Below are 112,899 nucleotides of genomic sequence, written 5' to 3'. Positions count from 1 at the left end.
CGAACGGGTTGCCGCGGCGCGGTGACGCTGCGGGCTGCGGCGCGGGGGCGCCGGGATGCTGCGGCGCGCCGGGATGCTGCGCGCCGGGGGCGCCGGGGGCGCCGGGGGCGCCGGGATGCTGCGCGCCGGGCGCGCCGGGGGCGCCGGGATAGGCGGAGGGGGGCCCGGCCGGGTACTGCGGCGTTGCGGTGGGGCGCGGGAGAGGTTGGGCGGGTTGCTGCGCCGGAGCGGCCGGGTGGCCCGCCGGGGGCGGAGGCGCGGCCGGCATCTGCTGATCCGAGCCGTAGGGCGGAAGGCCGGGCGGTCGAGAGGGCTGGGCGGGCGGCGAAGCGGGCGGAGTGGTCACGGATCCTCGATTCTGCGGGCCTCGAGTCTACGGAGGCCAGGACCCCACCCGATCAGGCCTGCGCTCGAGCGTGCACACCTCTCCTTGCGGGTCGCGGCGCGCGAGCCCGCCGCGCGACGTGGAGCCGCGGCTGGGGCAGAGGGGAATCGAGGGAGGGGATCGGAACCCGCGCGGCGTCGGTGGGGACCGCGCGGTATCCGTCATGGGAAAGGCCGGCGATCGTCGCAACGACCGCCGCCACGGCGAGAGCGGCAAAGGCGAGGAGGATGAGCATGGCAGAAACACTACGATTGCGTGAATGCTGCCACGAGTGGCAGCATGGCCATACCCCGCACGATCTGCCACATCGAGGAGAGCCATGAGAACCGTCGCCGTGATCGTTTCAGACGGGTTCGCGCCGTTCGAATTCGGCCTCGCCTGCGAAGCCTTCGGGCTCGATCGCACCGACGACGGGGTGCCCCGCTTCGACTTCCGTGTCGTCGCACCCGAGGCCGGTGTCGTGAGGTCCAAGCTCGGCTTCTCGCTGAACGTCGAGAACGACCTGTCGTTCGCCTATGAAGCCGACCTGGTCGTCGTCTCCCCGACTCCTCGCGAGTACTGGGCACACACCGACGATCGGGTGCTCGATGTGGTGCGGCACGCGGTCGACCGCGAGGCGTGGGTGCTGAGCGTCTGCAGCGGCTCCTTCATCCTCGCCGCCGCCGGAGTGCTGGATGGGCTGCGCGCGACCACGCACTGGATGTACGCACCCACGATGGCGGCGATGTACCCGCGGGTCGAGGTCGACCCGGATGTGCTGTACGTGCAGGAGGGCCGCATCATCACGAGCGCCGGCACCGCGGCGGGCCTCGACGCGTGCCTCCACCTCCTGCGTCAGGAGCTGGGCGCGGAACTGGCGAACAAGATCGCGCGGCGCATGGTGGTGCCGCCCCAGCGTGACGGCGGTCAGGCGCAGTTCATCGACCGACCGCTGCCGGCCGCGGCATCCCAGTCGCTGGCGCCGGTGACCGATTGGATGCTGCAGAACCTGCGGGCCGACCTCTCCGTCGAGCAGCTGGCTGCCCGGGCGCACATGTCGCCGCGCACCTTCGCGCGCCGGTTCAAGGCGGATTTCGGCGCGACGCCGGCGGCCTGGTTGACGCGCCAGCGGATCATCCATGCCCAGCGCCTGCTGGAGACGAGCGATCTCGGGCTCGACCGGGTCGCGTACGAGAGTGGATTCGGGTCGGCAGCCGTGCTGCGGCAGAACTTCTCCCGCACCCTGGGCCTCACACCCACCGCCTACCGCGCACGGTTCAGCTGCGTCCCGGAGGCGGAGGGCGCAGCATCCGCGGCCGTGGCTCGCGAGGCCGAAATGGCTCGCGAGGCCGAGGTTGCGCGCGACTCGGACCTCGTGCCGGTCGCCTGAGCGCTCCGGCGCGAGCCCGCCCCCGTCTCGATGGGCGGGCGGAGGCCAGGTGCGCCGGACTGGTGGATGGACTCCTCGACTGCTAAACTTGAGTCAAGAACGCTCAAGTTTTGAGCACCACAGGTTTCAGGAGACACATGAACGCCACACAACAGCCCGGACAGGAGGAGTCGCAAAGCCCCCTCGAGCAGTTCGGCATCAACCTCACCGACCGCGCCCGTCAGGGCAAGCTCGACCCCGTGATCGGACGCGACTCGGAGATTCGTCGGGTCAGCCAGGTGCTGACGCGCCGCACCAAGAACAACCCGGTCCTCATCGGTGAACCCGGCGTCGGCAAGACCGCCGTCGTCGAAGGTCTCGCCCAGCGCATCGTCGCCGGCGATGTCGCCGAGAGCCTCAAGGGGAAGGAGCTCGTCGCCCTCGACATCTCCGCCCTCGTGGCCGGAGCGATGTATCGCGGGCAGTTCGAGGAGCGCCTGAAGAGCGTGCTGAAGGAGATCACCGAATCCGACGGCCGCATCATCACGTTCATCGACGAGCTGCACGTCCTCATGGGCGCAGGGGGCGGCGAGGGTTCCGTCGCCGCCTCCAACATGCTCAAGCCGATGCTCGCCCGCGGCGAGCTCCGCATGATCGGTGCGACGACGCTCAACGAATACCGCGAGTTCATCGAGAAGGATGCCGCGTTGGAGCGCCGTTTCCAGCAGGTGTACGTCGGCGAGCCGAGCGTGGAAGACACCGTCGCCATTCTGCGCGGCCTGAAGGAGCGCTACGAGGCGCACCACAAGGTGGCGATCGCCGACGCTGCGCTGGTGGCGGCATCCTCACTGTCCAACCGGTACATCCCCTCGCGGCAACTGCCCGACAAGGCCATCGACCTCATCGACGAGGCGGCCTCGCGGCTGCGGATGGAGATCGACTCGGCACCGCTGGAGATCGACGAGCTGCGCCGGCACGTCGACCGGCTGAAGCTGGAAGAACTCGCCTTGAAGCGCGAGAAGGACGACGCGTCGAAGGAGCGCCTCGCGGCGCTGCGCGAAACCCTCGCGGGCGAGCAGGCGCGCCTGAATGAGCTGCAGGCTCGATGGGAGCACGAACGTGCGTCGCTGAACCGCGTCGGCGATCTCAAGACCCGCCTGGATGCTGCGCGCGTCGAGGCTGAGCGGGCCCAGCGCGAGGGCAACCTCGAGAAGGCGTCCCGCCTGCTGTATGCCGACATCCCCGCCCTCGAGCGCCAGCTGATGGCCGCCGAGCAGGAGGAGCCCGCGGGCGACCGCATGGTCAACGACCAGGTCACGGACGAAGACATCGCCGCCGTCATCGCCGCGTGGACGGGAATCCCGGTCGGCCGGTTGCTGCAGGGCGAGACCGAGAAGCTGCTGCACCTCGAGGCCGAACTGGGCAAGCGCATCATCGGACAGAAGGAAGCGGTCAAGGCCGTCTCCGACGCGATCCGGCGCTCGCGTGCCGGTATCAGCGACCCGGGGCGCCCGGTCGGCTCGTTCCTCTTCCTCGGCCCGACCGGGGTGGGAAAGACCGAGCTCGCCAAGGCGCTCGCGAACTTCCTCTTCGACGACGAGCACGCGATGGTCCGCATCGACATGTCGGAGTACGGAGAGAAGCACTCCGTCTCGCGGCTGGTCGGCGCCCCTCCGGGGTACATCGGCTACGAGCAGGGCGGACAACTCACCGAGGCCGTGCGCCGGCGTCCGTACAGCGTCGTGCTGCTGGACGAGGTCGAGAAGGCGCATCCAGAGGTCTTCGACATCCTGCTGCAGGTGATGGATGACGGCCGCCTCACCGACGGCCAGGGTCGCACGGTCGACTTCACGAACGTCATCCTGGTGCTCACCTCGAACCTGGGTTCGCCGATCCTCATCGACCCGACCCTGTCGATCGAGCAGAAGCGCGAGCAGGTGCAGGGGCTGGTGCGGCAGGCGTTCAAGCCGGAGTTCATCAACCGTCTCGACGACATCGTGATCTTCCAGGCCCTCACCGAGGACGACCTGGCGCAGATCGTCGAACTCGCCGTCGATGCGCTGCAGCGGCGCCTGCGCGAGCGCCGGCTCACCCTCGCGGTGACCCCGGACGCGCGTGCGTGGCTCGCCGAGCGCGGATACGACCCGATGTTCGGAGCGCGGCCGCTACGCCGCCTCATTCAGTCGGAGATCCAGGACCGCCTCGCCATGGCCATCCTCGCGGGGCGGGTGCGCGACGGCGACGTCGTGCGGGTCGATGTCGCCAGCGACGGTTCGTCGCTCGCACTCACCACCGACGGCCCCTCCGTGGTGCCCGATGTGTCCGACGACGACGAGGTGATCGAGGCCATCCTCGACGACTGACCCCTCCTGCTGTCGCGAGAAACGACATCCTGGGCGAGACAGGACGCGCTGCGTGCTTTCTCAACTCGGATGTCGTTTCTCGCGTGCAGGGTAGCGTCGGGGGATGCGGCGCATGCGGGTGATCCGGGCTCTGTGGGGCTCGACGCATCCGGGCCCCACCCTCGTCGTGACGGCGCTCTCGCTCGCGCTGGGCATCGCTGCGGGGTTGGAGCCGTGGCGGCTCGTGCTGCTGGTCGTGTCCGTTTTCAGCGGACAGGTCTCGATCGGGCTGTCGAACGACGCCATCGACGCGGGCCGCGATCAGGCCGTCGGCCGCACCGACAAGCCGGTCGCCGCGGGCGTCGTCTCCGCGGGCGGCGCGCTGGCGGCCGCTGTGGGCGCCGTCGTGGTGGCTCTCGCGCTGTCGGCACCGCTGGGCGCCGGGATGCTGGCCGCTCACGCCGTCGCGCTCGCGTCGGCGTGGGCGTACAACGCAGGGCTGAAGGCCACGCTGTTCTCGATCGTTCCGTTCCTTGTGACGTTCGGGCTCTTCCCGTCCCTGGCGACGCTGGCGCTGCCTTCGGCGGCCCTCGCGCCCGCCTGGGCCGGGGTGGCCGGAGCGGTCCTCGGAGCCGCGGTGCACCTGACGAACGTGCTGCCGGATCTCGAGGATGATCGCGCCACCGGCATCCGCGGCCTGCCGCACCGGCTCGGTGCGCGGTGGAGCGCCGTCCTCGCGGCGGCCGGGGTCGGAGGCGGTGCCGTGGCGGTCCTCATCGGATCATCCGGGGGAGAGTTGACCGCCGTGCCAGTGCTGGGTTGGGGGTTCTTCGCCGCTGCGGTGGGGGTCGCGGTGGCGACACTCGTGCGGGTGATCGTGCGACCGCCGGATCGGACCGTCTTCCGTCTCGTGATGCTCGCCGCGCTGCTCTTGGCCGCTCAGCTCGTCGCCACCGGCGCCGCCCTGACCGCATAGCGACGGCGGGCGGAGCGACGCTTCGTCTCGCTGCGCTCGCTCAGCGTCCGGGAAGGGAGCGCTGCGCTCGCTCAGCGTCCGGGTCGGGGAGTGTTCTCCGGTGTGGCCTGCGGACCCTGAGCGAGGGAGCGCAGCGACCGAGACGAAGGGTCGAGGGCGTGCGACGCTGACGCTTCGTCTCGCTGCGCTCGCTCAGCGTCCGGGGAGGGGGCGCTGCGCTCGCTCAGCGTCCGGGGAAGGGGGCGTGGCGCTTGCTCAGCGTCCGGGGAACGGGGCGCTGCGCCCGCAACACCGAGGAACGTCCGCGGCGGGGCGGGGTCAGGCGTCGCGGTCGAAGCCCATCGCGTAGGCGTGGGCGAGGAGCGTGCCCGCCGGGGTCGCCAGTGCGGCGCGCATCGCGGCTCGGCGCACGGCGTCGACCCCCGCCGAGGCGGGCCGCCCGAGGAACGTGTTCACGCTCGCGATGACGGCGGAGGTACGCGCCGACGCGCGCCGCCGCCGCTCCCATCGCCGCAGATCCGCCTCCGGCGCCTCGCCCGATCGCATCCACGCGGCCAGCAGCGGAGCCAGGGTCGCGGCATCCAGCAGCCCGAGGTTCATGCCCTGCCCGCCCATCGGGCTGACCTCGTGCGCGGCGTCGCCGATCGCGAACAGCGGTCCGCGTCTCATCCGTGGGGCGACCGCGTGGCGAATGGCGAACCCGTCGGCCGCGCTGATCGATTCCGCGGCGGCATGCTCGCCGCGCGCGTGCAGGGCCGCCCGGAGCACGACCGCACGAGCGGCAGGGTCCTCCGCTCCGTCGGGCGCCGGCGCCACGAACCGGCGCACGCCGCCGGGCAGTGGCAACGACTCGAGCACGCCTTCGCGATCGAGGTGCACGACGGCGTCCGCCGGGCCGTCGGCGATGATGTCGGCCATCACGTACCGGTCGGCGTAGGGCTGCACGCGCACCGCTCCGGTGCGGAAGAGCAGGTCCCGTGACCGTGGCCCTCCGGCCACGACGATGAGCCGGGCCGCCACCTCCACCTCGCCGGATCCCGTCCGGTATCTCACCCGGGGCCGGCCGCCATCGCGCACAGCGGTCACTTCGCCGACGACCGGGTCCGGAGCATCCACCGCCAGCGCACGGTGCGTCGCCGGCTGCGGCAAGGTCGCCACGAACGGGAAGCGCCGCGACAACCGGTCGAACCGCACCACCCCGAGCACGCGGCCGCCCGAGCGCGCCTCTCCGGCCGAGACCCGCCGTGCCGACGCGAGCAACCGCTCGGTGGCGCCGGATGCCTCGAGGGCGGCGAGAACGGGGGGATGGATGCCGATCGCGCGGGAGCCCGCGGATGCGTCGGCGCGACGCTCCACGACGGTGACATCGACGCCCCGCCGGGCGAGTTCTGCCGACAGCAGCGTACCGACGGGCCCCGCGCCGATCACGATCACCTCAGGCATCGCCGCGCGCCTCCGCGAGGAGCCGGAACGGCGCCCCTGGGGCGACCCTCCACCCCGGGCCGAGGGCCTGCGCGAGCTCGTGGCCACGGTAGCTGCGGCGGATGGAGCGCAGCCCGTCGGTGCGGAGGAACGTTCCCGGCGCGAGCGGGGTGATCCCGACGGCGTACAGGCCATACGCGACAGAGCTGCGGGCGATGTCGCTGTGCAGCACGACGCCGCGCGACAGGGCGCGCGAGTCGGCGGCGAAGGTGGCGAGGGATGCCGCGTCGAGGTGATGCAGCACGTGGTTGGACACCACGGCGTCGAACCGCTCGCCGGATGCCACGAGCTCGCGCGAAGCCGCACACACGAACCGCACGGCATCGCTCGCCCGCCCGGAGGCGGCGGTGTGGGCGCGGGGGTCGGGATCGGCGCCGGTGACGCTGAGGTCGACGCCATCCCGCCGCGCCAACGCGGCCAGCCGGACGGCGAGGTCGCCTCCCCCCGAACCGAGGTCGAGCACCCGGGCGGGACGACCCAGCGCCGACAGGTGCGGGCGCAGCCGGGTGCGCCACGTCGTCCCCCACCCCGCGATGAGGCGGTTCACGAGGCCGAATCGGCGATACGTCGCGGCGAGCAGGGCGGGGTCGCACGCCGGGTCGTCCATGAGCTCGGTCAGAATGACGTCGCGTTCCCGCAGGTTCATCGCTGCGCAAGCACCGGCTGCCGGTCGATTCGGGGATGCTGCGGCGCCGACGCATCCCGCACCACCAGACGCGCCGATTCCACGGTGAGCCCCGGGCCGAACGCGAGCGCACCGATGCGCTCGCCGTCGGGCCGGGATTCGTCTTCGAGCATCGCGCGCAGGATGAACAGCAGCGTCGTGCTCGACATGTTGCCGTAGTCGCGCAGCACCGCGCGCGAGGCGCTGAGCGCATCGGGGGCGAGCCCCAGCCCGCTCTCGACCCGATCCAGGATGCTCCGACCGCCCGGGTGCACCGCCCACGTGTCGACCGTGTCCGAGCCGCCGAACACGTCGTCGACGATCGCGCCGATCTCGCGGCCGATGATGCGTGGCACCTGCGCGGTGAGCGTCATCTCGAACCCGTTGTCACCCACGATCCAGGTCATGTCCTCCTCGCCCTCGCCGGTGAGGCGGGTGGCGAAACCGTGGAGGTCGAGCCGTCGCCCTCGTCCGCGCGACGGGTCGCCGGAGACCACGGCGGCCGCCGCGCCGTCGGCGAACAGCGATGCCGAGACGATCTGCTCGGGGTCGTTCGAACTGCGGATGTGGAGCGAGCACAGTTCGACCGCGGAGAGGAGGACGACAGCATCCGGGTCGGCGGCCACGATCCGCGAGGCCAGGCGCAACGCCGGGATCGCGGCGGCGCAGCCGATGAAGCCGAGATGGTCGCGCTCGACGGAGGGGCTGAGGCCGAGATCGTGCACCAGCAGGGCGTCCGGCCCGGGACTGAACAGGCCCGTGCACGACACCGTGATGACGTGGGTCACCTCCGAGGGGTCGGTGTCGGCGGCTTCCAGCGCGGCGCGGGCGGCTTGGGCGAACAGAGGAGGGGCCGCGCGGCGGAACTCGTCGTTGCGCTCCTTGGTCGAGGGGAAGAGGAGACGGCCCTCGTGCTGGATGTGCAGACCGGATGCGGTGCCGCCGAGTTCAGCGAGGACGGTATGGCGCGTCTGGATCGCCGATGCGGCGAAGGCCGCATCGATCCAGCGGCGCGTCCGTCGGTCGAGATCCGGCTGCGCGGCCATGATCGCGCGCACCTGATCCTGTTCGAGACGCGTCGGAGGCAGAGCAGTTCCGAGCCCGGAGATGCTGGCGGTCATGATTCACTCTAGGCATCTGCAGCCGACCCTGGGCCGGGGCTGGTGAGGAGAGGCCGCCCGTGCTACTTCCCGGCCCCGTCCGGCGCCGCCTGGGGAAGGTCGCGTATTCGCCAGAACGGTCCGACGACGACCGGCAGGGCGGAAAGCACGCTCCCGGCTGCCCCGATCCACATCGTCGGCACGACCCCGAGCGCCGAGCCCAACGCCCCGGCGGCCAGCGCGGCGATCGGCATGACGCCCCACACGCAGAAGCGGATCGACGCGTTCATCCGGCCGAGGAGACGGGCGGGTGTGATCCGCTGGCGGAAGGTCACCTGGGTGATGTTGTACAGGAGCAGCGTGAAACTGGAGACGAACCCCTGCGCGACGAGGAGCGGAAAGGCGATCGACGGCACGGAGGCGGCCAAGGGGAGGAGGAGGGCGACGACGCTGAAGCCGACCGAGCTGATCGGGATGGCGCGCCTTTCGCCCAGCCAGCGGACGATCCGGGGCGTCGCCACCGCTCCGGCCAGGCCCCCGATCGCACCGAGCGAGAAGATGACGCCCATCGCTGCGGGGGAGAGGCCCAGCTCGCGCAGCAGGAAGACGGGCAGCAACGTGAACGACAGCGTGCTGAAGAAGTTGGACAACCCGGTCGTTCCGACGATGCGGCGCAGCAGCGGGTTGCCGAAGACCCACCGCAGCCCTTCGCCGATCTCGCGTGCCAGCGGCGCCCGATCTTCGATCTGCCGTGGCTCTTCGAAGTCATGGGTGAACAGCAACGCCACGAACGAGGCGAGATACGTCCCCACGGTCGTGAGCATCGCCAGAGGAGCGCCGATGATCGCGATCAGTCCACCGCCGAGCGCCGGGCCGGCGAGCCCTGCCAGCTGCTGCGTCGATTCCAGCTTGCCGTTGGCCTCGGCGATCTGGCCGGGGCGCACCAGTGAGGGGATGAGGCTCTGGTAGGAGACGTCGAAGAACACCATGGCCACTCCCACGACCAGCGCGGCGAGGAAGAGGTGCCAGATCTGCAGCGTGCCGAGCATCCAGAGCAGGGGAACCATGCCGAGGGCGAGAGCACGCACGGCGTCGGCCCAGATCATGACGTGGCGCTTGCGCATCCGGTCGATCCAGGCGCCTGCGGGCAGCCCCACGACGAGAAAAGCCGCGACCTGCGCGGCGTTGAGGACGCCCACCTCCCACTCCGTCGCATCCAGGAGGAGCACGGCGAGCACGGGAATGGCCAGTCCGGCGATCTCCGCTCCGAACTGACTCAGCGCCTGACCCGTCCACAGCGTGAGGAAGTTGCCATCGCGCCACAGCGAACCGGCGGGGGCGGGCCGGGCCGAGGTCGCTTCATCCGGCGAGGTCGCTTCCGGCGGGAGCGATTGGGACATGCAAATCAGTATCGAAGACCGATTGAGACTTGTCAACCACTTCGCTATCGTGAGCAGATGCCCGATCGGGACGAAGAGCGCGAGGCCGAGGTCATCGCCCGCGCCCTCAGCTCACCGCTGAGGCTGCGTGTGCTGCGCCTCTGCGCGTTCGACGCCCGGACCAACAAGGAGCTGGCCGAGCTTCTGCAGGTGAACCCCGGCACCATGCTCCATCACGTCCGCACGCTGGTCCAGGCCGGGATGCTGGCGCCCCAGGCCGAGCGGATCGGCGCCCGCGGCGCGCGGGAGGTGCCGTATCTGGCGACCGGTCTGTCGTGGCAGACCCGCATTCCCGGTCAGTCGGTCGTGCTCATCGAGACGATGCGGCAGCAGTTGCAGGGCGTGGATCCGGAGCAGGTCCAGGTGATGTGGATGGGTCTGCGTCTCAACGCCGAGCATCGCGAGGAGCTGGACCGCCGCCTGTACGACCTCGTCTCGGAGTTCAAGGACCGCGGCCCCGATCCCGACGGCGAGGCGGCGTCGCTGGTCATCGTGACGCATCCCGACCTCAATCCGCCGCCCGGGGCGGTCACAACTCCGCAAGCTCCGTCGCCCCCGGCGGCGGCAGGGCCTCCGGGCGACGCTTTTGCTGAGTTATGACCGGCTTCGGCTCGGAGTTCAAGGACTGGGGCCCGACCGCGACGGGGAGGCGGCGTCGCTCGTTATCGTGACGCACCGACCCGTCCGCCGCCCGAGCCGGTCACAAATCCGCAAGATCCGTCGCCCCAAGGCCGCGGCAGGGCCCCCAGGTGAGGGTTTTTGCTGAGTTATGACCGACTTCGGCCCGGCATCCGGTCCGCGAGTGGCGGGCCACATGTCTGGACACGCGCCCCAGACTGGCGGACCATCGAGGAACGGCGGAGGGCGCCGTGAAGGAGGCAGCATGTTCGACCCGACCTCCGCGTACAGCGGATTCTCCGTGGATGACATCGACGAGGCGCGCACGTTCTACCGCGACACGCTCGGGCTCGAGGTCGTCGACAACGACATGGGGTTCCTGGAACTCCTCCTCGACTCCGGCGCGCACGTCCTCGTCTACGGCAAGCCGAATCACGAGCCGGCGAGCTTCACGATTCTGAACTTCCCCGTGGCCGAGATCGAGTCGGCCGTGGACGACCTGAACGCGCGTGGCGTGATCACGAAGATCTACGACGACCACGAGTTCCCCACCGACTCGAAGGGGATCCTCCGGGGAGAGGACGGGCCGGCGATCGCGTGGTTCCGCGACCCCGCCGGCAACGTGCTCTCGGTGCTGCAGGCCGACGAGAACTAGTCTCCGCAGCTCAGGCGTCGCCGAGGGCGCCGTCGGGATGCCGCGGCCAGGAGGCGGGCCGCTCGCTACCGGCGGGATAGTCGTCCAGCGGCACATCTCCCCGGCGCCACGCATCCAGAACCGGCTGCACGATCCGCCAGCACTGCTCGGCGGCATCCCCGCGGACGGCCAAGGTGGCGTCGCCGTCGAGGATCCCCGACAGCACTTCGGCGTAGGCCTTCAGCGCGCCGGCGCCGAGGTCGGCCTGGAGCGACGCGCGCGCGAGCTCGAACGGATCGTCGCCGCCGTTGAGGTTGAGTTCCAGCGCCACCCGGTCGGGGCCGAGCGAGAAGCGCAGCACCGAGGGCTCGATGCTTCCCGTCAGGCCGTCGGGGAGGTGGCGCACCGGGCGGAAACGGACGATCACCTCGCGATCCGCGTCATCCAGCGCCTTGCCCGAACGCAGCGTCATGGGCACTCCCCGCCAGCGTTCGGTGCGTACCTCGAAGACCACCTCGGCGAGGGTCTCGGTCTCGTTGGCGGCGTCCACACCGGGCTCGTCCACGTACGCGGGAAGCTCGCGCCCGTTCGCGGAACCGGCGGTGTACCGGGCACGCCGAGACGACGTCTTCGGGTCGTCGTTCCACACGTGCGTGGCGCGGAGCACCGCGGCGGTGGCATCCCGGAAGTCCATCTCGTTCAAGGTCGCCGGAGGCTCCATCGCGAGGATGGCGAGCACCTGCAGCAGGTGGCTCTGGATCATGTCGATGAGGGCGCCGGCGTGGTCGTAGTACCCGGCGCGGCCTTCGAGCCCGAGCGTCTCGTCGTAGCGGATGAGCACCGACTCGATGTGGTCGGCCGACCACACAGGCTGGATGAGGCGGTTCGCGACACGCACGCCGACGAGGTTCAGCGTCGTGGACCGACCGAGGAAGTGGTCGATGCGGAACACCTGCGACTCCGGGACGATCCGCCGGAGCGTGTCGTTCAGCCGGTGGGCGCTGGCCTCGTCGCTGCCGAACGGCTTCTCGAGGGCGAGGATCAGACCTTCGGGCACGTCGATCTCGGTCAGCGCCTCGCAGGCTTGTTCGGCGACCGCGGGGGGAACGGCGAAGTACAGCGCGATGCGTCCCTCGACGTCGGAGAGGAGCGCCCTCAGATCCTCGACGTTGGTGATGTCGGCGCAGGTGTACGTGGTGGATGCGACGGCGTCGAAGGCGTTCGACGAGTCGGTGGTCGCGAAGGAGGTGCGGACGATGTCGCGCCACGCTTCGTCGGAGATGTCCTCCATGCCTGCGCCGCGCAGGCTGATGGAGCGTTGTGGCTCGCGGGCGATGAGCTGCCCGAGCGCCGGGAGCAGCAGTCGTGAAGTGAGGTCGCCGGATGCTCCGAGGATGAGAAGGGTCGTCGTGTCCGCCGCCATGGGGCCACCCTAGCGACGCGGCGGGGAGGCGCTGGGACCCTTGCGCCTCCCCGCCGACGGCGTATCGTCAGCCGCGCAATGCTTCGGCGAGCTTCACCCGCGCGCCCATCCGCAGCAGCGAGTTCTCGTAGATGCGGGCGCCGACCCAGATCGCCGCCGCGCAGGTGGCGATGAGGATCACGAGCGACACGACGGGCTCCCACCACTCGGCGGTTCCGAGGTACAGCCGCAGCGGCATCCCCACCGGTGCCGAGAACGGCACGTACGACATGATGCCCAGCACCAGCGGGTTGTCGTTGAAGAAGATCACCAGGAAGTACGGCGCCATGATGAGCATGGTCAGCGGCGTGGTGGTTGCTCCGATGTCTTCCTGGCGCGACACCATGGCACCGGCGGCCGCGAACAGCGACGCCAGCAGCACGAAGCCGAAGAAGAAGAAGACGGCGAACCACAGCAGGGGTGCGCCCAGCCCCGCGAGCACCTCGGACTGACCGGTGACCGAGAGCCCGACCACGGCGATCGCCGCCAGAGCGATGATCTGCGCCATCGCGAGGATCGTGTTCCCCACGACCTTGCCCGCCAGGAGGGTGCGGACCGGGATCGCAGAGATGAGGATCTCGACGACGCGGGTCTGCTTCTCCTCGACGACGCTCTGCGCGATGGTGCCGCCGAAGATCGACGCGGCCATGAGGAACACGATGCCGAAGCCGAGGGCGACGAAGTACCGCAGGATCTCGTCGGCCGCCCCCTGGGGGTCGAGCAGTTCGACTGCCGGCGACTGGCTGAGCAGGGCCATCAGAGTGCTGGGCACACTGTCGTCGGCGACGATCTTGTAGTCGAACGTGCCGCCCGAGCTGTCGGGCACGAGGGCGGCGTCCACTGTGCCGTCCTTCACCAGTGCGGTCGCGGCATCCGCGTCGTCGGCGACCGTGACGTCGATCCCGTCGACGCCCGTGACGTCGGCTTCGGTCTGACTGGTCACGGCGACGGGGATGCCGTCGTCGCCGCTGCTGTTCGCGGCGAATCCGCCCCAGAGGACCGAGGCCAGCGCGACCAGCAGCAGGATCGCTGTCGAGATGACGAACGCCTTGCTGCGGAGCTTCGAGCCGATCTCTCTTTCGGCGACGAGCCACATGCTCTGCAGCTCGTTCGGTGAGGTGGGGGGCGTGCTCACTGGATGACCTCCTTGAAGATCTCGGCGAGCGATGGGCGTTGCGGCGCGAAGCTCACGACGTCGCCGCGCTCGACGGCTTGGCGCAGCACGTGCTGCGCAGTGATGGCATCCTCGGCTTCGAAGAGGGCGTACCCGCCGTCGAAGTCGAGGACGGAGATGCCCGGTCGCGTGCGCACCCAGCCGGCGTCGCCGCGGGAGACGAGCTCGAACCGGTTCGCGGAGTGCTCGGCGCGCAGCGAGTCCCGCGAGCCGGCCGCGCGGATCGTCCCGCCGGCGATGATGACGAGGTCGTCGCAGAGCCGCTCGACCACGTCGAGCTGGTGAGACGAGAACAGCACGGCGGCTCCGGCCGCGGCGCGCTCCTGGAGCACGCCCGCGACCACGTCCACCGCGAGCGGGTCCAGGCCCGAGAACGGTTCGTCGAGGATCAGCACCTCGGGTTCGTGCACGAGGGCTGCGGCGATCTGCGCGCGCTGCTGGTTCCCCAGAGACAGCGTCTCGACGAGGTCGCCGAGGCGCTCCGACAGCCCGAGACGGTCGAGGAGTGCCTCGGCGTTGGCCGTGGCATCCGCCTTGGAGTATCCGTGGAGGCGGGCCAGGTAGGCAATGTGCTCGCCGACCTTCATCTTCGGGTAGAGCCCGCGTTCTTCTGGCATGTACCCGAAACGCCGCCGGTCAGCGGTGGATGCGTCGCGGCCGTCCAGTACGACACGGCCGGCGTCCTTGGCCAAGACGCCGAGGGCGATGCGCATCGTCGTGGTCTTGCCGGCGCCGTTTCCGCCGACGAAACCCGTCAGACGCCCCGGGGTGATCGTGAAGCTCACGTCGTCGAGCACCCGGCGACCGCCGTAGCTCTTCGTGATGCCTTCGAGCTGCAGCACGTGTCCTCCTCCTTCGGCACCGGTGCGGAGCCGTTGGCATTCACGCTACGGAGGACGCGGGGACGGGGCATCCACCCCGGGGAGGGTCATCGTCCTCCCCCGTGCGGGGGAGGACGCTCAGGCGCGATGCCGGAGGTCGCCCCTTCTCACTCCCGCCAGGGCATGTTCAGATCATCCGGGTCGACATCCACGTCGCCGAAGTCGTCCGGCCCGCCGGTGCCGGGGACGGCTCGCACGTCGTCCGGGTCGATGTCGTCGTCGATCGTGTCGGGAAGCGGGTCCTCCTGCTTGTGCTGGGTGTCGGTGTCGCTCGCGGGGCTGTAGGACATGTCCTTGCGCACCGCATCGCTCTCGGAGAGCTCGGTATCCGTCGTGTACTCGTGTCGGTCGTCGGAGTTCATGACTGCGAGGTTATGTGCGCACTCGGACGTGTCTGGACCCTTGACATTCCGCCCGGCACTGCAGCACGGTCGGGAAGCGCGAGAGTCAGGCGATGCCGGAGCGGTGGGCCAGCACGACGGCCTGCACGCGGTCGCGCGCGCCGAGCTTCTGCAGCACGTTCGACACGTGCGTCTTCGCCGTCGCCTCGCCGATGAACAGGCGCCCGGCGATCTCGGCATTGCTCAGCGCATCCGCCATGAGACGGAGGACTTCGCTTTCGCGTTCGGTGAGCGGCTCGGCGAGACGAAGAGCGGGCCGGGGCGACTCCGGGGCGGCTGCGTCGGAGACGGCGAACCGTTCGATCACGCGCCGGGTCACCTCGGGGGCGAGCAGCGCATCCCCGGCCGCGACCACCCGCACCGCCGAGACGAGCTCCTCGGGACCGGCGTTCTTCAACAGGAATCCGCTGGCCCCCGCGCCGAGTGCCGTGAAGAGGTAGTCGTCGCGGTCGAAGGTCGTGACGATGAGGACCGCAGCGCCCACCTCCGGATCGGCGACGATCGCTCGCGTCGCCTCCAGTCCGTCCATGTCGGGCATCTGCACATCCATGCAGATGACATCGGGTGCGAGGGCGGATGCAGCCGCCACAGCCTCGGCGCCGGTGGAAGCCTCCCCGACCACGACGATGTCGTCTTCCAGCGACAGGATGGTGCGGAATCCTGCGCGCATCATGGCATGGTCATCGGCGAGGAGGACGCGGATCTCAGGCATCTGCGGCGACCCGTCCGGCCAGCGGTACCGTCGCGCGCACGAGATACCCGCCCCGTCCCCGTGGGCCCATCTCCACGGTGCCTCCCGACGCCGACGCGCGTTCTCGCATGCCGACCTGGCCGAGCCCCGGGCGGGAAAGTCCGACCCGGCCGGTGTTGGCGATCTCCAGCTCGACCGCGTCGGCGCCGTACCGGAGCCGCACGTCGGCCGTCGCATCCGGCCCGGCGTGCCGTCGGGCGTTGGTCAGCGCTTCCTGGGCGATCCGGTAGAGGTTCACCTGGACGACGTCGGGCACGTCGAGGGGCTCTCCGACCTCGGTGAACGCCGTGGGGAGCCCGGCCGATGTCGCCTCCTCGGCGAGCTGGGGGACGCCCGCCAGCCCCCGCGTGCTCGCGCTCGCATCCGGTCCCGGATCGGCGCCAGATGTCCGCAACGTCTCCAGCAGGTGCCGCAGTTCACCGAGGGACTCGCGCGCCGACGCCTCGACCCCCTCCAGGATGGTGCGCGCCTGCTCGGGGTCGCGCCCCATGATGGTGCGCGCCGCGCCGGCCTGCACGCCCATGAGCGAGACGTGGTGGGCGACGACGTCGTGTAGTTCGCGTGCGATCCGCACGCGGTCCAGCGCCACCGCCTGGGCGGCCGTCACCTCGCGTTCGAGCTCGAGTTCGCGCGTGCGCTCCTCCAGCGCCCGGCGTTCGCGCATCTGCGTGAAGGCGCGCTCGCCGAAGTAGTAGGCCCCACCGAAGTACAGCGCGTTGAGGAGCACGCTCAGAAGCGTGTAGGCGACGTACGGAGAGAACCCGCCGGCCCGAGACAGGCCTTCGTCGCTCGCCGGGGCCGTCGCATCCTGGAAGGTGACGACCGTCAGCCACAAGAACATGCCGACGATGATCGCCACCCGAACGATGGTCGCGCGACGTCGGTCGTCCGACCACGCGCCGACCGTGTACAACGCGATGAACATCGCGATGTTCCCGGCGTACAGTTCGGGGACGCGCAGGGTGACGGCGGCGAAATAGGCGATCGAGACGATGACGGCGACCGTCGCGGGCCACCGACGTCGCGCGGCCAGCGGTACGGCGAGGGCGAACGCGTACGCCACGGCCAGCGGCATCCCGGCGCTGTCCGACCCGTACAGTCCGGCGATCGATGACAGGACAGCGCTCAGGAGGGCGCCGACGAACACGACGGCCGCGAGGATCACGTCGTTGCGCTGCTGGGCGGGTGTCAGAGGCGGCATCCCTCCACGGTACGGGCGCGGCCAGCCGGGGACATCCGCCTGTGGGGGGAGCACCGGACGTGCGGGAATAGATCCGTGCACAAAGTACTTGCACGTGAATAGACCTGCGGGCCCCCCGCTCCATCTCGAAGGAAGGACACTCGTGACCGAGTACACCATCGGCTACATCGTCGGCAGCATCTCCAGCACGTCCATCAACCGCCGCCTGGCGAAGGCGCTGGTATCCGTCGCACCCGAAGGCGTCGATCTCGTCGAGATCCCGATCTCCGACCTGCCGTTCTACTCGACCGACCACGACACCGACTTCCCCCCGGTGGCACGTGAGTTCAAGCAGGCCATCGCCGACGTCGACGGCGTGATCATCGTGACCCCGGAGTACAGTCGCTCCATCCCCGGCGTGCTCAAGAACGCGCTGGACTGGGCGGCTCGCCCGTACGGCCAGGGGTCCTTGGATGGCAAGCCGACCGCCGTCATCGGCACCTCCGGCGGCCCCATCGCGACCGCCGCCGCACAGCAGCACCTCAAAGCGATCCTCAGTCACATGAACGCGCCGACCCTCGGCCAGCCGGAGGGCTACGTGCAGTCGGCCCCCGGCCTGTTCAGCGACAAGGGCGAGATCACGGATGAGACGACCGCCGCGTTCCTGCGGGCGTACCTGGACGCGTTCACCGCGCTCATCTCTCGTTACGCCGTCGCCGACGAGCGCGGCGAGGCCCGCGCGGCCTGACACCGCATCCCGGACCCGGAAACCCGGCGGAGCCGTCTCGGCCCGCCGGGTTTCTGCTTGTTATGGACAAGTAGCCTTGTTATTTGCAACCATGGCGTCAGCGCCGCCTCCGCGTGGCGCCCGACGAGCCGGAGGCTGCGATGACCAAAATTTTCGTCAACATCCCCACCAATGATCTTGACCGCGCGAAGGCGTTCTACACCTCGCTCGGTGCCGGGATCAATCCGCTCTTCACGGATGAGAACGCCGCGTGCATCGTGTGGGACGACAACATCTACTTCATGGCCGTGACGCGGGGGTTCTTCGCGACCTTCACCGACAAGCAGATCGCCGACACCACGACGACGGCGCAGGCCCTCATCGGCCTCAGCCGAGACTCGCGCGCCGGCGTCGATGAGGTGCTCGAGGCGGGCGTGGCCGCGGGCGGGGTCGAACCTCGGCCCGCGCAGGACTACGGCTTCATGTACAGCCGGAGCCTGGAAGACCCCGACGGCAACCTTCTCGATTTCTTCTACATGGACCCTGCCGCCGCTGAGAACGGCCCGGATGCGTACGTGACGGATCAGGCTCAGGCCTGACGCGTGACCGCGCGCAGTTACGGACAGTATTGCGGCGTCACGACGGCGGTTGAGCTCATCGGCGAGCGGTGGGCGATGCTCATCGTCCGCGACTTGCTCGTCGGGCCCCGTCGCTACACCGACCTCAAGCAGGGCCTGCCCAAGATCCCGACGAACATCCTCTCCGGTCGGCTGAAAGAGCTTCAGGAGGGCGGTGTCGTCCGCCGGGTCCCGTTGGCGAGCTGCGGCCTGGTGTACGAGCTCACGTCGTATGGCCGCCAGCTCGAACCCATCGTCCTCGCCCTCGGGCGCTGGGGATTCGCCCAGATGGGCGAGCCGGACCCCGGCGACGTGGTGACCGCCGACTCGCTCACGATGGCGCTGCGGACGGCCTTCCAGCCGGATGCGGCGGCCTTGCTGCCGACCGCCGACTACGAGCTGCGGGTGGGCGACGTTGCCCTGCGTGCCCGGGTGGACCGGGGCTCGCTGAGCGTGCAGCAGATCGCGCCGCCGGCGCCCCCCGTGGGGGGAGCCGCGCCGGGCGGCGTCCCCGACGTCGTGATCGCCGCGGGACCGGGCATCCGCCTTCTCATCTCGGGCGAGGTGACTCCCGCCGAAGCCCTCGAGCGTGACATCGTCACGGTCATCCGCGGCGACGCCACGCTCCTGGAGCGGTTCGCGGCAACATTCCACATCGCCGTCGCTGTCTCAGCGGCATAAGACCGAAGGAGAACGCCATGGCCGGCGTCATCCACATCGACCTGTTCACCACGCTCGACGGCGTCGCGCAGGCGCCCGGTGCCCCCGACGAGGATCCCGAAGGGGGGTTCGCCTACGGAGGCTGGCAGGCTCCGATCGAGGACGATGCCGTCGGAGAGCGGGTGATGCAGGGCATCCGGAGCATGGATGCGCTGCTCCTCGGGGCGAAGACCTACGACATCTTCGCGGCTTACTGGCCGGTCTACGGCGACGGCCCGGCCGCCGAGATCGCGCGGAGGTTCGACGCCCTGCCGAAGTACGTCGCGTCCCGCGGCAGGCCGGAGCTCGCGTGGGACGGATCGACGTTGCTCGACGGCGACACCGCGGCCGCCGTCGCCGGGCTGCGCGAGAAGCACTCCGAGATCCACGTGATCGGCAGCATCGACTTCGCCCGCACGCTCGTGCGCGAACGGCTGTTCGACGTGCTGAACCTGTGGGTGTATCCGGTCGTCCTGGGCGCGGGGAAGCGGCTGTTTCCCGCGGATGGCCCGGCCTTCGGCCTCACACTCCTCGAGCCGCCGGTCGCGGGGGAGCACGGCGCGCTCCTCCTGCGGTACGGCCCCGGGGGCTCCGTGACCACCGGCACGATGGAGAGCTGACATTCCATCGCATCCTGGGTTCACCGGACCCTGGGTTCACCGGACCCTGGATGCGCGCGTCGTCCGCCGCTAGGAAAGACGCATGGTCAACGACACGAGTGAGATCGACCGGCGCGCCGCACAGGATGTCGGCGCCCTGCAGCGCGAGTGGATTTTCGGATGGGACCGCGTGGAGGGCGAGCCCGCCCGGCGGTTCGAGGAGGTCTTCGGGCGGTACTACGACTTCGACGCGGACGTCCTCCTTTTCGACGACGCCGATCCCGAGCTTCGGACGCACCGGCGGGTGGCCGACTATGCCGACGCGTTCTGGCCGACCTTCTCGGCGTTGCGCTCTGCCCGGCACGCGATCGATGAAGAACCGGAGGTGCTCGTCGCCGGTGACCTCGCCGCAGCGCGCATGGTCTTCATCGCCGTGCTGGTCTCTCCCGAGGGTGCGGTGACCCGCGTGCGCTGCTACAACTCGCAGGTGTGGCGCCGGACGGACGCATCGGGGTGGCACATCGTGCGCGACCAGACGGCGATCTACCCGATCACCGAGGCGGAGGCCGACTCCTACTTCGGGTAGGCCTCAGGCATCGCCGATGCGCTGCAGCACCCGCTGGAGGATGGCGCGTTCGCCGGGATCGATGTTCTCCAGGAAGGCGCGCCGCACCTCGTCGGCGTGACCGCGGACCGCAGCGAGCATGGCGCGCCTGCCCTCCGGCGTGACGGTGATGCGGGTTCCGCGTCCGTCCTCGGCCGTCGGTGTTCGTTCGATGAGCCCGCGCCGCTGCATCCGGGTCACCAGGTGCGACACTCGGCTCTTCTCCCACCCCAGCTGGGCGGCGAGTTCGCCGATGCGCAGTGCCCGATCGGGCGAGTCCAGGATGGCGACGAGGGTGCCGTACTCGCCCTGCGCCAGGCCCGCTCCCTGCTGCAGTTGACGGTCGATCCGGAGGGTCAGGCGGGCGTTGGCCGCAAGGAAGGCGCGCCATAGCGCCCAATCGTCTTCCGTCAGGCCTGTCGCGTTCGCCACTCCACGATTGTAGGCCCGCGGCCTACCTAGGTGAAACTTCACCTACACTGGTTGAAGATGAAACTTCACCTATTTGGAAGGCTGGGAAATGACCCATCCGTTTGAGATCGGTGTCCTCACGTTCGGAGAGATCTCACCCGATCCCCGCACGGGAGTGACGCCGTCACCCCTCACCCGCATGCAGGAGGTGCTCGAGCAGGCCGAACTGGCCGATCAGGTCGGGCTCGATGTGTTCGGCGTGGGGGAGCACCACCGCTCCGACTTCGTGATCGCCTCGCCCCCCGTCGTGCTGGCCGCTGTCGCGCAGCGCACGAAGCGCATCCGCCTGACCAGCGGCGTCACCGTGCTCAGTTCGGAGGACCCCGTGCGGGTCTTCCAGAACTTCGCCACCGTCGACCTGCTGTCGGGCGGGCGCGCCGAGATCATCGCCGGGCGCGGCTCGTTCCTGGAGTCGTTCCCGCTGTTCGGCTACGACCTCGCCGACTACGCGGACCTCTTCCGCGAGAAACTCGACGCCCTCCTCGCCATCCGCGCCGGCAACCCCGCGTCCTGGCCGGGGAGCTTCCACACGCGCGACCTCCGCGGCATCGACATCGCTCCGCGTCCGGTCGGGGATCTGCCGATCTGGGTGGGTGTGGGCGGCACGGCCGCGTCCGCGGTGCGCGCCGGCCAGTTGGGGCTCCCGATGGCGCTCGGCCTCCTCCTCGGACCGCTCAACAGCCTGGCTCCGATGGCCGACATCTACCGGCGAGCGGCCGCCGATGCCGGTCACGACCCGGATTCGCTGCGCGTCGGCATCGGGGCGCACGGGTTCGTCGGGGCCACGAGCCAGAGCGCGCGCGACCTCATGTATCCCGCGTTCCGCGTCGGGATGATGGAGAACAACCATCAGCGCGGGGCCGGGTTCCCGCTTCCGCGCGCGGCATTCGACGCGCAGTCCACCGCCGCCGGTGGACTGCTGGTGGGAAGCGTGCAGGAGATCATCGACAAGCTCATGACCTACCGCGAGGTCTACGGCGCGAGCCGCGTGACCTTCCAGATCGGCTACGGCGGGCTCTCGCAGGCCGACCACCTGGCTGCCATCGAACGCATCGGTACCGAGGTCGCACCCGTCCTCCGCCGCGAGACCGGACGGGTCGACGCCTTCGGGAGGGTCGTATGAGCCTGGAGGTGGTTGTCGTCAACGGCAGTCCCCACGTGCCGTCCAAGACCATGGCGCTCGCCGACCTCATCACCGGAACCCTCGGTGAGCTCCTGCCCGTGTCCGTTCGCCGCGTGGATGTCTACCGGCTCGGGCCGGGGCTCACCGAGGCGACCGAACGGGGCGAGGTGAGCGCCGACGTCGAGGCGGAGCTTCGCGCCATCGAGGAGGCCGACGTCCTGGTCGTCGCGGTCCCGGTGTTCCGCGGCTCATACCCGGGCATGTTCAAGCACGTGTTCGACCTCGTCGACCAGTACGCGCTCGCGAATAAGCCGGTGATCCTGGCTGCCACGGGGGGATCCGAGCGGTTCGCGCTCGTGCTGGAGCACGAACTGCGCCCTCTCTTCGGGTTCTTCCAGGCGGCGGTCATGCCGGTCGGCTTCTACGTCAACGCCGGCGACATCGACGGGGGGACGGTGCTCAACGCCGAGGTGTACAGCCGCATCCAGGTGGGGCTGCAGGACGTGCTTCCCCAGCTCGAGCGCCTCGCCGGGGCCGACGCGTACGCGGCGTGAGGCGGATCAGCCGAAGATCATGGGCCGGTCGTCGTCGGCTTCGGGGCCGGTGAGATCGAGGTCGACGACCACCGGCACGTGATCGCTCGGCACCTGGCCCTTGCGCTCATTGCGGTGGATCTGGGCGCCGGTGACCGCGTCGGCGAAGGCGTGGGAGCCGAGGATGAAATCGATCCGCAGCCCTTCGTTGCGGGGAAAGCGCAGCTGCTTGTAGTCCCAGTAGGTGTAGCCGGTGGGGATGAGCGGCCGGACGACATCGGTGACGCCGGCTGCTTCCAGCGCCGCGAAGGCCTCGCGCTCGGGAGGTGAGATGTGGGTCGAGAAGCCCTGCACCATCTGGGGGACACCGTTGTCGGCGTCGGTGGGGGCGATATTGAAGTCGCCGGTCAGCGCGAACGCGAGATCGGGCGTCCGCGCGAGGGTGTCGGAGGTGTACTGCTGCAGCGCGCTGAGCCACTCCAGCTTGTAGTAGTAGTGCGGGTCGCCGAGGGAGCGGCCGTTGGGGACGTACAGGCTCCACACCTTCACCCCGCCGACAGTCGCGCCGATCGCGCGGGCCTCCTGCGGAGCATCCGGACCGTCGTGACCCTTCGCGAAGCCGGGCATGCCCGGGAACCCGATCTCGACGTCGGTGAGCGGCTCACGGCTGGCGATCGCGACGCCGTTCCACTGGTCGAGGCCGTGCGCGGCGACGTGGTACCCGGCCTCTTCGAACGCCTCAGTGGGGAACTGGTCGGTCTTGCACTTGATCTCCTGCATCGCCAACACGTCGATGTGCTCGCGCACCGCGAAGTCGAGGATGCGGGGGAGGCGAGCGCGGATCGAGTTGACGTTCCAGGTGGCCAGACGCATGAATCCCACCCTACGGGCGCCCGCCGACGCGCCGCTGCCGCATCCTGGCCTCCATGTCTCACTTCCTGCAAGGATCCGGGTCGATTCCTGCAGGAAGGGAGACATGGACCGCGGATGCTGAGACTTGGTGCGGATGCTGGGACATGGGCACGGCGCGCGACGGGCGCCTGCCGACGCCGCGGACAAGCCGGCGCGCGCCGCTCAATAGACTCGGGGCATGACGATCGCCTCCACGCCCGAGCTCGAAGCCGACCGCCAGAACCTCATCGACCTCATCACTGCGGAGGCGGTCTTCCACGGCGACTTCACCCTCTCCAGCGGCAAGAAGGCGACGTACTACGTCGACATGCGCAAGCTCACGCTCGACCACCGGGCGGCTCCCGCGATCGGGCGCATCATGCTCGATCTGATCGGCGACCTCGACGGCGTGGCCGCCGTGGGCGGCCTGACGCTGGGCGCCGACCCGATCGCGAACGCGGTCCTGCACGAGTCGGTACGCGCGGGCCGGCCGCTGGATGCGTTCGTCGTCCGCAAGGAGCCCAAGGACCACGGCCGCGGCCGCCAGATCGAGGGCGCGGATGTCGCGGGCAAGCGCGTCGTCGTCGTCGAAGACACGTCCACCACCGGGCAGTCGGCGCTGAAGGCCGTCGAGGCACTGCGCCGCGAAGGTGCCGAGGTGGTCGCCGTCGCGGTCATCGTCGACCGAAAGACCGGCGCTCAGGCCGCCGTCGAGGCGGAGGGGCTGCGGTGGCTCGCCGCGATCGACCTCGACGACCTGGGCCTCCAGCCGCAGTAGCCCCGCCAGCGCCGAATGCACGGCATCCTGTCCACTGCACGGCTTTCCAGCGCCGCAAGCCCGTGCACTCGACGAGAAGTCGTGCACTCGGGGGCGGGAGGGGGCGCGACGCGCGGCAGGTCAGTCGCGGTCGCGGCGGCGGGAGCGCACGAACTGCACGATGAACGCGACGAGCGTGCCCGAGAGGATCACGAGCCCGACGAGCAGCAGGAGCGTGCGGTCATCCATCAGGGTCGGCGTCCCTCGGCGGCATCGGCGACGAGCTTCGCGATCCGCGCGGCGCGTGTCTCGGGTCGACGGGCGGTGTCGACGTTGGTGATACCCATCTTGCGAACGGACGGAGGGAACGCGTCCCATGCCGCCCGCGCCGCCGGCAGCATGTCCAGCGCGGCGGCCAGGTCGTCGGGCTCGCGCAGCGCCTCGGCGTTGTCCAGCACGCTCCACGCGCCGTTCGCCTTCGCGACCTCGATGGCACGGATGCCGGCCTCGGCGAGCAGTGCGGCCGCTTCGAGCTGCGCCACCCGCGCCTTGTTGGTCGCCGCCCAGCCGCTCGTGGGGCGCCGCGGTGCGAACCAGAGGCCCCCGCGGTGCTCGTCGAAGGTGCGGACCGGTCCGTCGATCCAGCCGAAGCACAGCGCGTGGAGGATCGCGTCCTCGTAGCTGATCAGCGCGAGCTCGGAACCGGGCCGCGGGCGGACGAGCCACACGCCCGTGGAGGTGGCGTGGTTGTCGTCCAGCCACGCGCGCCAGGTGGAGGCATCCCGCGCCTCGACCCTCTCGCCGTCGTCGAGCACGCCCATCAGAGGCCTTGGGAGGGATCCGCGTCGGGAAGCTCCGATTCGACCGGCTCTGCCCGTACGAGGTCGGCGACGGAGTCGAGCACCTCGTCGGGCCGGAACGGGTACCGCCTGATCTCGGCCTCGTCGCTGATGCCGGTCATCACGAGCACCGTGTGCAGCCCCGCCTCGATACCGGCGACCACGTCGGTGTCCATGCGGTCGCCGATCATGCCGGTGTTCTCGGAGTGCGCGCCGATGCGGTTGAGCGCCGAGCGGAACATCATCGGGTTCGGCTTGCCGACGACGTACGGCTCCATGCCGGTGGCCTTCGTGATCAGCGCCGAGATCGCTCCGGTGGCCGGCACCACGCCCTCCACCGAGGGCCCCGTCGCATCCGGGTTCGTCGCGATGAAACGCGACCCCGCGCCGATGTATCGGATGGCCTTGGTGATGGCCTCGAACGAGTAGTTGCGGGTCTCCCCGACCACGACGTAATCCGGGGTCGACTCGGTCATGATGAACCCCGCCTCATGCAGGGCCGTGGTCAAGCCGGCTTCACCGACGACGAATGCGGTGCCATGGGGCATCTGGGAGGCGAGGAAATCGGCGGTCGCCAGCGCCGACGTCCAGATCGACTCCTCCGGGACGATGAGCCCGGATGCGCGCAGACGCGCGCTCAGGTCGCGGGGCGTGAAGATCGAGTTGTTCGTCAGAACCAGGAAAGGCGTGCCGTCGTCGCGCCACTGATCGAGCAGCTCCGCGGCTCCGGGGATCGGCGTGCTCTCGTGCACGAGCACGCCATCCATGTCGGTCAGCCAGCACTCGATATCGGCCCGCGTGCGCATGGCCCCACCCTATGCCCGACTCCGGACAGGCAGGATGCCGCCTCAGGACGAGAGCGTCCACTCGGAGATGTTCGTCTTGAACAACCCCCGCAGGGCGAAATCGTAGGTCTCGCCGATCTCGATGCCGTCGCCGAAGTCGGTGTAATAGTCGCCGCACGAGGTGACATAGAGCGTGATGTCGTTGCCGCGCCGGCCCTCCTCCTCGACGATGTCGGTCACGGTGCAGTCGGTGACGCCGGGGAGGGGGATGTAGGCCTGGGCGACGAAGAGGCCGAAGCCGCCCAGGACGATGACGGCGAGGACGATCGAGATGATCTGCGCCTTGCGCGACCGGGGTGCCGGAGCGGCGGAGGGAGTGCTCACCCTCCCTTTCTAACAGTCTTATGCCGTCATCGGCATGAGACGCGACGGCGCCCTCCCGCGAGCGGTAATCTCTGAGGATGACGCGCGCGGCGGAGCCTCCCCCAGGCCTGCCCGACCTCTCCGGACGCACCTACCTCGTCACCGGCGCCACGGCTGGTCTCGGGTTCTTCTCCGCCGATCGACTGGCTCGCGCGGGTGCGCACGTCATCGTCACCGGGCGCAATCCGAACAGACTCTCCGCGGCGAAGGCCGCGCTCGCCACCCGGGATCCGGACGCGTCGATCGAGACCCTTCTCCTGGATACGAGCAATCTCGGCTCCGTGCGTGCGGCCGCTGCGACGGCTCGCGCGCGGGGGCGTCTGGACGGCCTCCTTCTGAACGCGGGCGTGGTGCATCCGCCGCGCCGGCGGGAAACCGTCGACGGAAACGAACTCGTCTTCGCGACCAACGTGCTCGGGCACTTCGCGCTGGCCGGCGAACTGCTCACGTCGCTCGCGGCGGCCCAGGGGCGGATGGTGTGGGTCGGGAGCGTTTCCACGTCGCTGTGGCGGTACGACCCGGTGGACCCGCAGCTGGTCGAGGGGTACACGCCGTGGCGCGCGTACGTGCAGTCGAAGGTCGCCACCACCGCGGTGGGCCTGGAGGCGGACCGGCGACTGCGCGAAGCCGACGTGCCCGTCGCGAGCGTCGTCGCACACCCCGGGTATTCCATCGGTGGCCGCACGGCCGGGATCCGCGGCATCAACGAGCCCTCCCGCTTCAAGCGGTTCGTCGGCAACCTGCAGGCCCCCATTGCACAGTCCAAGGAGGATGGCGCCGCGTCGCTGGTGCACGCCCTGACCGCCCCGGAGGTGCACGGTGGCGAGCTCTGGGGTCCGCGCCTGGTCGTCCGCGGCATGCCCCATAAGGCGGTGGCGGCAGAACTCACCCGGAACCCCGAGGTCGTGGCGCGCCTGTGGCGCACGTGCGAGGAAGCGATGGGCGTCCGGTGGCCGTTCGAGAAGGCGTCGCGAGGCGCCGGGGTCAGGCGGACAACCAGACGGCCGATGCCGCGCCGTCCGGAAGCGTGACCGGCACACCATCCACTCGCGCGACCCCCGCGCGTCCCACCTCGACGGTGTGCCCGACGTCAACGCCGATTTCCACGAGAGCCCGCAGGAGGTGCGGGTCTCGGTCGCTCACCCGCAGCACGCGGCCCGTGTGGCCCGGCGCCGCGTCGGCGAGCAGGGTGAAGGGAGCGCGGTGCACGATGCCCTCAGCATCCGGGATCGCGTCGCCGTGCGGGTCGAACGTCGGTCGCCCCAGGCGTTCGTCGATCCCCTCGAGGAGGCGGTCGCTCAGCGCGTGCTCGAGCACCTCGGCCTCGTCGTGCACCTCGTCCCAGCCGTAGCCGAACTCCTGGACGAGCCACGTCTCGATGAGTCGATGCCGCCGCACGACGGCGGCCGCGCGGCGTTCGCCGGCCTGCGTGAGCGACACCGGACCGTACGGACGGTGGCTCACGAGTCCCTGCGCGGCGAGCTTCTGCACCATCTCGGTCACGCTCGAGGGGGCAAGTCCCAGAACGCTTGCCAGTTGCGACGGCGTGATGTGCTCGTCCTGCCACTCGGTGTGGTGGTAGATCGTCTTGAGGTAGTCGTCGACGGCGGGGGATGCCACGTCTTCAGGCTACCCACCCGTCCACTTGCCAGCATCTGCGACATCTGAGGCGAAAAGGCGACGGATGCTGGCGAGTCGACCCGCGGGATAGCGGGATAGCGTGAGGGTGTGGGAGAGGGAGAACGCGACGCGGGTCCGGGAACCGACGGCGAGACGGGGGAAGCAGTCCTTCCCCACGGCGTCGGGCCGTGGCCAGGCGGCCGCGACGCGTGGCCGACCGACGAGAGGTACGACCCCGACCTGCTGGCGGAAGGCGATCGCCGCAACGTCATCGACGCCTACCGCTACTGGCGGATGGAGGCGATCGTCGCCGACCTCGATGAGCGGCGGCACCCGTTCCATGTCGGGATCGAGAACTGGCAGCACGACCTCAACATCGGGTCGATCGTCCGCAGCGCCAACGCGTTCCTCGCCGCGGAGGTGCACATCATCGGCCGCCGCCGCTGGAACCGCCGCGGCGCGATGGTGACCGACCGCTACCAGCACGTGCGCCACCACGAGGATGTCGCGGCATTCAGGGCGTGGGCGGATGCGGCGGGGCTGCCCGTTCTCGCCGTCGACAACGTCGAGGGCGCCGTGCCCGTGGACCGCGCCGAGCTCCCGCGCGCGTGCGTCTTGCTGTTCGGCCAGGAGGGCCCGGGGCTGTCGCCCGAGGCGGTGGCCGCGGCATCCGGTGTCGTGGAGATCACCCAATACGGCTCGACCCGTTCGCTCAACGCATCGGCGGCCGCGGCCGTGGTGATGTACGAGTGGTGCCGAAGGTGGGCTTAGCTGCCCGGAATCAGGCCGGCGGGATCACCGGTCGCCCTCCGGGAAGGTGACGTGAACGAGGGGGCTGCGGCTCATCCACTGTGACAGTGGCGCGACCGGCTGGGGGAGTCCGGCGGGATTGCGGGGCTGGTTGAGGTCCTCGATGATCGAGGTGAACACCCGCCTGCGAGTCTCGTCGTCCAGCACTGGGGTACCGATGGCGTGGAGGTCCGCGCGAACGCCGTTCTTGACGTGGAAGGTGAACTCAGGGTTGGCGACGATGTTGGCGTACCAGTCGCGACGTGCGGGCGTGGTCGACAGGTAGATTTCGCCGTCGGCTCGGTAGAACCACACCTCGATTCGCCGTGCGCGTCCGGTTCTGGCACCGATCGTCGTGATGTCAATGGTCCGCTCGCGCGCGGAAGATGCCGGGGTGATCGCGATGGCCCGGCGTACTCTTTCGTCCATATTCCCCTCCTAGTAAGTAACAGGTTACATACAGACTACGCGGCGCGGCGGGCCGCTCGGTGCAGGTCGCTGCATCCCGTCACGAACACCTCCTTGACACTTAGTAAGTAAGTAATTACTGTGAAGGATAGGCAATCAACGAAGGGTGATCAAAGTGAAACGCTTTGAAGGGAAGACCGTATTCATCACCGGCGCCGCAGGCGGCATCGGCTCCTCGCACGCACACGCGTTCATCGAGGAAGGTGCCCGCGTGGTCGTGGCCGATCAGCGTCAGGACGAGGGGCGCGCACTCGCGACCGAACTCGGAGAGAACGCGCATTTCGTCGGCTTCGACGTGACCAGCGAGACGGAGTGGGCCGCTGCCGTGGAAGAGGCGGAGAAGCATTTCGGACCCATCTCGATTCTCATCAACAACGCCGGAGTCGTGTCGCTTCCGGCCTCCATCGAAGCCGGGCAGTTCGCAGATTTTCGACGCGTGATCGAGACCAACCTTTACGGCACCTGGTTGGGTATGCACACGGTGGCTCCGTCGCTGCGTCGCGCAGGCGGGGGTGTCATCGTGAACACCGCCTCGATCTCGGGGATGCAGGGTGATGCGATGTTCTCGCCGTACAACGCCAGCAAGTGGGCGGTGCGTGGGATCACCAAGACGGCCGCCATGGAACTCGCGCAGGACGGCATCCGTGTCAACGCCGTGAACCCGGGACCGATCAACACGCCGCTGATCACGGAGCCGATGGCGCCCGGGGTCCCGGCGGTCACGGCGAACTACTCGCCGCATGGTCTCGCGATCCCGCGTCTCGGGAAGCCGCGCGAAATCACCAACCTGGTGCTGTTCCTCGCCTCGGACGAGGCGTCCTTCATCACGGGCGCCGAATTCGTCGCGGACGGTGGGCTGCTGCTCGGCCCGGTACCCACCGCCTAATCGGAGTGCTGACGATGTTTATCGTGCATGGGTCATTCCGTATCCCACTCGATGCGCTCGAGGGGCTGCGTGCCACGTTGTCGCCGCTGCTGATCGCGACGCGGGCCGAGCCCGGATGCGTCTCGTACGACTGGGCCCAGAGCCTCGACGATCCCGAGCAGTTCTACTCCATCGAAGTGTGGCAGTCCCGCGAGGATCTGGAGGCGCACATGGCGTCCGATCACGCGCGCGAAGGCTTCGCTGACATGCCCTCGATTCTTATCGGGGAGCCGATCCTGGTCGGTTTCACCAGCGACGACCAGGTCAACCTGCTCAGCTGACCCGTACCGCGGATCGGTCGAGAGAGTGCCGACATGGTGCGACGTGACGTGGCCACGGGCGACATGGCTCGACGCGCTCCACTGAGGAGCGCGTTGAGCCATGGAGTCGATGGACTCTTATGGCGAAGGAGACAGTCCCTGATGCGGAGGAACTCCGATGAAGAATCTCATTCTGGAGATGCGCGTGATGAGTGACCCATACAGCGCCGACAGCGCTCGAAGCTTGAGGGAGGCTCCCTGATGGGACGGCTCGACGACAAAGTGGTCCTCATCAGCGGCGGAGCCCGCGGAATGGGCGCCTCTCATGCGACCGCACTTCTGGAAGAGGGTGCCCGCGTCGTGATCGCGGACGTCCTCGAGGACGAAGGCCGCGCTCTGAGTCAGAAGCTCGGGGACCGCGCGCTCTTCGTTCCGCTCGATGTCACCGTAGTCGCCCAATGGGAGGGGGCGGTTCGCGCGGCGGTCGAGCATTTTGGCGGCCTTGACGTGTTGGTCAACAATGCCGGCATCGTCCATTTCGCTCCCGTCGACGAACTCGACGTCGACTCGTGGCATCGGGTGATGTCGGTCAACCTCACCGGGACCTTCTACGGGATCCGCAGCGCCGTCAGCGCGCTGAAGCTGCGCGGCCAGGGATCGATCATCAATATCTCGTCCAGCGCCGGTCTGATGGGCTACGAATCACTGCCGGCCTACACCGCATCCAAGTTCGGAATCCGAGGCCTGACCAAGGCTGCGGCTCTCGATCTCGGCCGCTACGGCATCCGGGTCAACTCCGTCCACCCGGGAATGGTGAGGACGCCGATGCTCGGGGATATCGATCCATTGCAGAGTCACGTGGCGTTGCACCGAATCGGGCGTGCCAGTGAGATCTCCGATGTCGTCCTCTTTCTCGCAAGCGACGAATCGAGCTTCGCCACCGGCGCGGAGTTCGTCATTGACGGCGGTGAGACCGCCGGACTCGCGCACTTCGACGGCACCTGACGCCTCGCATGACGAATGCACGGGACCGCCGTCCTCGCATCACCGATCACCCTAGAACCGCACCCTGATAAGGCAAGGACGAAGCAGATGACAACTCGGATCGACATGTACTTCCGCTACCGCGTCACCGACGACGCGCGGTACGCGGACTACCTCGCGATCGTGCTCCCCCTCACCGAACGCGAGGAACCCTACGTACTCGAGTACGAGATGGCGCGCGGTGCCGACGGCATCGTGCTGCAGCACGAGCGCTACGAGAACGAGGACGCGATCGTCAAGCATCTCGAAGTGACCGCCGAAGGCCAGAAGGCGTGGGGAGAATCCACGGAGCTCCTCGACATCCGCTTCGTCGGCGAGCTCAGCGAGAAGTTTCGGACGGAGTACGACACGCCTCTCGCGACCTGGTGGACGCACTTCAGAGCCGTCGAGCGATAGCCAGGTCAAGACGCTTTCACGGTGACGCAAGAGATGGCATCGGCAAGAAATTAATGCCTCATGTGCCCGGCTCGACGTGCGGGCGGATCTCGTAGGCGTAGACGGCGTCGGCCGTCGCGTCGACGCGGATGCTCCCCTCCGCGTCGCCCTCGAAGAGGATCGAGGCAGTGGCCGGCTGGGGCTCCCCGGGTGTGGAGCATGCCAGCTCGGTCGCGGTCGCCTCGGGCGTGGCGACCGCGGATTCCAGCTGCAGAACGAGGGGCGAGCCGTCCTCGCTCTGGCACGTGATCACGATGTCCCAGAGACCGGCATCGGTGGGAAGGGCGATGGCCACCCCCTCGGGCCCGACCGCGCCCGCTGAGCGGCTGAGGAAGCCGCCACCGCCGGGGCGGTTCTCCGGAAGGGCGATCTGCGCCCACGCGGTCACGTCGGCGCCGGCGTGCGGCAGGGCGTCGGATGCTGCGGGACTCGACGCCGACAGCGAGGGCGTGGGTCGGGGTTCGTCGTTCGGTGACGGCGTGGCGTTCGGCCCGGCGGCACAGGCCGACAGCAGCGCCGCCGCCGGCAGGACGGCGACGATCGCCCGGGGGAGCCTCGTCATGCGCACACGGTAGGCCGCCACCCTGGGAACGCCGTGAAACCGCCGCGGGACATCCGCCCCTGGGCACGGAACGGCGGCTGGTCCAGGCTGGGCGGCATGAGCGCACTGCGGGCGGTGGGGCGGTACCCCGCGATCATCGTCACGCTCGTCGTCCTGGCTCTGGTGATCGTGCTCCACGCCACTGATGCGCAGCGCGCAGGACGCACGGCCGCGACGGTTTACGTCTCGCTGTTCATCGCCTGGACGATCCTCCGCATGGTCCGCGACGTGCTTCGCGGTCACGTCGGACTCGACATCCTCGCCGTCGTCGCGATGGTCGCCACTCTCGCCGTCGGGGAGTACGTCGCGTCGCTGATCATCGTTCTGATGCTCGCCGGTGGTGAAGCGCTGGAGGATTTCGCCGCCCGGAGGGCGAAACGCGATCTCACGGCGCTGCTGGACCGCTCGCCCCGCATCGCACACGTTTTCGAGCACCCGCACTCCTCGGATGCGGACGAGATCCAGGACGTGGCGGTCGAGGACGTGGTGCCGGGGACCCTGATCCTGGTGCGGCCGGGGGAGATCGTTCCGGTCGACGGTGTGCTGGAAAGCGACAGCGCCTCGTTCGACGAGAGTTCACTCACGGGCGAAAGCCTGCCGGTCACCCGCACCACGGGGGGAGAGGTTCTCTCCGGGGCGGTCAACGGCACCCGGGCGGTTCGCGTCCGAACGACCAGAAGAAGCGCCGACAGTCAGTACCAGCAGATCGTCGCTCTCGTGCGTGAGGCGCAGGCCTCGCGGGCGCCCGTGGTGCGTCTTGCCGATCGTTTCGCCGTGCCGTTCACGGCGGTGTCGCTCGCGTTGGCGGGCACGGCGTGGGGGCTGTCGGGAGACCCGGTCCGGTTTGCGGAGGTGCTGGTGCTCGCCACACCGTGCCCGCTGTTGATCGCCGCGCCGGTCGCGTTCCTGGGCGGGCTGTCCCGAGCCGCCAAAGCGGGTGTGATCATGAAGGGCGGTGCCGTCATCGAGCAGCTGGCGCACGTGCGCTCGGCCTGCTTCGACAAGACCGGCACTCTCACCCGAGGGCGCCCGGATCTCATCGACGTCCGGCCGTCCGTGGGCTTCGACGCCGAGGCGCTTCTGCGCTGGGCCGCCTCTGCGGAGCAGTACTCGTCCCATGTGCTGGCCGACGGCATCCGTCGGGCGGCGGTGGCCCGCGGACTGCAGCTGCGCCCCGCCGCCCGCGCGAGCGAGATCGCGACCAACGGCGTCACGGCCGTCATCGACGGGCGGTCCGTCGTCGTCGGGAAACCGGCGTACGTGGCCTCCGTCGCGCGCGGGGTGACGCGGGTGCCCCTGCGGGCCGGCGAGGCCGCAGCTTACGTCGCCGTGGACGGTGTGTACGCCGGCGCGCTCGTCCTGGCCGACGGCGCGCGGCCGGAGTCCGCCGCGGTGATCGCCTGGCTGCGGGCCCACGGCGTGGATCGTGTGGTGATGCTCACGGGTGACGCGCTGCCCACGGCCGAGGCCGTCGCGCGCGACGTGGGGATCGACGAGGTGCACGCCGAACTGCTGCCTCCGGAAAAGGTGCACTTGGCCGCACAACTGCGGCCCCGGCCCACCATGATGGTCGGCGACGGTGTCAATGACGCCCCCGTCCTTGCCGCGTCGGACGTCGGCGTGGCCATGGGTGCGAAGGGGGCGACAGCGGCGGGGGATGCTGCCGACGTCGTGATCACCGTCGATTCGCTCCGCGGGGTGGTCGATGCCGTCTCCATCGGGCGTCACACGCTGCGGGTGGCGCTCACCGCCATCTGGATGGGGATCGCGCTGAGCGTCGGGCTCATGGTGGTCGCCATGACCGGAGTCATCCCGGCGGTGGCCGGCGCGCTCGTGCAGGAGCTGGTCGATCTGACGACGATCCTCTACGCGCTCCGGGCGTTGCGCGGCGCGGAGGCCCCCCGCATCCCTGCGCCCGATCGTTCCGCGCTCCTGCCCGCGCTGCGCGACTGACGGCTGGGCTCGGGATGCGGCGGTGCCTCAGGTGCGGCGGTCATCCACGGCCGCCGCGTGTGAGCTTCACGCGCCCGCGGTCATCCATTTCCGCCCGCGCACGCGCCAGCCCAGGGTGGCCAGGCGCGCGAGCATGTACGCGCCGAAGAACGCCGCCGCGAGCCACGCGAGCCCGCTGGCCCCGGAGAGGCCGAGGGCGGCGACCGCGCCGAGGGCCGGGATGAACACGACGAGGTTCAGCACACCCGCGAGAGCGAGGTACCGGGCATCCCCGGCGCCGATGAGCACGCCGTCCAGGACGAAGACGATCGCCGAGACCGGTTGCGCGATCGCGAGGATGAGAAGGGCCGGCTGGACGAGCGCGGAAACCTCCGCGTCGCCGGTGAAGAAGAGGCCGATCGCGCCGGAGAGCGCGGCGATGAGCGCGCCCACGACGAAGCCGAACCACAGGCCCCATGCGGTCGTCCGCCGGAGCACCCGCTGCACCTCCGGTTCGTTCCCCGCGCCGAGTCCTTTGCCGACGAGAGCCTGCGCCGCGATGGCGAGGGCGTCGAGGGCGAACGCCGATGCGGTGAAGATCGTGAACACGACCTGCCATCCGGCGAGTTCGGTGACGCCCTGACCGGTCGCGACGGCGACGGTGGCCAGGAGCGCTGCCCGCAGGCTCACGGTGCGCAGGAACATCCACCCGCCCGAGCGCGCGGAGCCGCGCACGCCGTCCCGCTGCGGCCGGACGGACGCCGCGTGGGTGCGGGCGAGCCGGCCGATGACGGCCACATAGGCGGCGACCATCCCCCACTGCGCCACGACGGTTCCGACCGCCGATCCGGCGATGCCCCAGCCGAAGCCGTAGATGAACACGACGTTGAGCGCGGCGTTGGCCGCGAAGCCGGCGCCGGCGATCCACAGCGGTGTGACGGTGTCCTGCATCCCCCGCAGCAGGCCCGTCGCGGCGAAGACGATGAGCATGGCGGGGAGGCCCCACATGGAGATGCGCAGATACACCTCCGCGTGCGCGGTCACCTCGGAGCCGGCGCCGAACGCGCCGACCAGGAGCGGGGTGGTGAGCGACCCCGCCAGCGCGAGCAGCGCGCCGATGCCGAGAGCCAGCCACATCCCGTCGATGCCGACCGAGACCGCCCGGGTGGGATCGCCCGCGCCGAACCGGCGCGCGACGGCGGGGGTCGTGGAATAGGCGAGGAAGACCATGAGCCCGACGATCGTCTGGAGCACGGCTCCCGCGATCCCCAGTCCTGCCAGGGGGGCGACGCCCAGGTGACCCACGAGCGCGGAGTCGACCAGGAGGAACAGCGGCTCGGCCATGAGCGAGCCCAGGGCCGGTACGGCCAGGCGCAGGATGTCGCGGTTGAGCGAGGTTTCCCGGGCGGTCACCCGTCGAGCCTAGGGGTGTCCGCCGCATCCCCAGGAGCGATGCATATCCTTGAGGGATGACCGACACCCTCCGCTCCGGCCTCGCGCTCGAGGAGCTCAGTGACGAGATCCGGCCGCAGGACGACCTCTTCCGCCACGTCAACGGCCGCTGGCTCGAGCGGACCGAGATCCCCGAAGACAAGGCCCGCTGGGGGTCGTTCCACCTCATCGCCGAGCAGGCCGAGATGGACGTCCGGGCGATCATCGAGGAGTCGCAGGACGCCGACCCGGGGACCGAGACGCGCAAGATCGGTGACCTGTACACGAGCTTTCTGGACACCGCGCGCATCGAAGAGCTCGGTGCGGCCCCGCTGGCCGATCAGCTCGCCCGCGCGGACGCTGTAGACAGCATCCCGAGCCTTCTGCGCACGATCGGGGAGCTCGAACGGGACGGGGTCAGCGGGTTGATCAGCCTGTTCGTCGAGCCCGATCCGGGCAACCCCCAGCGCTACCTTCCGGTGCTGTATCAGGGCGGGATCTCGCTGCCGGACGAGAGCTACTACCGGCTGGAGAACTTCGAGGAGACCCGGTTGGCTTACCGCGGTCACATCGAGCGGATCCTGGGGCTCGCCGGGGTGGTGGATGCTTCGTCGGAGCTCAGCACAAGTGCTTCGTCGGCGGCTGACCGCATCTTCGCACTGGAGACCGAGCTGGCCGTCCACCACTGGAGCCGCGAAGACAGCCGCGACGCGGTGAAGACCTACAACCTGCGCTCGTGGGACGACACCGTCGCCCTGGCGGGGGTCGACCTCGGGCCGTGGCGCGAGGGCGTGGCCCCGGGCCATCCCGACGCTTTCGCCGAGGTCGTCATCTACCAGCCGAGCTTCCTCGAGGCGTTCGCCGTGCTGCTCACCGAGGAGCGACTCGAGGACTGGAAGGCCTGGCTGCGATTCAAGGTCGTGCACAGCGCCGCCGCGTTCCTGTCGGAGCCGTTCGTCGCCGAGAATTTCGCGTTCTACGGCACCCAGCTCACCGGCGTGCCCGTCAACCGCGAGCGCTGGAAGCGCGGTGTGAGCCTGGTCGAGGCGGCCCTCGGTGAGGCGGTGGGACGGGTCTACGTCGACCGCCACTTCCCGCCGTCGGCCAAGGTCGCGATGGACGAGCTCGTGGCGAACCTCGTCGAGGCGTACCGCGAGAGCATCTCCGAGCTGGAGTGGATGAGCCCGGAGACGCGCGAGCGGGCGCTGGCCAAGCTCGATGCGTTCACGCCGAAGATCGGTTACCCGGTGAAGTGGAAGGACTACTCCACGCTCGACATCGACGCGGAAGACCTCGTCGGCAACGTCCGCCGCTCTCACGTGTGGGACCACGACCGGCAGTTGGCCAAGGTCGGCCAGCCGATCGATCGCGACGAGTGGTACATGACCCCGCAGACGGTCAACGCGTACTACAACCCGCTCATGAACGAGATCGTCTTCCCGGCGGCCATCCTGCAGTACCCCTTCTTCGACGCCGACCGGGATGCAGCGGCCAACTACGGCGGCATCGGGGCGGTCATCGGGCACGAGATCGGTCACGGGTTCGATGATCAGGGGAGCCGGTTCGACGGCGACGGGTCACTCCGCGACTGGTGGACCGAGGCCGACCGTGCCGCGTTCGAGGAGCGAACCTCGGTTCTCATCGAGCAGTACAACGCCCTCGTGCCGCAGGGACTCCCGGACGAGAACACCGTCAACGGTGCGCTCACCATCGGGGAGAACATCGGCGACCTCGGGGGGCTGGGCATCGCGATCAAGGCCTACGAGCTGTCGCTCAACCCCGACCGGTCCCCGAGCGAGCGGAGCGAGACGAAGGGTCCCGTGATCGACGGGTTCACCGGCATCCAGCGCCTGCTGCTGAGCTGGGCGCAGATCTGGCAGCAGAAGGGACGGGATGCCGAGACCATCCGTCTGCTGACGATCGACCCGCACGCGCCGAACGAGTTCCGCTGCAACCAGATCGTGCGGAACATCGACGCGTTCTACGACGCGTTCGGTGTCACGTCCTCCGACGCCCTGTGGCTGGATCCCGGTTCCCGGGTGACGATCTGGTAGTCGCCGACCGGTCACCCGGACGTGCTCGACTGAGCGCCTGAACCGCCGAGGAGCATCGCCGTGGGCACCATCCCCGACTCCCCCCGTGACACCGCACCGCTGCGGGGCACGGGGCGGTCGGGAAGCCGCCGGCCGCCGCGACGGACCGCCACCGGTCGCCGCTCGTTCACCTCGACGTGGCGTTCGCTCGACGACCTCGCCGCCTCCGGGGCGCGGGTGGCGGTGCGGGTGGACGACCTCGACCGCGGAACGCAGGTGCTCGCGGGAGACGACAACGACACGCTCCCCGTCGCCGGGGTGGGCATCGTCCCCCTGCTGATCGAGGTGGCTGCCGCGTTCGAGGAGCGCCGGCTGAACCCGCTGGAGATCTTCGACCGCGCAGGCCTCGAACCGGTGGGCGTCTCAGGCGTGTGGCACCAGCTGAAGGCGCCGGCGCTCCCGCTCGTCGATCTGGCGGTGCTGGCGGCGTCGGCCGGCGACGCGCTCGCCGCCAACGCGCTCATCTCGCGGGTGGGGCTCCCCGCCGTGCGTGCCCGGATCGAGGCGCTGGGCCTCGAGCGGTCGGCGCTCCTGGACCGCTTCCGGGATCGTCGTGGCCCCGACGATGCGCCGCAGGTGGCGCTGGCGTCGGCGCGCGAGCTGTCGACGCTGTTTGCAGCGCTCGTGAACTCCCAGGCGGTGGATGCCCGCGTCAGCGCCCAGGTCGCGGAATGGCTGAGCCTGAACACCGACCTCAGCCTCGTGGCATCCGCCACCGGGCTCGACCCGTTCGCGCACGACAACGATGATCACGGCCTGCTGTTCGTGAACAAGACCGGACGAGCGAACGGGGTACGTGCGGAGGCCGGGGTGCTCGCCGGTCCGCGAGCGGGCGTGTCGTACGCGCTGATCGTCAACTTCGACGACCTCTCGATCGCACACCGCCTGCGCGCGCACGACGCGTTCCGCGTGCTCGGCCTCGAACTCATGGAGTACATCTTCTGACCCGCCGGCCCGTCGTCGCCCAGCCGATGCACGCCAGTGGAGCGGTCAGAACACGATCGTGTGGTTGCCGTTTCGGATGACGCGGTCCTGCGCATGCCACTGCACGGCGCGCGAGAGCACCTGACGCTCGACGTCGGCACCCCGGCGGACCAGCTCGGCCAGCGAATCTCCGTGCGTGACGCGCACGGTGTCCTGCTCGATGATCGGTCCCTCGTCGAGGTCGTCGGTGACGTAATGCGACGTCGCGCCGATGAGCTTCACGCCCCGCTCCTTGGCCTTCTTGTACGGCTCGGCGCCGATGAAGGCCGGGAGGAACGAGTGGTGGATGTTGATGACGGGCACGCCGAGCTGCTGCAGGAAGTCGGCCGAGAGGATCTGCATGTAGCGGGCGAGGACGACGAAGTCGACGTTGCCGACGAGCAGCTCGAGCATCTTCGCCTCGGAGGCGCTCTTGTCGGGACCAGGGGTCGAAGGCACGTGGAAGAACGGCACACCGAAGGAGCGGACATCCTCGGCCGACGTGGTGTGGTTCGACACCACCATCGGGACGGTGACGGGAAGATCGCCGCGACGGTGCCGCCACAGCAGGTCGAGGAGGCAATGGTCCTGCTTGGAGGCCAGGATCGCCATGCGCTTGGGCACGGACTGATCGGTGATCGACCACTCGAGGTCGAACGCGCCACCGAGCGTGCGATCGAGATCGGCTTCGATCGCCGGGATGGCCGCGGCGAGGTCGGGGCGGTGGAACACGACACGCTGGAAGTACGCGCCCCCGCGCGGGTCGTCGGAGTACTGGTCGAACGCGACGATGTTGCCGCCGTTGCGCGTGATCAGCGCGGAGACGGCGGCGATGATCCCCGGCTGGTCACGTCCGTGCACGATGAGGCAGGCGTGGTCGGGGTGCAGGTGAGGGCTGTGCGCGGCCATCCCCTCATTCTGCCGTGCCTCGGACGCCGTCCCCGACGTGCCCGCCGCCCGCCGGCGTACCTAACTCAGGACAAACAGCCCGAATCGCCGTCTGCGGCGTTCCGGGCGGCGATTCTTCCTGAGTTAGGCACGAGGACGGCGGCGCCCGCCGCCGTGGACGCGTCGCGCTCGCGGGACGCAGGCAGGTCCGGCGTCGCGGACGCCCCGCATCCCTGTGCCCGCCCCGCGCCGGCCGTGCGCCCGCGGGTTGCGCGCGGCCGGCGGACCTAACTCAGGCCAGACAGCCCGAATCGGCGTCTGCGGTGGCCCGGGCGGCGATTCAGCCTGAGTTAGGCCCGGGGGGAAGCCGGTGTCAGACCAGCGCGGCGGCGCGCCGGGCGCCTTCGCCGAGCGAGTCGAGCTTCGCCCACGCGATCTGCGGGTGCACGCGCCCGCCGAGGCCGCAGTCGGTCGCGGCGAGGACGCGCTCCGGGCCGACGATGCCGGCGAAGCGCGCGATGCGCTCGGCCACGAGGTCGGGGTGCTCGACGACGTTCGTCGCGTGGCCCACGACACCGGGCACGAGAACGAGGTCATCGGGGATGGCAGCATCCCGCCACACCGCCCACTCGTGCTCATGGCGCACGTTGGCCGCTTCGAACGAGATCTGGCCGACGTTCGCCTCGAGCACGACGGGAAGGATGTCGCGCAGCTCGATGTCCGTGGTGTGCGGTCCGTGCCAGGACCCCCAGCACAGGTGCAGGCGCACCCGGTCGCGCGGCAGTCCCTCGAGGGCGTGGTTGAGCGCCTCGATGCGCGTGCGGGTGAACGCCTGGTAGTCGGCGACCGAGGGTGCGGGGTTGATCTGGTCCCAGCTCTCCGCGAGCGAGGGATCGTCGAGCTGCAGGATGAGGCCGGCGTCGACGATCGCGCGGTACTCCTCGCGCAGCGCTTCCGCCCACGCCCACACGTGCTCCTCGTCGGTGGCGTAGTACTCGTTGCGCACGCGAGCGGCGCTGCCCGGCGCGATCGCCGTGAGGAATCCGGTCTGGCCTTCGCCGAGCGCGGCGGTCAGGTGACGGACGTCGGCGGCCACCGCATCCTGGCCCCGGTAGGTGATCGGGCCGGTCGTGCTCGGGAACGCCGTGGCGTTCTTGCCGGTGGGGATGCCGCTGTCGGGATCGGCGTACGCCTCGGCGAAGACGGCGCGGTCGCGCCGATCGAGGAAGGAGGTGAGGCGCACGTGGCCGGGCTCCGACCGCGCGGGCGGCTCGTTGAACGCGTTGACCTCGGTCAGCGAGAGGCCGTTGACGCGCTGGAACGAGTACGACCACCACGCTCCGTAGTCCACGGCGTTCGACATCGCCTTGCCGAACTCGCCGTCTCCGGGCTGGGTGATGCCGGCCTCGCGCTGGCGGCGCACGACGTCGGCCACGGCCTCTGCGGTGAGCGCGTCCACGGCCGGGTCGGGCTCGAAGGTGAACCCGTCGGCGGCGAAGCGCCGCGCCGCGTTGGCGGCGATCAGGGCCTCGGTGCGGGGGAGGCTGCCGGCGGTGGTCGTCTGAATCTCGGTCATGTGCGTGCTCTACTCCTGCGGTTCGGGATGCCAGGCCGAACCTATCGCCCCGCGCGCGGGGGCGCCGATTCGCATGACGCCGTGCGTCATATGGGCGCGAGATCCGCAGTCTCGCCTCCCCGCCGCCGTCGGGTCAGCGCACACCCTTCATCAGCGCCAGCACCGGCTTGACCGCCACCACCAGGGCGATGCCGAGGATGATCGCGATGATCCCGAGGATCGAGAAGTACGGGACCTCGTTGTTCGGGTCGTAGTACTTGGCGAGTTCTCCCGCCAGCGACGTACCCAGCGCCACGGACAGGAAGTACAAGGCGACCATCTGCGTCTGGAACCGCTCCGGCGCGAGCTTCGTCGAGGCCGACAGGCCCACCGGCGAGATGAACAACTCGGCGATCGTGAACACCAGCAGGATGGCCGTGACCCCGAGGAGCGGGGTGGAGTTGGGCGCGCCGTTGGCCCAGATGAGGAACATCAGGAACGCCAAGCCCATGATGATCGAGCCGAGGGAGAACTTCACCGGTGTCGACGGTTGCCGGCGGCCGAGCCGTGTCCAGACGGCGGCGAAGACGCCGGAGAGGATGATGACGAAGATCGGGTTGATGGAGTTCACCCACGACACCGGCATCTCCCATCCGAAGATGTTCCGGTTGAGCCGCTCGTCCGAGTAGATCGTCAGCACGGTGAACTGTTGCTGGTACAGCGACCAGAACCCGACGTTCACGATGAACAGCGGGATGAAGGCGAAGACACGCGAACGCTCTGTGGCGCTGATCGCCTTCGAGGTGAGGATCACCAGGAAGTACGCGATGGCCGCGACGAGGGTGACGCCGATGACGATCGGCGCGAGGTTGTCGGCGCGGATGACGCCGGTGAGCACGAGCAGCGCCAGCAGTACGACGCCCGCGACGGCGACGCCGATCACCAGCGCTCGTCGGTTGGCCGGCAGGGGATTGGGGACGGCGCGTGAGGATGCCGGCAGCTGCTTGCGTCCGAAGGAGTACTGCACAAGCCCGAGCGCCATCCCCACCGCCGCCGCGCCGAAGCCCCAGTGGAATCCCACCGTGGACTGCAGAGCGCCTGTGATCAGCGGACCGAAGAACGCCCCGAGGTTGATACCGAGGTAGAAGAGCGAGAACCCGGCGTCGCGGCGCGGGTCGGCTTCGGTGTAGAGCGTCCCGACGACGGACGTGGCGTTGGCTTTCAGGCCGCCCGAGCCGACGGCGACGAGCACCAGGCCGACCCCCAGGCCCCAGAACCCGGGGAGAAGCGCCAAAGCGATGTGGCCGCACATGATGACGATGGCGCTGAAGAAGAGCACGCGCTCCGACCCCAGCAGGCGGTCGGCGACCCACGCGCCCAGGATCGTGGAGAGGTAGACCGTGCCGCCGTAGGCGCCGACGATGCCGGTGGCCACCGCGCGGTCGATCCCCAAGCCACCCTCGGTGACCGTGAAGTACATGTAGATGAGCAGGATGCCCTGCATGCCGTAGAAGCTGAACCGCTCCCACATCTCCACGCCGAACACGTGCGCGAGCGCCCACGGCTGGCCGAAGAAGCGCGTGTCGCGGTCGCCGGGTTCACCGGCGGAGGGGGCGGATGCGGCGGACGGCGGTCCGGCGTCGGGGTGGGAGAAGTCCGACATGCGCCCAGGCTAGCCCTCGAGGTGCGCGCCCGGGAGCGGGGTACGCCGCGAGCTACGCTGGAGGCGCCGGCCGATCCGCGCCGTACCCGCACCCGTCGAACCCGGAATCGCCGTGACCACCGCCGTGCCCCTTCCCGCTCCCGGATGGCGGACGTGGCTCGTGTGGGGCGTGGGCGTGGGCGCCTACATGCTGTCGGTGACCAACCGCAGTTCGCTGGCGGCGGTGGGCGTGGATGCTGCGGTGCGATTCGATGCCGACGCATCCGCCCTGTCGATGTTCGCGGTGGTGCAGCTCGCCGTATACGGCGGCCTGCAGATTCCGGTGGGCCTGCTCCTCGACCGCTACGGTGCCCGTCCCATCGTCACGATCGGGATGATCCTGATGGCGGTGGGTCAGGGGGTCATGGCCCTTGCCTCCGATGTCGGGATCGGGCTGCTCGCCCGGGTGCTGATCGGGGCGGGGGATGCGGCGGTCTTCCCCAGCGTCCTCCGCGTGATCGCGCTGTGGTTTCCCGCGCAGCGTGCCCCGCTGCTGGTCCAGCTGACCTCGACGATCGGCCAGTTCGGGCAGATCCTGTCGGTCATCCCCCTCGCGCTGCTGCTGCACGCGACATCGTGGTCGATCGCGTTCGGAAGCCTGGCCGGGCTCGGCGCCCTGTTCGCGGTGCTGACCGTCGTCGTGATCCGCAGCCGTCCACCCGGTCGCACGGCGGATGTCGCGGTCGACACCGACACCGGGGCCATCCGTGTCGTGCGCTCCGCGGCCGACCTTCGGGAGGGGTTCCGCGACTCGTGGGCGCACCCCGCGACCCGGCTCGCGTTCTGGTCGCACTTCGCTACGCCGTTCGCGGGCACCGCCTTCGGGCTGCTGTGGGGGTTCCCGTTCCTCACCGCGGGCGAGGGGTTGTCCCCCGCGACGGCGTCGCTCGTCGTGACGTTCTTCATCGTGTCGCTGATCGCGCTCGGTCCGGTCATAGGGGCGTTGTCGGCGCGGCATCCCATGCGGCGCTCGCGGCTGCTGGTGCTGCCGGCGATCGGCTTCCAGGCGGCGGTGTGGCTCGCTGTCATCGCCTGGCCGGGGCCGGCGCCGCTGTGGCTGCTGCTTCTCCTGGCCTTCGCGCTCGGCACCGGCGGGCCGGCATCCATGATCGCGTTCGACCACGCCCGCGCGTACAACCCCAGTCATCGCCTCAGCACGGCCACCGGGATCGTGAACGGCGGCGGATTCTTCTCCGGGCTCCTCGCGATCTTGTTCATCGGCATCGCGATGGACGTGCAGGGCGCCGGCACTCCCGCGACGTACACGCTCGACGCGTTCCGTCTCGCGTTCCTCACGCAGGTGCCCCTGTGGCTGCTGGGGGCGACGATGATCGTCGTCGAGCGCAAGCGCACGCGGGTTCACCTCGGACTGGATTCACCCCGGAGGCCACGCGGCACCGGCGCCGGTGGCTGAGCTCGTCGGGGCGGGTCAGCGGCGGGGAAGCTCCGGCAGCGACGGGCGGCCCTGCCCCGCGCTCGGACGCGACGGGAGGAACAGGGCGAAGATGAGCGCCACCACCGCTGCCCCGATGCCCAGCGCGTAGGACGTCTGGAAGGCGGCCGCCGTGGGCACCTGCATCCCGTCGTGCGTCGTGGACAGTCCCGCCAGCACCGCACCGACCACGGCACCGGCCGTGCTCGTCCCCAGTGAGCGTGCCAGGGCGTTCAGACCGTTCGAGGCGCCGGTCTCATGGGCCGGGACCGAGCGCATGATGAGCATCGGCATGCTCGCGTAACCGAACCCGATCCCGAACCCGATGAGAACGTTCGCGACCACGAGGTGCCACACCTCGGTGTCCCAGATCAGGGAGAACCCGTAGGCGAGCACGAGCGAGACCGCGCCGGCGATCAGGAGCGCGCGCGGACCGACCACGCGGGCCAGGCGGCCGGAGATGGGCGAGAGCACCATCATGATGAGGCCGGACGGCATGATGACGAGGCTGGCCGCCAGCAGCGACAGTCCGAATCCGACACCGGTGGCCACCGGAAGCTCCAGAATCTGCGGATACGACACCTGCGAGCTGAACAGGGCGAAGCCCATCGCCACCGAGGCGAGGTTCGTCAGGAGCACGGGGCGGCGCGCGGCGACGCGCAGATCGAGGAGCGGCTCGGGGATGCGCAGCTCGAACCAGCCCCACGCCACCAGCACGAGCGCCCCGGCGATGAAGGACCCGAGGGTGAGCGGGGAGGTCCATCCCCACTCGTTCCCGCGCGAGATCGCCAGCAGGATGGAGATGAGTCCGATGGTGAGGCCGACCGCTCCCACCGCATCGAATCGCCCGGCGGTGCGCAGCACGCTGACCGGCACGATCCACAGGACGAGGGCGAAGACGGTGATGCCCAGGCCGGCGGAGATCCAGAAGAGCAGGTGCCAGTCGGCGCGTTCGGCGACCAGCGCGCTGATCGGCAGGCCGAGGGCGCCACCGACGCCGAGCGTGGCGCTGATGAGTGCGATCGCCGAGTCGATCCGGTCTTCGCGAAGCACGTCGCGCAGGATCGAGATTCCCAGGGGGACGACCCCGGTCACAGCCCCTTGGAACGCACGCCCCACGATGACGCCCACGATGTCGGTGGACAGCGCGGCGATGGCCGATCCGATGACCATCAGAGCCACGAGGACGAGCACGATGCGGCGCTTGCCGTACATGTCGCCGAGCCGCCCGGCGATCGGTGTCGTGACCGCGGCTGACAGGAGCGTGGCGGTGACCACCCACGCGGTGTCTTCGCGTGGGGCGTTCAGAAGCTCGGGCAGCTGGGCCTGGATCGGCACCACCAGGGTGAACATGAACGACGAGCTCAGGCCGGCGATCGCCAGGACCACGACGATGAGCGTCGGTGGCGGCATCCGGGTCAGGCGCCGTCTGCCCTCGTCCCGACTCACCGATTCAGGTTATCGGTGGTCCGGAAGTGGTCGGGTCGTGCGGGGCAGGTCGGTGCGAGACTGTGGGGGTGAGCGACGAGGCCTCCGGCATCGAGATCCGCGAACTGACCAGCGTCGAGCAGGTGCACGAAGGCGCGGCGGTCCTTGCGGCGGTGTGGCCCGGAGATCGGCAGGCGATGCCCGCCAACACCCTGCGCGCGCTCCAGTACTCGGGAAACTACGTGGTCGGGGTGTATTCCGGCGAGCGGATGGTCGGCGCATCCGCCGGGTGGTTCGGGGCGCCATCGGCGCGGACCCTGCACTCCCACATCACAGGCGTGCTGCCGGAGTATCAGGGACACGGTGTCGGACGGGCGCTCAAGGAGCATCAGCGGGAGTGGGCCTTCGCGCGCGGGGTCGGCCGCATCACGTGGACATTCGATCCGCTGATCGCGCGCAACGCGCACTTCAACCTGCGAGTGCTGGGTGCCCGGGTGACGGACTACCTCGTCGACCAGTACGGGCCGATGCCCGACGAGCTCAACCGTGGCGTCGCTTCGGACCGGCTGCTGGTCTCGTGGGCTCTGGCCGAGCCGCCGGTCGCCACTCCCGATCGCGGTGCGGTCGAGGCGGAGGTCAGGATCCCCCGTGATATCGAGGGGATGCGGCGCGAGACCCCCGCCGCCGCAGCAGCATGGCGCACCGTTGTGCGCGGCGCGCTGGTGCGGCACCTCAATGCGGGGCTGCGCATCGGGGGATTCGACGACGAACGCGGGTACCTCGTGGTCGCCGGCGACTAGCGCAGCTTGCGGATGAAGCGCTCCCCAGGGATGCTGGGAGAGCGCAGCCGCGGGTGGGACCGCTGCACAAGCGCGCACCTGGGGGGAAATTTCATGAATACAGCTCTGTCCGCATCAGCCGGATGCTCAGAACCGCTCACCGCGCCATCCGCATCCGGAGCCGGCAGGACGGTTCACACCCGTGGGTGATCGCGTCGGAATCGTCGGCGGTGGCATCGTCGGAGTGGCACTCGCGCGCGAGTTGAGCGCACGGGGCGATCAGGTCACGGTCCTGGAGAAGGAGAAGCGGCTCGCCCAGCACCAGACCGGGCGGAATTCCGGAGTCGTGCACGCGGGGCTGTATTACACGCCGGGATCGCTGAAGGCTCAGCTGTGCGCTGCCGGCCGCGTGTCCATCCGGGAATTCTGTGAGGACAAGGGGCTGCCGTACCGCGAAGTCGGCAAGCTCGTCGTCGCGGTGGACGACACCGAGCTGGCTGCCCTCGCAGAGATCGAGCGCCGATCGATCGCGAACGGCGTGCCCGATCTCGCCCGCATCGACGACGTGTCACGGATGCGCGACATCGAACCGCACGTCGCGGGGGTCGCGGCCGTGCACTCGCCGCACACCGCGATCGTCGACTACGCCGCCATCACCGAGGCGATGGCACAGGACGTGCGCGCGGCGGGTGGCACGATCCGCCTCGGGCACGAGGTCACCGGCATCCGCGCGGAAGGAGCCGCGGTCCGTGTTCTCACGGCGGTCTCCGAAGACGTGTTCGACCGCGTCATCGTGTGCGCGGGTCTCCAGTCCGACGTCGTCGCGCGCTTCGTCGGCGCCGACCCGGCGCCCAAGATCCTGCCCTTCCGGGGCGAATACTGGGAACTCGCCCCCGAGCGCACAGACCTCGTCCGGGGCATGATCTATCCCGTCCCGGACCCGCGATTCCCCTTCCTCGGCGTGCACTTCACGCGCGGGGTCTACGACAACGTCCACGTCGGCCCGAACGCCGTGCCCGCTCTGGCCCGCGAGGGGTACACGTGGCTCCAGATGTCGGCACGAGACACCTGGGAGTCGTTGAGGTGGCCCGGTGCGTGGCCGCTCGCCAAGCAGCACTGGCGGATGGGTGTGGACGAGATCAGCGGGTCGCTCCTCAAGCCGCTCTACTACCGCAAGGCTCGCCGGTTCGTTCCGGAGCTGCGGATGGCGGACCTCACACACAAGAGCGCGGCCGGCGTCCGCGCGCAGGCGTGGGGGAGCGGGGGCGAACTCCTGGACGACTTCAAGGTCGACCAGGTCGGGGCCGTGACGTTGCTGCGAAACGCGCCGTCACCCGCGGCCACGAGCTCCATCGCCATCGCCCGCTACGTGATCGCGAACCACCTCGCTCCCGTGACGTCGGCCTGACCGGCAGATCCTCCGCGGCATCCTCTCCGCGGCATCCGACGGCGTTGCCGCATCGGCGGGAATCCTGCGGGTGATGGCGGTCGCGGACGACGTGGCGAGACCGTGGACTTCGTATGCTGACGCCATGTCCGCACCCTCCGACCCGCCCGAACGCGCCCGCCCGGCCACCGAGCGGCGCATCGTTGACCTGAGCCACCGGATCCGCGCAGGGCTGATCACCTATCCAGGGCTTCCGGCACCCACCATCCAGCCCTACCTCACGCGCGCCGACTCTCGTGCCCGGTACGCGCCCGGCACCGAGTTCGCGATGGACGTGATCAGCTTCATCGGCAACACCGGCACCTACCTCGACTCGCCGTTCCATCGGTATGCGGAGGGGGCGGATCTGGCCGGACTCGATCTGGCGACGCTCGTGGGGCTACCCACCGAGGTGTTCCACCTCGAGGATGCGTGGGATGCCGAACATCGTGGCATCGGACCGGAACTCCTCGCCGGCCGCGACCTCCGGGGCGCCGCGGTGCTGCTGCACACCGGGTGGGACCGGTGGTTCGGCCGTGAGGAGTACGGCGTCGGGGCACCGTTCCTCACCGGCGAGGGCGCCGGGTACCTCGTCGACCAGGGGGTCGCTCTCGTGGGCATCGACTCGGTCAACATCGACGACACCGGGTCCGGCGGTGAGCGACCCGCCCACTCGGTGCTCCTCGCCGCGGGTGTGCACGTCGTAGAACACCTGACGCGATTGGGCGATCTCCCCGAACGGGGAGCGCGGTTCACCGCGGCGCCCCCCGCCGTCGAGGGCTTCGGGACGTTCCCCGTGCGCGCGTTCGCCGAGCTGTCGCGCTGACCCGGCCCCTTGCGGCCGACCGAGGACACTCGCGCGTGCCCAACGTGGAAGAAGTCCCCGGCGCGTGCCTAACTCAGGCCAAGCCCGCCCGGGCGGGGGAAGACACCGGTGTCGGGGCGGGTTCTTCCTGAGTTGGGCGCGCTGCACCGTGTTCGGCGGTGCGGTCGCGCGGCGGCGGGAATCCGGCTGCGGGATGTCGGCCGTGCGGGCGGACGCCGAGCTGGCGCGTTGGTTCGCCGCGTCGGAGGCCGCCCGGGCGTGCCTAACTCAGGCCAGGTCCGCCTGGGTGGGGGAAGACACCGGTGTCGGTGCCGGTTTTTGCGGAGTTGTGCGCGCTACTCGTGTTCGGCGGCGGGGTCGCCCTGGCCGGGGCCAGGACGCACGGCGGCATCGTCGCGGATGTCAACGCGCGTCACGCCCTCGCGGTGGGTGACGTCGATCCGCGGTGCGGCGTCGGCCTCGGTGGCATCGGGCGCCGTCGTCAGCTGATCGGTGCGCTTCTCGTCGTCGGTCTGGGGGTCGCTCATGGCATCTCCAAAGGGTCGGTTCGGGTTAGGCGGTGCGCCACTCGTCGCTGGTGAGGTGCGATCCGGCCTGGGGTCCCATCTGCAGCATCCCACCGTCCACGACCCAACTCGCACCCGTGACGTACGACGCGGCCGGGGAGGCGAGGAATGCGACGACCGCCGCGATCTCTTCCGGGCGTCCCGGCCGGCCGAGGGGGATGCCCGGGCGATGCGTCTTCTCGGCATCCTCGGCATCCATGTCGTTCAGCGGTGTGGCGATCTCGCCGGGGGCGACGGCGTTGACGGTGATGCCCTGCGCGCCGAGCTCCTGCGCCATGGTCTTCACGAGACCGCCGAGGCCGTGCTTGGCGGCGACGTACGCGGCGCTCCCCACGCGCGGCTGGTGCTCGTGCACGCTCGAGACCGCGATGATCCGTCCGCCCCGGTCGGCAGCTGCCATCCGGCGGGCAGCGGCCTGCATGCCCACGAAAGCGGCATCGAGATTGAGACCGACGTCCTGACGCCAGCCGGCAAGGTCGAGATCGAGCACGTGACCGCCGACGCCGCCGCCGGCGTTGTTGACGAACACGTCCACCCCGCCGAGCTCATCGGCGAGGGCGTCGAGGACGTGGCCGGCGGTTTCCAGGTCGGTCGCGTCGAACTGGGTCACGACCGCGCGGCCGCCGCGGGCGCGGACGGCCTCGGCGGTGCGCTGCGCCCCCTCCTCGTCGGAGTGCCACGTGATGCCCACGTCCATGCCCGCTTCGGCCAGCGCGACGGCGCACGCGGCGCCGATGCCGGAGTCGGAACCGGTGACGATCGCGTGCCGGGGGGAGAAGTCGTCGGTATGCATGGCTCGACGCTACGAGCATCCGGGCGCCGCGCAGACGCCCTTTACATCCGCTCACCGCGGCGTTAGCGTTCCCGGTTCGCACTAGCGTGGGGCCGTGATCCCCGCCGACTGGACCCCGCACCGCCGGCCGGACGACCGAGAACTCGTGGGATGGATCCGCCCCGCGGGGGGCGCGTGGGTCGCCGTGTCTCTCCTCGGACGCGACGTGAGCGAGGCGGTCGAGTGGCTCGACGCGGAGGCCGTGCTCGAGCAGACGGGCTTGGCGTGGATGGCGGGCATCTGGATGCTGGAGGGCGTGGCCGATCGACCGCTCCGGGTGAAGCTGGTCGAGGTCACACCTGAGCGCGTCGTCGTGCAGACCGACGACTTCGGGGCCATCGACGTTCCCGTGGAGCGTTTCGAACTGCCCTGGCCTCCGCCTCGAACGCTCCGACCGCGGGATGACGGAGACCGCGAGTAGCCTGACGCCATGCGCGCGAGGCGGCCTCCCACGGGGGTCGTCGTCGTGCTCGCCGCGATGGTGCTGGCCGGCTGCGCGGCCCCGGGGGATGCGGCATCCACGGCGCCTCCCGACGGAGTGAGCGTGAGCCTCGTGCAACTGCGGTCGGATGTCGCCGCGCGGCAGGCGCAGGTGCAGATCCGCAACGACGGCGATGCGGCTCTCGCGGTCGGGGCGGTGCAGGTGGCATCCCCTGGATTCGCCGGCACCGCCGAGCGCGTGGTGGACCGGGTGACGACCGTTCCGCCGGGCCGCGCTGTGGATGTGCGGGTGCAGCTCCCCGCCATGGACTGCACGACAGCGGATGCGGGTGCTCCGACGGTCACGGTGAAGCTCGAGATCGGCGGCGCCCTGCGCACCGTGGTCGCCGACATCCCCGACCCGCTCGCCTTCCTTCCCGGGTTGCACGCGCGCGAGTGCCTGGGCGCCGCGCTGGCCGCCGTCGCCACCGTCACGATCGAAGGCTTCACCCCGGCCCCGCCGGGCGGCACGGGAACGCTCACCCTGTCCATCGCGCCGACCGGGGGCGGTTCGGCCCGGCTGTCCGCGGTCGACTCGACGCCGCTGCTCATGTTCGCGGCCGACGCTCCCGCAACCCCGTACCCCCTCGACGTCGAGATCAGGCCGGATTCGCCGGCGACGACCCTCGACATCCCGCTCGTGCCCCAGCGCTGCGACCCGCACGTCGTGCAGGAGGACAAGCGCGGCACGATCTTCACGGTCGATGTCGCCGTCGACGGCGTGACCGGGGATGTCGATCTGCCCGCGCCGCCGCGCATGAAAGCGCGGATGCTGTCGTGGGTGGCCCAGTGGTGCGGGTTCGGCACGCCCGGATGACGCGGCGTGGACGCATCCGTACGCTGTCGCCATGGAACACGGCGACATCGCTCCGCTCGACCCGGCCGCCGCCGCGCGCGGGATCTCCCGGCTCGCGCAGTCGGACATCTACCGCGCAGGGATCAGCGGAACCCGGCCCCAGGTGCCGGTGGACGCGACGGCGCTGGAGGAAGCGGCGCGACGCCGGCTGAGCGCCGCGGCCTTCGCCTATCTCGCCGGGGGCGCGGGAGCGGAGCGCACCGTCGCGGCGAACCGCGCCGCGTTCGAGCGGTGGCAGGTGTGGCCGCGGCCCCTTCGCGATGTCGCCGAGCGCGATCTGTCGATCGAGCTGTTCGGCCGGCGACTGCCGACGCCGCTGCTTCTCGCGCCCCTCGGGGTGATGGAGATGGCACATCGCGACGCCGACCTCGCGGTGGCCCGCGCCGCGGCCGAGCTCGGCGTGCCGTACACGCTCAGCAACCAGGCATCCGTCGCGATGGAGGCGGTCGCGGCGGCAACGCCGGCAGCAGCGAGGCTGTTCCAGCTGTACTGGTCGTCGTCCGACGAGCTGAATGCGTCGCTGCTGCGCCGAGCCGAGGAGTCGGGATGCTCCGCGATCGTGGTGACGCTCGACACCCACCTCCTGGGATGGCGCACGCGCGACCTCGACCTCGCCTACTTGCCCTTCACGCGGGGACTCGGCATCGCGCAGTACACCTCGGATCCGGTGTTCCGGCGGATGGTCGCCGAGCGGGCTGGGAGGAGGGATGCCGACGGCGCCCCGGGCGTGCGGATCACCCCGAAGGCGATCGCCGCGGGGATCACGGTCGCCCGCAAAGGCTCGGCGCTGACCGGAGGCGGGGTCCGGGAGGGTCTGCGCTCCCCCCTGCCCCGCGCGGCCGTGGAGACGTTCCTCGACGTCTTCTCGACCCCGTCTCTCACCTGGGATGACCTCGCCCGGGCGCGCGAGTGGACCTCTCTGCCGATCGTGCTGAAGGGCATCGTCCATCCCGACGACGCCTCCCGCGCGATGGATGCCGGCGCAGACGGGGTGTGGGTGTCGAACCACGGCGGCCGGCAGATCGACCTGTCGGTGCCGACGCTGGACGCTCTTCCCGCCGTCGTCGACCGTGTCGGCGGGGCGGTTCCGGTGATCTTCGACTCGGGTGTGCGACAGGGTTCCGACGTCTTCGCCGCCCTCGCGCTCGGGGCGACGGCGGTCGCGGTGGGACGGCCTTACGCGTACGGGCTGGCGGTGGCGGGGCAGGCAGGCGTGCGGGAGGTGGTCCGAAACGTCCTCGCCGAGCTCGACATCACCCTGGGGCTCGCTGGTTTCACGACGGTCGCCCAGGTCGGCCCGGCTGCGCTGCGCGACGCGAGGGCGTGACCCGCGGCTTTCGGCGCGGCGGCCGCCGGCGGGCGTGAGCCAGGCCTTTTCCGCGCGGCTGCCGCCGACGGGCGTGAGCCGGGCCGCAGGCGCCGCTCGATAGAATCGAGGTACCGCGACTTTCCGCGGCATCCCACCCTCTTTGCGACCATTGGAGCCACCGTGGCCGAACAGTCCCGCCTTGACAAGGTCATCGCCCTCGCCCGCCACCGCGGGTTCGTCTTCCAGGCGGGCGAGATCTACGGCGGCTCTCGCTCGGCGTGGGACTACGGCCCCCTCGGCACCGAGCTGAAGGAGAACATCCGCCGCCAGTGGTGGCAGACGTTCGTCCGCGGCCGCGGGGACATGGTCGGCCTGGACTCGTCGATCATCCTCCCCAAGCGCGTGTGGGAGGCATCCGGTCACGTTGCGACGTTCACCGATCCGCTCGTGGAGTGTCTGCACTGCCACAAGCGCTTCCGCGCCGACACCCTGGTCGAGGACTTCGAGGCGCGCAAGGGCCGGCCGGCCGAGAACGGGCTCGCTGACATCCCGTGCCCCAACTGCGGCACGAAGGGCCAGTACACCGAGCCGAAGGCGTTCTCCGGTCTCGTGAAGACCTACCTCGGCGTCGTCGACGACGAGAGCGGCCTGTACTACCTGCGGCCCGAGACCGCGCAGGGCATCTTCGTGAACTTCAGCAACGTCCTCACGGCCTCGCGTCGCAAGCCGCCGTTCGGCGTCGGGCAGGTCGGCAAGGCGTTCCGCAACGAGATCACCCCCGGAAACTTCATCTTCCGCACGCGTGAGTTCGAGCAGATGGAGATCGAGTTCTTCACGCCGCCCGCAGAGGCGGACGAATGGTTCGACCACTGGGTCGAGGCGTGCTGGAACTGGTTCGTCGACCTCGGCGTCGACCCCGCGAACATGCGCCGCTACGACGTCCCCGTCGAGGACCGCGCGCACTACTCCGCCGGCACGATCGACGTCGAGTACCGCTTCGGATTCCCCGGCAAGGAGTGGGGCGAGCTCATGGGCATCGCCAACCGCACCGACTTCGACCTGAAGAACCACTCCGAGGCATCCGGTCAGAGCCTCACCTACTTCGACCAGGCCTCGGGCGAGAAGTACACGCCCTTCGTCATCGAACCCTCGTTCGGCTTGACGCGCGCGATGATGGCGTTCCTCGTGGACGCCTACGAAGAGGAAGAGGTGCCCAACGCCAAGGGGGGCACCGACAAGCGCACCGTGCTGCGCCTTGACCCGCGCCTGGCGCCGGTCAAGGTCGCCGTGCTGCCGCTCTCGCGCAACGAGAGGCTTTCGCCGCTGGCGCGCGAGGTCGCCGACGGCCTCCGCGGCCTGTGGAACGTCGACTTCGACGACGCCGGTGCGATCGGCCGTCGCTACCGCCGCCAGGACGAGATCGGCACGCCCTTCTGCGTGACCGTCGACTTCGATTCGCTCGACGACCGCGCCGTCACCGTCCGCGACCGCGACACGATGGCGCAGGAACGCGTGCCGCTGGAGAACCTGCACACGTACCTGGCCGAGCGCCTGCGCGGCGCCTGACCCGCCGCATCCCGCGCCCGGCGGCCGGCGCCCCGCCCCCGGGTCGGCGCCCCGCCCCCGGGTCAGCGGGCGGCGGTCAGCGGGTCGTCGCGCGGTAGGAGTCGCCGATGATCCCCGCCAAGACGTCGAGGTCGACGGTGGAGGCATCCCTCACGTAGAGGCACCCGATGCCGGTCGTGTGCGGGCCGAGGTGCTCGAGTTCAGCGGCGTGGGCATCGACGCCGTCGGCCAGATAGATCGTCGTGGCCGTCTTGCGCGGAGCGAAGCCGACCGCGGCGGTGTCACCCTCGCGGCCGCTGTCGTATTTGTAGTGGTGCGACCCGAATCCGATGATCGACCCCCACAGGGTGGGCTCCTCGCCGGTCACCCGAGCGAACACGTCCAAGAGAGTCTCCGCATCGCGCCGGCGCTTGGCCGGTTCTACTCGGTCGACCAGCGCCTGAACATCGGCAGGAACGTCCATGTCACTTCTCCTTCGCGGCGGCCTTCGTTGCCCGCTTGAACTCGCGCACCTTCATGAGCGACTCGGGGCTGGTGATGTCGGCGACGGAGCGGAAAGATCCGTCCTCGCCGTAGGGGGCGGATGCTTCGCGCCACCCCTCCCCGGTGAAGCCGCACTGCTTGCCGAGGAGTGCGAGGAAGATCTTCGCCTTCTGCTCGCCGAAGCCGGGCAGCGCCTTCAGGCGTTTCAGCACTTCCGGCCCGGTCGGGGTGCCCCGTGTCCACAGAGCGGCGGCATCGCCGCCCCACTCCTGCTCGATCGCCGCGCACAGTGCCTGGACACGAGCGGCCATCGAGCCGGGGTAGCGGTGCACGGCCGGCGGCGTCTTGAAAGCCTCCGCGAACGCCTCCGCGTCGTAGTGCGCGAGGGTCGCGGCATCCACCGAGCCGACGCGCTCCCGGATCTTGAGCGGGCCGGTGAACGCCGTCTCCATCGCGATCTGCTGATCCAGCAGCATCCCGATCAACAAAGCCAGGGGGTCGTCGCTGAGCAGCGCGTCGGCTGCGGGATCGTCGGTGATGCGCAACGTCATGCCGCCATCCTCCCACCCACCTCCCCGGGCGCCCACCCACCGATGCGGCTGCCGGGTCGAGGCGTCTCCGCGTCGGGCTGCGCGGCCCTTGCGCGCGACCTCGGGAGAGAGATCGCGACATAGGCTGGGCGGAATGGACCACCTCCTTGCTCTCCACCGCCTCCGCGATGCCGTCAACGCCCACGAGGCTGCGCGGATCGCGGCGAACTTCTCCGAGGACTACTCCGTCGAGGCTCCTAGGGATCCCCACCTCTCATTCACCGGTCGCGCACAGGTGGAACGGAACTGGCAGGCGATCCTCGGGAGACTCCCGGATCTGAAAGCCGATCTGCTCCGCTGGGCGGTGCAGGGTGACGAGGTGTGGTCGGAGTGGACGATGTCCGGCACGGCGAGCGACGGAGGGGCGGACACGCTGGCCGGCACGGTGATCTGGCGCACCGATGACGACGGTCTCGTGTCGTGGGCGCGGTTCTATCTCGGCCCCGTGGTCACCGCAGCGCCGAAGGCATCCGCGCTCGGGGCTGTTCCGTCAGCGCCGGGCGCGTGACCGCCGAGTCGACGGGGCTGGGCGACTCGCGGAGTCGACGGGACTGAGCGAACCGCGGAGTCGACAGGGCTTCGTGACTCGCGAATTCCCCGTGGTCTCCGCCCGGCCGACCTTGGGGGGCCGGCGGTCCTGCAGGGGTCAGGCGACGCCGGAGCCGGCGTCGGTGGCGCGCTCGTCCTCGTCCGCGACGTCGACGTCGATGTCGAAGAGGGTCGAGAGGGCGGCGAAGTACTCCTCGCCACGCCCGAGTTCCGCGAGCTCGTGCGCGCGGGCCGTGGGAGTGTGCAGCAGCACGCCGACGAGGTGGCGGAGCGCCTGCTCCGTGCGACCGTCCTCGTCACCGCGGGCCTTCGCGCGGGCGATCTCGGATTCGAGGGCGGCGAACGCATGGGCGCGCAGGGCCACCACACCGGGGGTGACGTTGCGGCGCTCGCCGAGGACGGCGAAGCGGCGGGCTGCGTCGCGGACGACTTCGCGCGCCGCATCCGTGGCCTGCAGCTCCTCCAGCGGCGCGTGCAGGCGGATCGTCTCGAGGTCGAGGAGATCGACACCCGCGACGGTTGCCACGTCCGGCTCGACGTTGCGGGGGAGGCCCAGGTCGATCACGAGACGCCGCTTTGCGGCGGGATACGGTTCCAGGGCGCCGGCGGCGAACGTCGCGGCGCTGAGAACGGTGTGCTCAGCGGTCGTGCACGTGATGATGAGGTCGGCCTGCGCGGCGACGGAGGGGAAGCGCTCGGCCGCGATGGCCTGCAGCCCGTGCTTGGTCGCGAACTTCGCGGCGCGGCCCGACGGGGAGTAGACCGAGATGTCTTCGGCGCCCTGGTCGCGCAACGCCGCCAGTGTGGCCGCGGCATACGACCCCGTGCCCACGAGCAGAACGCGCAGAGCGGACCAGTCGGCGATCCGGCTTCCGGCGAGCTCGAGGGCGAGGCGCACCAGCGAGCGACCGGCGCGCCCGAGCGCCGTGGCGTTCTTCACGCCGCGCTGAGCCTCCGACGCGCGCTGGAACAGCCGCTCCAGGTCGCCCGAGGTGGTGCCGAGGCGCCGGGACTCCTTGAGAGAGCGGCGCACCTGTCCGGCGATCTCACCCTCGCCGATGACGACGGACTCGAGACCGGATGCGACGGCGAACAGGTGCTCGGCCACGTCATCGCCGCCCAGCACCTCGTACGACCCGGTGAGTTCGCCCGCCGGCACACCGGTGGCCGCTTCGATCGCGGCGAGAGTGGCCTCGACGCCGAGGGCCGTGGATGCGGTGACGGGCTCGTCCAGGTCGACATACGCCTCGAAGCGGTTGCACGTCGCGACGACGACGGCACCCTGCACGAATTCGGAGTGCGCGGAGATGAGCGGTGCGATGGGGACCGAGGAGACGCTGAGGCGCTCGAGAAGCTCGAAGGGCGCGGTCTTATGACTCGCGGAGACGCACAGCAGCACGAGACAAGATTCTACCCGCGGGCGGCTGGGCGTTGGCGCTATGCCTCGACGACGAGCGATACCCCCGGCGCGGCTTCCTACACTGGTGACGTGCACTGGTCTTCCGCCGGCTCGTTGGAGCCCGTCCCCGCCCTGGATCGCCTCGCCTCGCTGCCGCCCACGGTCGCGGCGGCCCTCGTCGCCCTCGACCCCGATCTCGCGCCACTCGTCGGCGTCGCCGACATCGACCCGGACCTGGCCGATACGGCAGCGTTCGTCCAGCGGTACGGGTCACCGCTCGAGCAGAGCGCCAACTGCGTCATCGTGAAGGGCAAGCGCGGCAGCGACATCCGGTACGCCGCATGCCTCGTGCTCGCCACCACGCGCGCCGACGTCAACGGCACCGTGCGCCGGCGGCTGGATGTGCGCAGCGCCTCCTTCGCCCCGATGGCCGAAGCGGTCGAGCTGACCGGCATGGAGTACGGCGGCATCACACCACTGGGGCTTCCGTCGGACTGGCCGATCCTGGTGGATGCGGCCGTCGCCGCCGCCCCCGACGTCGTCGTGGGCGCCGGCATCCGCGGTGCCAAACTCTTCCTCCCCGGCTCCGTCCTCGCCGCGCTCCCGCATGCCGAGGTGATCGACGGGCTCGGGATGCCGCCGCGCGAGGCGTAGCGGCTCTGGCGACGCGGGCGTCGGGGAACCGATCGATCCGTCACATCAGTTCGCTGTCCCGGCGCCGTGAAGGAATCTCGATGAGCTCGGTGATGACGCCGAGGAGGTCCTCGGTATCGAAGTAGGCGTAACCGCCGTCGCCGTCACGCCCGGTCGCCCGTCCCGTCTGAATCGGTTCAAAGCCCTCGTCCTGCATCGCGGCGGTCGCTTCGGCGATCGAGTCGACATAGAACCCGAAGTGGTGCATACCGTAGCCATGGCGGGCGATCCACTCGGTGTAGATGTTCGGGCCGTCGATGCTCTCGACCAGCTCGATCTGCGGCCCTTGTTCCACGAAGGCCAGGCGCATCTTGTAGGAGCTCGGTTCGCCGCGGTAGGTGAGCCCCTCAAGGTTCTCCGGCCCGTAGGTGAAGATCGACCAGTCCTCTCTGCCGAGGAGGAGGCTGTACTGGGCCAGTGCCTCCTGCAGGTCGGGAACCAACAGGCCGATCTGAACGACCTTCAGTGAGTGAAGCGCCTTCGGAAGGACGAGTGCGGATAGATCTGTCATGCGATGTTCCTCTTCTCTTGTGCAGGGATGTGGTGTCCGTCCACGGATCAGGAGGGGTCGCGCTCGGCTTCCAGGAGTGCGGTGCGCGCCTCGCGGCGTCGTCGCTGCTCGGCGGGGTCCGGCACGGGTACCGCGGCGATGAGACGCTGCGTGTACGCCTCCTGCGGCGCTCGCAGGATCTGGCCCGTCGCGCCCGTCTCGACGATGGTGCCGTGACGCATCACCACGATCCGGTCGGCGAGGGTGTCGACGACGGCGAGGTCGTGGCTGATGAACAGACACGCGAAGCCCAGGTCGGCCTGGAGCCGCCGGAGCAGTTCGAGGACAGTCGCCTGCACCGAGACGTCGAGCGCCGACGTCGGCTCGTCGGCCACGAGCAGCTTCGGCTCGAGCGCGAGCGCCCGCGCGATGCCGATGCGCTGCTTCTGTCCGCCGGAGAGCTCGTGCGGGTAGCGGGAGCGGCACGATCTGGGCAGTTCGACGGCGTCCAGCAGCTGCTGCACGCGCTTGTCGAGCGCGGCCCCCTTGGCCGCTCCCGCCAGCAGAAGAGGCTCGCCGATCGACTGCCAGATCGGAAGACGGGGATTGAGCGACGACGACGGATCCTGGAAAACCATGCCGACGTCCTTGTGCACGGTGCGGAGGACCCGCCGGTCCGCCTGCGAGATGTCGGTGCCCACGACGGTCACCCGCCCCTCCGCGATCGGGACCAGTCCGATCGCCGCGCGACCGACGGTCGTCTTGCCGGAGCCGGACTCGCCGACGACCCCGGTGACCTCGCCGGGGTAGATCGCGAACGTCGCGTTGTCGACAGCGCGGAAGGCGGGCACAGGCCCGTGCTTGGGGTATTCGATCGAGACGTTCGTGAACTCGAGCACGGGGTCGCCGAGGCCCGCGCGACGCTCCACGTCCTGACGCGCCGCGACTTCGGCCAGTCGGATCGCCGACGTGTCTCCCGCGAGTGCGGCGGTCGTGTCGATCTCGTCCCCGCGGGTGTCGCCGATGCGGGGGACTGCCGCGAGCAGCTGCTTCGTGTAGGGATGCTGCGGCTGGGTGAAAACCTCTCCGACCCTGCCGCGCTCCACGATCTCGCCGTCGCGCATGACGACCATGTCGTCGGCGAGGTCGGCGACGACCCCCATGTCGTGGGTGATGAGCAGGATCGCGGAGTCCAGGCGGTGGCGCAGGTCGCGCATGAGGTCGAGGATCTCGGCCTGCACGGTGACGTCGAGCGCCGTCGTCGGCTCGTCGGCGATGAGCAGCCAGGGGTCGCACGAGATCGACTGGGCGATCATGGCGCGCTGGCGCTGGCCGCCGGAGAGCTGGTGGGGATACGAGTGGAACGCTTTGACCGGGTCGGGCAGCTCGACGAGATCGAGCAGCTCGAGTGTGCGTTTCTTCGCCTGACTCGGCGACACCCCGAAGTGGGTCCGCACCGTCTCGATGATTTGGAAGCCGACCGTGAGAACGGGATTGAGTGCCGTCATGGGCTCCTGGAAGATGACGGCGATCTCGCTCCCGCGCACACGCCGCAATTCGCTCGGGCGCAGCCCCAGGATTTCCCGTCCGGCCAACTTGACGCTGCCGCGAACGCGTGCGTTCTTCGGCAGGAGCCCCAGCATCGCCATCGAGCTCGCGCTCTTACCAGAGCCCGACTCGCCGACGATCGCGAGCGCCTTGCCGGCTTCTACCGTGTAGCGGAGCTTCTTGGCAGCGGGCACCCAGTAGTTGTCCACGGCGAAGTCCACGGACAGCCCGTCCACCTCGAGAAGCGGGCCTGTGACGCCGTGACGGTCGCGGAGCTGGTTCATCGGTCGTTCCTGACTTCCTGGCTTGACAGAATGATCAGATGGGCGAATCGGTCACGCTCCACTCGCGCTTCAATCGCACCCTGGCGGTCGTGGTCTGGGTGGTGTGCGGGCTCATTGCGGTGGGCGCCCTGCTGGGCGACGAGCGGCTCGTGCCGCTCTCCCCGGCCGCGGCGCTGCTGTCGCTGTTCGGATGGGCCGGGCTGTGGCGCCCAGGTGTACGGGTCGACGACGCGGGCGTCGTGATTCAGAACGTGACCCATCGCGTCACCATCCCGTGGACCGCGCTCATCCATGTCGACACGCGGTACGCCCTGACGCTGCATACGCCGTCCGGCAAGTTCGCCGCGTGGTCCGCGCCCGCACCGGGCCTCATCGGGTCGATGCGCGCCAGCCGCAATGCCACGAACCGCGAGACCCGCGCGGCCGACGCGTCGCTGCGCGCAGGCGACCTCCTCGGCACGGAGTCGGGCAGCCCCGCGACGGTCGTGCGCGAGCAGTGGCGCCGGCGCCTCGACAGCGGGCAGGTGCAGACCGGGATCGCCGACGACGTTCCCGTTCGCCGCCAGTGGGATACGCCGGTGCTCACGGGACTCGCCGCCTTGGCGGTGGCGAGCGTCGGGGCGCTCGCCGCAACCGGCTGACGGCTCGTCACGCGTCACGATTCGCGCCTCGCGTACGGGTGCGGCTCATCGCGGGACAGTCCCACGGCCGTCGTCGAACCGGTGTTCGTTGTGATCGGACCGACCGGGACGTCCGAGACCACGTCCTGGGTGCTGATGATCGCGGCATCCTTCGGCAGCTCTTTCACGCGACGGAAATTGATGCGCTTATGCCGGTGGTCGAACGCGTCGCGCAGGCCGTCGCCGACGAAGTTGACCAGGAGCGAAAGCAGCACGATGAAGAACGCCGGCCACCAGAACAGCCATGGTCGCGTCTGGAACGCCGACTCGTTGGCGCTGATGAGAAGACCGAGCGACACCTCGGGCGAGCGGACGCCGAAGCCGAGGAAAGACAGCGCCGTCTCGTAGAGGATTGCCACCGCGATGAGCAGCGTCGTGGAGACGATGATGACACCCGTCGTGTTCGGCAGGATGTGCGTGAAGATGATGCGGAGATCCGAAGCCCCGGCGAGGCGCGCCGCTTCGACGAACTCGCGTTCGCGCAGGCTCAGGAATTCGGCGCGCACGAGTCGCGCGATGCCCGGCCACGCGATGAACCCGAGGAAGATCGCGAGCGGCACGGGCCCGAGACCGCCGACCGCGGTGCCGACGACGGCGCCGATGACGAGCACCGGGATCACCATCACGATGTCGGTGAGGCGCATGAGCGCGGAGTCGACCCAGCCGCGATAGTAGCCCGCGATGGCGCCGACGATCACCCCGATGAACGCAGCCGTCAGCCCGATGATGAACATGACGTAGGACGAGTTGGCCGTGCCGCGCATCGTCATCGCGAAGTAGTCCTTGCCGACGGTGTTCTGCCCGAACGGGTGGTCGCCCAAGGAGAAGGGGAACAGTGTCAGGGTGGGCTTTCCGCCGTTCTGGATCGGATAAAGGCTCGTGTGATCCTGCTTCCACCAGCCCGCAATCCCGAAAGCGCCGCTCGCCGAGACAGCCAGCCCGATGACGAGCAGGAACAGGATCAGGCTCACGAGCGCGGGTTTGTGGGTGAGGAACCGGCGGAGGATGAGGCTGCCCTGACTCCGGCCCTTCTCCTCTTCGGTCAGGACGGTGGAACGTCCGGCGGGTGTGGTGCCCGCCGGCGTGGTTCCGGGATCGAGGGGAATTGTCATCACCTGGCCCTCACTCTCGGGTCGAGCGCCGAGTAACTGAGGTCGGCGAGGAAGTTGAACGTGATGGCGAAGATGGCCACGACGACGAAATACGCCATGACCGGGTTCGGGTCGCCCGCGTTCAGGCCTTGCGCGAACAGCGCTCCCATTCCCGAGAACGCGAAGATCCGCTCCGTGATGATGGCGCCTCCGATGAGGCCGCCGACGTCCGCCGCGACGATGGTCGTGATCGGGATGAGGGAGTTGCGGAAGGCATGGCGTCCGATCACCGTGCGCTCGGGGAGACCCTTCGCCCGCGCTGTCCGGATGTAGTCCTGGTTCAGCGTCTCGAGCATTCCGCCTCGTGCGTAGCGCGTGTATCCCGCGAAGGAGATGAGCATCAGGCTGATCATCGGCAGCAGGAGGTGCGTGAACGAGTCGATGCTCTGGATCCAGAAGTCGCCCTGCAGGTTCGGCGTCTGCGACCCGACGGTCGCGATGGGGCGTCCACGGACCCCGGGGTTGGTCATGTAGTCGTTCCATCGCTGCATGTACTGGTCGAGGATGATGACCCCCGTGCCGAGGAGGCCCGAGAACGCGCCGATGCGCATCGCCTGCCCCTTGTCGTACTCGCCGAGGATCCATCCCGCGAGGACGCCGACGCCGGTCGCGAGCACGAACAGCAGCGCAACGCCCCACGGTCCGAACCCCCTGAGCACAGGCTGCAGGACGAAGTACGCGGCGATGAGAACAAGGGTCACGGCACCGGCCGTGCGCCAGGCGAAGCGTGCATGGGGGCCCGCGATGATGAGCACCGCACCGGCGGCGAGGGCCGCGATGAACAGCGGTGCGAGAACGGGGCCCAGCGATGGGTCGAGGAACCACGCGGTTACCGACATGGCGTAGAGCATGATGGCGCTCGTGAGGACGGATGCGGCGAACACCGCGAGCCGCCGCAGGCGATGACCGCCGATGATCGCCTGCCAGAACAAGCCCGATACCAGCGACAGGCCGATGATCCATGTCCAGGAGAAGACGGGCGCTCGGAGCCAGTCGTTGAAGCCGAGGGCGACGAAGACTTTGAGCAAGACGCCCATGACGAACGACGGGAGCGAATAGAAGAAGAAGCTCGCGAACGTGAAGGTGTAGTCGACGGCGCTGTACTGGCGGAGAGCCGAAACGATGCCCACCAGGATGCCGAGCACGATGGCGAAGACCGTGGAGGCCGTCACCAGCTGGAGTGTCGATCCCACGGCTCGGCCCAGGAGGATCGTGACGGGCTGATTCTCAATCGTGACTCCGAGGTCACAGCCGCGGAACGGGACGACGCACTGAGCGGCGCCGATGAGCCAGTTGAACCAGCGGACTATGACGGGCTGGTCGAGGTCGAGCCAGTCGATGCGCTGCGCAATCAGCTGGTCGCGGTTGGGGCTGTTCGACGCGTAGAGGTCTGAGAGCGGGTCGCGTGCCCACGCCACCATGGCGTACATGACGAAGGAGGCGGCGACCAGGATCAGCACGGACACGCCGATGCGTCGCAGAACGTACGAGAGCAAGGAGGTGCGCCCCCTTCAGAGGGTCGAGCATGAGTTGACAGCCAGGGGCGACGGGCTCGTCGCCCCTGGCTCTGTTTCGGTCAGGAGCGGATCACTCCGAGACGGTCCACTCCCAGAAGTTCCACAGCGGGCCGGTCAGGTTTCCCATGAACGTCACGTCCTGGAGGCGATCGGTGTGGGCCGTGAGGCCGGGGACTTGGAAGAGCGGCAGACCGTAGGCGTCGGCGAACATCTCGGCGTCCGCCTCGATGTTGAGGTCATCGATGGCGTCGGCATCCAACGTCGTCGAGAGCTCGCGGGCGATCTCATCGACGCGGGCATTGGCGTACTTGTTGAAGTTCGACCCGCCGGATGAGGCGTAGAGCTGTGGGATTCGGGTGTTGCCGACGCCGGTGTCGAACCAGGCGAAGATGGCCGCGTCGTAGATATCGCTTCCTAGATGCGAACCCCAGTCCTCACGGCCGACGTCCTCGATGATGAATCCGGCTTGCGAAGCGGACGCCTGTATGGCCTCGAACGCCGCCACGCGGTTCGGGTTGTTGATGTTGTAGAGCAGGCGGATCGTCGGGGTCGCACCGGCGAGGAGCTTGGTGGCACCCTCGATGTCGACCTCCGAGTACGCGTCCGACCCGTTGCCCTCCACCGCAGCCGTGTACGACTCCTGCGCAGGGATGAAGAGCCGCGAGTTGAGGACTTCTGCGTCGGCCACGACGGGCTTGATGAGCGTGTCGACGATCTGCTGGCGCGGGATCGTCTTGAGGAAAGCCTCGCGCACGTTCGGATCCGCGAACGGACCCGCGAAGGTCAGGTCGAGGTGGTCGTACGTGAGCTGACTGCCTTCCAGCACCGTGATGTCCGAGATCGCATCGAGAGCTGCGAGCGTGTCGCCGCTGGCCTGCGGGACGATGAGGTCGACCTCGCCGTTGCGGAGCGCCGTGACCTGTGCATTCGGGTCACCGATGAAGCGGATGACCAGCGTGTCGAACTGCGGGGTGAGAGCACCCTTGTACTCGGGGTTGATCTTGAGCGTCATCGACCTCGTCGGCTCCCACGAGTCGATGACCCATGGCCCCCTCGACAGATACAACGACGGGTCACTCGGGAGCGAGGACATGTCGAAGCCTGTGTTCCAGAAGTCCGCTGCGGTCTTCAGCGTCTCATTCACCGGCGCCGGGTTCGCAGCATCACCGCGGGGCGACGTCAGGATGGTGTCGACGAGGCCGTCGAGCTCGACACCGGCCTTCTCTGCGACAACGTGCGCGGGCTGGCCGATCAGGCCGGCGAGGTTCCAGTCCACGAACGGGTTGTCGTACTCGAGAGTGAGCGAGAGTTTGTCGTCGCCGACCTCGGTGATCGTCGACTGGTTGAGGCCCTCGGTGCTGCCCGCGAACGTGAAGTACTGCGTGCCGCTGGTCACGGCGCCGTCGGCGCCGAAGGTCGCGTCGTCGAAGATGCCTGACGCAGCCGCCCAGCCGAGGACGAGGTCGTCGGTGGTGATGGGGGCGCCGTCCGACCAAGCCATACCGTCGTTGAGCGTGTACTTCACCTGGAGCGGGTCTTCGTTGACGATCTCCATCGAGCCGAAGGACTCGTTGGGGACGACCTCGTAGTCGTCACTGATGTAGTAGAAGCCAGGCCGGGTCAGGTAGGCGAGCTTGAGGTTGATCTCGCTGAGACCGGTCGCGCTCTCGGCGTTCGCGCTGAAGAACTCGTTGGTTTCTGCGATCACGACCTGGGCGCCGACGACCTCTTCGGGCGGCCCCACTTCGGGGGTCGTGGTGCAAGCCGCAAGAACGACGGCTGTTGCGCCGACACCCGCGATGACGGCAAGGGCGCGTATGCGCGATGTGCTGTGGGTCACTCTTTCCTCCTGTGCGCCTATGCAACGGGTCTGTCTTCGTCGACAGGGTGTGATCACCGTAGTGGCGCCCCTTCGGAAGTTCTATGTCGATGAGCGCCACACTCGGTCGCAGTATGTAGCCGGATGGGCTACCCCATCCCAAGATCGCTGAGGGCGGCGGGAATCACCCGCGACAGGTGGAGGCTGAGTGTGGGAGTGGCATGACGCCGCTTCGGCCCGAGCGTTGCACCTGTGTCGCATGTCATCGCCCCGCACTCGAACACCCGCGGCTCAACTGCCGCAGAATGTGTCTGTGACCGATAACGATGGGCCGCAGCAGGCGCTTGACGACATGCTCGCCGAGCAGGTGGCGCTCATGACTCTCTTGGCTGAGTCAGCCCCCGCTTCAGAGGTGTTCGCCGTGGCCGAATCCATCGCGAGACGGGCGCCCTCCGAGGCGGCGGGGGCAAGCCTCCGAGAGCAGACACTGCGCGTGAAAGATCTCCTTGATCGTCGGGCCCGTCGAGACCGCGACCTGTCCGCGCTGTTCGACACCGCGAAGGACCTGGCGTCGTTGAAGGACCTCACAGCGATTCTCACGTCGATTGCGGCCCGAGGCAGGGAATTGCTGGGCACCGATCTCGCCTACCTCAGCCTCATCGACGAGTCCGGCACAGAGACCAGTATTCGTGTCACGGACGGGACCGTGTCTCCCCTCCTGCAACACCTCCGACTGCCGATCGACGTCGGCGTTGGTGGCCCCGTTGCCCTCACCGGTATGTCCCATCAGAGTTCTGACTACCTGCGCGACGAACGCATCTCCCACAACGCCGACGTCGATGCTGCCGTGGCGGCTGAAGGAATCAAGGCCATTCTGGGCGTCCCGCTGAAGGTGTCGGGCAATCTGATCGGCATCCTGTTCGCGGCCGATCGATCGCGGCGCACCTTCGCGGCGGACGAGGTGGAGATGCTCTCCTCGCTGGGGACCCTCGCTGCGCTTGCCATCGAGAAGACACAGCTGCTCGACCAGTCTCGTGAGGCTCTCGCGGAGATCGAGAGCGCTCACGCGGCGACAGTTGAGCACCAGGCGGCGATTGATCGCGGAGCTGCTGCGCACGAGCTGTTCACGGCGATCATCTTCCGGGGCGGGGGTTTGGAAGAGTTGACCGCGGCCTTGCACGACGTGCTGGCCGTTCCGGCGGTGATCCTGGATGCCGACGGCGAGCTTCTCGCTTCGGTCGGGTTTCCCCGGGGCCCGGAGAGCCTCCCGAGAGTGCCTCCTCGCGATCCCGAAGCGGGGACTCCGCAGACCGATCGCGAGGGGGAGTGGCTCGTCATTCCCATCGATGCTGTTCATGATCGGCTGGGGGCCCTGGCATTGAGCCATCCGACACCGCTCTCGGACGTCAACGGTCGGATCGCCGCGCGAGCCGCGACGGTCGCAGCCCTCCTGCTGTTCTGGCGGCGATCCGTGGCCGAGACAAGTGATCGAGACCGCAGCGCCTTTCTGATCGAGGCCGTCTCCCGGCCGGCCGGAGTGAAGCCCGCGCACCTGCCGTCGGCGAGCTCCAGCCTGCCCGACGGCGCGGACTGGCATGTGTATGCGATTCGGAGCGAGGTCCCTGACCGCCGCGTGCTTTCTGTTCTCAGCCGGCGGCTCGGCTCGCAGCACGTGATGCACGTCCGATACGCCGACGAGTTGGTCGTAGCGTTCTGGTCGCCTGACCCGGTGTTGAGCGCTGCCGATCTGGCCCCGAGGCTGGCTGCAGAACTCGACGCCGATGTGACGATCGGCGAAGCGACGAGCACTGCGGGTCTGGTCGGCCTGCGCGACGCCTACGAAGAGGCGAGCATGTGTCTCAAGGTGTTGCACGCTCTCGGTCGTCAACGCACAGGCGCGGACCGCACTCGCCTCGGAGTGGCGGGCCTGCTGCTGTCGGATTCCAGAGACCTGAACTCGTTCGTGACCAATCAGCTCGGCCCCGTTCTCGAGTACGACCGGCGCCGTGGGACAGACCTGACCGCCACCCTCGACGCCTACTTCCGTACCAATCGGAGCGTGAACGAGACGGCGCAGGCACTCCACGTTCACCCGAACACGGTGACGCAACGGTTGGCGAGGATCGACCACCTGCTCGGCCCCAACTGGCGCGATGGCACTCCGTCACTGGACGTGCAACTGTCACTGGTGATCCACACCGTCATCCGCGACCTCGCGATGGGGTAGGTCACTCAGATACACATTCCCGCTGAGTATGGCGCTCGTCGACATAGCTTTCCCGCAGGGCCGCGGTTACGGTGATGACACTATGTCAGCGAGGACAGAACAGATCTGCATTGTCGGCGCCGGACTGATGGGGCAGGGCATCGCCCAATCGTTCGCCCTGGGCGGATGGTCGCCCGTGCTCGTCGACCGACTTCCTGAGCTCGCCGAGAAGGGGCTCAGCGAAGTCGAGAGAAGTCTGTCGGCTGCTGTCGGGGCCGACCGCTTGCCGGCGTCGCGTGCCGAGGACGCGTTGAGGCGCATCCGCATCGCGGACGACCTGGGCGAAGCATGCTCCACGGCAGACGTGATCTTCGAAGCCGTCCCGGAGACATTGCGCATCAAGCACACCGTATGGGCCGAGATCTCCGCCGCCACGAGCAACCACACGATGCTGGCCACCAACACGTCAGCGCTCGACATCGACGCGATCGCCGTGGCTGTCGGCACTCCCGGCCGGTTCCTCGGCATCCACTGGTACAACCCCGCTCAGCTGATACCGGGAGTGGAGATCGTCCCGGGCCAAGTCACTTCCCCCGAAACCGTCACTCGGGCGCTTGCGCTCATGACAGCCGTGGGCAAGAAGCCGTTCGTGGTGAAGAACAGCCCCGGTTTCGTGGGCAATCGCCTGCAGTTCGCGCTCATCGCCGAGGCCTTTCGGTGCCTCGAAGAGGGTCTCACGACTGCGGAGAGTATCGATGAGATCGCCCGATCAACCTTCGGCATCAGGCTGGGCGACTTCGGCCCGATACGTCTGGCCGACATGGGTGGTCTCGACACGTACGCGTCGATCCTCACCTACCTGACACAAACCCTCGGGGAACGCTTCGCCGTCCCCGCCCTGCTTCAAAACCTTGCCGATCGGGGAGACGTGGGCGTAAAGAGTGGTCAGGGCGTCTTCTCCTACGAGAACGGCGAAGGCGCGGCGCTCTCGTCCGCCCGTGACGCCGCGCTTGCCCGCCGCCTCGAGAGTGGCGCGAACCGCTCGGCATGATGACGAAACAGGAATTCAGTGTGACCACCATCCAGGACGTGGCCGATGCAGTCGTCGGCACCCGTACCGCTATCCGAAAGCGCTCAGCCATGACAGACACCATTCAGGGGACCCCGACCGTTCAGGGGACCGCGGACGCCCGCTTCGACAAGGTCCGCTCGCTGCTCGCGGAGAACATCGAATCCGGCGTAGAGGTCGGCGCGTCGATCGCCGTCGACCTTCACGGCGAGATGATCGCCGACCTGTGGGGCGGGTATGCGGACGCCGACCGCACCAAACCATGGACGGCCGACACGATCGTCAACATGTGGTCCAGCACCAAGACCGTGACGGCCCTCGCAGCGCTGATGCTCGTGGACCGCGGCGATCTCGACGTCTTCGAACCGGTCGCGACCTACTGGCCCGAGTTCGCCGCGAACGGCAAAGAAGCTGTCCAGGTGCGCCACATCATGTCGCACACGTCCGGCGTCTCCGGGTGGGACACTCCATTCTCGATCGAGGACATGTTCGACTGGGAGAAGTCCACCAGTCAGCTGGCAGCGCAGGCTCCGTGGTGGGAGCCGGGCACCGCCTCCGGCTACCACGCCTCGAACATGGGACATCTGATCGGCGAGGTGGTGCGACGCGTCAGCGGCAAGACGCTGAAGGAGTTCGTTCGCACGGAGATCTCCGAGCCGCTGGGAGCCGACTTCCAGATCGGAGCGCTGCCCCACGACGACCACCGCGTGGCGGAGATCATCCCGTTCAAGAACCGTGCCTTCGACCTCAGCCAGCTGCCACCGGGAAGCCCCATGGAGAAGACCTTCTTCGGCCCCAAGGGAGATCCCAACTCAGCCAACGCCCCGGAGTGGCGACGAGCCGACATGGGTGCGGTGAACGGTCACGGCAACGCCCGGTCGATGGCTCGAATCCTGTCCGCCATCTCGCTCGGGGGGACCGTCAACGGCGTCCGGCTCCTCAGCCCGGACACCATCGACCTGATCTTCCAGGAGCAGGCGAACGGGGTCGACCTGGTGCTCGGGGTTCCCCTGCGATGGGGGATCGGCTACGCCCTGCCGCAGCAGGAAACTGTGCCTGCGATCCCCGACGAGAAGATCTGCTTCTGGGGCGGCTGGGGCGGCTCCATGATCATCATGCACCCCGACCGTGGTCTCACGATCTCGTACATGATGAACAAGATGTCGGATGGCACCATCATCTCCTCCGACGTTGCGGACACCTACATCACGGCCATCTACGAAGCCCTTGCATGACGCGTACAACTCGGGTGGTGTCGAGGCGCCCATGACGGTACCTGACGGCGGTGGATCGATGCGCGCGGTCGTCGCGGTGCGTCCTGGCGGACCCGATGTGCTCGCCGTGGTGCATCGGCCCCGGCCCGTTCCTTCACACGGCGAGATCCTGGTGAGGGTCGAGGCCGCCGGCGTCAACCGCGCGGATATCGTGCAGCGGGCGGGCAATTACCCGCCCCCACCTGGTGGGTCCGACGTGCTCGGTCTCGAGTGCGCTGGAGAGATAGTGGAGCTCGGGGACGGTGTGCTCGACCGTCACGTCGGCGAGAAAGTGTGCGCCCTGCTCTCCGCCGGCGGATACGCCGAATTCGTGACCGTGCCGGCGGGGCAGGTCGCACCGATTCCCCCCGGCCTCACGATGGTCGAGGCCGCGTCGGTGATGGAGACGGCCGCGACCGTCTGGTCGAACGTGTTCTGGGTGGGTGGGCTCGGCCGCGGCGACACATTCTTGGTGCATGGGGGGTCGAGCGGAATCGGCACGATGGCGATCCAGCTCGCCGCCGCAGCGGGAGCGAGGGTCGTCACGACAGCCGGCTCGGACGAGAAACTCCAGATCTGCCGTGATCTCGGAGCCGACCTCGCACTCAACTACCGCACGGCCGATTTCGTGGCAGAGATGGTTTCTCGGGACATGAAGGCTGACGTGATCCTCGACATGGTGGGTGCGTCCTACCTGCGGCGAAACGTCGAGGTGCTCAACACGGACGGGAGGCTCGTTGTGATCGGCCTACAGGGTGGGGCGACCGGTGAACTGGATCTGGGGCAGCTGCTCGTACGACGCGGCTCGGTCACCGCTACGTCGCTACGGGCCCGGTCGCCACAGGAGAAGGCCATGATCGTCGGCAGAACCGTCGAGCACGTGTGGCCGCTGCTGGCCGACAAAGTGATCCGACCGGTCGTGCACCAGACGTTCGAGCTGGAAGACGTGGCCGAGGCGCACAAGGTCATGGAGCGATCCGACCACGTCGGCAAACTGGTGCTGACGCTGTGACGCCGCATCGAGCCGGCCGTCGCGGCTCTTCTCTGTCCCGAGTAGTCAGCACCCACCCGCACCGAGGAGCGAGATGATCGTCGATCAACGGACCTACACCACTCGACCGGGGCGCCTGCAGGACTTCGTCGACACGTTCGCGGCGCAGGGGCTGCCGTTGTACACGCGGTACTGCGGGACGCTGATCGGTTACTTCACGTCCGAGAGTGGCGCGCTCAATCAGGTGGTGCATCTCTGGGGGTATGCCGACGCCGCGGATCGCGACACCCGTCGCGCGGCTCTTGCGCGCGACCCGGGCTGGCAGGCCTATCTCGACGTGTCCCTGCCTCTGCTGGTCAGCCAGGAGAGCCGGCTTCTGAAGCCGACGGCCTTCTCCCCGAGCTTCACTCCGCCCGTCGGCTAGGTCGCCGGCTCATGGATCTCGGGCTGACAGGGAAGGTCGTCCTACTGACGGGAGCCGCCGGTGGGATCGGACGTCACACGGCGGTCCGGTTCGCGGAGGAGGGTGCCACGGTGGTGGCCGTCGATCGCGACGAGACGGTGCTGGAGCGGCTGGTGCCGGAGCTCCCCGGCACCGGGCACAGCCACATCGCCGCGACGCTGACGGGCCAGGCGACGGCGGATGCGGTCATCCAGCGGGTTCTGCGAGAGCACGGTCGCGTGGACGTGGTCGCACATCTGGCGGGGATGCTCGAGGCGATCCCGGTTCCCGAGGTGAGCGAGGAGCAGTGGGACCAGCACATGAACGTCAACGTCCGTGCCACCTTCTTCCTCACGCGGGCGGCCGCCGAGGCGATGAGGGCCCGAGGTATCCCAGGGCGCATCCTCATCATGTCCTCGGGGTCGTGGCTGTCTGGCGGAATGTCGACCCGACTGCCCTACGCGACATCCAAAGGCGCGGTGACCACGATGGCCCGGAGTCTCGCCAAGGAGTACGGGCCCGCGGGCATCTGTGTCAACTGCATCGCGCCGGGATTGATCGATACCGCGATGATGCGACAGGGGCTGTCGTCGCAGGAGCGGGCGGCCATGGAGGCCGCGACTCCGTTGCGCCGCTTCGGTCGCCCGGAAGAGATCGCGGATACGACCGTGTATCTGTGCTCCGACCGCGCCTCGTTCGTGTCGGGCGCGACCATCAACGTCTCGGGCGGGAACACGCTCTACTAGGGCGCCGGAAGGCCGCAGGCGCCCGGCGCCCAGCGGACGCGCGGATGCCGGGTGCGAGGATGGAGGACATGCCCGCCCCCGACGCACCCCTCCTCCGCGCCCTCCGTGGCGACCGCCCCGAACGTACCCCGGTGTGGTTCATGCGGCAGGCCGGGCGCTCGCTCCCGGAGTACCGCGAGCTGCGGGTGGGCACCCGGATGCTGGACGCCTGCCTGACGCCGGATCTCGCGGCCGAGATCACCCTGCAGCCGGTGCGCCGCCACGGCGTCGACGCGGGAATCTTCTTCAGCGACATCGTCATTCCGCTCCGCCTGGCAGGCATCGACGTGGAGATCGAGCCCGGACGGGGGCCGGTGTTCGCCGACCCGGTGCGCACCGCATCCGATGTCGCGCGCGTCACCGCGATCGACCCGTCCGCTGTCGCCGAGGCGGCAGAACCCGTGCGGGAGGCCGTGCGGATCGTAACCGCAGAGCTCGGCGACACCCCGCTCATCGGGTTCGCCGGCGCTCCCTTCACCCTCGCCGCCTACCTCGTGGAGGGCGGGCCATCCAAGGAGCACCTGCGCGCGCGGGCCATGATGCATGCCGACCCGGCTTCCTGGCACCGGCTGGCCGGGTGGCTGGCGGCAGTGTCGGCGGCCTTCCTACGGGCGCAGACGGATGCCGGAGCCGCCGCCGTGCAGCTGTTCGACTCGTGGGCCGGATCGCTGTCCACGGCCGATTACCGCTCCTACGCGGCGCCGCACTCCCGGGAAGCCCTCGAGGGACTCGACGTGCCCCGCATCCACTTCGGCATCGGAACCGGACCGTTCCTGGCCGACATGCGCCTGGGCGGCATCGCCGACGCCGTGGGTGTCGACTGGCGCCTGCCTTTGGATGAGGCGGCGGCCGTGCTCGGCGCGGAAACGACGGTGCAGGGCAACATCGACCCCGCGCTCCTGACCGCACCCGAGGAGGTGCTCCTCGCGCACGTGGACGACGTCCTCACCCGGGGCCGTGCCGCTCGCGCGCACATCCTCAACCTCGGCCACGGGGTCCCGCCCGACACCGACCCCGGTGTCCTCACCCGCATCGTGGCCGCAGCGCACGGGGAGTCGGCGTGAGCGGACTCGACCTCGACCGACTCGCTGCGCAGGCGAGCCAGGCGCACGTCGCCATCGTGGGTGGCGGTATCGCCGGTCTGGTCGCGGCGTGGGAGTTCGCGAAGGTGGGGGTGCGGGTCACCGTGCTGGAGCAGGACGACCGCCCCGGCGGCGTCGTGCGGTCGGCTGAGGTCGACGGACTCACCCTCGACGTCGGTGCGGAGAGCTACGCCACGCGCGGCGGCACGGTGCGCGCGCTGATCGACGAACTCGGACTCGGCGATGCCGTGACCGCCCCCAACCCCGGCGGCGCGTGGGTCGCCGGCCTTCCCGGTGGAGCGGCGGCCCCGCTGCCGCGGGGCGGCATCCTCGGCATCCCCGACAACCCGTGGGCGCCGGAGGTGCGCCGCATCATCGGGTGGGCCGGGTCGTGGCGCGCGTATCTCGACCGGCTGCGACCGCCGCTGACGATCGGGCATCGGCACAGCCTCGGCGAGCTCGTGCGCACCCGCATGGGATCCCGCGTGCTGGAGCGTCTGGTCGCACCGGTGACGGGCGGGGTGTATTCGGCCCGGCCCGATGACATCGACGTCGACCTGGCGGCTCCGGGATTGAACGCGGCGCTCACCCGTACCGGATCGCTCGGCGGCGCGGTCGCCGACCTCCGCGGGAGCCGCACCACGGCGCCGGGTGGTGCCGTGGAAGGGCTCGTCGGCGGGATGGCGACCCTTGTCGATGCGCTCGTGGCGCGCGTGCGCGACCTCGGCGGAGAGGTGCGCACCGGCGCACGGGTCGCGGCTGTGCAGCCGCGGGATGCTGGGTGGCGGGTGCTCCTGGAGAACCCGGACGACGACGCCGTCGAAGCGGACGCGGTGGTCGTCGCCGTCCCCGAGCGCGCCGCACGGGCGATGCTCGCGCCGGTCGTTCCCGCGCTGGATGCGGAGACCTCCCTCTCACCCGTCGTCGAAGTCGTCACCCTGGTCGTGGACAGCGCCGACCTGGATGCCGTCCCGCGTGGCTCGGGGGTGCTGACCGTGCCCGGTGCGCGCGCGGCCAAGGCGCTGACGCACTCCACGGCGAAGTGGAGCTGGGTGGCCGAGGCCGCCGGACCGGGCCGGCACGTCATCCGCGTGTCCTTCGGTGCGCAGGGGGAGGAGCCGGCCACCGCCGCCCTGGACGAGGATGCGGCGGCACAACTCGCGCTGGCCGAGGCGTCCGCGCTGCTCGGCGTTCGCCTGGCCCCCGCGGATCTGCGCGGTGCCCGTCGCGAGCGTTACCCGCAGGCGCAGCCGGCCGCCACGATCGGCCGCGCTGCGGCAACCTCCGCCGCGCGGGGGGCGATCTCCGCCGTCGGTGGGCTGGGAGCCGTGGGCGCGTGGCTCGCGGGCACCGGACTCGCGCAGGTCGTGCCCGACGCGCGCACCGAAGCCGACCGCATCCGCTCGGCGCTGCTGTGGGGGAGGTCTGCGCCGCCCGCGTGACCCTGCCCCGGTCGCCCGGCGATGTCAAGGGCGAATGCCGCGGGCGGCATACGGCGCTACTGTGGGATCCCACGTCACCTCCCATCATCAATCGTGAGGAGCGCCCCATGAAGGGCAAAGTAGGAATCGTCATCGGCCTCGCCGCCGGATACGTACTCGGCAGTCGCGCGGGCCGCGAACGCTACGAGCAGATCAAGGAACAGGCGGCAAACGTCTGGAACACCGACCCGGTGCAGAAGAAGGTCGACAAGGCCAAGGCCTTCGGGGCCTCTGCCGCGAAGGTGGTCCCGGGCGCGCTGTGGGACGGCGCGAAGCGCGTCACCAGCGCCGCGAGCGGCTCGGGCAGCGTCCAGGAGAAGGCCCAGCGCGCCGCCTCCACCGCGAAGTCTGCCGCGCGTGACGTTGCCGAGGCCGTCGAGGAGTCGATGGAGGAGGCCGAGAAGGCCGCCGCCGACGAGTCCACGGGCACCTCGGGCACCTCATCCACCGGGTCGCAGGGCGGCTCGAACGGCTCGCAGGGCGGCTCGAACGGCTCGCAGGGCGGCTCTAACGGCTCGCAGGGCGGCTCGAACGGCAACCAGAGCGCCTCCAGCACCGGGAGCTGACTGATATGACGACGCCTCGCGGGTTCCGCGATCGCGCCGACGAGAGCCTTTTCACTCTGCTCGGGGATGTCCCCGACCTGGTGCGCAATCTCGTCGTCGCCGAGATCAACGCCGCCAAGAAGTGGCTGGCCAAGACGGCGAAGGACGCTGGAATCGGCGCAGGCTGGTTCGTGGGCGCGCTGTTCGTCCTGTTCTGGTCGCTGCCGGTGTTCTTCGCGTTCGTGATCGCGGGGCTGTCGTCCTGGTGGCCCGTGTGGCTGTCGGCGCTCGTGGTCTTCGGCGTGATGCTGGTGATCGTGGCCATCCTCGCGATCCTCGGGATCATGCGCTTCCGCAAGCTGAGCTCGCGGGACAACCCCGGATCAGCGGTGGCTCAGGACATTCGGATCGTGAAGGAGGCTGGCGATGAGCGTTGATCGTCCGATCCCCGTCCCCCGCACGGGCGTGGCGCTGGGAATTTCCGACCCCGTGGAGAAGGCCCGCGCCGAACTGAAGGCGACGCTGGCCGCCATCGAGATCAAGGGGAACGTGCCGCGTCGCCTCGGGCACGGCGTGGATCGCGCCGTCGCCCGAGCGCGCGATTTCCGCCGCACCAATCCTGCCGGAGCCGCTGCGGCGGTCGTCGGGGTGGCCGCGACGGTCGGCGGCCTCGTCTGGCTGGCCGTCCGGGCCTACACGCGCTGAGCGCGTTTGGCCGCGCGCGGCCTGCGGGGGAGACTGGGGGTATGTCCGAGGAGTCCCCTGCATCCGTCTTCACGCTCTGGGCCGTTCTCCGGCGCGACCCCGAGAATCCGGTGTCCGAGCCCGACGCCACCGAGCTGGCCGACATCGTCACGCTGATCGAGGACGGCGGTGTCAGCATCCGCGGTTTCTACGACGTCAGCGGACTGCGCGCCGACGCCGACCTGATGATCTGGATGCACGGGCCGGATGCCGAAGCCCTGCAGCGCGACCTGCGCCGTCTTCGCCGTACCGAACTGCTCCGTCCGCTCCTGCCGGTGTGGAACGCGATGGGCGTGCACCGCGACGCCGAGTTCAACCGCGCCCACGTGCCGGGGTTCCTCCGCGGGATCCCCGCGAAGCAGTGGCTGACCGTCTACCCGTTCGTCCGCAGCTACGAGTGGTATCTCCTCCCCGATGAGGAGCGCCGCGCGATGCTCGCCGACCACGGGCGCAAGGGTGCGGCCTTCACCGGCGTGACCGCCAACACCGTGGCTTCCTTCGCCCTCGGCGACTACGAGTGGCTCCTTCCCATGGAGGCCGATGTGCTCACCGACCTCGTCGACATGATGCGGGAGCTGCGCTACACCGAGGCTCGCCGGCACGTGCGCGAGGAGGTGCCGTTCTTCACGGGACGCCTCATCGGGCCGGAGGACGTGCCCGAGGTCCTGCAGTGAGCTGGCGATGAGCCTCCGGATCGGCACCCGCCGGAGCGCGCTCGCTCTCGCCCAGTCGCAGCAGGTTGCCGACGCGCTGGCGGCCGCATCCGGGCAACAGGTCGAACTCGTCCCCATCGTCAGTGAAGGCGACGTGTCGCGCGCCTCGCTCTCGGAAATCGGCGGGCGCGGCGTGTTCGCCACGAACCTCCGGGAGGCACTTCTCGCCGGGCGGTGCGATCTGCTGGTGCACTCGCTGAAAGATCTGCCCACCACCCAGCCCGAGGAGTTCGTCCTCGCCGCCACCCCGGCCCGCGAAGACGCTCGCGACGTCGTCATCACCCGCGACGGGACGCCGCTGGCGGACTTCGTGGCCGGCACCGTCGTGGGCACGGGATCCCCGCGCCGCGTCGCTCAGGTTCGGCGTCGCAATCCCCGTGTCCGCGTGCAGGATCTGCGCGGCAACGTGGACTCGCGCCTGGGCCGCGTGCGCGACGGAGAGCTGGATGCGGTCATCCTCGCCGCCGCCGGACTCTCGCGACTCGGCGGCGACCTCGGCGGATTGCACGCCGAGTCGCTCGGCCTCGCCGACTGGCCGACAGCCCCGGGCCAGGGCGCCCTCGCGGTCGAGACCCGCGCCGACGCGGACGCCGAACTGCTCTCCGCGCTGGCCACCCTCGATCACCTCGACACCCGGATCGCCGTGACGGCGGAGCGCACCGTGCTCTCCGGATTGGACGCGGGATGCTCCGCTCCCGTCGGGACGCACGCGGAAGTGCGGGACGGCGATCTGCGGGTCCGCGCGATCGTTTATGCGCTGGACGGCGCTCATCGGATCGGTCTTGACCGCACCGTCCGGATGCAGCCCCTTCCCGCGGCCGACCCGGGGTATGGTGGGAAGTCAGGCAGCGGCGATGGTGCGATTGCTGCCGACGGCGCGGACCCGATCGCGCGAGCAGCGCGCACCGGGTACGACATTGCACGTCGGCTGCTCGAACGCGGGGCGGCCGACCTGGTACCACGAGAGTCGACCCCATGAACCACAGCTCCCGGCATACGCCGACATCCGAGAAGCCCCTCGCGGGCTGGCGGGTGCTGGTGCCGCGTGGCGGGCCGTGGGGTGACGGCGTCGCCGCCACCCTGCGTCAGCAGGGGGCCGTGCCGGTGATCGCACCGCTCATCAACTTCGCCCCGACGAACGATCAAGCCTCGCTCGAGCAGGCGCTGGCCGAGCTCGCTGCCGGGGCGTTCGACTGGCTCACCGTGACCAGCGCAACGACGGTGGACGTGTTGTATGCGTACCGCGCGCTCATCCCCGGCAACACCAAGATCGCTGCGGTGGGCGAGACCACGTCCGCCGCGCTCCAGGCCGTCGGATATCGCGTCGACCTCGTCCCCGAGCGCGACAACTCCGCTGCGGGACTGGCGGAGGAGATGATCGCACGGGAGAGCGAGCCGCGTGACGTGCTCACGCTCCGGAGTGAGATCGCGAAGCCCGTGCTGACCCGCCTCCTCGCCGAAGCCGGTCACCGGGTGCGCAGTGTCGTGGCGTACCGGACGGTGGGCGTGCCCGTCACCGAGCGGATCGCGCAGGACGTCGCGTCCGGCAGGATCAATGCGATCCTCGTGACGAGCGGATCCGTCGCCGAGCAGGTGCACGAGCAATTCACTGAGATTCCGGAGACGACCGTCATCGCCGCGATCGGCCCGCGCACCGCGAAGGACGCACGTCGCTCCGGACTGAGCGTCGATGTCATCGCCGACCAGCAGACCGTGGATGCCCTGATCGACGCGGTCTCCCGCTTCTCCCTCCCGCACGCCGCGGACGAACTGCAGCCGTGAGCTTTCCCTCGCATCGGCCGCGCCGCCTCCGCCAGACCCCCGCCGTTCGGCGGCTGGTCCGCGAGACGCATCTCGTTCCGTCGCAGCTGGTCCTGCCCCTGTTCGTCCGCGAGGGGATCGCGGAACCCGCGCCGATCTCGTCGATGCCCGGCGTACATCAGCACACGCTCGACTCACTTCGCGCGGCGGCCGTGGATGCGGCTGAGGCCGGCGTCGGCGGAGTCATGCTGTTCGGCGTGCCGGCGGTGCGCGACGCCGTCGGATCCGGAGCCGACGACCCCCGCGGCATCCTCAACGTCGCGACCGAGGCGATCGTGGCGGAGGTGGGCGACGCGCTCGTGGTGCAGACCGACCTGTGCCTGGACGAATTCACCGACCACGGGCATTGCGGCGTCCTCGACGGCCGCGGAGGCGTCGACAACGACGCGACGCTGGAGCGGTACGCCGCCATGGGTCTCGCGCAGGCCCGTGCCGGCTCGGTGATGCTCGGGCTCTCCGGCATGATGGACGGCCAGGTGGCGTACGTGCGCGCGGCACTGGATGCCGAGGGGTACACCGACACGCTGCTGCTGGCGTACTCGGCGAAGTACGCGGGAGCGTTCTACGGACCCTTCCGTGAGGCCGTCGACTCGCAGCTCACCGGCGACCGCCGCACGTACCAGCTCGACCCCGGCAACGGCCGCGAAGGTGTGCGCGAGGCGCTGATCGATGTCGACGAGGGCGCCGACGTCGTGATGGTGAAGCCGGCCCTGCCGTACCTCGACGTGCTCGCCGAGGTACGCGGCGCCGTGGACGTGCCCGTGTGGGCGTACCAGGTCTCGGGCGAGTACGCCATGGTCGAAGCCGCCGCCGCCAACGGCTGGATCGACCGCCGTGGTGCGATCTCGGAGAGCCTCCTGGCGATCCGCCGCGCCGGTGCCGACGCCATCCTGACGTACTGGGCAGCCGAGGCCGCCCGCTGGCTCCGCGCCGACCTGTGAACGTCGGAGGATCGCGCCGTCGTCGGACGATTTCCCTCGCATCCTCCGACCTTCGCGACATTCTCCGACGTGGCTGGAAGGAAAACCGCACATGACCGACCGCAACGACGACTGGTTCGAGAGGGCACGGGCTGTCATCCCGGGCGGGGTCAACTCGCCCGTGCGGGCGTACGGATCCGTGGGCGGTACGCCCCGGTTCCTCGCCTCGGCCTCCGGCGCCACGGTGACGGATGAGGCGGGTCGCACCTACGTCGACCTCGTCGCCTCGTGGGGGCCCGCGCTTCTCGGGCACGCCCATCCCGAGGTGGTCGCGGCGGTCCAGGATGCGGCATCCCGCGGCCTGTCGTTCGGGGCACCCACCGCGGCGGAGGTGGAGCTCGCCGACCTCATCGTCTCCCGTGTCACCGCGGCGCCGGTCGCTGATCCAGGGAGCGGAGCGACCGAGACGCGGCACCCGGTCGAGAAGGTGCGTCTGGTCTCCACGGGCACCGAGGCGACGATGACCGCGATCCGCCTCGCCCGCGGTGTCACCGGCCGCGACCTCCTCGTGAAGTTCGCCGGCCATTACCACGGGCACTCCGACGGGCTCCTGGCCGCCGCCGGCTCCGGTGTCGCCACCCTCGCCCTGCCGGGGTCGGCGGGCGTCCCCGCTCCCATCGCGGCGCAGACCCTCGTGCTGCCCTACAACGACCTCGACGCCGTGCGGGAGGCCTTCGCCGCGCACGGCGACCGGATCGCAGCGATCATCGTGGAGGCCTCATCCGCGAACATGGGGGTCGTCCCGCCGCTCCCCGGATACAACCCCGCGCTGGCCGACATCGCCCACGCGCACGGGGCGCTCCTGATCCTCGATGAGGTGCTCACGGGCTTCCGCGTGCATCCCGCCGGTTTCTGGGGACTGCAGGCCGCCGCCGGAGAGCACTACACGCCCGACCTGTTCACCTTCGGCAAGGTCGTCGGTGGCGGGATGCCGTTGGCGGCGCTCGGCGGACGCGCCGACGTGATGGATGCCCTCGCCCCCACCGGACCGGTGTACCAGGCCGGCACCTTGTCGGGGAATCCGCTCTCGGTCGCCGCCGGGCTCGCCACGCTGCGGCTCGCGACCCCCGAGGTGTACGCGCGGGTGGATGCCGCGGCATCCACGATCGCCGACGCCCTCTCGGCCGCGCTCGCCGCCGAAGGCGTGATCCACGCCGTGCCGCGTGCCGGGTCGCTGTTCGGGGTGGCGTTCCTCCCCGACGTGCCGCGCGATTACGCCACGGCCCTCACCCAGGACGCGTGGCGCTACCCGCCGTTCTTCCACGCGATGCTCGACGCGGGCGTCTCCCTGCCGCCGAGCGTCTACGAGGCGTGGTTCCTCACCGCCGCGCACGATGACGACGCTGTGGCGCGCGTGGTCGAGGCCCTTCCCGCCGCGGCGCGGGCGGCCGCATCCGCCCCTCGGCCGGCGATGTCCGCGTGATCGACGCCGGGGCGCCCGCGGCAACACCGGCGGGCGGTGCCGCGTGAGCGGACCGCGCGTGGTCGTGCTGGCCGGCGGGGTCGGCGGGGCGAAATTCACGCTCGGGGTTCGGGCCGCTCTGGCCCGGCGCGGGGCCCCCGAGGCCACGGTCGTGGTCAACACCGGCGATGACCTGTGGCTCTCGGGCGTGCGGCTGCAGCCCGACATCGACTCGATCACGTACGCGCTGGCCGGCGTGAACGACACCTCTCGCGGCTGGGGCCGGGCCGGCGACACCGAGCGGGTCAACGAGGAGCTCTCCGCGTGGGGCGCGGGCTGGCCGTGGTTCACGCTCGGCGACCTCGACCTGGGGACGCACCTCGCCCGCACCGGATGGCTCCGCGAGGGCCTCACGCCCACCCAGGTGCTGGCCCGGATGGCGCAGCGCTGGGATCTCGGAGCGCGTCTCCTGCCGATGACGGACGACGAAGTCGACACGATCGTCACCGTGCGCGACGACGACGGCGCCGCCGAGCGGGCTCTGCACTTCCAGGAGTGGTGGACGCGCCACCGCGCGGCGCTCACCCCCGTACGCTTCGACAACCCGGGTATCGCGGCGGCGACGCCCGCCCCGGGTGTCGTCGAGGCCATCGCGGCTGCGGACGTGGTGCTGATCGCTCCGTCGAACCCGGTCGTGTCGATCGGACCCATCCTGGCTGTGCCGGGCATCCGCGAGGCGCTGGCGGGGGCATCCGCCGTCGTGGGCGTTTCTCCGATCATCGGCGGACGGGTGGTGCGGGGCATGGCGGACGTGTGCCTCACCGCGATCGGAGTGGAAACCTCCGCCGCTGCCGTCGCCGCCCACTACGGCGCGCGCTCGGCCGGCGGGGTGCTCGACGCGTGGCTCATCGCGGACGAGGATGCCTCCGCCTCGCCTGCGGTGGAGGCATCCGGCATCCGCTGCATCGTCGCGCCGCTGTGGATGACCGACGTCTCGGCGTCATCCGCGATCGCTGACGCGGCCCTCGCCGCCGCATCCTGACCCGACCGCGCCCCGCCCCACCCCGCCGCGCTGCACGCGAGTGCACGACATCGTGCCGACCGCACGGCCTGTGCGCGGAGGAACGTCATACATTCGACACGAGGTCGTGCGCTCGCGCGAACGGGAAGGGCGGAGGCGGGTCAGCGGGCGTAGGCGGCGCCGAGGAGGGCGGATGTCCGCGGGCCGAGGCCGAGGCCCGCGGCCTCGGAGAGCTGCGCCGGCGTGTCGACGTCGCGCCGCAGCGACGAGTCCTCCGGCAGATCGATCACGGTGCAGCCGAGGAGCCGGTGCCGCTCGGCCGACCCTTCGCCGAACGCGGATGTCCACACGGCGCCGGCTCGCGCGGTGACGAGTGTGGACCCGGTGCCTTCCGCGTCGGGAACCAGCCCCCGCTCGAGTGATGCGGCCGCCTCGAGGGCGGCATCCAGATCGGCAGGCCGCAATGCAGGCAGATCGCCCAGCAGGGCGGCGCGCGGCACCCCGGTGCCCGCCGCCTGCGCACCGAGGGCCACGGCGGCGTCCAGCCCCGCGGCATCCCCGTCGCGCACCACCTCGACCGCACGCCACCGTGCGGCCGAGGCCGAGACCTCGGGATCGTCGGTGACCACGAGGATGCGCGCGACCTGCGTCGCCTCGGCCACGGCGGCGATCGTGTCCAGGGCGATGGCGCGGGCCAGGGCCATCCGGTCGCCGCCGGCATCGGCGAGGCGCGACTTGCCGGTATCGGCCGCCTTGACCGGGACGATCACGGTCCACCCGTCCGTCCGCTGCCCGTACTCAGGCTCGTTCGTGTCGCCAACCGGTTCCACGGGTCGTTTCGGGGTCATTCGGTACGTCCATCCTGAGTTCGGCGCGGGAGTCGGCTGCGGGGGCCGGAGTGCGGGGTGCGGGTGCGGGAAAGCGGGCTGCGGGGCGGGGTGTGCGGGGTGCGGGTGCGGGAAAGCGGGCTGCGGGGCGGGGTGTGCGGGGTGCGGGTGCGGGAAAGCGGGTGCGGGGTGCGCGAGGTCCGGGCGTGCGGGCGGCCGGGGAGCGGGTCAGGCGAAGCGTGCGCGGAGGCGGGGGAGGATCTCCGCGCCGTACATGCGTAAGAATTCGCGCTGATCCGCGCCCGGATCGTGGAACACGAGATGGCGGAAGCCGAGTTCAACGTATCGCGCGATCTTCTCCACGTGCTCTTCGGGGTCTGTCGACACGATGAACCGGGATGCGGCGCGCTCGATCGGCAGCTCCTTGGCCAGGCGCTGCATCTCGATGGGATCGTGCACGCCCATCTTCTCCTCGGCCGAGAGGGCCAGGGGCGCCCAGAACCGGGTCTTCTCCAGCGCGATGTCCGCGTCGGGGTGGTACGAAACCTTGACCTCGATCATCGTGTCGATCGCGTCCTCGGGGCGACCGGCCTTCTGCAGCCCGTCCTTCAGCGCGGGCAGCAGCGTGTCGGTGTACAGCTCGGGCGCCTTGCCGCTGGTCGTGATGTAGCCGTCGGCGACGCGGCCGGCGAGGCGCGTGGCGGCCGGCCCGGACGCGCCGATGTAGATCGGCACCTTCTGGTCGGCGGGCGGGCGATCGTAGACCGTGGCGTCCTTGACCGAGTAGTACGTGCCGTCGAAGGTGACCCGCTCACCGTCCCAGAGCTTCTCGATGAGCGTGATCGCTTCCTTGAGCCTCTGGAACCGCTCGGGCGGATCGGGCCACTCCAGCCCCAGGGTCACTTCGTTCAGTGCTTCGCCCGTGCCCACGCCGAGGATGACGCGGCCGGGGTACATCACCCCGAGGGTCGCGAACGCCTGCGCGATCACGCCCGGGTGGTAACGGAAGGTCGGCGTCAGCACCGACGTCCCCATGATGATCCGCGACGTGCGCTGTCCGAGCGCACCCATCCACGGCAGTGCCGCCGGGGCGTGACCGCCGTCGTGCATCCAGGGCTGGAAGTGGTCGGAGAGGAAAACGGAGTCGAACCCCATCTCCTCGGCCAGGACGGCGAAATCGAGCAGCTCGGTCGGACCGAACTGTTCGCTCGAGGCCTTGTACCCGAACCTCAGCGGAACGCTCATGTGTCTCCCCTTGCTGCCCCGCGGATGGAGGCGTGATCGGTTTCGAACTCGGATCCGTCGGCGCCCGCCAGGCGCTCGCGGAACGCCTGCACCGTGCCCGGCCAGAGCAGGGTGAGCCGCCCCGACCGTGCGTCGACGTACCAGTTGCGGCATCCGCCGGTCATCCACGGCGTAGATGCGGCGGCGGCGACGATCTCGGAGGTGTAGGCCGCTTCCGCCTCCGGCCGCACGCGCAGCACGCTGTCCGGCCGGCGGTCGCGAAGCGCGAGGGCGCGGACGACGTACGCGGCCTGCTCTTCGATCATGAGCACCGAGGAGTTGTGTCCGAGGCTGGCGTTGGGTCCGTTCAGCACGAACATGTTGGGAAATCCCGACACGGCGGTCGACCCGAACGACGTCATCCCGGCGGCCCAGTGTTCGGCAAGCGTCGTGGCACCGTCGCCCCGAACGACGTCGGCGTACGGCTGCTGTGACGCCGCGAACCCCGTCGCGAGCACGATCACGTCGGCCGTGAACCGCCCGTCCGCGGCGGAGACGAGGGTTGAGCCTGCCACTTCGGCGAGGGCGGAGGGCTCGAGGGTGACGGCGTCGGATGCGACGGCGGGGTAGAACTCATCGGAGAGGAGCACTCGCTTACAGCCGAAGTCGTAGTCGGGGGTCAGCGCGGCCCGGAGCGCGGGGTCGGCGATCTGCGCCGCGAGGTGTGCAAGCGCGACGTCGCGGGCCTCGGCCGCGGCCGAAGCATCCCCCGAGCGGGACGCGAAGCGTGCCTCCCCGTCCGCGTACAGCTCGGCGCGCAGGCGCGCGAGCTCGCCGGGGTGCTCGGCGAAGCGGCGCTGCTCGTCGGGGGTGTACGCCGACGCGCCCCGCGGCACGATCCACGCGGGAGTGCGCTGGAAGAGGGTGACGTGGGCGGCGAGGCGCGCAAGCTCGGGCACCATCTGCACGGCGCTGGCGCCGGTGCCCACCACTGCGACGCGCGCGCCGGCGAGGGGTGTCTCGTGGTCCCAGCGGGCGGAATGGAAGATCGGCCCGGGGAAGGTTTCCAGGCCGGGGATGGCGGGAACCTCGGGCTCGGTCAGGCGCCCGCACGCCAGGACGAGGGCGTCGGCGACGACGGGCTCGGCACCGGTGTCGATCCGCCACACGGAGGAATCGGCATCCCACTCCGCGCCGAGCATCGGGGTGCGCAGGCGAAGGCGATCGCCGAGGTCTTCCGCGTCCGCGACATCCGCGAGGTACCGGTGGATCTCGGGGCCGGGGGCGAAGCTGGCCGACCACCGCGGATTCGGATGCGCGGCGAACCCGTACAGGTGGGACGGAACGTCGCAGGCGACACCCGGGTAGGTGTTATCGCGCCACGTGCCGCCGACGGATGCTCCGCGTTCGAGGACGACGAAGTCCTCCCGGCCGGCTCGGCGAAGCGCCATCGCCATGCCGATTCCGGCGAAGCCCGCGCCGATGATCGCGACCTGCGTGCGGGTCACCGGGGGGCCGCCGTCGATCGGTACGCGGGGACGTGCCCCGGGGACGCGCCTGGTGCCTGTTCCTGAGCCGTTCCGTGCGCCTGCGCGGCGTCCGGACCGTGCGCCTGATGGGGCGTCCGATAGTCGGTCGTGCGCTGGCGGAACGGGCGGAACAGGCGTGCGGCGATTCGCTCCGCGTCGGCGAGGGGGAGCTCGAGGCCCTGCTCGATGCCGGTGTCCGGCAGCACGCGGCCGTCGAGGAGCGTCCCGCCGAGGTCGTCGCCCCCCGCGCCCAGGAGCGTCGCGGCAGCCTCGCGACCCACGCGAGTCCACGCGATCTGGATGTGCGGGATGCTGCCGGAGAGCATCAGCCGCGACACGGCGACCATGGCCCGGTGTTCGTCCAGGGGCGCCCGGCCCGGGACGAGGGGGGTGCCGTGCCCGGGGAGCGGGATCGGGACGAACTCGGTGAAGCCGCCCCCGCCCGCTGAGTGTGCGCTCCCGCCCGCCGAGTGTGCGCTCCCGGCCGCTGAGCTTGACGAAGCGTCCTGGATGCGGCGCAGCGCCCGCAGATGCGCGATGCGCTCGCCCGCGGTCTCGACGTGCCCGTAGAAGAGCACCGACGTGGAGGAGAACCCGGCGCGGTGCGCCGCGGTGATCCCCTCGACCCAGCGGTCGATGTCCAGATCTCCGGGCGCCACGAGTGCGCGGACGCGTTCGCTCAGGATCTTCACGCCCGTGCCCGGAACCGTGTCGACACCGGCGTCGCGGAGCGCGGCTAGCGCGCCATCGAGGCCGAGGCCCGAGCGGTCCGCAAGGTCCCACACATCCTGCGGTCGATAGGCGTGCAGGTGCAGCCCGGGCGCAGCGGCTTTCGCGGCGCGCACCATGTCGAGGTACGCGGCCGGATCCTCGGTGTCGGGAAGCCGGCCCTGGATGCAGAGCTCTGTAGCGCCGAGGTCCGCGGCATCCGCGGCGATGGCCGCGACATCGGCGAGGCCGAACGTGCCCGCCGCCGTGCGGCCGGCCGCAAGGAATCCGGCGGACGTGAGGTTGCGGTTGACCACGAGGCTGACGGTCTCGCCGACGGTGTACCGGCGTACGTCGTCGGCGGTCGCGGCGAGGATGTCGAGGTCGGCGCCGGTGGCGGTGAGCAGTGTCTCCCACTCCGCGTCATCGAGGGTGAGGGGGTCGCTCGCGGCCCGCTCGGCGAGCGCGGTCACGGTGCTCGAGCGCGCCGAACTCAGGAGATCCGGAGCATCCGGGGTCGTGGCGGCCCGTCGGCTCGGCGCGTCTCCGGAATGACGGACACGGGGAAGCGCGGCCGGCTGTACATCGGCCGCCAGCCCGTCGGGCTCGGCCAGCGCCGCGACGGCGTCGTGGAGCCCAGGGTCGATCCATCCCACGGCATCGCGGACGAACTCGGGATGCGCCGTGAGCCTCTCGCGCAGGACGAACCCCGCATCGGCCGTGAAGCGGGCGAGGTCGTCGAGGTGCGGCCAGGGCCGCTCGGGGTTGACGTGGTCGGCCGTCAGCGGCGACACCCCGCCCCAGTCGTCGATGCCGGCGCGCATCAGCAGCGCGAACTCCGTGGGGTCGGAGAGGTTTGGCGGCACCTGGATGCGCATGCCGGGTCCGAAGACGAGTCGTGCGGTGGCGACGGCGGCGACGTACTCGAGCAGGTCGGCATCGGGCGCCCCCTGCATCGCGGTGTGCGGCTTCGCGCGGAAGTTCTGCACGATGATCTCCTGCACGTGCCCGTACCGCTCGTGCAGGTCGCGCATCGCGAGGAGCGACTCGGCGCGGTCGCGCAGCGTCTCGCCGATGCCGACGAGGATGCCGGTGGTGAAGGGGATGCGCTGGCGCCCGGCGTCCTCGATCACCGCGAGCCGCAGTGCCGGGTCCTTGTCCGGGGAACCGAAATGTACCTGGCCGGGCACGCGGAACAGCCGCTCGGACGTGGTCTCCAGCATCATGCCCATCGAGGGGGCCGTGGGGCGGAGCATCCCGAGCTCGTCGTGCGACATGACGCCGGGGTTCAGATGCGCGAGCATCCCCGTCTCGGCGGTGATGAGCCGCGCGATCGCGCCGACATAGTCGAGGGTCGACGCGTAACCGTGCTCGTCGAGCCACGCCTGCGCCTCCGGCCAGCGATCCTCCGGCCGGTCGCCGAGCGTGAGCAGGGCCTCCTTGCAGCCGAGAGCCTGCCCCTGGCGCACCACGGCGAGCACCTGCTCGGGCGACATGTACGCCGGCTTGCGCTTCTTGAACAGCTGACCGGGGGTGTCGACGAAGACGCAGTAGTGGCACCGGTCGCGGCAGAGCGTCGTCAGGGGCACGAACACTTTGCGGGAGTAGGTGATCACGCGGGGCCGCCCGGCCGCGGCGAGGCCGACGTCGCGCATGGCGCCCGCGGCGTGCAGGAGGGCGTCGAGATCGTCGCCGTTCGCGGTCAGGAGCACGGAAGCGTCGTCGGCGTCCAGGGCGTGACCCGCCGCCGATCGCGCGAGCACGTCGCGAACATCCCGAACCGGCGAATACTGCGGTCTCGCCTGGGGCACCGCGCTGCCGGTGGTCATGGTTTCAGGCTATCCCGCTGGGGGAGGGGGCGGCTCCGCTGCGGCGGCGTCGACTCAGGCAGGAAAGTGCGAGGTCCCGGGGGCGGGGAGGGGCGGATCGTTGCCGACCTGTGAGCATCCGCGCGTGTGGCGGTCGGGGCGCGCTGGCAGACTAGACGCATGGTGACCCTGCTGCTCGACTCGTCGCAGCTGGAGGTCGTGCTCTCGACCGTCGAAAGGGCGGTGTCCTTCCGCCACCGCAAGGTCGTTGTGCCTCGCGAGCAGATCGTCCGGGCGCAGTTGACGGATGACGCGTGGACGTGGCTGCGCGGCGTGCCGAGCCCCGGGACCTATCTGCCCGGAGCGCTCGCCATGGGCACGTGGAAGTCGGCGTCCGGCGCCGACTTCGCGGTCATCCGCCGTCGCCGGCCGAGCGTCGTGATCGACCTCCACGAGCACGAGGAGTTCGAGCGGCTCGTGCTCACGACCCGTCACGGGGTGGCGCTCGTACAGGCGCTGCGGCTCAAGGATGTCGCCGACGAGCCGGAGGACGTCGCCATCCTCGCCGCCCCCACCCCGGCGAAGGCCGGAAAGGCGCGGCCGAAGCGTCCGGTCGTCGTACCCGGCGTCAGTTGACGTCGCGCCGCCAGCTCGTGAACTGTCCGACGACGAGGAACACGAGCGCGTAGGCGAGCAGCACGAGGCCGCCGGCCCACCAGGGGATCGGGTCGCTGGTCGTGGGCATGCTGATCGAGAAGGCGCTCGCCCCCACCAGCGCGTCGCTGGCGGCGCCCGGGAGCACCCGCACGACCGGCTCGAGGGCGTCGACGAAGCCGCCCGCGAGCCGCGCGATCGGTTCGATGAACTGCGTGAAAGCGAGCACGACGACGATCGCGACCACCTGGTTGCGCACGACTGACCCCACCCCGATACCGACGAGTGTCCACAGCACGAAGGCGAGCACCATCCGCCCTGCGAGCGCCCAGGTGTCCGACGAGCCGAGGCCGGTTTCCAGGCCCGATGCGCTGAGGACGATCGCGCCCGGCACGACCGTCGCGATCAGGCCCAGGACGCCGAAGAGCACACCCATCACCACGCCGATGACGACTTTCCCGGCCAGCGCGACGCCGCGGCGGGGGGTGGCCAGGAAGGTGGGGGTGAGGGTCTTGTGGCGGAACTCCGTCGTCACCATGAGCGTTCCGACGAGGAGCGGGAAGACGTAGCCGAACGACGTGGCGATGCTGTAGATCACGGGTGGCAGCATGTCGGCCGGCACCTGCGGGCCCTCGGCGGCGCCGCCGAGGGCGCCCGTCGCGAGCGAGGCGAGGAGGAAGCCGAAGCCGGCCGCGGTGAGTCCGATGTAGAGCACCATGACGAGCCCGAGGATCCACCAGATGGCGGTGGTGAACTGCTTCGTGAGCTCGGAACGGCTCGCGGAGATGAGGCTCATCGCTGGTCCCCCTCCTCGGTGTGCGGGGCGTTCACGGGATCGGGGCTGTTCGCCTCTCGCGGGACGATGTCGATCACGCCGGTGGAGGCGACAGCGAAGGAGGCGGTGACCAGGGGCGGCTCGTGACGCGCCCGGCCCGGCTCGACCTCTGGTGACGCCCCGTCCGGGGTGTCGGGGGTGTCCGTGGCGTCCGGGTTGTCCGGTGCATCCGGATCAGGAGATGCGGCGAGATCAGGCCGATTTTCGGCGGTGTGTCCTGTGTCCGCGACATCTCCTGATGCGGCGTCGCCGGTGGGGGTGGATGCGGCGGGGAAGGGGGCGGGAGTGGCCGCGGCGGGGGCGATCCCGGTGGGGTCGTCGTCCGGTGCATCCGGATCAGGAGATGCGGCGAGATCAGGCCGATCTTCGGCGATGTGTCCTGTGTCCGCGACATCTCCTGATGCGGCGACGGCCGCGGGGGTGGATGCGGCGGGGCCGGTGGGTGTGGATGTGGCGTCGGACACGACGGCGGCGGGGGTGGATGCGGCGTCGGACGGGACGGCGGCGGGCAGGACGGAGCCGGGGTCGCCTCCGGCGCTGGGGTCGCCACCGGCGCTGGGGTGGATGCGGGCGCCGCTGACGAGCTCGAGGAAGACGTCCTCGAGCGTCGCACCACGGCGCTGCAGGCCGGAGAGGGGGATCCCGGCGGCGGCGGCCAGAGCCCCGACTTCCGCGGGCTCCGCCGTCCGCACGGTCAGTCCGTTTCGCAGCACCTCGAACGAGTGGCCGGCCGCCGTCAGCGCCGCCTCCAGCGCGTCGCGGTCGGGCGCGTCGACGACCGTCGCGTGGTCGGACGCGTCGGCGAGGTCTTCGATGCCGCCCTGGAAGACGAGCCTTCCCTGCGTGATGATCAGCAGCGAATCGACCGTCTGCTGCACTTCGGCGAGCAGGTGCGACGAGAAGAGCACGGTGCGCCCCTCGGCCGCGAGGCTGCGCAGCAGCCCCCGCATCCACCGGATGCCCTCGGGGTCGAGGCCGTTCGACGGTTCATCGAGCACCAGCACGCCGGGGTCGCCGAGCAGCGCGTAGGCGAGGCCGAGTCGCTGGCGCATGCCGAGCGAGAATCCGCCGACCTTGCGGCCCGCCGCATCCGCCAGCCCGACGATGCCCAGCACCTCGTCGACGCGCGCACGGGGGATGCCGGCAGCCTGTGCGTAGACGGTGAGATGGTTCGCGGCGGTGCGGCCCGGGTGGAAGCTCGACGATTCCAGCACCGCGCCCACCGACTGCAGGGGCCGGCGGAGCTGTGCATAGGGGACCCTGCCGATCGTCGCCGAGCCTTCGGTGGCGCGGACGAGACCCAACAGGATGCTCAGGGTCGTGGTCTTGCCGGCGCCGTTCGGACCGAGAAACCCGGTCACCTGGCCGGGCTCGACCCGCGTGGTCAGATCCGAAACGGCGGTGACGGAGCCGAAGCGTTTGGTGACGCCGGAGAATTCCAGCACCTGTCCTTCGGGCATGCCGAACCTCTCGTCGTTGTGCGATTGCCCCTATCTTCCCGGATTCCCCGGGATTGCGCGGGACTTCGCCCGGCTCGGGTGCGGCGGCCGGTAACGTGGCGGCGTGGTGAACACGATGGACGCGGAGGATGCTGACGTCCTCGTGCGCGTCGCGGGGAGCCTCGGACGGCTCACGCTCAACCGGCCGAAGACGCTCAACGCACTCAGTCACAGCATGATCCAGCACCTCGCTGCAGCCCTCACCGGATGGCAGTCCAGCGCGGCCGTCGACGTGGTGCTGCTGGACGGCGCGGGCGACCGCGGCTTCTGCGCGGGCGGCGACGTCCGTCAGCTGTACCAGCAGATCGTCGGGGGCCGCATCGAAGACACGGCGCATTTCTTCCGCGACGAGTACCGGCTGAACGCCGCGATCGCATCGTCGCCGGTGCCGGTCGTGGCGCTGGCCGACGGCATCACCATGGGCGGCGGGATCGGACTCGCCGGACACGCCGCCATCCGCGTCGTCACCGAACGCTCGCGCCTGGCGATGCCCGAGACGCGGATCGGATTCACCCCGGACGTGGGCGGGTCGTGGTTGCTGGCCCACGCGCCGGGCCGGCTGGGCGAATACCTCGCGCTCACGGGGGCGGCGATGGATGCATCGGACGCCATCTATGCCGGTTTCGCCGACCATCTCGTGCCGACGGCCCGGATCGAAGCGCTCCGCGACGCACTGGCCACGCGCGCGCATCCGACCGGACCGGCGGAACTCGTGCTCCTCCTCGACGACACGCCGGCGCCCTCAGCGCTGGCTGCGGCACGGTCGTGGATCGATGAGGCGTTCGCCGGAGAAACGGTGGCCGAGATCGTCGACCGTCTGCGGACGCGGCCCGAACCCGAGGCATCCGAAGCCGCCGACATCCTCACGGCACTGTCGCCGGTGTCGCTCGCCGTGACGCTGGAAGCGGTGCGCCGGGCGCGGGCGCTGCCCGACCTGAAATCGGCCCTCGCGCAGGAGTACGGGCTGGTGATGTGGTTCGTCACGTCACAGCCCGACCTCGTCGAGGGGATCCGCGCGCAGCTGATCGACAAAGACCGCTCTCCCCGCTGGCAGCCGGATGCTCCGGAGCAGCTGATCGCCGACGCCTTCGCCTATACGCCCGCGCTTTCCCTCTGGGACGCGTGACGTGTCGGCGCAGGCGGAGCGAGACCGCCACGCCTCGCGCGTGACGTCCGCCGGGCGAGGCATGGCACCCTGAGGGAGTGATCACCGACGAAGCGCTGGCCTTCCTCAGCGAGTACCACCTGGCTACGCTCTCCACCCTGGGCCGCGACGGACGCATCCACTCCGTCCCGGTGGGCATCACCTATGAGGACGGCTCCGTGCGGGTGATCGGCAGTCGCGGCTCGCAGAAGTTCCTCAACGTCCAGCGGACCGGACGCGCGAGCGTGAACACCGTGGATGGCCGTCGGTGGATCAGCTTCGAGGGACCTGCTCGCATCGATGAGAGCCCGGATGCGGTGGCCCACGCCGTCGCGCTGTACGCACGGCGCTACCGGCAGCCCTCGCCCAACCCGGAGCGCGTGGTGCTGGAGATCACGGTGGAACGCGTGCTGGGTTCGCCGCAGTTCCGGGCCTGAGCGGAACCGGCGCCGTCGACAGCCCGCGTCCAGTCTGCGGCGGTTAGCCTGATGGATGCTGCGCTGCACAGCGCGCGGGGGAGGATTCGTGTTCGACAGCCCGGTGTCGGCGTCTGCCTACGAGGTGCTCGGTGTGGAGCCGGCCGCCGATGACGAGACGCTTCGTCGTGCGTACCGCCTGCGCCTGCGCCAGAGCCACCCCGACGCCGGCGGCGACGCGGCCGTGTTCATCCAGGTGCAGCGGGCGTGGGAGCTGATCGGAACCCCCGCAGCGCGGGCGGCCTACGATCGCGGCCGGGGCTCCGCGAGCCCGGAGTGGGCAGGTCCCGCCTCGGCGTCGGCACCCCGCCCCGACACCCGGCCGCGCGCCCGCACCTACGGTCAGCCGGGCGGATGGCGCCGAGAGCGTTACCTCACGCTCATCCGCGAGTGGGTGGGTCGCGGCGTCGAGATCCCCGATCCGTACGAACCGTCGCTGGTGCGCTCGGCACCGCACGACCTGCGCCGCCTCCTCGCCGACGCCCTCGCCGAGGAGGCCACCGCCCGCATCGTCGCCGACCTCGGGATGGGGTACACCGTGTGGCACGATGTCGCCGCATCCCGCGAGGGGAATCCCGACGAGAAGATCGACCACGTCGTGCTCGGACCCAGCGGACTGTACGCCGTGCTCTCGGAAGACTTCGGCGGGCCCGTCGGCTTCCGCCGGGGAGAGATCGTGGGGCCGAACGTCGTCGGGTCTCCCGTGTCGCAGCTCGTCGGCGGACTGCGCCTGATCGGGCGCGCGGCGGGTGTGCGCTTCAGTGGCGCGATCGTGGTCCTCCCCGACGGCGACACGCTCGATGCGATCACTCAGCTCGGGAAGGTGCGCGGCACACCCGTGGCGGTGGCATCCCGCAGCGCCCTGTCGACGCTGCTGCGGCAGGGCGTCGCGGGCGCCCGGGAGATCGGCGGGACCGAGCTTTTCGATATCCGCAGCCGCCTGCAGCAGCGCGTCGCCCACGTCTGACGCGACGTCGGCTTCAGTCGTTGAGCCCCAGCAGGTCGAGCGGGTGGGTGAGGCGCCACCACGTGCTCGGGGCCTCGACGTCGTCGGCCAGCTCCAGGTCGACGCTCGTGCTGTCCACCGGCCCCGACACCGCGAGCGTGCCGACGACGTCGCCGTCCGCCGCCGAGTCTCCGAGCGCGAAATCGGAGGCGGCGCTCGCCGCGGCGCCGTTCCACAGCACGACCGTGGCGTCTTCGGCGGTGACGACGTCGACTCTCTCCCCCCACCGCGTCACGACGTGCCCCGCGAGCGTCCCCTCCGTCACCGACGGCCGCAGCTGCAGCTCTGACTCCGCCTGCGCGTACAGGGCCCGGGTGGCCTCGTCGCGCCGGGCGGAATCGGGCTGTCCGAGGACGGCGGCGTAGAGCCGCACCGTGGTGTCGCCGAGGGGGACATCCTTCGCGGTCAGGAGGTTGTAGCGGTCGAGGGTGCCGGTCTTGATCCCGGCCATTCCGGTATCCGTCAACAGCGGATTGGAGTTGCGCACCGTTCCCGCACCGGGAATCTCGGTCGACTCCTTGCGGACGATCTCGGAGATGACCGGATTCGCCATCGCGCGGGAGGCCAGGGTGAGCAGCGCGTCGGGCGTGGCGGAGTTGCCCGGGCTGATGCCGGACGGGTCGACGATCGTGATGCCGTCGATGCCCTGGGCGGCCAGCCACGCGCTTGCGGCGGCGGCGTACACCTCGTCGGAGGGCCACAGGTCGTCGGCGAGCCGGTCGGCGTAGTTGTTGGCCGATCCGATCAGCATCCCCTCGAGCAGCTGGTACTCGGTCAGGACCCCGCCCACGGGCACGTCCAGGGAAGATTCGCCGTTGGCCCGGTACTGCCAGTACCGCGTGCGGTCGGCGGCGGCGAAGCGATACTCCGGGCCGCTCTCGCCCACGGCCAGCGGCAGGCGGTCCAGGACGAGCAGCGCCGTGACGACCTTCGTGATGCTCGCAATGGAGGACGCGTCGCCGGTGGAGGCGAGTGCCCCCGGGATGCCGGCCACCGAGATGGCGGCACTTCCCTCCGCGGGCCAGGCCGGTGCGGCCGGCGGCGCGGCGATGGTCTGCACCGCCACCGATTCGATGCGAGGCGCCACGGCATGCAGCGGCCACAGCAGCGTGATCGCGGCGTAGGCGGCGGCGACCAGGAGGAGCACACCCCCCGGTGCCAGGACTCCCGTGCGCCACGGCGAGCGTCGCCGGGCGCCGCGGAGGAGGTCGGGCGCCGAAGCGGGCGCGGTCGCAGACGCGGCGTCGGTCGTCGACACCGGTATGGTGACCCGGGTTTCATCCACCCACGCCAGGGCAACCGGTCCGGAAGGTCTGGCGGCGACCGGCGGGTCGGCAGGTTCCTGCATCACCAGGGTGCCGGGGCTCTCTGCGCCGCCCGATGAGGCGTCTTCCTCCGCGGCGGGGCCCTCCGTGCGCAGAGCCCGCCGGGTGGGCGGAGGCGCTTCGGCAGTCACCCGCCTAACGTACCGTTCGGCGCCGGTATACTCAGGCGCGACAAACCACGGGAGTCCGGTGAGCCGGGCTGAGAGGAAGCGATCCACGCTTCGACCGTCGAACCTGATCTGGGTCATGCCAGCGCAGGGAGGAGCGAAATGAACATTTCCACGTCCACATCCGCCCGCACCGGGACCGGAACCCGCCGCTTCCGGTGGCGGGTCGTCGACATCGTCGTCGCCAGCGTCATCGGCGTCGCAGCGGGCGTCATCTTCTGGTTGTGGGGTCAAGCCTGGCCCGCTCTGGACACACTTCTGGCGTTCACGCCAGGCATGTCGGGGCTTCTCGCCGGTGGATGGCTGTTCGCCGGCGTGCTCGGCGGCCTCATCATCCGCAAGCCCGGCGCCGCGTTGTACGCCGAGGTGGTCGCGGCCGTCGTGTCGATGGCGATCGGCACGCAGTGGGGTTTCACGACGCTCATCTGGGGCGTGGTGCAGGGCCTCGGAGCCGAGCTCGGGTTCGCGCTGTTCGCCTACGCCAACTGGCGCCTGGGCGCGGCGCTGGTCTCGGGTGCCCTCGCCGGGCTCGCCGTCGGGCTGCTGGACACGTCCTTCTCCTCCGTGGCGGCCCTGGCGTTCGAGGCCCGCGTCGTCTACTTCGTCGCGGCGGTCGCCTCCGGGCTCCTGCTGGCCGGCCTCGTCTCGTGGGTGCTCGCCCGGGCGCTCGCGGCGACGGGTGCGCTCGACCGTTTCGCGGCCGGCCGGGAGCACCGCATCCGCGAGGCGGACTCCGCCGAACCCGCGTGAACGTCGCTCCGGCCGGCGTCCGCGCCCGCGGGTGGGGGTGGCGTCACGCCGGGCGGCGGCGCTGGGCGGTCTCCGGTCTCGACCTCGACGTGCAGCCGGGGGAGCGGGTGCTGCTGCTCGGTGCCAGCGGATCGGGCAAGAGCACGCTCCTCCGCGCGCTCGCCGGGGTGGTGGGCGACGCCGAGGACGGCGAGAGCGCGGGCTCGCTGACCATCGACGGCGTGCCCGCCGGCGACGCCCGCGGTCGTGCGGGGCTCGTGCTGCAAGACCCCGACGCACAGGTCATCCTCGCCCGGGTCGGGGATGACGTGGCGTTCGCGTGCGAGAACCTCGGGGTGCCGCGCGAGGAGATCTGGCGACGGGTGGATGCTGCGCTCGAGGCCGTAGGGCTTCCGGTGCCGCGCGACCATCCGACCGCACAGCTGTCGGGCGGGCAGAAGCAGCGTCTCGCACTGGCGGGTCTCCTCGCCATGCGCCCCGGGCTGCTGCTCCTGGACGAACCCACCGCGAACATCGACCCGCAGGGCGCGGTCGAGGTGCGCGACGCGGTCGTGGCCGCTGCGGCAGCAACCGGCGCGACCCTGGTGGTCGTGGAGCATCGCGTGTCGCTGTGGGCGGACGCCGTCGACCGTGTCGTCGTGCTCGGGGACGGTGGGGTGCGCGCCGACGGTTCTCCGGATGCCGTCTTCCGCGGCCACGCGGCTGCTCTGACCGCGGCCGGGGTGTGGGTTCCCGGTGTGGCGCCCGGCATCGAGCGCACCGTCCGCGCCGCGTCGGCGCCTCTTCTGCTCGGTGCCGCAGACCTGGCAGTGGGGCGCCGGCGGTTCGGTGCGCGCGAGGCGGCGGTGGCCGCATCCGGGATCTCGACCCAGCTGCGTGGGGGCCGCGCCCTCGCCCTGACGGGTCCGAATGGTGCCGGTAAGTCGACGCTCGCCCTGACCTTGGCCGGCCTCCTGCGCCCCGCCGGCGGAGAGCTCGCGGCAACACCCGAGCTGGCCGGCCGGCTCGGGCCTGCTCCGACGGGATGGCGCGCCCGCGACTTGCTCACTCGCATCGGGATGGTGTTCCAAGAGCCCGAGCATCAGCTCCTCACCACACGGGTGCGCGACGAGCTCGCCGTCGGGCCGCGCGCGCTTCACCGCGATCCCGCCGACATCGCGCCGCTCGTGGACGACCTGCTCGAAAAGCTCCGGTTGACCCGGCTCGCCGACGTCAACCCGTTCACGCTGTCGGGCGGGGAGAAGCGGCGGCTGACCGTCGCGGCAGCGATCGCGACGGCCCCGCGGGTGCTCGTGCTCGACGAGCCGACCTTCGGTCAGGATGCGGTGACCTGGCGCGAGATCGCGTCGCTCATCGACGCTCTGCGTGCCGGCGGCACCGCCGTGGCGTTCGTCACCCATGATCGTGCACTGGTGGACGCGCTCGCCGACGACGAACTCGTGATGGGGGCGGCGTGAGTCTGATCTCGCTCGGTCCGCGCGACGGGTTGCTGGCGCGGATGAACCCGGTCGCCAAGCTCGCGGCGACGCTCGTCCTCACCGGGGCGCTGCTCGCGTCGATCGACCCGGTGTCGGCCGGGGTCACCCTGGGGGCGACACTCCTTCTCCTTCCGCTGACCCGCATCCGTGTCCGCGACCTGTGGCTCCGGGTGTGGCCGATCGTCGTCGGGGCGGTGATCGCGGCCTCCGCGACGGTGCTCTACGGGCGGCCTTCCGGCGCCGTCTACGTCGAGTGGGGGGTGCTGCGCGTGACCGACGGATCGATCGCGCTGGCCCTCGCCATCTTCCTCCGGGTGCTGGCCATCGCGGTGCCGAGCGTCGTGCTGTTCGCGACGACCGATCCCACCGACCTCGCGGACGGGCTCGCGCAGAATCTCCGCCTGCCCGCGCGCTTCGTGCTGGGGGCGCTCGCCGGTCTGCGCCTCGTCGGGCTCCTCCTGGAGGACTGGCGTGAGCTGTCGCTCGCCCGCCGTGCGCGCGGCGTCGCCGACACCGGACGGATCCGGAGGCTGCTCGGCCAGATGTTCGCGCTCCTCGTCCTCGCGATCCGGCGCGGTTCCAAGCTCGCCACGGCTATGGAGGCTCGCGGGTTCGGCGCCCCGGGAAAGCGGACGTGGGCGCGTCCGTCGCGCTTCCGGGGCCGGGACGCGGGGCTTGTGCTGGTGGCCGCGGTCATCGCCGCAGCATCCGTCGTCGTGTCGGTGATGGTGGGCGCGTGGCGCCCGATCTTCGGTCTCTGACTCCGGCGGTCAGGTCGCGTTCCACAGGTCGCGGTAGAACGCCATCCGAACCGGATCGTCCGCGATGCCGTAGGCCTCCACCAGGGCGTCCTGCCATCCGGGGCCGTAATTCCACTCGGTGCTCATGGCGGCGACGGCGATGTCGGCCCAGCGGTCGGCGACACCGAGGGCACCGAGGTCCACGTGCGCCACCCATTGGCCGTTCTCGCCGAGGAGCGTGTTGGGGGCGCACGCGTCGCCGTGGCAGACCACGAGCCGGTCGATCGGAGGCGTGTCGCGCAGGGCCGACGGCAGGTGGATGCCCCGCTCTTCGGCGTTCGCCACACGTGCCGGGATGCTCCAGTCGAAGGGGCACTCATCGACCGGCAGGGCCCCGTGCAGGGCGCGCAGGCCTTTCCCGATGGCCCGGACGGCCGTGGCGGGGTCGGGAAGCCAGCGGGGTGAGACGGCGCTGTCGCCGTCGATCCCGACGGTGACGAGCCACTCGGACGTCTCGTCCGCCCCGGCCGTGAGCACCGACGGCACCGGCGTGTACGGCGCCGCCCATCGAATGCGCTCCGCCTCCGCCGCCATCGACGTCTCGGCGTTACGCGGACCGTACTTGATGTATCGGATGCCGTCGCGTCCGCTCGCGCGGAAGGTCACGCCGCCGAGCTCGTTCTCCCACACGGGTTCGAGGGAGGCGCCGCCCGCGAGCTCGCGCACGCGAGCGGGGGCGGGAACGGCAGGCGGGATGAAGGACTGCTGCGACGTGGCCGGTGCGCTCTCGCTCATGGCCCCATCATCCGCTCCCGTCCGCTTCCGGCGCTGCGCGGCGCCCAGATCAGGAGATGTGGCGCAGACAGGACGTTTGCGGGCCAATTGGCCTGTGTCGGTCAGATCTCCTGATTCGGATGCTGCGGCGTCATCCGCTTCCGCCGGCTTCGGGCTGCGCCCGGTGCCCGAATCAGGAGATGTGGCGCAGACAGGACGCGTGCGGGCCAATCGGCCTGTGTTGGTCAGATCTCCTGATTCGGATGTGTCGGCGTCACCCGCTTCCGCCGGCTTCGGGCTGCGCCCGGCGCCCGCTTCCGCCGGCTTCGGGCTGCGCCCGGCGCCCGCTTCCGGCGATTGCCCGGTGCCCGAATCAGGAGATGCGGCGCAGACAGGACGTTTGCGGGCGGATCGGCCTGTGTCGGTCAGATCTCCTGATTCGGATGCTGCGGCGTCGGCGTCGGCGTGGACGTCCACGTCGACGTCGAGGTCGAGGTCGAGGTCGACGTCCGCGTCGAGGTCGAGGTCGAGGTCGAGGTCAGAGCGTGCGCTCGAAGCAGAGCGACTCCGGCATCGTCGCCACGTACGGCTCGTAGACGGGAATGGGCGTGAAGCCGGCTCCGGCGTACAGTGCGATCGATTCGGGCTGCGGTGCCCCGGTCTGCAGGATCACGCGCCGCGCGCCCCCGGCGCGGGCCCGCTCCACCACGGCCGCCGTGAGGGCCTGGCCCACCCCGCGTCGGCGCGCGGCTGCGGGCACGATGAGGCGCTTCAGCTCCCACTCCTGGCCGAGGCGACGCAGGAGCACATGACCGAGCGGCGTGCCCGACTCGTCGACCGCGAGGAAGGTCGTGACGACGTCTTCGGGGTGGACGCGGAGGGCCGCGTTGCGCGCTGCCGAGAGTTCGGGCGGTTCGCCGGTCACGACGTGGGCATAGCGGGTGCTCAGTTCCTCGTCGAGGAGGTCACGCAGGGTCACCGCCCGCGGATCGTCGACGCCGACCTCTTCGATGCGTACCGTCACCTTCCCATCCTGCCTCCGGCCGGGCAAGGTGGGGGAACACGGGGCGGAGCGGGGTGCGAACCTGAGTGCCGGTTAGGCTGGAACCCGGTCCCGGTTTCGACGACGAACGGAGAGCGGATGGACATCGCAGGCGCGACTGCCTTGGTCACCGGTGGTGCGAGCGGCCTGGGTCGGGCGACCGCACGTCGGCTCGCCGCATCCGGGGCCACCGTCACCATCGTCGACCTGCCCTCTTCGCCGGGCGAAGAAGCCGCGGCGGAGATCGACGGCCGGTTCGTGGCGGCGGATGTCACCGACCCCGAGCAGATCGCTGCCGCCGTGGCGGTCGCCGCCGAGGCCGGTCCGCTGCGGGTGGTGGTCAACTGCGCCGGCATCGCGCCGCCCGGAAAGGTCCTCGACCGCGAGGGCCTCCCCACTCCGCTCGACGCGTTCGAGCGGATCGTGCGGGTGAACCTCGTCGGCACCTACAACGTGATCGCCCAGGCATCAGCGGTCATGGCCCGCACCGAGCCGGAAACGGAAAGCGGCGACCGCGGAGTCATCGTCAACACCGCGAGCGTTGCCGCCTTCGACGGTCAGATCGGACAGCCGGCGTATTCGGCGAGCAAGGGCGGGGTCCACGCGATGACGCTGCCGATCGCCCGCGAGCTCGCCCGCCACGCGATCCGCGTCGTGACGATCGCGCCCGGGATCATGGAGACGCCGATGCTCCGGGGCCTGCCGCAGGCCGCGCAGGATTCACTGGGGCAGCAGGTGCCCTACCCCTCGCGCCTGGGCGTCGCCGACGAGTACGCCCGCCTCGTGATGGCGATCGTGGACAACGGCTATCTCAACGGTGAGACGATCCGCCTCGACGGTGCGATCCGGATGGCCCCGAAATGACCGCGCCTCGCGAGGCCGAAAGAGGAGGACGAGCGTGAGCGACAGCATCCTGGTGACCGTCGAGGGCAACCTCGCGCGGGTGACCCTCAACCGGCCGGCGTCGCTGAACGCCATGGACTTCGAGATGGCTGAACGGTGGCGCGATGCGGCCCGCACGGCGACGGCTCCCGGCATCGGCGCCGTGATCCTGGATGCGGCGGGGCCGGCCTTCTGCGCCGGCGGCGACGTCGTGGCCATGGCCACGTCGGGTGCGTCCGGCGCGGATCTCACGGCGACCGCGCACATCATCCACGAGGGCATCCGCACGTTCGCGGAAGCCCCGGTCCCCGTGGTCGCGGCTGTCCAGGGGGCGGTGGCCGGAGGTGGCCTCGGGCTCATGCTCGCCGCGGACTACGTGGTCGCCTCGGACGCGGCTCGGTTCGTCAGCAAGTACGCCAACATTGGCCTCACCCCCGATCTCGGGGTGACGACGCTTCTGCCGGCGGCGATCGGGCAGCGCCGCGCGCTGCAGTTGCTGCTCCAGGACCGCTCGCTGTCCGCCTCCGAAGCCCTCGAGTGGGGGCTCGTCGCCGAGGTCGTGCCGGCCGAGGGCGTGGCCGCCCGCACGGAAGAGGTGGCGCGCTTCTGGCTCGCCGGCGCTACGGCGGCCTTCGGCCAGGCGGCGCGGCTCGTGCGCACAGGTGCCGAGCGCACCTTCGCCGAGAATCTCGACGACGAGGCGCGCACGATCGGTGCCGCCTTCGACACGGCCGACGCGAAGGCTCGCGTGGGCGCCTTCGCCGCCGCATCCGCCAAGAAACGCACATGATGTCCCGCACACGCAGGTTTTGTGCGCTGGAAACCTGCACGAGTGAGACATCACGGGGAAAGGGAACGTCATGACCGAGAACACCCTCGCCGGGAAGACCATCCTGATGTCGGGCGGCAGCCGCGGGATCGGCCTCGCGATCGCGCTGCGGGCGGCGCGGGATGGGGCGAACGTCGCGATCCTCGCGAAGACCGACACCCCGCATCCACGCCTGGAGGGCACCGTCCACACCGCGGCCGCCGCGATCCGCGAGGCGGGCGGCAAGGCTCTGCCGATCGTAGGCGACGTGCGCAACGAAGACGACATCACCGAGGCGGTGCTCACCACCCAGGGCGAGTTCGGCGGCATCGACATCGTCGTGAACAACGCCAGCGTCATCGACCTGTCGGGCTCGCTCGACCTCTCGACGAAGAAGTACGACCTCATGCAGGACGTCAATGTGCGGGGCACGTTCCTGCTCTCGCGCGCGGCGATCCCGATTCTGAAGGACGCCGAGAATCCGCACATCCTGACGCTGTCGCCGCCCTTGAACGTCACGCCGAGGTGGCTGGGAGCGCATCCGGGGTACAGCCTGGCGAAGTTCGGGATGACCATGGTCACCCTCGGCCTGGGGGAGGAGTTCGCCGGCGCCGGCATCGCCGCCAACACCCTGTGGCCGCGCACGACCATCGCGACCGCCGCGGTGCAGAACATCCTCGGCGGCGACCGGATCATGGCCGCGAGCCGCACACCCGAGATCTATGCGGATGCCGCGTACGAGGTGCTCACGACGCCTGCAGGGGAGCGGACCGGGCAGACGCTGATCGTCGAGGACGTGCTCGCCGAGGCCGGCGTCACCGACTTCTCCCGGTACGCCGCGGTGCCCGGGACCCCCGACGCGGCGTTGTTCCCGGACATCTTCCTCGACTGAGGCCCGCGCGCCGCCCATCCGCCCGGCCGGCCGCGGGGAGGGGTGACGGGCGCGTGAGGGCGGCGTACCGTGGCGCGCATGACGGTGCGGTCACTGTTCCCCATCCTGCGCACACCCGACCTGCCGCGGTTGCAGGACTTCTACGAGCGGGCGTTCGGGGCGGTCGAGCGCTACCGGTTCGAGGACGTGTACGTGGCTCTGGACATCGGCCCCGGGGCGATCGGCATCGGCCTCGAGCCCGATGTCGCAGCATCCGGCCGCGTGGCCATCTGGCTCTACGTCGACGATGTCGACGATGCCTACCGTGCGGTGCTGGACGCCGGTGGTCGGTCGGAGGAGCCGCCCGACGACATGCCATGGGGTGAGCGTGTCGCGCAGGTGCGCGACCCTGACGGCAACCCCCTCTACCTCGGCGCTCCCGTGCCCGCCTGACCCCGGGGACCGCGAGACTGCACGCTGCCCACGAGCGAGCGGCTTTCCGCCGCGGTCTCGTGGGCACGGTGCAGTCTCGCGGGCTCCCGCCCGCTCCCGCTCCCGCGCGGGCCCCACCCCCGTCCGCGCGGGCTCGAGGCGACCAGGTCCTGTGCAGGCGAGCCCCGGTACCCTGAATCCATGACCGATCAGCCCCCCGTGCGCACCACCAAGCCCCGTCAGGTGCGCCCCGCGGCGCCGCAGGTGCGGCCCCGAACAGAGGGCTGGTCGCAGAAGAAGGATGACGCGGGCCGGCCGCTGCTGCAGTTCGCCAGTCCGAAGCGCGGTAAGCCGCCCGTCCACCTGGCCGACCTCACCGCCGCCGAGCGGGTCGCCAAGGTGACGGAGCTGGGACTCCCCGGCTTCCGTGCGAAGCAGCTCGAGAAGCACTACTTCACGCACTACACGTCCGACCCGGCGGACATGACCGATCTCCCGGCCGCCGGTCGCGACGAACTCGTCGCGGGGATGCTGCCACCCCTGCTCACCGAGGTGCGGCGACTGGAGACCGACAAGGGCGACACGATCAAATTCCTGTGGAAGCTGCATGACGGCGCGCTGGTGGAGTCGGTGCTGATGCGCTACCCCGGCCGCATCACCCTGTGCGTATCGAGCCAGGCGGGATGCGGCATGAACTGCCCGTTCTGCGCGACCGGGCAGGCCGGCCTCACCCGGAACATGTCGGCGGCCGAGATCATCGAGCAGATCGTCCGTGCCAACCGGCTCATCGCCGACGGCGGACTGGGCGGCAAGACCCTCCGCGGATCCGACGGGCCGGGTCAGTCGCCCGAGCGGGTCTCGAACATCGTGTTCATGGGGATGGGTGAACCCCTCGCGAACTACGCCCGCGTCATGCAGGCCGTGCGGGTCATGGTCGACAAGGAGCACGGCCTGGGCATGAGTGCCCGGGGAATCACCGTGTCCACCGTCGGCCTCGTGCCCGCCATCACGAAGCTGGCGAACGAGAACATCCCCGTCACCTTCGCGCTGTCCCTCCACGCGCCCGACGATCACCTCCGTGACGAGCTGATCCCGGTCAACTCGCGGTGGAAGGTGGATGAGGCGCTCGACGCCGCGCGCGATTACTTCGAGAAGACCGGGCGGCGCGTCTCGATCGAGTACGCGCTCATCAAGGACATGAACGACCACGCGTGGCGCGCCGACCTTCTGGCCGACAAGCTCAACGCGCGTGGCCGGGGGTGGGTGCACGTCAACCCGATCCCGCTCAATCCGACGCCCGGCTCGATCTGGACCGCATCCGAGGTGCCGGTGCAGAACGAGTTCGTCCGTCGACTGAACGCCGCCGGCATCCCCACCACTCTGCGTGACACCCGCGGCAAGGAGATCGACGGCGCGTGCGGCCAACTGGTCGCCACCGCCGAGGACGAGGTCGCCGCCGCGGCCGCACCCGCGGTCTGAGCTCGTACGAGCCGTCGACCCGCGGCGGCGACTCATACTGGGAAGCGTGACAGAGGACGTCGTTCGCGTGCGCGGCCTGCGCAAGGTCTATCGCGGCGGGTTCGAGGCGCTCCGCGGTGTGGATCTGGACATCCAGCGCGGGGAGTGCTTCGCGCTCCTCGGCCCCAACGGTGCCGGCAAGAGCACGCTCATCGAGATCCTCGAGGGCTACCGCGACCGGACATCGGGTGAGGTGTCCGTCCTGGGCGTCGACCCGCACCGAGGCGGCCTGCCGTGGAAGGCGCGCCTCGGCATCGTGCTGCAGAACACCGGCGAAGCCCCGTCCGCCACCGTGCGCGAGATGCTGGCGCACTTCGCCGGCTTCTACCCACGTCCGCGCGACGTCGACGAGGTGATCGCCGCGGTCGGCCTCACCGGCAAGGCCCGCGTGAGCGTGCGCAAGCTCTCCGGCGGGCAACGCCGGCGCGTGGACGTCGCCCTCGGCATCATCGGCCGCCCGGAACTGCTCTTCCTCGACGAACCCACGACGGGCTTCGATCCTGAGGTGCGCCGTCAATTCTGGAGTCTCATCCGGGGGCTCCAGCAGGACGGTACGACCATCTTGCTGACGACCCACTACCTGGATGAGGCGGCCGAGCTCTCCGAGCGGGCGGCGATCCTCGTCGACGGTCGGGTCGCCTCGGTCGGGCCGATCGACCGGCTCGGGGGCGCCGAGGCGCGCGTTCCCATCGTGCGCTGGACGGATGATGACGGAACGCACGAGGAGCGCACCGTCCACCCGGGCGCGCGGGTGGCGGAGATCATGGCCGCCGGCGGGGAGCCCGCGCGGCTCGAAGTGGTGCGCCCCCGATTGGAGGACATCTACCTGTCCTTCCTCGGCGGGGACGCGGCGGTGGAGAGGTCCGCCGAGGTGGGAGCATGAGCGAGAGCACTGTGCCGTCCCAGACCCCGGCGACGTCGGCGGTCTTCGGCGTCGCCCGGACCCTGCGGCTCGGCGCATCGCGGATCCGGTACGAGGTCCGCGCGTACTTCCGACAGGGTGACACGCTCTTCTTCACGTTCCTGTTCCCCGTCGTGATGCTGCTCATCTTCTCGGTCGCCTTCACGTCCCAGACGTTCGGGCCGCCCGGGGAAGAGGTGTCGTCGGCGGAGTTCTACCTGCCTGGTCTGCTCGCGGCCGGTCTCCTGCTGTCCGGGCTGCAGAACATGTCCATCGACATCGCCATGGAGCGCGGCGACGGCACGCTCAAACGACTGGGCGGGACCCCCTTGAGCCCCGTGTCGTATTTCATCGGCAAGCTCGGGCAGGTGCTGATCACGGGGCTCCTGCAGTCCGCCCTCCTCATCGCTGTCGCGGCCGTCGGCTTCGGGGTCGCCCTTCCCACCGACGCGGAACGTTGGCTCACCTTCACCTGGGTCTTCCTCCTCGGGGTGACGACCTGCGCCATCCTCGGCATCGGGCTGGCCGCCCTGCCCCGTACCGGGCGCAGCGCCACGGCCGTCGTCATCCCGATCGTCCTGATCCTGCAGTTCATCTCCGGGGTGTACATCTCCTTCTCGGCCCTCCCCGAGTGGCTGCAGAACTTCGCGAGCGTGTTCCCGCTGAAGTGGCTCGCCCAGGGGATGCGGTCGGTGTTCCTCCCGGAAGCGTTCGCCGCGGCGGAGCCGTCCGGATCGTGGGAGCATCCGCTCACGCTCCTGGTGTGCCTCCTGTGGCTCGTGGGCGGCCTGATCCTGGTGCGGTTGACCTTCCGCTGGATCCGCAAGGACTCCTGACGTCCTCCTCCGCACCGTTCCCCGGTGCGGATGTCGCACGTCCGTGGCAGGCTGTGCTGGTCACCCTCGGCGCTCCGCATCGCGCCCCCGCCGCCTCCCGGGAGAAACGTGCTGGCCAGGCTCCTCATTCGCTATCTCAAGCCGTACCGCTGGCTTCTCGCCGGCGTGCTGGTCTTCCAGTTCGTCTCGGCGCTGGGCTCGCTGTACCTGCCCAGCCTCAACGCCGACATCATCGACGAGGGCGTCTCCCGCGGCGACACCGACTTCATCTGGCGCACGGGCACGTTCATGCTCGCCGTGTCGCTCGGCCAGATCATCGCGTCCATCATCGCGACGTACTTCGCTGCGCGCGCGGCGATGCGCCTGGGTCGCGACCTGCGTGACGACATCTTCGATCGCGTCTCCTCCTTCTCCGAGCGCGAGGTCACCGGCTTCGGCGCAGGATCGCTGATCACCCGCAACACCAACGACGTCCAGCAGGTGCAGATGCTCGCGATGATGGCCGCGACGTTCCTGGTGACGGCGCCGCTGCTCGCGATCGGCGGCATCGTGCTCGCCCTCTCCCAGAGCGTCAGGCTTTCGTGGATCATCGCGGTCGCGGTGCCGGTGCTTCTCCTGGTGGCCGTGCTCGTCATCAGCCGCATGGTCCCGTTGTTCCGCAGCTTCCAGACGAAGTTGGACGCGGTCAACCGGATCATGCGGGAGCAGCTCACGGGCATCCGGGTGATCCGCGCGTTCGTGCGCGAACCGATCGAAGAGGCACGTTTCCGCGACGCCAACACGGAGATCATGGTCGTCGGCCGCAAGGTCGGATCGCTGTTCGTCGTGCTGTTCCCCGCGGTGATGCTCATCCTCAACCTCACCGTCGTCGGCGTGATCTGGTTCGGCGGTATGCAGGTCGACAGCGGCGACGTGCAGATCGGCACGCTGTTCGCGTTCATGCAGTACGTGATGATCATCCTCGGCGGCGTCATGATGGCCACCTTCATGACGATGATGATTCCCCGCGCCGCGGTGTCGGCGGAGCGCATCAGCGAGGTGCTCGAGACCTCGGCAGCGCTGGAACGATCCGCCGACGCGGTGCGCGTCTTCCCCTCCCCGGGAAGGGTGGAGTTCCGCGAGGCGGCGTTCGTCTATCCCGGCGCGGAAGCCCCGATCCTCTCCGACATCTCCTTCTCGGCCGAACCCGGTGAGACCGTCGCGATCGTCGGCTCCACCGGCGCCGGCAAGACCACGCTCGTCTCCCTGATCCCACGCCTCTTCGACGTCACCGCCGGGGCGGTCCGGGTCGGCGGTGTGGATGTGCGGGAGGCGGACCTCGAGGCGCTGTGGAGCACGATCGGCCTCGTGCCGCAGCGGCCGTTCCTGTTCACGGGGACCGTCGCCAGCAACCTCCGTTTCGGTCGCGAGGAGGCGACCGATGCCGAGCTGTGGCACGCGCTCGAGATCGCGCAGGGCAGCGACTTCGTCGCCCAGATGGAAGGCGGTCTGGATGCACGGATCGCGCAGGGCGGCACGAATGTGTCGGGTGGCCAGCGCCAGCGGATCGCCATCGCCCGCGCGATCGTCCATCGCCCCCAGGTGCTGGTGTTCGATGACTCCTTCTCGGCCCTCGACCTGTCCACCGACGCCCGCCTGCGGCAGGCGCTGTGGCGTGAACTTCCCGAGGTCACCAAGATCGTCGTCGCCCAGCGCGTGTCGACGATCACCGACGCCGACCGCATCGTCGTGCTCGATGACGGCGGGATGGTGGGGCTCGGAACACACGAGGAGCTCCTGGAGACGAACCAGACCTATCGCGAGATCGTCGAATCGCAGCTCGGTGCGGAGGTGACCCGATGAGCCGCGAGAAAGAGCTCACCGACGAGGAGAAGCTCGAACTGGAGCTGGCCGAGCAGGCTCGCATCGGTGCCGATGACTGGAGCGGAGCGGTGGCGCCGGGAAAGCCCGCGCAGTTCGGTCCGTCGTTCCGGCGCCTGATCGGACTGCTGCGCCCCAACGCCGTCGCCTTCGTGTTCGTGTCGCTGATGGGCGCGATCGGCGTCCTGCTGGCCGTGCTCGCACCCAAGGTCCTCGGCGAGGCGACGAACATCCTCTTCGAAGGCGTCGTGTCGCAGATGGCCCCGGCCGGAGCGACGAAGCAGCAGGTGATCGACGGGCTCGTCGCATCCGGCGAGCAGGATCTGGCGAACATCGTGTCGGCGTTCCAGAACTTCCAGCCCGGCGTCGGGGTGGACTTCACCCGCCTGGGCCAGGTGCTCGCCGGCGTCATGGCCCTCTACATCGCCGCCTCCGTGCTGTCGTGGTTGCAGGGCTATGTCATCAACGTGATCATGGTGCGCACGATGTGGCGCCTCCGCGAGCGGGTCGAGGAGAAGATCAACGCCCTTCCGCTCAGCTACTTCGACCGCGTCCAGCGCGGTGAGCTGATCTCGCGGGTGACCAACGACATCGACAACATCACGCAGATGATGCAGCAGTCGCTGTCGCAGGCGCTCACCAGCATCCTCACCATCCTCGGGGTGCTGATCATGATGCTGTCCATCTCCTGGCAGCTGACGCTCGTGGTGCTGGTGAGCTTCCCGCTCATGGCGGTGCTCTTCGGCGTCATCGGCCCGCGCTCGCAGAAGGCCTTCGGGATCCAGTGGCGCAAGGTCGGGCGCCTCAACGCGCGCGTGGAGGAGTCGTTCTCCGGTCACGCGCTGGTGAAGGTCTTCGGGCGGGAGCAGAGTTCCCGCGAGGCGTTCCGCGAGGAGAACGAGGAGCTCTACCAGGCCGCGTTCAAGGCGCAGTTCCTCTCGAACATCATGATGCCGGCGATGATGTTCATCGGGAACCTCACCTACGTGGGCATCGCCGTGTTCGGTGCGCTGATGGTCGCCGCCGGTCAGCTGCGCCTCGGCGACGTGCAGGCCTTCATCCAGTACTCGCAGCAGTTCACGCAGCCGTTGTCGGAGCTCGGGGGCATGGCCGCGGTCGTCCAGTCCGGAACCGCCTCGGCCGAGCGGGTCTTCCAGCTCCTCGACGAAACCGAGCAGGAGCCCGACGCCGAGGATGCGCCGGCGCCGGTGGAGGGGGACGGAACGATCGAGTTCGACTCGGTGTCGTTCTCCTACTCGCCCGAGCGACCGCTCATCACCGACCTGTCCTTCCGCGTCGAACCCGGGCAGACCGTCGCGATCGTCGGGCCGACAGGCGCCGGCAAGACGACGCTGGTGAACCTCATCATGCGGTTCTACGAGCTCGACGGCGGCCGGATCCTCCTCAACGGGCAGAGCATCGCGGAGCTCACCCGCCACGACATCCGCGCCAAGACCGGGATGGTGCTGCAAGACCCGTGGCTGTTCGCCGGGACCATCCGCGAGAACATCCGCTACGGTCGCGCCGACGCGACGGATGACGAGATCCTCATCGCCGCCCGTGCGACCTACGTCGACCGCTTCGTGCACTCCCTTCCCGACGGGTACGACACGCTTCTGGACGAGGATGCCTCGAACATCTCGGCCGGGGAGAAGCAGCTCATCACGATCGCGCGGGCGTTCGTTGCGCAGCCGAGCGTGCTGATCCTGGACGAGGCGACGAGCTCCGTCGACACGCGGACCGAACTTCTGCTGCAGAGCGCGATGGCCGCACTACGGGAGGGACGCACGTCGTTCGTCATCGCCCACCGTCTCTCGACCATCCGGGATGCCGATCTCATCCTCGTCATGGAGAACGGTGCGATCGTCGAGCAGGGAACGCACGAGCATCTGATCGCCGCCCGCGGTGCGTACTACCGGCTCTACAACGCCCAGTTCCAGCAGGCCGCATCCGACCCGGACGACGAGCTCGCGGCGGCGAGCGGCGCGGTTCCGGCAGCCGAGGACGCCGCCATCGGGTGACCCCGCCGTCGTGGCGCGGTGACCCCGCCGCCGTCCGGCCGCGGGCAATCGTCCCGGACGCGGGCGATCGCGGCCGGAAAGCCCGCGTCTCGCCCGAAAGCCTTCGTCCCACCCGCGCAGCGTCCCCCCGCGCAACCCCGCATCGCGGACGGGGCACGGCGGCTAGCGTGGAGGAATGGTGAACTATCGATACCTCGGCAACAGCGGCCTCAAGATCTCGGAGATCACGTACGGCAACTGGGTGACGCACGCCTCCCAGGTCGAGGATGACGCCGCAGTCAAGACGGTGCACGCGGCCCTGGATGCCGGGATCACGACGTTCGACACCGCGGATACGTACGCGAACACGGCCGCGGAGGTCATCCTCGGCAAGGCGCTGGAGGGTCAGCGCCGAGAGTCGCTGGAGATCTTCACGAAGGTCTACTTCCCGACCGGACCCAAGGGCCCGAACGACACCGGCCTCAGCCGGAAGCACATCTTCGAGTCGATTCACGGGTCGCTGAAGCGGCTCGGCACGGACTACGTCGATCTGTATCAGGCGCACCGTTTCGACTACGAGACCCCGCTCGAGGAGACGTTCCAGGCGTTCGCCGACCTCGTGCGTCAGGGAAAGGTGCTGTACATCGGCGTCTCGGAGTGGACGGCGGAGCAGCTGCGTGAAGGCTCCGCGCTCGCCAAGGAACTGGGCATCCAGCTGATCTCGAACCAGCCGCAGTACTCGATGCTGTGGCGGGTCATCGAGGGCAAGGTCGTCCCCGCCAGCGAAGAGCTCGGCATCTCGCAGATCGTGTGGTCGCCGATGGCGCAGGGCGTGCTCAGCGGCAAATACCTGCCCGGGCAGCCGCTCCCGGAGGGTTCCCGCGCGACCGACGAGAAGAGCGGCGCGGCGTTCATCAAACGCTTCATGACCGATGAGGTGCTCACCGCGGTCCAGCGGCTCAAGCCCATCGCCGAGCAGGCCGGCCTGACGATGCCGCAGTTGGCGATCGCGTGGGTCCTGCAGAACCCCAACGTCGCCGCGGCGCTGGTCGGAGCATCCCGACCCGAGCAGCTGGCCGACACGGTCAAGGCGTCGGGTGTCACGCTGGATGCCGACACCCTGACCGCCATCGACGGTGCGCTCGGTGGCATTGTGAACCGCGACTCCGAGGACACCTACACGGTGTCGCCGAAGAAGCGACCGGCCTGAGGTGGCGGCGAGGAGCGCCGGCATCCTGCTGTACCGCCTCGACGGGCAGGGCGATGTGCAGGTGCTCCTCGCCCACATGGGCGGCCCGTACTGGGCGGCGAAAGACGCCGGCGCCTGGTCGATCCCCAAAGGCGAGTACGACCCCGATAGCGAAGGGGCGTTGGATGCGGCGCGCCGCGAGTTCCGCGAGGAACTGGGGGTCGAGCCGCCCGAGGCCGACTACGCCGAACTCGGGACCTTCCCGTATTCGTCGGGGAAGAAGGTCGTCGTCTTCGTCGCCGACGGGGCATCGTTCACGGCGACCGCGTTCGTCTTCGGCGAGTTCGACCTGGAGTGGCCCCCTCGATCGGGCAAGACGGCGCGGTTTCCCGAGGTCGATCGGGCGGAGTGGTGCAGCCCCGATGAGGCACGCGAGCGGCTCGTGAAGGGCCAGCGCCCCGCCCTCGATGCCCTGCTCTCGCACCTCTCCGACCTCTAACCCCCGTCGACTCGCCACAAACCGTCATGTTTCGGCGCATATCGCGACGGATTGTGGCGAGTCGACCGGGCGGGACGGGGCGGGTCATTCGGCGGTGGCGAGCTCCCGCCGGCGCATGAGCGCCAGGGTCAGGCCGATGCCGAGGACGGCGATCAGAACCAGCCACCAGAGCCCGCGCACGTCGACGTCGTTCCCCGACAGGGTCGGTGTCACGGCGATCGGCGAGAGGTTCACGACGGCGTCGGGAAAACCGAAGAGCGGCCCGAACAGGCCGACGACCGTTCCCAGCGCTATCAGCGTCCATCCGAGGGCGATGGTCAGGCGCGGTGCGGCGACGAAGACCACAGCGGTCGCCATCAGGAAGACCGCGGCCGCAGCCACCTGACCGACACCCGCGACGAGGGTCACGTCCACCAGCGACCAATCCGGATCGGACAGCGACGACAGGCCCACGATCGCTCCCACGATCGCGCTGCCCACAGTGGCCAGGATGCCGACTCCCGCGATGACGAGGTAGCCCGCCAGCCACCGCACCGGGCCGACGGCGGCGGCACGCACCGGTTCCGCCGTGCCGCGGATTTCTTCCTGGCGCGCGCGGACGACGGTCTGGACGGCGGCGCAGGCGGCAAGGACGCCGGCCAGCGTGAAGAAGATCGTCACGGTGCCCTGCGGGAGCGTTCCGTCGCCGCCGAGCGAGGCAAGGAGGGCATCCACCGATGGGATGCTGTCACCGATCTGCGAGATGACATCGGAGAGCCGCGTCGACAGCATCCCCACGACCAGCCCGCCGACGGCCCATCCCAGGATGGCGCCCCGGGACAACCTCCAGCTCAATCCCCACGGGCCTGAGAGTGCGACTGTCGCGGTGGAACGGCCGAGACGCTCGGGCAGCAGGCTGCCGCCGAGGTCGCGCCTCGACTGCAGCGCGACGGTCGCGGCGGCGCACACCGTCGCCAGCAGCGCGCTCAGCACGAGCGGGCGCGGGTCGTCGGTGTCGAACGGGCGGGTGTTCTCCGCCCAGCCGAACGGCGAGAACCACGCGAGCGGCGCACTGGTCATCCGCTGCAGGTCGGCGCTGGGTGTTCCCACGGCATTGCCGACCCCGCACACCAGATAGGTGAGGAGGATCGCCCACACCGCGGCCGCGTTGGCCGCGCGTGCGGTGCGCACCAGTTGCGCCACCAGCAGCGCGACGCTCAGGAAGACGATGCCGGTGCCGCCGCTGGCCGCGCCGATGAGGAGGCTTCCCGTTCCGCCGAGCCCCAGCG

Annotated in this window: 113 protein-coding genes and 1 riboswitch (2 of these 114 running past the window's edge); of the genes, 68 read left to right on the top strand and 45 right to left on the bottom strand. The window is 70.0% G+C overall.

Annotated elements, in window-relative coordinates:
• Together AC4FS2_RS14965 and AC4FS2_RS14960 are read right to left on the bottom strand one after the other, a co-directional pair.
• A protein-coding gene (locus AC4FS2_RS14965) for a hypothetical protein (protein ID WP_491155521.1) crosses the window boundary here: on the bottom strand, positions 1-346 show its 5' portion. 296 nt of this gene lie to the left of the window's left edge; only the first 346 of its 642 coding nucleotides appear in the window; the start codon lies at positions 344-346; the stop codon falls past the left edge of the window.
• Between the two features lie 52 nt (positions 347-398).
• On the bottom strand, positions 399-620 hold the full coding sequence (locus AC4FS2_RS14960; RefSeq protein ID WP_491155523.1) for a hypothetical protein: 222 nt from the start codon (positions 618-620) through the stop codon (positions 399-401).
• Between the two features lie 84 nt (positions 621-704).
• Between AC4FS2_RS14960 and AC4FS2_RS14955 the strand changes: the two genes are divergently transcribed.
• The 3 genes from AC4FS2_RS14955 to AC4FS2_RS14945 all read left to right on the top strand — a co-directional run bounded on the left by AC4FS2_RS14955 (position 705) and on the right by AC4FS2_RS14945 (position 5,051).
• On the top strand, positions 705-1,754 hold the full coding sequence (locus tag AC4FS2_RS14955; protein ID WP_491155525.1) for a GlxA family transcriptional regulator: 1,050 nt from the start codon (positions 705-707) through the stop codon (positions 1,752-1,754).
• Between the two features lie 137 nt (positions 1,755-1,891).
• On the top strand, positions 1,892-4,096 hold the full coding sequence (locus AC4FS2_RS14950) for an ATP-dependent Clp protease ATP-binding subunit (protein WP_491155526.1): 2,205 nt from the start codon (positions 1,892-1,894) through the stop codon (positions 4,094-4,096).
• 103 nt (positions 4,097-4,199) lie between these two features.
• A complete protein-coding gene (locus AC4FS2_RS14945; protein ID WP_491155528.1) occupies positions 4,200-5,051 on the top strand; it encodes a UbiA family prenyltransferase in 852 nt (283 codons plus the stop codon).
• A 318-nt stretch (positions 5,052-5,369) separates the two neighbouring features.
• Here the strand turns inward: AC4FS2_RS14945 and AC4FS2_RS14940 are convergent, their stop codons facing one another.
• The 4 genes from AC4FS2_RS14940 to AC4FS2_RS14925 form a co-directional block, all read right to left on the bottom strand.
• Positions 5,370-6,494: an FAD-dependent oxidoreductase gene (locus AC4FS2_RS14940; RefSeq protein WP_491155530.1), complete on the bottom strand. Its 1,125-nt coding sequence runs from the start codon at positions 6,492-6,494 to the stop codon at positions 5,370-5,372.
• Complete coding sequence (locus AC4FS2_RS14935) at positions 6,487-7,179, bottom strand: methyltransferase domain-containing protein (RefSeq protein WP_491155532.1); 693 nt, start codon at positions 7,177-7,179, stop codon at positions 6,487-6,489. Before AC4FS2_RS14935 ends, AC4FS2_RS14940 begins: the two co-directional genes overlap by 8 nt.
• Positions 7,176-8,318 (bottom strand): type III polyketide synthase, encoded by a 1,143-nt coding sequence (locus tag AC4FS2_RS14930; protein WP_491155533.1) that lies wholly within the window; start codon positions 8,316-8,318, stop codon positions 7,176-7,178. The genes AC4FS2_RS14935 and AC4FS2_RS14930 overlap by 4 nt, the downstream gene beginning before the upstream one ends.
• Positions 8,319-8,380: 62 nt before the next feature.
• Positions 8,381-9,697, bottom strand: coding sequence for an MFS transporter (locus tag AC4FS2_RS14925; RefSeq protein WP_491155534.1), 1,317 nt, complete (start codon positions 9,695-9,697; stop codon positions 8,381-8,383).
• A 57-nt stretch (positions 9,698-9,754) separates the two neighbouring features.
• Between AC4FS2_RS14925 and AC4FS2_RS14920 the strand changes: the two genes are divergently transcribed.
• Positions 9,755-10,336: an ArsR/SmtB family transcription factor gene (locus AC4FS2_RS14920; protein ID WP_491155536.1), complete on the top strand. Its 582-nt coding sequence runs from the start codon at positions 9,755-9,757 to the stop codon at positions 10,334-10,336.
• A gap of 283 nt (positions 10,337-10,619) precedes the next feature.
• Positions 10,620-11,009 (top strand): VOC family protein, encoded by a 390-nt coding sequence (locus AC4FS2_RS14915; protein ID WP_491155538.1) that lies wholly within the window; start codon positions 10,620-10,622, stop codon positions 11,007-11,009.
• 10 nt (positions 11,010-11,019) lie between these two features.
• On the opposite strand, the gene AC4FS2_RS14910 is transcribed toward AC4FS2_RS14915, so the two are convergent.
• The 6 genes from AC4FS2_RS14910 to AC4FS2_RS14885 form a co-directional block, all read right to left on the bottom strand.
• A complete protein-coding gene (locus AC4FS2_RS14910) occupies positions 11,020-12,411 on the bottom strand; it encodes a glucose-6-phosphate dehydrogenase (RefSeq protein WP_491155540.1) in 1,392 nt (463 codons plus the stop codon).
• A gap of 67 nt (positions 12,412-12,478) precedes the next feature.
• Positions 12,479-13,546, bottom strand: a complete 1,068-nt coding sequence (locus AC4FS2_RS14905; RefSeq protein WP_491155730.1) for an ABC transporter permease — start codon at positions 13,544-13,546, stop codon at positions 12,479-12,481.
• Between the two features lie 35 nt (positions 13,547-13,581).
• On the bottom strand, positions 13,582-14,466 hold the full coding sequence (locus AC4FS2_RS14900) for an ABC transporter ATP-binding protein (RefSeq protein WP_491155542.1): 885 nt from the start codon (positions 14,464-14,466) through the stop codon (positions 13,582-13,584).
• A gap of 146 nt (positions 14,467-14,612) precedes the next feature.
• Entirely contained in the window at positions 14,613-14,867 is a 255-nt protein-coding gene (locus AC4FS2_RS14895) for a hypothetical protein (protein ID WP_491155544.1), read from the bottom strand.
• Between the two features lie 85 nt (positions 14,868-14,952).
• Positions 14,953-15,618 (bottom strand): response regulator, encoded by a 666-nt coding sequence (locus AC4FS2_RS14890; RefSeq protein ID WP_491155546.1) that lies wholly within the window; start codon positions 15,616-15,618, stop codon positions 14,953-14,955.
• The gene (locus AC4FS2_RS14885; RefSeq protein WP_491155547.1) at positions 15,611-16,858 is read right to left on the bottom strand and encodes a sensor histidine kinase; all 1,248 of its coding nucleotides are present in this window, start codon (positions 16,856-16,858) and stop codon (positions 15,611-15,613) included. Before AC4FS2_RS14885 ends, AC4FS2_RS14890 begins: the two co-directional genes overlap by 8 nt.
• A gap of 142 nt (positions 16,859-17,000) precedes the next feature.
• Between AC4FS2_RS14885 and AC4FS2_RS14880 the strand changes: the two genes are divergently transcribed.
• From AC4FS2_RS14880 to AC4FS2_RS14860, 5 genes are all read left to right on the top strand, one after another.
• The gene (locus AC4FS2_RS14880) at positions 17,001-17,585 is read left to right on the top strand and encodes an NADPH-dependent FMN reductase (protein ID WP_491155549.1); all 585 of its coding nucleotides are present in this window, start codon (positions 17,001-17,003) and stop codon (positions 17,583-17,585) included.
• 140 nt (positions 17,586-17,725) lie between these two features.
• Positions 17,726-18,163: a VOC family protein gene (locus tag AC4FS2_RS14875; protein WP_491155551.1), complete on the top strand. Its 438-nt coding sequence runs from the start codon at positions 17,726-17,728 to the stop codon at positions 18,161-18,163.
• 3 nt (positions 18,164-18,166) lie between these two features.
• Positions 18,167-18,862: a winged helix-turn-helix transcriptional regulator gene (locus tag AC4FS2_RS14870; RefSeq protein WP_491155552.1), complete on the top strand. Its 696-nt coding sequence runs from the start codon at positions 18,167-18,169 to the stop codon at positions 18,860-18,862.
• Positions 18,863-18,879: 17 nt separating this feature from the next.
• Positions 18,880-19,500, top strand: coding sequence for a dihydrofolate reductase family protein (locus AC4FS2_RS14865; protein WP_491155554.1), 621 nt, complete (start codon positions 18,880-18,882; stop codon positions 19,498-19,500).
• A gap of 82 nt (positions 19,501-19,582) precedes the next feature.
• Complete coding sequence (locus AC4FS2_RS14860) at positions 19,583-20,065, top strand: Cif family virulence factor (RefSeq protein ID WP_491155556.1); 483 nt, start codon at positions 19,583-19,585, stop codon at positions 20,063-20,065.
• 3 nt (positions 20,066-20,068) lie between these two features.
• Here the strand turns inward: AC4FS2_RS14860 and AC4FS2_RS14855 are convergent, their stop codons facing one another.
• Positions 20,069-20,515, bottom strand: a complete 447-nt coding sequence (locus tag AC4FS2_RS14855) for a MarR family winged helix-turn-helix transcriptional regulator (RefSeq protein WP_491155558.1) — start codon at positions 20,513-20,515, stop codon at positions 20,069-20,071.
• Positions 20,516-20,603: 88 nt separating this feature from the next.
• On the opposite strand from AC4FS2_RS14855, the gene AC4FS2_RS14850 reads away from it, so the two are divergent.
• Positions 20,604-21,677 (top strand): LLM class flavin-dependent oxidoreductase, encoded by a 1,074-nt coding sequence (locus AC4FS2_RS14850; RefSeq protein ID WP_491155560.1) that lies wholly within the window; start codon positions 20,604-20,606, stop codon positions 21,675-21,677.
• Positions 21,674-22,231 carry an NAD(P)H-dependent oxidoreductase gene (locus AC4FS2_RS14845; protein WP_491155562.1) on the top strand — a complete coding sequence of 186 codons (558 nt, stop codon included), beginning with the start codon at positions 21,674-21,676 and terminating at the stop codon, positions 22,229-22,231. Before AC4FS2_RS14850 ends, AC4FS2_RS14845 begins: the two co-directional genes overlap by 4 nt.
• A gap of 6 nt (positions 22,232-22,237) precedes the next feature.
• On the opposite strand, the gene AC4FS2_RS14840 is transcribed toward AC4FS2_RS14845, so the two are convergent.
• The gene (locus AC4FS2_RS14840) at positions 22,238-23,083 is read right to left on the bottom strand and encodes an exodeoxyribonuclease III (RefSeq protein ID WP_491155564.1); all 846 of its coding nucleotides are present in this window, start codon (positions 23,081-23,083) and stop codon (positions 22,238-22,240) included.
• A 217-nt stretch (positions 23,084-23,300) separates the two neighbouring features.
• Here AC4FS2_RS14840 and pyrE point away from each other — a divergent pair, with 217 nt between their 5' ends.
• Positions 23,301-23,879, top strand: coding sequence for an orotate phosphoribosyltransferase (pyrE, locus tag AC4FS2_RS14835; protein WP_491155566.1), 579 nt, complete (start codon positions 23,301-23,303; stop codon positions 23,877-23,879).
• 227 nt (positions 23,880-24,106) lie between these two features.
• On the opposite strand, the gene AC4FS2_RS14830 is transcribed toward pyrE, so the two are convergent.
• Genes AC4FS2_RS14830 through AC4FS2_RS14820 form a run of 3 tightly spaced genes read right to left on the bottom strand, consistent with a single transcriptional unit; the run spans position 24,107 to position 25,866 of the window.
• Positions 24,107-24,679 (bottom strand): YdeI/OmpD-associated family protein, encoded by a 573-nt coding sequence (locus tag AC4FS2_RS14830; RefSeq protein WP_491155568.1) that lies wholly within the window; start codon positions 24,677-24,679, stop codon positions 24,107-24,109.
• On the bottom strand, positions 24,679-25,503 hold the full coding sequence (locus AC4FS2_RS14825; protein ID WP_491155569.1) for an HAD-IIA family hydrolase: 825 nt from the start codon (positions 25,501-25,503) through the stop codon (positions 24,679-24,681). The genes AC4FS2_RS14830 and AC4FS2_RS14825 overlap by 1 nt, the downstream gene beginning before the upstream one ends.
• A gap of 42 nt (positions 25,504-25,545) precedes the next feature.
• On the bottom strand, positions 25,546-25,866 hold the full coding sequence (locus AC4FS2_RS14820; protein ID WP_491155571.1) for a hypothetical protein: 321 nt from the start codon (positions 25,864-25,866) through the stop codon (positions 25,546-25,548).
• 77 nt (positions 25,867-25,943) lie between these two features.
• On the opposite strand from AC4FS2_RS14820, the gene AC4FS2_RS14815 reads away from it, so the two are divergent.
• Positions 25,944-26,936, top strand: a complete 993-nt coding sequence (locus AC4FS2_RS14815) for an SDR family NAD(P)-dependent oxidoreductase (protein ID WP_491155573.1) — start codon at positions 25,944-25,946, stop codon at positions 26,934-26,936.
• On the opposite strand, the gene AC4FS2_RS14810 is transcribed toward AC4FS2_RS14815, so the two are convergent.
• Positions 26,890-27,525, bottom strand: coding sequence for a metal-dependent transcriptional regulator (locus AC4FS2_RS14810; RefSeq protein ID WP_491155575.1), 636 nt, complete (start codon positions 27,523-27,525; stop codon positions 26,890-26,892). The two genes, AC4FS2_RS14815 and AC4FS2_RS14810, sit on opposite strands and share 47 nt — an antisense overlap.
• A 108-nt stretch (positions 27,526-27,633) precedes the next feature.
• On the opposite strand from AC4FS2_RS14810, the gene AC4FS2_RS14805 reads away from it, so the two are divergent.
• Positions 27,634-28,296 carry a TrmH family RNA methyltransferase gene (locus AC4FS2_RS14805; RefSeq protein WP_491155577.1) on the top strand — a complete coding sequence of 221 codons (663 nt, stop codon included), beginning with the start codon at positions 27,634-27,636 and terminating at the stop codon, positions 28,294-28,296.
• A 24-nt stretch (positions 28,297-28,320) separates the two neighbouring features.
• On the opposite strand, the gene AC4FS2_RS14800 is transcribed toward AC4FS2_RS14805, so the two are convergent.
• Positions 28,321-28,743 carry a nitroreductase/quinone reductase family protein gene (locus AC4FS2_RS14800; RefSeq protein WP_491155579.1) on the bottom strand — a complete coding sequence of 141 codons (423 nt, stop codon included), beginning with the start codon at positions 28,741-28,743 and terminating at the stop codon, positions 28,321-28,323.
• A 154-nt stretch (positions 28,744-28,897) separates the two neighbouring features.
• Here AC4FS2_RS14800 and AC4FS2_RS14795 point away from each other — a divergent pair, with 154 nt between their 5' ends.
• From AC4FS2_RS14795 to AC4FS2_RS14780, 4 genes are all read left to right on the top strand, one after another.
• A complete protein-coding gene (locus AC4FS2_RS14795; protein ID WP_491155580.1) occupies positions 28,898-29,668 on the top strand; it encodes an SDR family NAD(P)-dependent oxidoreductase in 771 nt (256 codons plus the stop codon).
• Between the two features lie 23 nt (positions 29,669-29,691).
• Entirely contained in the window at positions 29,692-29,988 is a 297-nt protein-coding gene (locus tag AC4FS2_RS14790) for a putative quinol monooxygenase (RefSeq protein ID WP_491155582.1), read from the top strand.
• Positions 29,989-30,228: 240 nt separating this feature from the next.
• Entirely contained in the window at positions 30,229-30,972 is a 744-nt protein-coding gene (locus AC4FS2_RS14785) for a glucose 1-dehydrogenase (protein WP_491155583.1), read from the top strand.
• An 87-nt stretch (positions 30,973-31,059) separates the two neighbouring features.
• Entirely contained in the window at positions 31,060-31,407 is a 348-nt protein-coding gene (locus tag AC4FS2_RS14780) for a hypothetical protein (protein WP_491155584.1), read from the top strand.
• Between the two features lie 58 nt (positions 31,408-31,465).
• Here AC4FS2_RS14780 and AC4FS2_RS14775 read toward each other — a convergent pair whose 3' ends face one another.
• Positions 31,466-32,008, bottom strand: coding sequence for a hypothetical protein (locus AC4FS2_RS14775; RefSeq protein ID WP_491155585.1), 543 nt, complete (start codon positions 32,006-32,008; stop codon positions 31,466-31,468).
• A 96-nt stretch (positions 32,009-32,104) separates the two neighbouring features.
• Here AC4FS2_RS14775 and AC4FS2_RS14770 point away from each other — a divergent pair, with 96 nt between their 5' ends.
• The gene (locus AC4FS2_RS14770; protein WP_491155586.1) at positions 32,105-34,000 is read left to right on the top strand and encodes a heavy metal translocating P-type ATPase; all 1,896 of its coding nucleotides are present in this window, start codon (positions 32,105-32,107) and stop codon (positions 33,998-34,000) included.
• A gap of 66 nt (positions 34,001-34,066) precedes the next feature.
• Here AC4FS2_RS14770 and AC4FS2_RS14765 read toward each other — a convergent pair whose 3' ends face one another.
• Positions 34,067-35,392, bottom strand: a complete 1,326-nt coding sequence (locus AC4FS2_RS14765; RefSeq protein WP_491155588.1) for an MATE family efflux transporter — start codon at positions 35,390-35,392, stop codon at positions 34,067-34,069.
• A 56-nt stretch (positions 35,393-35,448) separates the two neighbouring features.
• Between AC4FS2_RS14765 and AC4FS2_RS14760 the strand changes: the two genes are divergently transcribed.
• Together AC4FS2_RS14760 and AC4FS2_RS14755 are read left to right on the top strand one after the other, a co-directional pair.
• On the top strand, positions 35,449-37,464 hold the full coding sequence (locus tag AC4FS2_RS14760; RefSeq protein ID WP_491155590.1) for a M13 family metallopeptidase: 2,016 nt from the start codon (positions 35,449-35,451) through the stop codon (positions 37,462-37,464).
• A gap of 69 nt (positions 37,465-37,533) precedes the next feature.
• Complete coding sequence (locus tag AC4FS2_RS14755) at positions 37,534-38,448, top strand: serine hydrolase (RefSeq protein ID WP_491155732.1); 915 nt, start codon at positions 37,534-37,536, stop codon at positions 38,446-38,448.
• A gap of 45 nt (positions 38,449-38,493) precedes the next feature.
• On the opposite strand, the gene purU is transcribed toward AC4FS2_RS14755, so the two are convergent.
• From purU to AC4FS2_RS14740, 3 genes are all read right to left on the bottom strand, one after another.
• A complete protein-coding gene (purU, locus tag AC4FS2_RS14750; protein WP_491155591.1) occupies positions 38,494-39,375 on the bottom strand; it encodes a formyltetrahydrofolate deformylase in 882 nt (293 codons plus the stop codon).
• Between the two features lie 352 nt (positions 39,376-39,727).
• The gene (locus AC4FS2_RS14745; RefSeq protein WP_491155593.1) at positions 39,728-40,930 is read right to left on the bottom strand and encodes a cobalamin-independent methionine synthase II family protein; all 1,203 of its coding nucleotides are present in this window, start codon (positions 40,928-40,930) and stop codon (positions 39,728-39,730) included.
• A gap of 133 nt (positions 40,931-41,063) precedes the next feature.
• Complete coding sequence (locus tag AC4FS2_RS14740; RefSeq protein WP_491155594.1) at positions 41,064-42,572, bottom strand: peptide MFS transporter; 1,509 nt, start codon at positions 42,570-42,572, stop codon at positions 41,064-41,066.
• Between the two features lie 112 nt (positions 42,573-42,684).
• Here AC4FS2_RS14740 and AC4FS2_RS14735 point away from each other — a divergent pair, with 112 nt between their 5' ends.
• A complete protein-coding gene (locus AC4FS2_RS14735; protein WP_491177626.1) occupies positions 42,685-44,025 on the top strand; it encodes an MFS transporter in 1,341 nt (446 codons plus the stop codon).
• A gap of 15 nt (positions 44,026-44,040) precedes the next feature.
• On the opposite strand, the gene AC4FS2_RS14730 is transcribed toward AC4FS2_RS14735, so the two are convergent.
• Positions 44,041-45,456 (bottom strand): MFS transporter, encoded by a 1,416-nt coding sequence (locus tag AC4FS2_RS14730; RefSeq protein ID WP_491155734.1) that lies wholly within the window; start codon positions 45,454-45,456, stop codon positions 44,041-44,043.
• Positions 45,457-45,560: 104 nt separating this feature from the next.
• Between AC4FS2_RS14730 and AC4FS2_RS14725 the strand changes: the two genes are divergently transcribed.
• From AC4FS2_RS14725 to AC4FS2_RS14715, 3 genes are all read left to right on the top strand, one after another.
• Complete coding sequence (locus tag AC4FS2_RS14725) at positions 45,561-46,271, top strand: GNAT family N-acetyltransferase (RefSeq protein ID WP_491177623.1); 711 nt, start codon at positions 45,561-45,563, stop codon at positions 46,269-46,271.
• Positions 46,272-46,452: 181 nt separating this feature from the next.
• Positions 46,453-47,658, top strand: coding sequence for an L-2-hydroxyglutarate oxidase (gene lhgO, locus AC4FS2_RS14720; protein ID WP_491177621.1), 1,206 nt, complete (start codon positions 46,453-46,455; stop codon positions 47,656-47,658).
• Positions 47,659-47,782: 124 nt separating this feature from the next.
• Positions 47,783-48,502, top strand: a complete 720-nt coding sequence (locus tag AC4FS2_RS14715) for a cyclase family protein (protein ID WP_491177619.1) — start codon at positions 47,783-47,785, stop codon at positions 48,500-48,502.
• Positions 48,503-48,837: 335 nt separating this feature from the next.
• On the opposite strand, the gene AC4FS2_RS14710 is transcribed toward AC4FS2_RS14715, so the two are convergent.
• Positions 48,838-49,029: a multidrug transporter gene (locus AC4FS2_RS14710; RefSeq protein WP_491155758.1), complete on the bottom strand. Its 192-nt coding sequence runs from the start codon at positions 49,027-49,029 to the stop codon at positions 48,838-48,840.
• A 25-nt stretch (positions 49,030-49,054) separates the two neighbouring features.
• Complete coding sequence (locus AC4FS2_RS14705) at positions 49,055-49,861, bottom strand: SDR family oxidoreductase (RefSeq protein WP_491177617.1); 807 nt, start codon at positions 49,859-49,861, stop codon at positions 49,055-49,057.
• Positions 49,862-49,955: 94 nt separating this feature from the next.
• Between AC4FS2_RS14705 and AC4FS2_RS14700 the strand changes: the two genes are divergently transcribed.
• From AC4FS2_RS14700 to AC4FS2_RS14685, 4 genes are all read left to right on the top strand, one after another.
• Positions 49,956-50,321: a hypothetical protein gene (locus tag AC4FS2_RS14700; protein ID WP_491155761.1), complete on the top strand. Its 366-nt coding sequence runs from the start codon at positions 49,956-49,958 to the stop codon at positions 50,319-50,321.
• Positions 50,322-50,330: 9 nt separating this feature from the next.
• Positions 50,331-51,197 carry a hypothetical protein gene (locus tag AC4FS2_RS14695; RefSeq protein ID WP_491177615.1) on the top strand — a complete coding sequence of 289 codons (867 nt, stop codon included), beginning with the start codon at positions 50,331-50,333 and terminating at the stop codon, positions 51,195-51,197.
• Between the two features lie 31 nt (positions 51,198-51,228).
• On the top strand, positions 51,229-52,563 hold the full coding sequence (locus tag AC4FS2_RS14690) for an alpha-hydroxy-acid oxidizing protein (protein WP_491177613.1): 1,335 nt from the start codon (positions 51,229-51,231) through the stop codon (positions 52,561-52,563).
• A 162-nt stretch (positions 52,564-52,725) separates the two neighbouring features.
• Positions 52,726-54,111, top strand: a complete 1,386-nt coding sequence (locus AC4FS2_RS14685; RefSeq protein WP_491155766.1) for a glycine--tRNA ligase — start codon at positions 52,726-52,728, stop codon at positions 54,109-54,111.
• Between the two features lie 76 nt (positions 54,112-54,187).
• Here AC4FS2_RS14685 and AC4FS2_RS14680 read toward each other — a convergent pair whose 3' ends face one another.
• Positions 54,188-54,574 (bottom strand): DUF1801 domain-containing protein, encoded by a 387-nt coding sequence (locus AC4FS2_RS14680; RefSeq protein ID WP_491155768.1) that lies wholly within the window; start codon positions 54,572-54,574, stop codon positions 54,188-54,190.
• Position 54,575: 1 nt separating this feature from the next.
• The gene (locus tag AC4FS2_RS14675; protein WP_491155770.1) at positions 54,576-55,145 is read right to left on the bottom strand and encodes an HhH-GPD-type base excision DNA repair protein; all 570 of its coding nucleotides are present in this window, start codon (positions 55,143-55,145) and stop codon (positions 54,576-54,578) included.
• A 133-nt stretch (positions 55,146-55,278) separates the two neighbouring features.
• On the opposite strand from AC4FS2_RS14675, the gene AC4FS2_RS14670 reads away from it, so the two are divergent.
• The gene (locus AC4FS2_RS14670) at positions 55,279-55,692 is read left to right on the top strand and encodes a nuclear transport factor 2 family protein (RefSeq protein WP_491155772.1); all 414 of its coding nucleotides are present in this window, start codon (positions 55,279-55,281) and stop codon (positions 55,690-55,692) included.
• A gap of 138 nt (positions 55,693-55,830) precedes the next feature.
• Here AC4FS2_RS14670 and AC4FS2_RS14665 read toward each other — a convergent pair whose 3' ends face one another.
• Positions 55,831-57,132 (bottom strand): glutamyl-tRNA reductase, encoded by a 1,302-nt coding sequence (locus tag AC4FS2_RS14665; protein ID WP_491155774.1) that lies wholly within the window; start codon positions 57,130-57,132, stop codon positions 55,831-55,833.
• 90 nt (positions 57,133-57,222) lie between these two features.
• Between AC4FS2_RS14665 and AC4FS2_RS14660 the strand changes: the two genes are divergently transcribed.
• A complete protein-coding gene (locus AC4FS2_RS14660) occupies positions 57,223-57,786 on the top strand; it encodes a YbaK/EbsC family protein (RefSeq protein WP_491155776.1) in 564 nt (187 codons plus the stop codon).
• A 40-nt stretch (positions 57,787-57,826) separates the two neighbouring features.
• Here the strand turns inward: AC4FS2_RS14660 and AC4FS2_RS14655 are convergent, their stop codons facing one another.
• Complete coding sequence (locus AC4FS2_RS14655) at positions 57,827-58,336, bottom strand: VOC family protein (RefSeq protein WP_491155777.1); 510 nt, start codon at positions 58,334-58,336, stop codon at positions 57,827-57,829.
• A 47-nt stretch (positions 58,337-58,383) separates the two neighbouring features.
• Positions 58,384-60,147: a dipeptide ABC transporter ATP-binding protein gene (locus AC4FS2_RS14650; RefSeq protein ID WP_491155779.1), complete on the bottom strand. Its 1,764-nt coding sequence runs from the start codon at positions 60,145-60,147 to the stop codon at positions 58,384-58,386.
• A 38-nt stretch (positions 60,148-60,185) separates the two neighbouring features.
• Between AC4FS2_RS14650 and AC4FS2_RS14645 the strand changes: the two genes are divergently transcribed.
• Positions 60,186-60,788, top strand: coding sequence for a PH domain-containing protein (locus tag AC4FS2_RS14645; RefSeq protein WP_491155781.1), 603 nt, complete (start codon positions 60,186-60,188; stop codon positions 60,786-60,788).
• Between the two features lie 14 nt (positions 60,789-60,802).
• Here AC4FS2_RS14645 and AC4FS2_RS14640 read toward each other — a convergent pair whose 3' ends face one another.
• The 3 genes from AC4FS2_RS14640 to AC4FS2_RS14630 all read right to left on the bottom strand — a co-directional run bounded on the left by AC4FS2_RS14640 (position 60,803) and on the right by AC4FS2_RS14630 (position 65,335).
• Complete coding sequence (locus AC4FS2_RS14640; protein WP_491155783.1) at positions 60,803-61,939, bottom strand: ABC transporter permease; 1,137 nt, start codon at positions 61,937-61,939, stop codon at positions 60,803-60,805.
• Complete coding sequence (locus tag AC4FS2_RS14635) at positions 61,939-63,474, bottom strand: ABC transporter permease (RefSeq protein ID WP_491155785.1); 1,536 nt, start codon at positions 63,472-63,474, stop codon at positions 61,939-61,941. Before AC4FS2_RS14635 ends, AC4FS2_RS14640 begins: the two co-directional genes overlap by 1 nt.
• Positions 63,475-63,565: 91 nt before the next feature.
• Positions 63,566-65,335 (bottom strand): ABC transporter family substrate-binding protein, encoded by a 1,770-nt coding sequence (locus AC4FS2_RS14630; protein WP_491155787.1) that lies wholly within the window; start codon positions 65,333-65,335, stop codon positions 63,566-63,568.
• Positions 65,336-65,627: 292 nt separating this feature from the next.
• On the opposite strand from AC4FS2_RS14630, the gene AC4FS2_RS14625 reads away from it, so the two are divergent.
• The 17 genes from AC4FS2_RS14625 to cofD all read left to right on the top strand — a co-directional run bounded on the left by AC4FS2_RS14625 (position 65,628) and on the right by cofD (position 81,870).
• On the top strand, positions 65,628-67,541 hold the full coding sequence (locus tag AC4FS2_RS14625; RefSeq protein WP_491155789.1) for a helix-turn-helix domain-containing protein: 1,914 nt from the start codon (positions 65,628-65,630) through the stop codon (positions 67,539-67,541).
• Positions 67,542-67,623: 82 nt separating this feature from the next.
• Positions 67,624-68,571, top strand: coding sequence for a 3-hydroxyacyl-CoA dehydrogenase family protein (locus AC4FS2_RS14620; protein WP_491155790.1), 948 nt, complete (start codon positions 67,624-67,626; stop codon positions 68,569-68,571).
• Positions 68,572-68,591: 20 nt separating this feature from the next.
• A complete protein-coding gene (locus AC4FS2_RS14615; protein WP_491155792.1) occupies positions 68,592-69,824 on the top strand; it encodes a serine hydrolase domain-containing protein in 1,233 nt (410 codons plus the stop codon).
• A gap of 31 nt (positions 69,825-69,855) precedes the next feature.
• Positions 69,856-70,854: an NAD(P)H-quinone oxidoreductase gene (locus AC4FS2_RS14610; RefSeq protein ID WP_491155793.1), complete on the top strand. Its 999-nt coding sequence runs from the start codon at positions 69,856-69,858 to the stop codon at positions 70,852-70,854.
• Between the two features lie 73 nt (positions 70,855-70,927).
• On the top strand, positions 70,928-71,257 hold the full coding sequence (locus AC4FS2_RS14605) for an NIPSNAP family protein (protein WP_491155795.1): 330 nt from the start codon (positions 70,928-70,930) through the stop codon (positions 71,255-71,257).
• 11 nt (positions 71,258-71,268) lie between these two features.
• Entirely contained in the window at positions 71,269-72,021 is a 753-nt protein-coding gene (locus AC4FS2_RS14600; RefSeq protein ID WP_491155797.1) for an SDR family NAD(P)-dependent oxidoreductase, read from the top strand.
• Positions 72,022-72,089: 68 nt separating this feature from the next.
• Positions 72,090-73,124: a uroporphyrinogen decarboxylase gene (gene hemE, locus AC4FS2_RS14595; protein WP_491155800.1), complete on the top strand. Its 1,035-nt coding sequence runs from the start codon at positions 72,090-72,092 to the stop codon at positions 73,122-73,124.
• Positions 73,121-74,584 (top strand): protoporphyrinogen oxidase, encoded by a 1,464-nt coding sequence (gene hemG / locus AC4FS2_RS14590; RefSeq protein WP_491155802.1) that lies wholly within the window; start codon positions 73,121-73,123, stop codon positions 74,582-74,584. Before hemE ends, hemG begins: the two co-directional genes overlap by 4 nt.
• Before the next feature lie 107 nt (positions 74,585-74,691).
• Complete coding sequence (locus AC4FS2_RS14585) at positions 74,692-75,189, top strand: hypothetical protein (protein ID WP_491155804.1); 498 nt, start codon at positions 74,692-74,694, stop codon at positions 75,187-75,189.
• Positions 75,190-75,194: 5 nt separating this feature from the next.
• Entirely contained in the window at positions 75,195-75,605 is a 411-nt protein-coding gene (locus AC4FS2_RS14580; protein ID WP_491155806.1) for a phage holin family protein, read from the top strand.
• Positions 75,595-75,873 carry a hypothetical protein gene (locus AC4FS2_RS14575; protein ID WP_491155808.1) on the top strand — a complete coding sequence of 93 codons (279 nt, stop codon included), beginning with the start codon at positions 75,595-75,597 and terminating at the stop codon, positions 75,871-75,873. The genes AC4FS2_RS14580 and AC4FS2_RS14575 overlap by 11 nt, the downstream gene beginning before the upstream one ends.
• A 41-nt stretch (positions 75,874-75,914) precedes the next feature.
• Entirely contained in the window at positions 75,915-76,586 is a 672-nt protein-coding gene (gene hemQ / locus AC4FS2_RS14570) for a hydrogen peroxide-dependent heme synthase (RefSeq protein WP_491155809.1), read from the top strand.
• 1 nt (position 76,587) lies between these two features.
• On the top strand, positions 76,588-77,604 hold the full coding sequence (hemC, locus tag AC4FS2_RS14565; RefSeq protein WP_491156769.1) for a hydroxymethylbilane synthase: 1,017 nt from the start codon (positions 76,588-76,590) through the stop codon (positions 77,602-77,604).
• Positions 77,601-78,407 (top strand): uroporphyrinogen-III synthase, encoded by an 807-nt coding sequence (locus AC4FS2_RS14560; protein WP_491155811.1) that lies wholly within the window; start codon positions 77,601-77,603, stop codon positions 78,405-78,407. The genes hemC and AC4FS2_RS14560 overlap by 4 nt, the downstream gene beginning before the upstream one ends.
• Positions 78,404-79,387: a porphobilinogen synthase gene (hemB, locus tag AC4FS2_RS14555; RefSeq protein WP_491155812.1), complete on the top strand. Its 984-nt coding sequence runs from the start codon at positions 78,404-78,406 to the stop codon at positions 79,385-79,387. The genes AC4FS2_RS14560 and hemB overlap by 4 nt, the downstream gene beginning before the upstream one ends.
• 91 nt (positions 79,388-79,478) lie before the next feature.
• Entirely contained in the window at positions 79,479-80,849 is a 1,371-nt protein-coding gene (gene hemL / locus AC4FS2_RS14550; protein WP_491155814.1) for a glutamate-1-semialdehyde 2,1-aminomutase, read from the top strand.
• A gap of 43 nt (positions 80,850-80,892) precedes the next feature.
• Positions 80,893-81,870 (top strand): 2-phospho-L-lactate transferase, encoded by a 978-nt coding sequence (cofD, locus tag AC4FS2_RS14545; protein WP_491155816.1) that lies wholly within the window; start codon positions 80,893-80,895, stop codon positions 81,868-81,870.
• 140 nt (positions 81,871-82,010) lie between these two features.
• On the opposite strand, the gene cofC is transcribed toward cofD, so the two are convergent.
• The 4 genes from cofC to cofG all read right to left on the bottom strand — a co-directional run bounded on the left by cofC (position 82,011) and on the right by cofG (position 87,966).
• On the bottom strand, positions 82,011-82,697 hold the full coding sequence (gene cofC / locus AC4FS2_RS14540) for a 2-phospho-L-lactate guanylyltransferase (RefSeq protein WP_491155818.1): 687 nt from the start codon (positions 82,695-82,697) through the stop codon (positions 82,011-82,013).
• 207 nt (positions 82,698-82,904) lie between these two features.
• On the bottom strand, positions 82,905-83,921 hold the full coding sequence (gene fgd, locus AC4FS2_RS14535) for a glucose-6-phosphate dehydrogenase (coenzyme-F420) (protein ID WP_491155820.1): 1,017 nt from the start codon (positions 83,919-83,921) through the stop codon (positions 82,905-82,907).
• Positions 83,918-85,408 (bottom strand): flavin-containing monooxygenase, encoded by a 1,491-nt coding sequence (locus AC4FS2_RS14530; RefSeq protein WP_491155822.1) that lies wholly within the window; start codon positions 85,406-85,408, stop codon positions 83,918-83,920. Before AC4FS2_RS14530 ends, fgd begins: the two co-directional genes overlap by 4 nt.
• Complete coding sequence (gene cofG / locus AC4FS2_RS14525) at positions 85,405-87,966, bottom strand: 7,8-didemethyl-8-hydroxy-5-deazariboflavin synthase CofG (protein WP_491155824.1); 2,562 nt, start codon at positions 87,964-87,966, stop codon at positions 85,405-85,407. The genes AC4FS2_RS14530 and cofG overlap by 4 nt, the downstream gene beginning before the upstream one ends.
• Before the next feature lie 159 nt (positions 87,967-88,125).
• Between cofG and AC4FS2_RS14520 the strand changes: the two genes are divergently transcribed.
• Positions 88,126-88,581, top strand: a complete 456-nt coding sequence (locus AC4FS2_RS14520; protein ID WP_491155826.1) for a hypothetical protein — start codon at positions 88,126-88,128, stop codon at positions 88,579-88,581.
• On the opposite strand, the gene AC4FS2_RS14515 is transcribed toward AC4FS2_RS14520, so the two are convergent.
• Positions 88,574-89,395 (bottom strand): ABC transporter permease, encoded by an 822-nt coding sequence (locus AC4FS2_RS14515; RefSeq protein ID WP_491155827.1) that lies wholly within the window; start codon positions 89,393-89,395, stop codon positions 88,574-88,576. The genes AC4FS2_RS14520 and AC4FS2_RS14515 overlap by 8 nt on opposite strands.
• Positions 89,392-90,894: an ABC transporter ATP-binding protein gene (locus AC4FS2_RS14510; protein WP_491155829.1), complete on the bottom strand. Its 1,503-nt coding sequence runs from the start codon at positions 90,892-90,894 to the stop codon at positions 89,392-89,394. The genes AC4FS2_RS14515 and AC4FS2_RS14510 overlap by 4 nt, the downstream gene beginning before the upstream one ends.
• A gap of 115 nt (positions 90,895-91,009) precedes the next feature.
• Here AC4FS2_RS14510 and AC4FS2_RS14505 point away from each other — a divergent pair, with 115 nt between their 5' ends.
• The 3 genes from AC4FS2_RS14505 to AC4FS2_RS14495 all read left to right on the top strand — a co-directional run bounded on the left by AC4FS2_RS14505 (position 91,010) and on the right by AC4FS2_RS14495 (position 93,520).
• On the top strand, positions 91,010-92,059 hold the full coding sequence (locus AC4FS2_RS14505; protein WP_491156770.1) for an enoyl-CoA hydratase/isomerase family protein: 1,050 nt from the start codon (positions 91,010-91,012) through the stop codon (positions 92,057-92,059).
• A 77-nt stretch (positions 92,060-92,136) separates the two neighbouring features.
• A complete protein-coding gene (locus AC4FS2_RS14500; protein ID WP_491155831.1) occupies positions 92,137-92,514 on the top strand; it encodes a PPOX class F420-dependent oxidoreductase in 378 nt (125 codons plus the stop codon).
• Positions 92,515-92,602: 88 nt separating this feature from the next.
• On the top strand, positions 92,603-93,520 hold the full coding sequence (locus AC4FS2_RS14495; protein WP_491155833.1) for a DnaJ domain-containing protein: 918 nt from the start codon (positions 92,603-92,605) through the stop codon (positions 93,518-93,520).
• 13 nt (positions 93,521-93,533) lie between these two features.
• On the opposite strand, the gene AC4FS2_RS14490 is transcribed toward AC4FS2_RS14495, so the two are convergent.
• Positions 93,534-95,015, bottom strand: a complete 1,482-nt coding sequence (locus tag AC4FS2_RS14490; protein ID WP_491155835.1) for a D-alanyl-D-alanine carboxypeptidase family protein — start codon at positions 95,013-95,015, stop codon at positions 93,534-93,536.
• Positions 95,016-95,052: 37 nt separating this feature from the next.
• Positions 95,053-95,162, top strand: a riboswitch (TPP riboswitch).
• On the opposite strand from AC4FS2_RS14490, the gene AC4FS2_RS14485 reads away from it, so the two are divergent.
• The 3 genes from AC4FS2_RS14485 to AC4FS2_RS14475 all read left to right on the top strand — a co-directional run bounded on the left by AC4FS2_RS14485 (position 95,154) and on the right by AC4FS2_RS14475 (position 98,040).
• Positions 95,154-95,801 (top strand): ECF transporter S component, encoded by a 648-nt coding sequence (locus AC4FS2_RS14485; RefSeq protein WP_491155837.1) that lies wholly within the window; start codon positions 95,154-95,156, stop codon positions 95,799-95,801. It overlaps the preceding riboswitch by 9 nt.
• Positions 95,798-97,258 (top strand): ABC transporter ATP-binding protein, encoded by a 1,461-nt coding sequence (locus AC4FS2_RS14480; RefSeq protein WP_491155838.1) that lies wholly within the window; start codon positions 95,798-95,800, stop codon positions 97,256-97,258. Before AC4FS2_RS14485 ends, AC4FS2_RS14480 begins: the two co-directional genes overlap by 4 nt.
• A complete protein-coding gene (locus tag AC4FS2_RS14475) occupies positions 97,255-98,040 on the top strand; it encodes an energy-coupling factor transporter transmembrane component T family protein (RefSeq protein ID WP_491155840.1) in 786 nt (261 codons plus the stop codon). Before AC4FS2_RS14480 ends, AC4FS2_RS14475 begins: the two co-directional genes overlap by 4 nt.
• Before the next feature lie 9 nt (positions 98,041-98,049).
• Here the strand turns inward: AC4FS2_RS14475 and AC4FS2_RS14470 are convergent, their stop codons facing one another.
• Complete coding sequence (locus AC4FS2_RS14470; protein WP_491155841.1) at positions 98,050-98,814, bottom strand: phosphotransferase; 765 nt, start codon at positions 98,812-98,814, stop codon at positions 98,050-98,052.
• Between the two features lie 517 nt (positions 98,815-99,331).
• Positions 99,332-99,817 carry a GNAT family N-acetyltransferase gene (locus AC4FS2_RS14465; RefSeq protein WP_491155842.1) on the bottom strand — a complete coding sequence of 162 codons (486 nt, stop codon included), beginning with the start codon at positions 99,815-99,817 and terminating at the stop codon, positions 99,332-99,334.
• Positions 99,818-99,934: 117 nt separating this feature from the next.
• Between AC4FS2_RS14465 and AC4FS2_RS14460 the strand changes: the two genes are divergently transcribed.
• The 11 genes from AC4FS2_RS14460 (at position 99,935) to AC4FS2_RS14410 (ending at position 111,631) form a co-directional block, all read left to right on the top strand.
• Positions 99,935-100,699 carry an SDR family NAD(P)-dependent oxidoreductase gene (locus AC4FS2_RS14460; RefSeq protein ID WP_491155844.1) on the top strand — a complete coding sequence of 255 codons (765 nt, stop codon included), beginning with the start codon at positions 99,935-99,937 and terminating at the stop codon, positions 100,697-100,699.
• 34 nt (positions 100,700-100,733) lie between these two features.
• Positions 100,734-101,507 (top strand): enoyl-CoA hydratase/isomerase family protein, encoded by a 774-nt coding sequence (locus AC4FS2_RS14455; RefSeq protein WP_491155846.1) that lies wholly within the window; start codon positions 100,734-100,736, stop codon positions 101,505-101,507.
• 70 nt (positions 101,508-101,577) lie between these two features.
• On the top strand, positions 101,578-102,417 hold the full coding sequence (locus AC4FS2_RS14450) for an SDR family oxidoreductase (protein WP_491155848.1): 840 nt from the start codon (positions 101,578-101,580) through the stop codon (positions 102,415-102,417).
• 78 nt (positions 102,418-102,495) lie between these two features.
• Positions 102,496-102,849, top strand: coding sequence for a VOC family protein (locus AC4FS2_RS14445; protein WP_491155850.1), 354 nt, complete (start codon positions 102,496-102,498; stop codon positions 102,847-102,849).
• A gap of 180 nt (positions 102,850-103,029) precedes the next feature.
• Entirely contained in the window at positions 103,030-104,307 is a 1,278-nt protein-coding gene (gene rlmN / locus AC4FS2_RS14440) for a dual-specificity RNA methyltransferase RlmN (protein WP_491155852.1), read from the top strand.
• Positions 104,308-104,353: 46 nt separating this feature from the next.
• Complete coding sequence (locus tag AC4FS2_RS14435; RefSeq protein ID WP_491155854.1) at positions 104,354-105,229, top strand: ABC transporter ATP-binding protein; 876 nt, start codon at positions 104,354-104,356, stop codon at positions 105,227-105,229.
• Positions 105,226-106,083 (top strand): ABC transporter permease, encoded by an 858-nt coding sequence (locus AC4FS2_RS14430; RefSeq protein ID WP_491155855.1) that lies wholly within the window; start codon positions 105,226-105,228, stop codon positions 106,081-106,083. Before AC4FS2_RS14435 ends, AC4FS2_RS14430 begins: the two co-directional genes overlap by 4 nt.
• Positions 106,084-106,191: 108 nt before the next feature.
• On the top strand, positions 106,192-107,925 hold the full coding sequence (locus AC4FS2_RS14425) for an ABC transporter ATP-binding protein (protein WP_491155857.1): 1,734 nt from the start codon (positions 106,192-106,194) through the stop codon (positions 107,923-107,925).
• Entirely contained in the window at positions 107,922-109,964 is a 2,043-nt protein-coding gene (locus tag AC4FS2_RS14420) for an ABC transporter ATP-binding protein (RefSeq protein ID WP_491155858.1), read from the top strand. The genes AC4FS2_RS14425 and AC4FS2_RS14420 overlap by 4 nt, the downstream gene beginning before the upstream one ends.
• Before the next feature lie 175 nt (positions 109,965-110,139).
• Positions 110,140-111,153 (top strand): aldo/keto reductase family protein, encoded by a 1,014-nt coding sequence (locus tag AC4FS2_RS14415; protein WP_491155859.1) that lies wholly within the window; start codon positions 110,140-110,142, stop codon positions 111,151-111,153.
• A 1-nt stretch (position 111,154) separates the two neighbouring features.
• Positions 111,155-111,631 (top strand): NUDIX hydrolase, encoded by a 477-nt coding sequence (locus AC4FS2_RS14410; RefSeq protein ID WP_491155861.1) that lies wholly within the window; start codon positions 111,155-111,157, stop codon positions 111,629-111,631.
• A gap of 84 nt (positions 111,632-111,715) precedes the next feature.
• Here AC4FS2_RS14410 and AC4FS2_RS14405 read toward each other — a convergent pair whose 3' ends face one another.
• A protein-coding gene (locus tag AC4FS2_RS14405) for an ABC transporter permease (RefSeq protein ID WP_491155863.1) crosses the window boundary here: on the bottom strand, positions 111,716-112,899 show its 3' portion. The gene runs 439 nt beyond the window's last position; the window shows 1,184 of its 1,623 coding nt (coding positions 440-1,623); the start codon falls outside the window, past its right edge; its stop codon occupies positions 111,716-111,718.

The organism is Microbacterium sp. Z10_103, assembly GCF_058310455.1.
This window is presented reverse-complemented; position numbering and strand designations above follow the sequence as displayed.

Coding starts and splice junctions, on each gene's coding strand:
- cofG (WP_491155824.1), bottom strand. CDS start 87,966: ATGACCACCGGCAGCGCGGTGCCCCAGGCGAGACCGCAGTATTCGCCG.
- AC4FS2_RS14620 (WP_491155790.1), top strand. CDS start 67,624: ATGTCAGCGAGGACAGAACAGATCTGCATTGTCGGCGCCGGACTGATG.
- fgd (WP_491155820.1), bottom strand. CDS start 83,921: ATGAGCGTTCCGCTGAGGTTCGGGTACAAGGCCTCGAGCGAACAGTTC.
- AC4FS2_RS14485 (WP_491155837.1), top strand. CDS start 95,154: ATGAACATTTCCACGTCCACATCCGCCCGCACCGGGACCGGAACCCGC.
- AC4FS2_RS14825 (WP_491155569.1), bottom strand. CDS start 25,503: ATGCGCACGCGGGCCGATATCGAGTGCTGGCTGACCGACATGGATGGC.
- AC4FS2_RS14715 (WP_491177619.1), top strand. CDS start 47,783: ATGTCCGCACCCTCCGACCCGCCCGAACGCGCCCGCCCGGCCACCGAG.
- AC4FS2_RS14450 (WP_491155848.1), top strand. CDS start 101,578: ATGACCGAGAACACCCTCGCCGGGAAGACCATCCTGATGTCGGGCGGC.
- AC4FS2_RS14740 (WP_491155594.1), bottom strand. CDS start 42,572: ATGTCGGACTTCTCCCACCCCGACGCCGGACCGCCGTCCGCCGCATCC.
- AC4FS2_RS14760 (WP_491155590.1), top strand. CDS start 35,449: ATGACCGACACCCTCCGCTCCGGCCTCGCGCTCGAGGAGCTCAGTGAC.
- purU (WP_491155591.1), bottom strand. CDS start 39,375: ATGGCCGCGCACAGCCCTCACCTGCACCCCGACCACGCCTGCCTCATC.
- AC4FS2_RS14850 (WP_491155560.1), top strand. CDS start 20,604: ATGACCCATCCGTTTGAGATCGGTGTCCTCACGTTCGGAGAGATCTCA.
- AC4FS2_RS14650 (WP_491155779.1), bottom strand. CDS start 60,147: ATGAACCAGCTCCGCGACCGTCACGGCGTCACAGGCCCGCTTCTCGAG.
- AC4FS2_RS14785 (WP_491155583.1), top strand. CDS start 30,229: ATGGGACGGCTCGACGACAAAGTGGTCCTCATCAGCGGCGGAGCCCGC.
- AC4FS2_RS14940 (WP_491155530.1), bottom strand. CDS start 6,494: ATGCCTGAGGTGATCGTGATCGGCGCGGGGCCCGTCGGTACGCTGCTG.
- AC4FS2_RS14745 (WP_491155593.1), bottom strand. CDS start 40,930: ATGACCGAGATTCAGACGACCACCGCCGGCAGCCTCCCCCGCACCGAG.
- AC4FS2_RS14560 (WP_491155811.1), top strand. CDS start 77,601: ATGAACCACAGCTCCCGGCATACGCCGACATCCGAGAAGCCCCTCGCG.
- AC4FS2_RS14885 (WP_491155547.1), bottom strand. CDS start 16,858: ATGCCGCCTCTGACACCCGCCCAGCAGCGCAACGACGTGATCCTCGCG.
- hemE (WP_491155800.1), top strand. CDS start 72,090: ATGCCCGCCCCCGACGCACCCCTCCTCCGCGCCCTCCGTGGCGACCGC.
- AC4FS2_RS14895 (WP_491155544.1), bottom strand. CDS start 14,867: ATGAACTCCGACGACCGACACGAGTACACGACGGATACCGAGCTCTCC.
- AC4FS2_RS14460 (WP_491155844.1), top strand. CDS start 99,935: ATGGACATCGCAGGCGCGACTGCCTTGGTCACCGGTGGTGCGAGCGGC.
- AC4FS2_RS14780 (WP_491155584.1), top strand. CDS start 31,060: ATGACAACTCGGATCGACATGTACTTCCGCTACCGCGTCACCGACGAC.
- AC4FS2_RS14580 (WP_491155806.1), top strand. CDS start 75,195: ATGACGACGCCTCGCGGGTTCCGCGATCGCGCCGACGAGAGCCTTTTC.
- AC4FS2_RS14840 (WP_491155564.1), bottom strand. CDS start 23,083: ATGCGTCTGGCCACCTGGAACGTCAACTCGATCCGCGCTCGCCTCCCC.
- hemQ (WP_491155809.1), top strand. CDS start 75,915: ATGTCCGAGGAGTCCCCTGCATCCGTCTTCACGCTCTGGGCCGTTCTC.
- AC4FS2_RS14695 (WP_491177615.1), top strand. CDS start 50,331: ATGCGCGCGAGGCGGCCTCCCACGGGGGTCGTCGTCGTGCTCGCCGCG.
- AC4FS2_RS14920 (WP_491155536.1), top strand. CDS start 9,755: ATGCCCGATCGGGACGAAGAGCGCGAGGCCGAGGTCATCGCCCGCGCC.
- AC4FS2_RS14600 (WP_491155797.1), top strand. CDS start 71,269: ATGGATCTCGGGCTGACAGGGAAGGTCGTCCTACTGACGGGAGCCGCC.
- AC4FS2_RS14690 (WP_491177613.1), top strand. CDS start 51,229: ATGGAACACGGCGACATCGCTCCGCTCGACCCGGCCGCCGCCGCGCGC.
- AC4FS2_RS14505 (WP_491156770.1), top strand. CDS start 91,010: ATGGACGCGGAGGATGCTGACGTCCTCGTGCGCGTCGCGGGGAGCCTC.
- AC4FS2_RS14865 (WP_491155554.1), top strand. CDS start 18,880: ATGGCCGGCGTCATCCACATCGACCTGTTCACCACGCTCGACGGCGTC.
- AC4FS2_RS14670 (WP_491155772.1), top strand. CDS start 55,279: ATGGACCACCTCCTTGCTCTCCACCGCCTCCGCGATGCCGTCAACGCC.
- AC4FS2_RS14470 (WP_491155841.1), bottom strand. CDS start 98,814: ATGAGCGAGAGCGCACCGGCCACGTCGCAGCAGTCCTTCATCCCGCCT.
- AC4FS2_RS14585 (WP_491155804.1), top strand. CDS start 74,692: ATGAAGGGCAAAGTAGGAATCGTCATCGGCCTCGCCGCCGGATACGTA.
- AC4FS2_RS14935 (WP_491155532.1), bottom strand. CDS start 7,179: ATGAACCTGCGGGAACGCGACGTCATTCTGACCGAGCTCATGGACGAC.
- cofC (WP_491155818.1), bottom strand. CDS start 82,697: ATGACCCCGAAACGACCCGTGGAACCGGTTGGCGACACGAACGAGCCT.
- AC4FS2_RS14910 (WP_491155540.1), bottom strand. CDS start 12,411: ATGGCGGCGGACACGACGACCCTTCTCATCCTCGGAGCATCCGGCGAC.
- AC4FS2_RS14915 (WP_491155538.1), top strand. CDS start 10,620: ATGTTCGACCCGACCTCCGCGTACAGCGGATTCTCCGTGGATGACATC.
- AC4FS2_RS14675 (WP_491155770.1), bottom strand. CDS start 55,145: ATGACGTTGCGCATCACCGACGATCCCGCAGCCGACGCGCTGCTCAGC.
- AC4FS2_RS14815 (WP_491155573.1), top strand. CDS start 25,944: ATGACGCGCGCGGCGGAGCCTCCCCCAGGCCTGCCCGACCTCTCCGGA.
- AC4FS2_RS14420 (WP_491155858.1), top strand. CDS start 107,922: ATGAGCCGCGAGAAAGAGCTCACCGACGAGGAGAAGCTCGAACTGGAG.
- AC4FS2_RS14950 (WP_491155526.1), top strand. CDS start 1,892: ATGAACGCCACACAACAGCCCGGACAGGAGGAGTCGCAAAGCCCCCTC.
- AC4FS2_RS14775 (WP_491155585.1), bottom strand. CDS start 32,008: ATGACGAGGCTCCCCCGGGCGATCGTCGCCGTCCTGCCGGCGGCGGCG.
- AC4FS2_RS14520 (WP_491155826.1), top strand. CDS start 88,126: ATGGTGACCCTGCTGCTCGACTCGTCGCAGCTGGAGGTCGTGCTCTCG.
- AC4FS2_RS14680 (WP_491155768.1), bottom strand. CDS start 54,574: ATGGACGTTCCTGCCGATGTTCAGGCGCTGGTCGACCGAGTAGAACCG.
- AC4FS2_RS14445 (WP_491155850.1), top strand. CDS start 102,496: ATGACGGTGCGGTCACTGTTCCCCATCCTGCGCACACCCGACCTGCCG.
- AC4FS2_RS14705 (WP_491177617.1), bottom strand. CDS start 49,861: ATGCATACCGACGACTTCTCCCCCCGGCACGCGATCGTCACCGGTTCC.
- AC4FS2_RS14605 (WP_491155795.1), top strand. CDS start 70,928: ATGATCGTCGATCAACGGACCTACACCACTCGACCGGGGCGCCTGCAG.
- AC4FS2_RS14710 (WP_491155758.1), bottom strand. CDS start 49,029: ATGAGCGACCCCCAGACCGACGACGAGAAGCGCACCGATCAGCTGACG.
- AC4FS2_RS14905 (WP_491155730.1), bottom strand. CDS start 13,546: ATGTGGCTCGTCGCCGAAAGAGAGATCGGCTCGAAGCTCCGCAGCAAG.
- AC4FS2_RS14430 (WP_491155855.1), top strand. CDS start 105,226: ATGAGCGAGAGCACTGTGCCGTCCCAGACCCCGGCGACGTCGGCGGTC.
- AC4FS2_RS14945 (WP_491155528.1), top strand. CDS start 4,200: ATGCGGCGCATGCGGGTGATCCGGGCTCTGTGGGGCTCGACGCATCCG.
- AC4FS2_RS14845 (WP_491155562.1), top strand. CDS start 21,674: ATGAGCCTGGAGGTGGTTGTCGTCAACGGCAGTCCCCACGTGCCGTCC.
- AC4FS2_RS14655 (WP_491155777.1), bottom strand. CDS start 58,336: ATGACAGATCTATCCGCACTCGTCCTTCCGAAGGCGCTTCACTCACTG.
- AC4FS2_RS14575 (WP_491155808.1), top strand. CDS start 75,595: ATGAGCGTTGATCGTCCGATCCCCGTCCCCCGCACGGGCGTGGCGCTG.
- hemL (WP_491155814.1), top strand. CDS start 79,479: ATGACCGACCGCAACGACGACTGGTTCGAGAGGGCACGGGCTGTCATC.
- AC4FS2_RS14955 (WP_491155525.1), top strand. CDS start 705: ATGAGAACCGTCGCCGTGATCGTTTCAGACGGGTTCGCGCCGTTCGAA.
- AC4FS2_RS14890 (WP_491155546.1), bottom strand. CDS start 15,618: ATGCCTGAGATCCGCGTCCTCCTCGCCGATGACCATGCCATGATGCGC.
- AC4FS2_RS14640 (WP_491155783.1), bottom strand. CDS start 61,939: ATGACAATTCCCCTCGATCCCGGAACCACGCCGGCGGGCACCACACCC.
- AC4FS2_RS14510 (WP_491155829.1), bottom strand. CDS start 90,894: ATGCCCGAAGGACAGGTGCTGGAATTCTCCGGCGTCACCAAACGCTTC.
- AC4FS2_RS14415 (WP_491155859.1), top strand. CDS start 110,140: ATGGTGAACTATCGATACCTCGGCAACAGCGGCCTCAAGATCTCGGAG.
- AC4FS2_RS14610 (WP_491155793.1), top strand. CDS start 69,856: ATGACGGTACCTGACGGCGGTGGATCGATGCGCGCGGTCGTCGCGGTG.
- AC4FS2_RS14925 (WP_491155534.1), bottom strand. CDS start 9,697: ATGTCCCAATCGCTCCCGCCGGAAGCGACCTCGCCGGATGAAGCGACC.
- AC4FS2_RS14960 (WP_491155523.1), bottom strand. CDS start 620: ATGCTCATCCTCCTCGCCTTTGCCGCTCTCGCCGTGGCGGCGGTCGTT.
- AC4FS2_RS14875 (WP_491155551.1), top strand. CDS start 17,726: ATGACCAAAATTTTCGTCAACATCCCCACCAATGATCTTGACCGCGCG.
- pyrE (WP_491155566.1), top strand. CDS start 23,301: ATGACGATCGCCTCCACGCCCGAGCTCGAAGCCGACCGCCAGAACCTC.
- AC4FS2_RS14930 (WP_491155533.1), bottom strand. CDS start 8,318: ATGACCGCCAGCATCTCCGGGCTCGGAACTGCTCTGCCTCCGACGCGT.
- AC4FS2_RS14860 (WP_491155556.1), top strand. CDS start 19,583: ATGGTCAACGACACGAGTGAGATCGACCGGCGCGCCGCACAGGATGTC.
- AC4FS2_RS14830 (WP_491155568.1), bottom strand. CDS start 24,679: ATGGGCGTGCTCGACGACGGCGAGAGGGTCGAGGCGCGGGATGCCTCC.
- rlmN (WP_491155852.1), top strand. CDS start 103,030: ATGACCGATCAGCCCCCCGTGCGCACCACCAAGCCCCGTCAGGTGCGC.
- AC4FS2_RS14730 (WP_491155734.1), bottom strand. CDS start 45,456: ATGCCGCCACCGACGCTCATCGTCGTGGTCCTGGCGATCGCCGGCCTG.
- AC4FS2_RS14515 (WP_491155827.1), bottom strand. CDS start 89,395: ATGAGCCTCATCTCCGCGAGCCGTTCCGAGCTCACGAAGCAGTTCACC.
- AC4FS2_RS14770 (WP_491155586.1), top strand. CDS start 32,105: ATGAGCGCACTGCGGGCGGTGGGGCGGTACCCCGCGATCATCGTCACG.
- AC4FS2_RS14800 (WP_491155579.1), bottom strand. CDS start 28,743: ATGGACGAAAGAGTACGCCGGGCCATCGCGATCACCCCGGCATCTTCC.
- AC4FS2_RS14645 (WP_491155781.1), top strand. CDS start 60,186: ATGGGCGAATCGGTCACGCTCCACTCGCGCTTCAATCGCACCCTGGCG.